Genomic DNA, 113020 nt, shown 5'->3' with positions numbered 1-113020 from the left:
GGCAAGCGCCGGGATGGCGCCGTCGCGGTAGCTGTCGACGGCAATCATCAGGGCGATCTTGCGCGGCTTCGGCGGGGCGGCCGGGTCGGGAGCGGCGGTGGCGCTGTCGATGGCGATGCGCTGCTCCGTCGTCTTGCCGGCCTCGTCGGTCATGGTCAGGGTGGCTTCCTTCGCCCCCGGCTCCACCGGGATGCTGGTGCGGAACTGGCCCTGCTCGTCGATGAAGACCCAGCGGCCGTTCACCCGCGCCTCCGCCAGATTGGCGCTGTCGGCGACGACGCCGCGCAGCGTCATGGTGCCGCCGCGGGTGCGGCCACCCTGCGCCTGCCGCAGGCTGGGCAGGGCCGAGGCGGCGGACGGGCGGCCGAGCATGTCCGCCGCCGCCGGGTTCGCCACCAGCTGGCGCAGCGCGCCGGAGAAGGCCTGGGTGCGCTGTTCGCGCTCGACCCGCTGCACCATGGCGAGGTAGGTGCGGGCGACCTGGGGCGGCAGGCTGGCCTGCGCCGCCGCGGCACGCACCTGGGCGTAGCCGCCGGGCTGGCCCGACGCGCTGTTCTGCAAAATGCCGCCGACGCGCGACGCCACCGGGTCGCTGCTGGCGGTCAGCCCGCCGATCAGGGTGGCCACCGGCACGCTGGCCAGCACCGCGCGCTGTTCGGCCAGCGACAGGCCGCCGCTCGCCAGCGCCGTCACCGCCTGGACCATGCCGCCGTTGCCGGCCGCCTGGATGAGGCTGCCGGCCGCCGCCTGCACCTGCGGGGAGGCCAGAAGCTGCGGCCCCGGCTGCGACAGGGTGGCGCCGGAGGAGTAGGCCGCCGTCGCGTCCGCCGTGAAGGAGACCGAGCGGCCGGAGGCGAGCACGACCGTCGCCGGGCCCGGCGGCGGCGGCGGCGAAGGCGGGGCGCCGTTGGACGGGGCGCTGTTGGAGGCGGAACTGCCGCCGGCCGACTGGGTGCCCTGCCCTGCTGTGGTCTGGGTGGCCGCGGTCTGGGTGGCCGTGCCTTGGTTGGCCGTGCCCTGCTCCAGCGTCGCCAGCAGGGTCTGCGGCGTGGTCGCGCCGGCCGTGGTTCCGGTGGCCGTGGTTCCGGCGGTCGCGCCGGTGCCGGTCGTGGCGGTGGTGGTGGTGGTCGTTGCCGGGGTCGTGGCGATCTGGGCCACCGTTTGCAGCGCCGCCTGCACGAAGCTGGAGGCGGACGCGGCGGACTGGCTGCCGCCCGTCGTGGTGGTCGTTCCGGTTTCCGGGGACGCGGTGTCCGTCGTTCCGGTGCCTGTCGTTCCCGTGCCCGTGGTTCCGGTCCCGGACGTGTCCGTCCCGGTCCCCGTCGACGGGGTGGTGGTGGTCGGCGTGCTGGTGGACGGCGTATCGGTTCCGCCACCGCTTCCGCTGTCGGTGCCCGGAGTGGTCGGCGTCGTCGGCGTCGGGTCCGTCACCGGCGGCGTTAACGGCGGGGGCGGCGGTGGGGGAGGTGGGGGAGGTGGCGGCGGAGGAGGAGGAGGAGGAGGAGGTGGGGGCGGCGGCGGCGGAGCCGGCGTGCTGCTGATCGTCACGGCGCCGTTTCTGTACAGGGCGGAGGCGGTCCCATGGGGGCCGGCGGTCCCGGCGGTGCCTTGCAGCGACACCTCTCCGGCGGCGGCCACGATCTGGATGTTGCCGTTGTTCTCGGCGTCCAGCCCGATGCCGGCGACCTCGAAATCGGCGGACGAGGCGCCGCCCTTTCCGGCGATGGAGACGCCGCCCGACGAAAGCAGCCCCACCCTGCCCTGGAGCATGACACCCCAGGACTCGATGGAGTCCGCTTCGCTGGCATCGCCGTCGATCAGGATGGCGTTGGCGGCGGTGGAACCGGCCGTGACGGTCGGCCCGCCCTGGTCGTTGCTTTCGATCAGCACCCCGGCGTTCCGGCTGTCGGACCGGGAGGTCGCCTTGCCGTGGATGGCGATCCGGCCGGTGGCGGCGCCGATGGTCGAACTGCCGTTGATCAGCACGCCGTGGGTGCCGCTGCTGTACCCCTCGCCCTCGCCGCGGATCGAGATGGAGCCGTGGCCGGTGTAGAGCGAGCTGTTGGCGATCGACACGCCGGCCCAGTCGCCATAATCGGCGCTGGCCGCCATGCTCGCCGGATCGCTGCCGCCGCCCAGGACGATGTCGCCGCCTGCGGTCGCGATGCTGCTGCTGCCCAGGCTGATGGCGCCGCCGTTGCCGCTGCGGTTGCTGTTCAGCGTGACCGGCCGGTCGGCGGCGACGATGTGGCTGTCCATCAGGGAGATGCCGGACGCCGCCCTGAGCGTCACGGCACCGTCGGAGGTCAGGCTGCTGTCGTCATCCAGGAACAGGCTGCCGCCCGACTCCAGCGTGATCGGGGCATTGCCGTTGCGGATGACGGCGCCGCTCAGCTGGATGTCGCGGCTGGAGTTGGCGCCCGCCCTGATGTCGATGGCCCCGTTGCCCTGCACGGTGATGGAGGAGTCGTCGGTGACGCGGATCGCATCGTTGCCTTGGGAACTCTCGCCATGCCCCTCGGTGCCGGTGATGGAAACGGCGCCGCCCCCGGTCTGGAGTGCCGAGGACGACAGCAGCACGCCGACATTGTCGCCGTAATAGATGCCGTTGCCGCCCTCCCCGTTCAGCGTGATCGAGCCGGTCCCGGTGGTCAGCTGGCTGTCGTACAGCACGATGCCGTGGTTGCCGCTGCCGTTGTTTTCGCCGCCGGCGCCGTTGATCAGGATGGAGCCGGCGCCGGTCGAGACGATGGTGTCGTGGAACTCCACGCCGGCCCGGTCGGAGCTGGGCGAATAGCCGCCGGATATGCCGGTGGCGGGCTTCATCGCCGGGTTGGAGCCGCCGCCGACGATGAAATTGCCGCCGTTGGTGGTGATGGCGATGGGCGACGTGCCGGAGGTGGCCGCCGTCCGCACGATGCCGTTGCCGGAGCCGGTCGCGGCGTTCAGGGTGAGGGTGAGGGCGCCGGCACTGGACACGATGCTCTGGTTGACGACGATGTTGCGGTGGGCCTTCAGCGTCAGCGACGCATCCCCGCCGGCCGACTTCGTGATCGCCTGATCGATGGTGATGTCGCCGGCATCGGTCCCCGTCGATTCGGTTTGCAGCGTGACGCTGGTGCCGCCGTTTAGCGCGGTCTGGATGGTGTCGGCGGTGATGGTGCCGCCGGTCGCCGCCACTGTGAGGTCGGTCGGGTCGAGCAGCCAGAAGCCGCCGACGCCTGTCCCCTGCCCTGTTCCGGACCCGGCATCGACGCTGCCGCGCACATGCAGCGACAGCTTGCCCGACGTCTCGACGAAGCCGCCGCTGCCGCCGGCCGCCCCGCCGCGGGCGGACACGGCGCCGTCGAAGCGGGTGCTGCCGTCGGCCCACACCACCACCTTGCCGCCCTTGCCGCTGTCGATGGCGTCGGCGGCGATGCTTGCCCCCTGCGCCACGACGGTCTCGGCGGAGGGCGGCACCGGCTTGCGCGCCGGGCGGATGGCGTAGCCGGCCAGCGTGGCGGCCGATGCCCTGCCGCCCTGCACGTCGCCGCCGATCAGCACCTCCCCGCCCCCGGCGGGACCGGAGGCGGTGATGCGGGCGGTGGCGGTCAGCGCCGTGCGGTTGCCCGACACGGTGACGGAGCCGCCCTTCTGACCGGCGCCGCTGCCGTTGGCGTCGATGCTGCCGGAGACCTCGACCTCGCCGCCGTCGCCGAGCAGGACGATGTCGCCGCCCTGCTGCTCCACCCGGCGGGCCTGGACGGTGCCCGACATGTTGACGACGCGGTCGACCAGCCCCTTGGCGGCGCTCGCCGTCATCTGCACCCGGCCGCCGTCGGCGAAGATTTTGCCGCTGTTGCTGACCAGTGCCTCGACCGGCTTGCCGTCGGCGCCGACGGGGCGGGCGTCGGTCTTCGTATCGGATTGGGCGTCCACCGCGATGTTGATCTTCTGGTCGCCGAAGAGGTCGACGACGAAGCGGCGGCCCGAGGCCAGCGTCACCTCGCCCATGCGCGCCTGGATGGTGCCGCGGTTGGCGACGCCGGGGGCGACCAGCGCCGCCAGCCCGGCCTGGGCCACCGTGATCGTGCCCTCGTTCTCCACCGTCGCGGTGGAGCCGGCGCGGCCTTCGAAATTGTAACGGCCGGCCATGAAGTCGGCGTTGCGGATGTCGTGTGTGGTGGCGACCAGCCCGCCGACATCGACCCGGGCGTTCGGACCGAACAGGATGCCGTTGGGGTTGACCAGCCAGACCTGCCCATTCGCGGTCAGCCGCCCCATGATCGCCGACGGGTCGGAGCCGGTGACGCGGTTCAGCGTGATGGCGGCGGCATCGGGCTGCTGGAAATTGGTGTGCTCGCCGTCGCGGATGCCGAAGCGCTGCCAGTCGATCACCGCCTTGGGCGTCGACTGGATGATGTCGAGCCGGCCGGGGGCGGTCGTGTGGATGGTGGCGGCGCCGTCGGTGACCACGCCGCCTTCGGGGTTGGCGAGTGCGGGGAGGGGCAGGGCGAGGAATGCGGTCAGGATCGCCAGGCGCGCCGCCCCGGCCAGCGCCGTACTGTGGCGCAAGGCAGCCCGGCGCCGCGTGCCGTCCCGTCGGAACGCCGTCTTGTCAACTGCCCGCTCGCCAACCGTCGTCCGCCCCGATCCCCGCATCACCGACCCAACCCCCATTGCCGCCGCCGACTCTTGCGGGAAGGCAATACGCTGTTCAAAACCCTGGAATGCGAAACATTTTAGCGACCGCGCGCCGGTACGGAAATCCCGAAAGTGGTGACAGATTGTTTCGTGGCGGCAACAGAGGCGGTCGGGCCGGGGCAGGAACAAGCGTTACCGGTAACGGAAATGGCGGCGAAGCGTTACCGGTAACGGCTTTGGCGGTACAGAAACCGCCTATTTCCATGGCGCAGGTGCCGCCTTTGCCCTTTCGGGGAGCGGGGCGATCCGCTAAGAAGAAGGCCATCAGACGACTGGCACGCGATGCAGGGGGAACAGATGGCCGATCCGACCGCCGTCGCCACAAGGAAATCCGCGGGCAAATCCACAGGTAAATCAACCGGCAGGCCGGCAGCCCAGGGCGCCGACGGCACGGTAAACAAGGCTGCGCCGCTGCCTGCGCGCTGGGTGGTGTATAGTGCGCCGAAGGGCGGGACCGGCAAGACCACCAGCTGCAAGAACACCGCCGTCGCCGCGGCCAAGGACGGCATGCGGGTGGCGACGCTGGATTTCGATCCGCAGCGCACGCTGGGCCAGTGGCACGAGCTGCGCCGTCCGCACGATGTGGCGTCCATCGACCATTACGAAGGAACGCTGGACGACATCGAGGCGGCGCTGGCCCAAATCGATCCCGGCCGCTACGACGTTGTCTTCGTCGACACGCCGCCGTCGGTGGAGCTGTATCCGGAGGCGACCAAGATCCTGCTGCGTCGCGCCGACCTTGTGCTGGTGCCGACCGGGGTCGGCCGCTTCGACAAGATGAGCGTCATCCCCTGGATGGAGTTCCTGCGCGACTATGGCCGCCCCGCCGCCTTCCTGCTGAACCGGGTCAAGCGCCGGTCGGTCAGCCTGCGCGAAGCGAAGCTGGAGCTGGGCCGGGTCGGCCGGCTGGTGCCGCACGAGGTGCCGGACATCGAGGACATGCACCGGGTCGACGATGTCGGCTGCTCCATCGTCGATGTGGGTGCTGTCAACGGCGCCGACGAATGCCTTGGCGCCTGGTACTTCATCCGGCACGAGCTGGGGATCTGAACCCGGGGGATCTGATTATGGCCAATGTGAAGTCCTTCATGAAGAAGGTGGCGGAGCAGGGCAAGGCCGCTCCCCCGCCGGATGCCAAGCCAGAGGTAGCGTCTACGCCTGTGCGGTCAGGGGCCGCCGTGGCGCCGTCGAAGGCGGACCGCCGGGCGTCGGATATCAGCGACGCCATCGTGCCCTGCCACACCCGGCAGGAATTCGCCCAGGAAATCCGCTATCACTGGAACCGCAGCCGCAAGGAGTTCCTGTCGATCGGCCGGTATCTGAACCGCGCCAAGGAAATCCTGCCGCATGGCGACTTCGAGGCGATGATCGAAAGCGACATGCCGTTCTCGGTCGAGACCGCCTTCCGCTTCCGCGCGGTGGCGGAGGCGGTGGACACCGGCCGGCTGTCGCTGGACGTGCTGCCGGGGGCGGAAAGCGTCGCCTACCAGATCGTCACCATGACGCCGGACGAGCTGGAGCGCGCTAAGGCGCAGGGGCTGATCCGTCCCGATGTGACCCGCCGCCAACTGATCGACTTCAAGCGCTCGCTGCGCCCGCCGAAGGACGTGACGCCGAACGACCGGCGCCGGCAGCTGCTGGCCGACTATGCCCGGCTGCGCGTCCGCATGGCGGAAATCCGCGACGAGCTGCGCCGCGATCATGGCATCGACCCGGAGCATGACGATCATGGCCGGTCGGGCCGCACCGGCGTCACCATCGATGTCGAGGCGGAGGATATCGGGGCAGACGCCGAGGACCAAGGGCGGTAAAGCTGGCTGTCCCGGCTTTACCGCCTGTCAGTGGTTGTGCGAGGTGTGGGAGGCGGGGCTGTCGTCGCCGCGGCGCGACGGCGGGCTGCCGCCACCCAGCAGGTTGGTCAGCGACCGGAAATCCCGCTGGAAACTGCTGAAGAAATCGGCGTCGCCGCCGCGCGACGTCCGGGCGCGTGAACTGGCCAGGCTGTGGCTTTCCGGGCCGCCGACGCTGCGGCCGCTGCTGCGGATGCGGCGCTCCGGCGCCTTCGGCTTGCGCGCGGGCGTGAGCAGCGGCGGGGGAGGGGCTTCCGGCAGCGCTGCGGTTTCGGGGGCGCGAGCGAAGGCGTCGCCGCACAGCCCGCGGTCGGACGCCTGTTCCAGGCGGCCCGGATCGAGCCGCCAGCAGTCGAAGGCGCCGGTCTGCGGCTTCGACGGTGCGGGGGCGGGCAGGGGAGCGGCGGACTGCTGGTATGCCTCCTGGGCCTCCGGTGCCGACAGCAGCGGTTCCGCCGTGGCCGGGCCTGCGGCAGGCATGACGAGCAGGGCCGCAAGTGCCGCCACCATCACCGATCCGCTGACCCCCGCCGTCCGGCCTTCGCCCGGCATTCCGTATCCTCTTGCTGGTCGCATCGCCGTCGCTCAACAGATAAACGCAATGGAGTGCCGATTCGTCCGCGCGAAATGGGGGCGCTGCCCCGGAAGATGCGGTACCCCTTCGGATCAGGCTCTTTCGGCCATCCACCAATGTTTGGGGGGAAGGGGAGTGCGGCCCGGCGGGTGATGGTGTCGCAGGGGCGGGTTGGCACTCTTGTCAGGCGGGCGGCTTGATGGGAGAGTCCGGCCCCTCATCCACCTTGCAAGAACGGACGGCGCGCCGGCGGACATGGCCGATTTCAACTGGAACGACCTGCGCTTTTTCCTGGCGGTGGCCCGGGCCGGCACGCTGACCACGGCGGCCCAGCGGCTGCGCGCCGACCACACCACGGTCAGCCGCCGCATCACCGCGCTGGAGGAGGCGCTGCGCGTCACCCTGTTCGAGCGCCGGCCCAGCGGCTTTACCCTGACGCCGCAGGGCGAGCGGCTGAAACAGACGGCGGAGGTGATGGAGAGTGCGGCCCTGCTGGCCCAGGGCATGGTGGCGGACGGCGATCTGGCTCTGGCCGGTGCGGTCAGGATCGGGGCGCCGGACGGCTTCGGCAGCTGTTTCCTGGCGCCGCGGATCGGCGCCTTGTGCGAACGCCATCCGGAGCTGGAGGTGCAGCTGGTCGCCATGCCGCGTGTCTTCAGCCTGTCGAAGCGCGAGGCCGACATCGCCATCAGCCTGTCGTGCCCGCAGGAAGGGCGGCTGTTCGCACGGAAGCTGACCGATTACCGGCTGGGGCTGTACGGCACCGCCGCCTATCTGGGGTCACGGCAGGAAATCCGCAGCCGCGGCGACCTGCGCGGCCATTCCTTCGTCGGCTATATCGACGACCTGATCTTCGCCCCGGAACTGGACTATGTCGAGACGATGGGGGAGGTGGCGCCGCGCATCAAGAGCAGCAGCCTCGTCGCCCAGCTGAAGGCGACGCTGGCCGGGGCCGGCCTGTGCATGCTGCCGGCCTTCATCGCCGCCGGCGAGCCGGATCTGGTGCCGGTGCTGCCGGAAGAGGTGACGATCACCCGGTCCTTCTGGCTGATCGTTCACGAGGATCTGCGCTCGCTGGCGCGGATTTCGATGACCGCCGACTACATCGCCGATCTGGTGCGGCGGGAGCAGGCGCTGTTCCTGCCCCCGCCGGCCACAGTCTGATTTACCGCAGCCTGATTTACCCCTCGCCGCGCAGCATGCGGATGATGCCGGAGAAGTCGGCGCCGCCTTCTCCTTGCGCGTTCATCAGCGCGTAGAGCTGCGCCGCCGCGGCCCCCAGCGGGGTGGGAGCACCGGCGCCCTGTGCCGCTTCCTGGGCCAGCTTCAGGTCCTTCAGCATCAGCGCCGCCGCGAAACCGGGCTGGTAGTCGCGGTTGGCCGGGCTGGCGGGGACCGGGCCGGGAACCGGGCAATAGCTGGTCAGCGACCAGCACTGGCCCGACGAGGTCGACGACACGTCGTACAGCGCCTGATGCGACAGGCCGAGCTTCTCCGCCAGCACGAAGGCCTCGCAGACGCCGATCATCGAGATGCCGAGGATCATGTTGTTGCAGATCTTCGCCGCCTGGCCGGCCCCGGCACCGCCGCAATGGACGATCTTCTTGCCCATGGCCTCCAGGATCGGGCGGGCGCGCTCGAAGGCGTCCGTCTCGCCGCCGGCCATGAAGGTCAGGGTGCCGGCGGCGGCACCGCCGACGCCGCCCGACACCGGCGCGTCGAGCGAGGCGGCGCCCGTGCCGGCGGCCAGCGCATGCGCCTTGCGGGCGGAGTCCACGTCGATGGTGGAGCAGTCGATCAGCAGCGTGCCCGGCCGGGCCACCGGGGCGATGTCGCCATAGACGCCCAGCACATGCTTGCCGCCCGGCAGCATGGTGATGACCACCTCGGCCGCCGCCGCGATGGCGGTGGGGGACTCGCCGATGGTGACGCCGGCCGCCTTGGCCGCCTCGATGGCCGCGGGCACGAGGTCGTAGCCCACCACCTGATGCCCCGCCTTCACGAGGTTCGCGGCCATCGGGCCGCCCATGTTGCCCAATCCGATGAAACCGATCACCGCCATCGTCGCGTCTCCCGTTGCTTTGGTTTTTTGGGTTTGGTTTTTGTGGTTCGCTTTTACGCCATCCGCCCGATCTCGCTGCGCGAGACGATCAGGCGCATGATCTCGTTGGTGCCTTCCAGGATCTGGTGGACCCGCAGGTCGCGCACGATCTTCTCCACGCCATAGTCCGCCAGATAGCCGTAGCCGCCGAACAGCTGGAGCGCGTTGTTCGCCACCTCGAAGCCGGTGTCGGTGGCGAAGCGCTTCGCCATCGCACACAGGCGTGTGGCGTCCTGGCTCTTCGCATCCAGCGCCGAGGCGGCGCGGTGGACGAAGGTGCGGGCGGCCTCAAGCTCCGTCGCCATGTCGGCGATGCGGAACTGGAGCGCCTGGAAGCGGTCGAGCGTCTGGCCGAAGGCCTTGCGCTCGCTCATGTAGGTCAGCGCCTTGTCCAGTGCCGCCTGCGCACCGCCGATGGAGCAGGCGGCGATGTTGATGCGGCCGCCGTCCAGCCCCTTCATGGCGAACTTGAAGCCCATCCCCTCCTGCCCCAGCAGGGCAGAGGCGGGGATGCGGGCGTCCTCCAGGATGACGGCACGGGTCGGCTGGGCGTTCCAGCCCATCTTGTGCTCGTTGGCGCCGAAGGAGAGGCCGGGGGTGTCCGCAGGCACCAGGAAGGCGCTGATGCCGCCGGGGCCGTCCTCGCCGGTGCGGGCCATGAGGAGGTAGAGTTCGGAGCTGCCGGCGCCGGAAATGAACTGCTTGGCGCCGTTGAGGACGTAACTGTCGCCGTCGCGCACGGCCTTCGTCCGCAGCGCCGCGGCGTCGGAGCCGGCATTGGCCTCGGTCAGGCAATAGCTGGCGAGCCAGTCCATGCGGGAGAGCTTCGGCAGCCAATGGGCCTTCTGCTCGTCGCTGCCGAAATTGTCCACCATCCCCGCCACCATGTTGTGGATGGAGATGTAGGAGGCGATGGTCGGGCAGCCCTGGCTCAGCGCCTCGAAGATCACCACGGCGTCGAAGCGGCTCAGCGCCGAGCCGCCATGCTCCTCCGACACATAGATGCCGCCCATGCCGAGTTCGCCGGCGGCGCGCAGGGTGTCGATGGGGAAATGCTTCTTCTGGTCCCACTCGACGGCATTGGGCGCCAGCTCGTCGCGGGCGAAGGACAACGCCATGTCGCGGATGGCGACCTGGTCTTCGGTCAGTTCAAAGGACATGCGTCACCTCGTGCAACCCCCCTCCCGCCAGAGGCGGGAGGGGGAATGTTACGCCCATCACTCCATGGTCGGGATGACGAAGCTGGCGCCTTCCTTGACGCCCGAGGGCCAGCGGGAGGTGACGGTCTTGGTCTTGGTGTAGAAGCGCACCGCGTCGGGGCCGTGCTGGTTCAGGTCGCCGAAGCCCGAGCGCTTCCAGCCGCCGAAGGTGTAGTAGGCGAGCGGAACCGGGATCGGAACGTTGATGCCGACCATGCCGACATCGACGCGGGATGCGAAGTCGCGGGCGGCGTCGCCGTCGCGGGTGAAGATCGCCACGCCGTTGCCGTACTCATGGTCGTTCGGCAGGGCCAGCGCTTCCTCGTAGGAGTCGGCGCGGACGACGGAGAGGACCGGGCCGAAGATCTCCTCCTTGTAGATGCGCATGTCCGGCTTCACCTCGTCGAACAGGCAGCCGCCCATGTAGAAGCCGTTCTCGTAGCCCTGCATCTTGAACTCGCGGCCATCGACCGCCAGCTTGGCGCCTTCCTTGACGCCGAGATCGACGTAGGACTTCACCCGCTCCAGATGCTCGGCCGTCACCAGCGGGCCGAAATCGGCGCTGCTGTCGGTCGACGGGCCGACCTTCAGGCCTTCCACCCGCGGGATCAGGCGGTCCATCAGGGCGTCGGCGGTCTTCTTACCGACCGGCACGACGACGGAGATCGCCATGCAGCGCTCGCCCGCCGCACCGAAGCCGGCGCCGATCAGCGCGTCGGTCGCCTGGTCGAGGTCGGCGTCCGGCATCACCAGCGCGTGGTTCTTGGCGCCGCCGAAGCACTGCACGCGCTTACCGGCCGCACAGCCGCGGTTGTAGATGTATTCGGCGATCGGGGTGGAGCCGACGAAGCCCACCGCCTTGATGTCACGGTCGTCGAGGATGGCGTCCACCGCCACCTTGTCGCCATGGACGACGTTGAGGATGCCCGCCGGCAGGCCGGCTTCCAGCATCAGCTCGGCCAGCTTGACCGGCACGCCCGGCGTGCGCTCCGACGGCTTCAGGATGAAGGCGTTGCCGCAGGCGATTGCCGGGGCGAACTTCCACATCGGGATCATGGCGGGGAAGTTGAACGGCGTGATGCCGGCGACGACGCCGAGCGGCTGGCGCATCGAATAGATGTCGATGCCGGGGCCGGCGCCGTCGGTGAACTCACCCTTCAGCAGATGCGGGATGCCGCAGGCGAACTCCACCACCTCAAGCCCGCGCTGGATGTCGCCCTTGGCGTCGACGATGGTCTTGCCATGCTCCAGCGACAGCAGCAGCGCCAGCTCGTCGTAATCGCGCTGGACGAGGTCGAGGAAGCGCATCAGCACGCGGGCGCGGCGCTGCGGGTTGGTGGCGGCCCAGCCGCGCTGCGCCTGCTTGGCGTTCTCGACCGCGGCGCGCATCTCCTCGACGCTCGCCAGCGGCACGCGGGCGCGCACCTCGCCGGTCATCGGGGAGTAGACGTCGGCGAACCGGCCGGACGTGCCGGAAACCAGCTTGCCGCCGATCAGGTGCTGAAGTTCGGTGGTCATCCTATTGTCCTCCCTCGGGATTGTTTGTCACCATGTGTACCCGGGCGGCCCTTTGGGGCGACCCGAAACTTTGCGCATCGGTTGTGCAGGAATGCAGCAAGGGGTGTGCAGGACGGCCGGGCGTGGCTGGTTCCGCGCTCGGCCACCCTGTCCCCAAAGGTGTGTGGAGAGTTGAAACCCCACCGCTTATAGTGCGCCCGCGCAGTCCGGACCGGAATTCGATCCGGGCCGTGCGGGGATTGCCGCAGAAACGGCGAAGCGGAATGGACATGACCAGCCACGAAGACGTCTTCGACACGCCGGAGACACGGCAGCCGACCATCCTGTCGGTCTACAACCAGAAGGGCGGCGTCGGCAAAACGACCACGTCGGTGAACCTCGCGCTCGCGCTGGCGGCGCTGGGCAAGAGCGTCGTGCTGATCGATTTCGACCCGCAGAGCAGCGCCACCAGCAACTTCCTGCTGCGCGACAAGGCCAAGGTCGGCATCAACGACCTGCTGCGCAAGGAAACCTTCGTCGAGGATGCCATCACCCCGACCGCCTTCGACGGGCTGTCGATGATCGTCGGCGCGCGCAAGCTGTACTCGCTGGAGCATGCGCTGGACAGCCGCGGCGGCTCGCAGCGGGGCTTGCGCAAGGCGCTGCATTTCTCGCGCAACCCGCCGGACTATGTCGTCATCGACTGCCCGCCGGCGCTGGGCCATCTGGCGGCCGGTGCCTTGGCGGCGTCGGACCGGCTGATCGTGCCGGTGTTTCCGGGGCGCTATGCGCTGGACGGGCTGCGCCGCACCTTGCAGGTGGTGGAGCATATCCAGAACGGGCTGAACCCCAGCCTGACGCTGGCCGGCATCCTGATGCTGTCGATCACCAACGACGAGGTCGGGCGCGAATCGCTGACGCAGCTGCGCAACGAGTTCCCCGACCAGATGTTCCGCACCGCCTTCCCCTATGACGTGGATGTGGTGAAGGCGACATACCGCCGTATGCCGGCGGCGATCTTCACGCCGGAAGGACGGACGACCAGCCGCTTCGCAGCCCTGGCCTGGGAGATCGTCCATGGCCGTGGCACCACGCCCGACGACGCCCAGCTGAAGCCGGCGCTGGAGCGCATCCGCGGGTGGCACGAGGCGACCGACACCTCCTACAGCGCGCGGCGCGCCTCCTCCATCGACGAGGGCGACGAGCCCGGCGGCAGTGCTGGCAACGGCGGGCGGCAGGCGGAGCGTGCGCAGTCCGCCGGCCGCGGCGGGATGGGGCTGGCGTTTGTGGGACTGGTGGTCGGGCTGGTGGCCGGCTTCGTGCTGGGGGCTGTCGCGGGCCAGCCGATCCTGGGCAGGCTGCTCGGGCTGGGGGGGTGAGCCGTTTCCTGTTCCGGGGCGGGCGGCTCCGGTCCGGTGGGCTGCTGCCTGCGCAAGGGTATCCGCAGCCATGCGGCAATCGTGGGGCGTTTGGCGGCGGGACGGCTTGGTTGAGGCTGGGGCTGACCTAAATCTCCCCGATCCGCGGCAGGGGTAGGCAAACACATTACCCCCTGCCGCCACCGACACGATCGAGACGGGAATTCCTAATGTCCGCTCTGTTCACGCCCTTCACGCTGAAGGACGTCACCCTGCGCAACCGCATCGCGGTTCCGCCGATGTGCCAGTACAGCGCCGTTGACGGCGTCGTCAACGACTGGCATCTCGCCCATTATCCCGGCCTTGCCCGTGGCGGCGCCGGTCTGGTGATCGTCGAGGCGACGGCGGTGTCGCCGGAGGGCCGCATCACGCCGGGCTGCACCGGGCTGTGGACTGACGCCCAGGCGGAGGGGATGGCGCGCATCGCCGCCTCCATCGCCGCCGCCGGTGCCGTTCCCGGCATCCAGATCGGCCATGCCGGCCGCAAGGCCAGCGCCAACCGCCCGTGGGAAGGCGACGACCACATCGCCGAGGGCGATCCGCGCGGCTGGGACACCCTCTCGCCGTCGGCGGTGCCCTTCGGCCATCATCTGCCGAAGGTGCCCAAGGCGATGACGCTGGACGACATCGCCCGCGTCCGCGCCGATTTCGTCGCCGCCGCCGTGCGCGCCCGCGATGCCGGCTTCAAGTGGCTGGAGCTGCATTTCGCCCACGGCTATCTCGGCCAGAGCTTCTTCTCGGTCCATGCCAACACGCGCACCGACCAGTATGGCGGCGACCTTGCCGGGCGCAGCCGCTTCCTGCTGGAGACGCTGGCGGCGGTTCGCGAGGTGTGGCCGGAAAACCTGCCGCTGACCGCCCGCTTCGGCGTGATCGAGTATGACGGGCGCGACGAGCAGACGCTGGCCGAATCGATCGAACTGGCCCGCAACTTCCGCGCCGGCGGGCTCGACCTGCTGAGCGTCAGCGTCGGCTTCTCCACCCCCGACGCCCATGTTCCGTGGGGGCCGGCCTTCCTGGCGCCGGTCGCCGAGCGGGTGCGGCGCGAGGCGGAGCTGCCGGTGGCGGCGGCCTGGGGCATCGATGCGCCGAAGATCGCCGACCGCACCGTCGCCGACGGGCAGCTCGATCTGGTGATGGTCGGCCGCGCCCATCTCGCCAACCCGCATTATCCCTACCGCGCCGCCAAGGAGCTGGGCGTCGAGCGCCCGTCCTGGGTGCTGCCGGCGCCCTACGCCCACTGGCTGGAGCGGTATCGGGCGACCGACACCGTCACGGCGGACTGACGCCAAGCGGCTCCGGGGGGGGCGGCTTCGGAGTGTGAACGCATAATCACCCTCTCCCGGGGCGGGAGAGGGTGATTATCGCCACCTGCGATGCTCGGTGAATGTTCGGTGAAGATTTGGTGACGGCGGCAACCGTCCCGTGTTCGGCGGGTTAAGCGATGGCCGTGCCGCGGACCGCATCCGGACGGTTCCGGCGCCGCGACCCGACCCTCTCGAACAGCGAGCACGACCATGTCGGACACCACACTGCCGTCTGGCGCTTCGCCGCCGGTTCGCGGTCCCAATCTCCACCAGAAGCCGCACTCCGCCCTGCCGGTGGCGTTCCTCGTCGTGCTGGCCGCCGGTCTCGGCTATGCGGTCCATGGCTTCGTCACCGACCTGCAACGGGTGGACCAGCCGCCGCTGGCGACGGGGGCCTTCCTGCTTCTCGGTCTGGCGCTGCTGATCGCGCTGGGCTTCGAGTTCGTCAACGGCTTCCACGACACCGCCAATGCGGTGGCGACCGTCATCTACACCCACAGCATGCCGCCGGTGCTGGCGGTGCTGTGGTCCGGCGCCTTCAACTTCCTGGGCGTGCTGCTGTCGTCGGGGGCGGTGGCCTACAGCGTCATCACCCTGCTGCCGGTGGAGCTGATCCTTCAGGTCGGCAGCAGCGCCGGCTATGCCATGATCTTCGCCCTGCTGATCGCCGCCATCATCTGGAACCTGGGAACCTGGGCGCTCGGGCTGCCCAACAGCTCGTCCCATGCCCTGATCGGCTCGGTCATCGGGGTCGGCCTCGCCAACCAGCTGATGGCGCCGGACGGGCAGGCGACCTCGGGCGTCGAATGGGGGCAGGCCTTCGGCGTTCTCCAGGCCCTGCTGTTCAGCCCGGTGATGGGCTTCGTGCTGGCCGCCATGCTGCTGCTGGTGCTGAAGCGCGCGGTGAGGAACCGGCGCCTGTTCGAGCCGGCCGACCCCAGCCGCCCGCCGCCGCTGTGGATCCGCGGGCTGCTGATCCTGACCTGCACCGCCGTGTCCTTCGCCCATGGCGGCAACGACGGCCAGAAGGGCATGGGGCTGATCATGCTGATCCTGATCGGCGCGGTGCCCACCGCCTATGCGCTGAACCGCACCATGCCCGACAGCACCACCCCAGCCTTCATCGAGACCACCCGCCGGGCCGAAGCGGTCCTGCGCTCGCATGCCGACGGGCGGCAGCCGGCGTCGGCGGAGGAGGCGAGGCGGATGGTCGGCGACGCGCTGCGGACCAAGGAGCTGAACCGGCCGGAGGTCTATGGCGCGCTGGCCGTGCTGTCCGCCGACATCGCCCAGGGCGTGCAGAGCTATGGCGCCATCAAGCATGTGCCGGCGGAAGCGACGTCGAACATGCGCAACGACATGTATCTGGCCGCCGATGCGGTCCGCCTGCTGCCGAAGGCCGGTGCCAGCCTGCCCGATGACGAGGCGAAGACGCTGAAATCCTATCAGGAGGCGCTGAACGCCGGCACCCGCTTCATTCCCGACTGGGTGAAGTTCTCGGTGGCGGTGGCGCTCGGGCTCGGCACCATGGTCGGCTGGCGCCGCATCGTCGTCACCGTCGGCGAGCGGATCGGCAAGCAGCATCTGGCCTATGCCCAGGGCGCCTCGGCGGAGATCGTCGCCGCCGGCACCATCGGGCTGGCGGAGATCTACGGCCTGCCGGTGTCGACCACCCACATCCTGTCGAGCGGCGTCGCCGGCACCATGGCGGCGAACGGGTCCGGCCTGCAATGGAGCACGGTGCGCAACATGGCGATGGCCTGGGTGCTGACCCTGCCGGCCGCCATCATGCTGGCCGGCCTGCTGTACTACCTGCTGCGCCACCTGTTCTGAGCCCTGGCCGGCGCGGGTCCCGCCGGCCTCCCCACCGGACTCAGGGCGCCGTGGGGCCGGCGGGGGCGGCGGGCTGAACAAGGCTGAGGCCCAACCGGCCGCGGGCGAAATTCAGGTAGCTGACGGCCTGCGCCTGATCGCCCCGGCTCCAATACCATTCGGCGGCGGACAGGGTGGTGCTGATGGTGCCGACCTCCGACGTCGAGGGAACCTTGCCCCGGGCCTCCTTGAGCAGCAGGGGAAAGCGTTGGGCGAGGTCGGTGGCAGCCGGCTGGGCCGCGGCGGCGGTGGACAGGACGATGCCGGCGGCGACCAGGGCCGGGAAGAGCGTGTTCATGGCGTGTCCTCGATCTTGAGCAACCTGTACCGCCGCTTCGCCGTCAACCGTCGGCCGGCGAAGAGGGGGCGGTCGGAAAAAGACTCTCAGATCTCTGTTACGCTTCGGCGAACCGACCACTGCTCCGGAAGGACTAAAAGGGGAGGCAAAAGGAGGGGCGGCCCCCAGGGTTTCCCCGCAGGCCGCTTTCTCCCGGCCGCTCCCCTCTGCGCTCAGCCGGCTTCGGCTGCGGAGGAGGCGCTCCACAGGTTGATGCCGGCGTCGGCGACGGCGTGGCTGTCGATCTCGGCCAGTTCCTCCGGGCTGAAGGACAGGCTGTTCAGCGCGTCGAGCGAGTTGTCGAGCTGCTCGACGTTCCGTGCGCCGATCAGGGCGGAGGTCACGCGCGGGTCGCGCAGGACCCAGGCGATGGCCATCTGCGCCAGCGTCTGGCCGCGCCGCTTGGCGATGGCATCGAGCGCGCGGATGCGCTCCAGATTCTCCGGCGACAGGAAGTTGGCGCGCAGGCTGCCGCCCTTGGCGGCGCGGGCATCGGCAGGCTGGCCACCGAGGTACTTGCTGGTCAGCATGCCCTGGGCCATCGGCGAGAAGGCGATGCAGCCCATGCCGAGATCCTCCAGCGTGTCGAGCAGGCCGCCTTCAACCCAGCGGTTCAGCATCGAGTAGGAGGGCTGGTGGATCAGGCAGGGGGTGCCCAGCTGCTTCAGGATGCCCGCCGCCCGCCGCGTCATCTCCGGCGAGTAGGAGGAGATGCCGACATAGAGCGCCTTGCCCTGGCGGACGATGTGGTCGAGCGCCCCCATCGTCTCCTCCAGCGGGGTGCGGGGATCGACGCGGTGCGAATAGAAGATGTCGACGTAATCCAGGCCCATCCGCGTCAGGCTCTGGTCCAGGCTGGAGACCAGATATTTGCGCGAACCCCAGTTGCCGTAGGGGCCGGGCCACATCTCGTAGCCGGCCTTGGTCGAGATCACCATCTCGTCGCGGTAGGGCCGGAAATCGGTGGCGAGGATGCGGCCGAAATTCTCCTCCGCCGAGCCCGGCGGCGGGCCGTAATTGTTGGCGAGGTCGAAATGGGTGACGCCGCGGTCGAAGGCCCGGCGCAGCACGGCGCGCCCGGTGGCGAACACGTCGGTGCCGCCGAAATTCTGCCAGAGCCCCAGCGAAATGGCCGGCAGGTCGAGCCCGCTGCGGCCGGTGCGGCGGTAGCTCATGCTCCCATAGCGCTGATCGGCGGCGAGGTAGGGCGGCTGCATGGCGAACTCCCGTTGTGATTCTTGGTGATATATCAGCATAGGGCGGCGGTGCGTCGGTGCGCAATGGCCCCGCCGGCCATATCACTCCCGGCGTTTGGCCCCGGGTGGCGAGGCGCAGACCTTGCGCACGCAGCCGCGCAGCCAGCGGTGGGCCGGGTCGGCGTCGAGGCGGGGGTGCCAGATCAGGGAGACGGTCACTTCCGGGGCGGGGAAGGGCAGGGCGAAGCCGTGGAGACCGGCGCGCAGCCCCTCGGTGTGCCGTTCGGGGACGCTGACGATCAGGTCGGTGCCGCGCACCAGCGCCAGCGCCGCGGCGAAGCCGCCGACCGTCGCGACCACGTCGCGCCGGAGTCCGAGCCGGTCCAGCGCCTCATCCACCAGCCCGCGGTCGTCGCCCCGCCGCGACACCAGCACATGGCGGCCGGCGGCGAAGCGCTCGGCGGTGATCCCGCCCGCGGCCAGCGGATGGCCGGGGCGGACGACGCCGATGAAGCGGTCGTGGAACAGGGCCTGGGTGCGCAGTTCCGGCCCGCTGCCGGCGGAAACCACGCCGGTCTCCAGATCGACCGAGCCGTCGCGGAGCGGGCCGCTGTCCTTGTCCGGCTTGGCCAGAAAGCGGATGCGGACGCCGGGCGCCTCGGCGGCGACCAGGGTGAGCAGGGCCGCGCCATAGCTTTCGACGAAACCGTCGCTGGTCCGCAGGGTGAAGGTGCGGGCCAGCCGGCCGACGTCGAGAGTTTCGGCCGGGCGCAGCGCCGCCTCCGCCTCCTGCACCAGCAGGCGCACGCGGTCGCGCAGGTCGAGCGCGCGGGGCGTGGGGACGAGGCCGCGCCCGGCCCGGACCAGCAGCGGGTCGCCGGTCGCCGCGCGCAGCCGCGCCAGCGCCCGGCTCATCGCCGACGGGCTGAGCCGAAGCCGGCGCGCCGCACCGGCGACGCTGCCCTCCGCCAGCAGGGCGTCCAGGGTGACGAGCATGTTGAGGTCGGGTGCGGTCATGCGCCGGAGCGTAGCACGGGCCGACCGCCGCCGCTGCCGGGACAGCAGCTGGAACATGGCGTCCGATGCACGAATACAGTGCGGATGCTGCGCGTTCCGCCATGCCACCCCGCGCCCTAGCCTGGATGCCTGTCATTCGGGAAGGAGAGGCGTCATGAGGGAAGCGGTTGCGGAGCAGGCCGCGGAGGCGGCGGGCGGACCGGCGCGAGGGCTGGTCGCGCAAGGGGGATTGGCGGGGCTGGCGCTGGCGATGCTGCTATCGTCGCTCGGCATCAGCATCGCCAATGTCGGGTTGCCGGCGCTGGCGCGGGCGTTCGACGTGCCGTTCCGCGAGGTCCAATGGGTGGTGCTGGCCTATCTGCTGGCGATCACCACGCTGATCGTCGGGGTCGGGCGGCTGGGCGACATCGTCGGGCGGCGGCGCCTGCTGCTGGCCGGGATCGCCCTGTTCACGGCGGGCTCCGCCGCCTCCGCCGCCGCGTCCGGCCTGTGGATGCTGGTCGCGGCCCGGGCGGTGCAGGGGCTGGGGGCCGCCGCGATGATGGCGCTCGCCACCGCCTTCGTCGGCGATGCGGTGCCGAAGGAGCGGATCGGCCGGGCGATGGGGCTGATGGGAACGACATCGGCGGTCGGCACCGCGCTCGGCCCGACGCTGGGCGGCCTGCTGATCGCGGCCTTCGGCTGGCCGGCGATCTTCCTGGTCACCGTGCCGCCGGGCGTCGCGGCCTTCCTGCTGGTGCGGCGCTGCCTGCCGGCCGACCGGAGGGAAATCCGGTTGGAGACCCGGTTGGAGACGGGGCGTGGAGCGGGGCGGGGGAGCTTCGATTTTCCTGGCACGCTGATCCTGGCCCTGACGCTGGGGACCTACGCGCTGGCGATGACCGGCGGGCGCGGCGGCTTCGGCTGGTCCGAGGTGACGCTTCTGCTGGCGGCGGTGGCCGGGTTCCGGCTGTTCCTGGCGGTGGAGGCGCGGACGGCGTCGCCGCTGCTGCGGCTGGAGATGCTGCGCGACCGGACGCTGTGTGGGCGCCTGGCGATGAGCCTGCTGGTGGCGACGGTGCTGATGGCGACGCTGGTGGTGGGGCCGTTCCACCTCGCCCATGCCCTGGGGCTGGAGACCGGCATGGTCGGACTTGCCATGTCGGCCGGTCCGCTGGTGGCGGCGCTGACCGGCGTGCCGGCCGGACGGGTCGTCGACCGCTTCGGCGCGGCGCGCATGACCATCCTGGGGCTGAGCGCCACGACGGGCGGCTGCGTGCTGCTGGTGCTGCTGCCGGCGACGTTGGGCGTGGCCGGCTATGTCGGGCCGCTGGTCGTCGTCACCGCCGGCTATGCGCTGTTCCAGACCGCCAACAACACGGCGGTGATGGCGGATGTGGAGAAGGACCGCCGCGGCGTGGTGTCGGGTGTGCTGAACCTGTCGCGCAATCTGGGGCTGGTCACCGGCGCCTCGGTGATGGGCATGGTGTTCACGCTGGGGGTGGGAATGGAGGTGGCCGTGGCGGCGCCGGACGCCGTCGCCGCGGGAACCCGGACGACCTTCGCCGTCGCGGCCGGGCTGATCGCCGTGGCGCTCCTCCTGGCGGTCCGGACGGCGGGGCGGCGGTGACGGCGGGGCCGAGCACACCGCGATTGCGCTCCGGCCATCGGGTGCCGGTCATCTGGTATCGGTCATGTGGCATCGGCCAGCCATGAAATCCACAAAGGCGCGGACGCGGGCGGGCAGCGGGCCTGGACCTCCGAGATAGACGGCGTGGATGTCCTCGCTGCCGCCGGGGTTCATGTGGTCCAGCACCGGCACAAGCGCACCGGCGGCGATGTCGGTCTCCACCTGGAAGCGGGCCAGACGCGCCAGCCCGACGCCGCCCAGCGCGAGCAGGCGCGCGGCGTCCCCGTCGCTCGCCCGTGCGGCGATGGGCGGCATATGCTCCCCGATCTCTTCGTCGCTTGCAGTCCTGAAAGGCCAGCCGCCGATGGCGCGCGGGAAGGTCCAGCCGATTCCCCTGTGGCGGGCAAGCTCGTCCGGGTGCCTCGGCGTCCCATGCCGCTCCAGATAGGCGGGGGAGGCGACCACGACCATGCGGGTGCTGCCCAGCTTGCGGATCATCAGGCTTGAATCGCGCAGCGGGCCGGTCCGGATCGCGACATCGGCCCGCTCCTCCATCAGGTCGACCACCGCGTCCGACAGCACAAGGTCGATGGTGACGCCGGGATGGGCGGCCAGGAATTCGGGCACCAGCGGGATCAGGTGGCGCATGCCGAAGGGGACATTGCTGTTGACGCGCAGATGTCCACGCGGCGCCGCACCGGCCGAGGCCTCCCGCTCGGCCTCCTCCATCTCTCCCAGGATCCGCACCGCGCGGGCGTGGAAGGCCTGGCCTTCCGGCGTCAGGCTGAGCCGTCGCGTCGACCGGTGGAGCAGCCGCGTGCCCAGCCGTGTCTCCAGCCGCGTGATCAGCTTGCTCACGCCCGATGGCGTGAGGCCGCAGGCACGGGCCGCCGCGGTGAACCCGCCGAGATCGACGACCCGCGCGAAGACCTCCATCTCGGCCGCCCGGTTGACATCCATCCGCGTCACGACGATGACCCCGCGTCACAAGTCCTGGGACTGGCGGCAGCCTAATTCACAGCTGCTCCGTCGGCTATATCGTTGGCAGGCGGCCGCTTCCATCGCCCACCATCATCGGCGCGACCGCGACAGTCTCGATCAGGGAAGGACAGGACATGGAGTACCGGACACTCGGTGCCTCGGGCCTCAAGGTGCCCGCGCTCAGCTTTGGGACCGGCACCTTCGGCGGCAAGGGACCGCTGTTCTCGGCCTGGGGGAACAGCGATGTTGGGGATGCCCGGCGGCTGATCGACATCTGCCTCGACGCCGGCGTCACGCTCTTCGACACCGCCGACGTCTATTCGGACGGCGGCTCGGAAGAGGTGCTCGGCGCCGCCATCCGCGGGCGGCGCGACAAGGCGCTGATCTCGACCAAGACCGGGTTGCCGATGGGCGACGGGCCGAACGATGCCGGTCTTTCCCGTCACCGGCTGATCGGCGCGGTGGAGGCGGCGCTCCGGCGGCTCGGGACGGATTACATCGACCTGCTCCAGCTGCACGCCTTCGATGCCTTCACGCCGGTGGAGGAGGTGCTGCACACGCTGGACACGCTCGTCCGCGCCGGGAAGGTGCGTTACATCGGCGCCTCGAACTTCGCGGGCTGGCAGCTGATGAAGTCGCTCGCCGTCGCCGACCGCCATGGCTGGCCGCGCCATGTCGTGCATCAGGTCTATTATTCGCTGACCGGGCGCGACTATGAATGGGAGCTGATGCCGCTCGGCCTCGACCAGAGGGTCGGCGCGCTGGTCTGGAGCCCGCTCGGCTGGGGCAGGCTGACCGGCAAGATCCGCCGTGGCCAGCCGATCCCGCAGGGCAGCCGCCTGCACGACACCGCCCAGTGGGGGCCGCCCGTCGACGAGGAGCGGCTTTACCGCATCGTCGATGCGCTCGACGCCGTGGCGGCCGAGACCGGGCGCAGCGTTCCCCAGGTCGCCATCGCCTGGCTGCTGGCACGGCCGACCGTCTCCTCGGTGATCGTCGGCGCACGCAACGAGGCGCAGCTGCGGGACAATCTGGGGGCCGTCGGCTGGACGCTCGAACCGGGGCAGATCGCCCGTCTCGACGCGGCCAGCGACGTGATGCCCGCCTACCCCTATTACCCGTACCGCACGCAGGAGGGCTTCGCCCGGCTCAATCCGATGCCCGTCTGAGGAGTGCCGGTCTGAGGAGTGCGGGTCTTGCCGCCCCGGCGCCATAAACCGAACGGCGCGGTCTTGTAGGGCCAGGACGACGGGCCCAGCTGTGAAGCGCCCGAACCCGCGATAAAAGGACCAAGGCCCTCGTCATGATCGATCCGGACCTGCTCCGCCCCGGCCGCCAACCCCCTTCGAGCTGCCAGACGACGCGGGCGCCGACATGACGGGGCTTCCGGATTTCGCGGCCCTGGATCTCACGGCCTATGGAACCGCGCTCGCGGGCTTCATCGAGACGCACGCGGACTGGGCGGAGATCATCATCTTCCTGATGGCCTTCGCGGAGGGGCTGACGCTCGTCGGGCTTCTTATCCCCGGCGTCGTCATGCTGACCGCGAGCGGCGCGCTTGTCGCCGCGGGCGTTCTCGATTTCTGGTCGGTCTATCTGGCGATCGCGGGCGGCGCCATCCTGGGGGACGCCACCTCCTACTGGCTGGGCCGGCACTATGGCGAGCGCATGTTCCGGCTCTGGCCGCTCAGCCGGCATCCCGAACTGCGCGGCCGTGGCGAAGCCTTCTTTCTCCGGCATGGCAGCAAGAGCGTCTTCCTGGCGCGCTTCATCGGCCCGCTGCGTGCGGTGGTGCCGACGACGGCCGGCATGATGGCGATGCCCCATCGGAAGTTCCAGGCGTTCAACGTCCTGTCGGCCGTGATCTGGGCGCCGCTGCTGATGTCGCCGGGCCATCTCGCCTGGACCGGTTACGACCGGAGCGGCGTGGGCGACCGCTCCGCACCGGCCGCCGACGGCGGCATGGCGCAAGGGGCGGCCAAATCCTGCGTGCCCGCTCCGCCCGTCGAGGGCGCGCCGGAAAGAACGGGCTGCTAGCTGCTTGGCAGGTGCTGACTGTTCGGAGTGACAACTCATTTCGGGGCGGCAGATTGTACCCCTTGTGCCGATGAACGCTCCGCCGCCCTGCCCAGCCGTCCGGCCCACGGCGGTGGAGGCGTTCAAAATTCAGGCGTTTCCTCTGTCCTGCCCCGTTGCCTGACGGTCTCCGTCCTTGTTCCATTGTCCCCGCGACGCGGGCCATGCCGGCCTGTGGCCGAAAAGATACATCCGACATCGGAAATGTAATGGTGACAATGTTCCGTTTGACCCCGCCGATTTCGTCTCCATAATCCTGATTGTCTCGATTGTTCGAGCGTTGTGCGCCAGATTATGGAGGATCCGATGCGCCACACCGATGTGACCCGCAGTTCCGGCCTTTACACGGCAGCCACGGGCGCCGTCCCGGCCGCCGACCGTGTCACCGTTGTTGCCCGTCGTCCTCTCTGGCGGTTGCTCGACCTGTTGTTTTCCGTGATGGAACGGCGCAAACAACGTCATGCACTCATGGGGCTCGACGACCATCTGCTGAAGGACATCGGCGTCAGCCGGTCCGAGGCGGAGCAGGAGGTGTCGAAGCCGTTCTGGCGGGGATGAGACGATGGCCGACCGATCCATTCAGGGACAATCCGTTCAAATCGACTATGCGGTCGAACCGGAGCTGAGCGCCGACGCGTTCATCGACGTTCTGGAACGCTCCGGGCTGGCGGAACGCCGGCCCGTGGGCGACCGTCCCCGGGTGGAGGCGATGCTGCGCAACGCCGGCCTGATCGTCACCGCGCGGGCGGATGGAAAGCTGGTCGGCGTCGCCCGCTCGATCACCGACTTCGTCTATTGCTGCTACCTGTCCGACCTCGCCGTCGACCGTGCCCTTCAGGGGCACGGCATCGGCAAGGAGCTGATGCGCCGCACCCGCGACGCGATGGGGCCGGGCACCATGTGCCTGCTGCTGTCCGCGCCCAAGGCCATCAGCTTCTACGAGCAGGCCGGGCTGAAGCGGCACGAGCAGGCCTTCCTGTTCACCGATCTGGAATAAGCCCCGGACCAAGACACCGGGGAGGGGGAGCACCGCCGCCATGCCCGACACGATCACCAGCACCGTGGCCGATACGACTGGCCTCGCCATCTCCTACGCCGACGTGGCGGGGGCGGCGGAGCGGATTGCCGGCGTCGCCCACCGCACGCCGGTGCTGACCAGCCGCACCGCCGACACGCTGACCGGCGGCGAACTGCTGTTCAAGTGCGAGAATTTCCAGCGCACCGGCGCCTTCAAGATCCGTGGCGCCTACAATGCGGTGTCGCGCTTCACCCCGGTGCAGCGCGCGCTGGGCGTCGTCGCCTATTCGTCGGGCAACCATGCCCAGGCGCTGGCGCTGGCGGCGTCGATGCTGAAGGTGAAGTCCACCATCGTCATGCCTGAGGACGCCCCGGCGGCCAAGCTGGCGGCGACGCGCGGCTATGGCGCCGACGTGGTGCTGTACGACCGCTATGCCGAGCCGCCGGACGCTGCCGTCGCCCGCGTGCTGGAGGAGCGGGGCGGCGTGCTGATCCCGCCCTTCGACCATCCGCATGTGATGGCCGGCCAGGGCACGGTCGCCAAGGAGCTGATCGAGGAGGCGGGGCAGACGGGCGGGCCGCTCGACCTGCTGGTGGTGCCGACCGGCGGCGGCGGGCTGCTGTCCGGCTGCGTCATCGCCGCCAAGACGCTGAACCCCGGCTGCCGCGTCGTCGGGGTCGAGCCGGAGGCCGGCAACGACGCGCAGCAGAGCCTGCGCAGCGGCGCCATCGTCCGCATCGACGCGCCCAAGACCATCGCCGACGGCGCCCAGAGCCGCGCGGTCGGCCAGCTGACCTTCCCGGTGATCCAGCGGCTGGTCGACGACATCGTGACCGTCACCGACGGCGAACTGGTCGAGTCCATGCGCTTCTTCGCCAGCCGGATGAAGATGATGGTCGAGCCGACCGGCTGCCTCGCCGCCGCCGCGGTGATGTCCGGCAAGTTCGACGTGCGCGGCAAGCGCGTCGGCATCGTCGTCACCGGCGGAAACGTCGACCTCGCTCGCTTCGCCTCGCTGGTTCAGGCGGGCTGACCGTCCTTTTTTGAGGTGCGATAAGCCCCTCTCCCCCGGGGAGAGGGGATCTGAATCCCCCAAGACGTAAGGGATACCCATCCATGACCGGGAAAGCCATGCGCCTGCCCATTTATCAGGTCGATGCCTTCACCGACCGCGTCTTCGCCGGCAACCCGGCGGCGGTCGTGCCGCTCGAGTTCCTGGCTGCCCGACGCGCAGCTCCAGGCCATCGCGGCAGAGAACAATCTGGCGGAGACCGCCTTCTTCATCCGCAGCGGCACAGAGTTCGAGCTGCGCTGGTTCACCCCGGCGGTGGAGGTCGAGCTGTGCGGCCATGCCACGCTGGCGACCGCCTTCGTCATCTCCACCATCCTGGAGCCGGGCCGCGCGCGCATGGACTTCGCCACCCGGCAGGCCGGCACGCTGACGGTCACCCGCGACGGCGACCGCTACACGCTGGACTTCCCCAACCGCCCGCCCCAGCCGGCGGAAACCCCCGACCCCAATCTGCTGGCGGCGCTGGGCGGACCGGCGCCGGCCGCGATCCTGAGCGGGCGCGACTATCTGGTGGTCTACGACTCGGCAGAGGCGGTGCGGGCGCTGGCGCCGGACATGGCGCTGCTGTCGACGCTGGACATCTGGGCGGTCTGCGTCACCGCCCCCGGCGATGAGGAGGTCGATTTCGTGTCGCGCCTGTTCGCCCCGGCCCAGGGCATTCCGGAGGATCCGGTCACCGGCTCCACCCACTGCATGCTGACCCCCTATTGGGCGGAGCGGCTGGGCAAGACCGTGCTGAAGGCCCGTCAGGTCTCGGCCCGCGGCGGCGAGCTGCTGTGCGAACTGGCCGGCGACCGGGTGAGGATCGGCGGGCAGGCGGTGCTGTATCTCGAAGGCTCGATCCTGGTGTGAGGTTGCGATGACTGTCCAGTTCAACCGTGTGGCCCCGATCCTGCCGGTGCGCGATGTGCGTGCCGCACTCGCCCATTATTGGAGTTCTCGGCTTCACGGTGACCGCCTATGACGAGGCCGCCGCGGATCCGGTCTATGGGTTCCTCGATTGGGGCGGGGTGGGGCTGCATCTGACCCGCGTTCCCGACCTCGATCCGGAACGCTCGGTCGTCGCCTGCTACCTCTATGTCAGCGACGCTGACGCCCTGCACGCGGCCTGGACGGCGGCGAAGGCGGCCGGCCGGCTGACGGCGGTGTCCGACACGCCCTATGGCCTGCGCGAGTTCGCCCACATCGATCCCGACGGCAACCTGCTGCGGGTCGGTTCGGAAGCGGGGAGGGGCGTCGATGGCTGACGATACGGTCCTGCTGTTCTCCTACGGCACCCTGCAACAGGAGAACGTGCAGCTGGCGTCCTTCGGCCGGCTGCTCACCGGCCGGGCGGACGCCATGCCGGGCTATCGCTGCGACATGCTGGAGATCACCGATCCCGAGGTGATCCGCACCAGCGGCAAGCGTTTCCATCCCGTGGTCAGCGAAAGCGGCGATCCGGCCGACGAGGTCGCCGGGACTCTGTTCGAGCTTACCCCGGAAGAGCTGGCCGCCGCCGATTCCTACGAGGTCGCGGATTACAGGCGGGTCATGGTCCGGCTGCGGTCGGGGGCCGATGCCTGGGTCTATGTGAAGGCGTGAGACGCCCCAGCGGGATTGGCCAGCGGGATTGGCCAGCGGGATTGGATTGAAGAAGAAACGATGATCGACGGAACGCAAGGGTACGGCGACAACGCGCCGGCACTGGCCGAACAGTATGAGAGCATCACCTTCGACGATGTCCACCACGGGGTGATGCATCTCTTTCCGTCCCCGCCCGCGCGGGTCCTCGATGTCGGGGCGGGGTCGGGTCGCGACGCCGCGGCGCTCGCCGCAATCGGCCACACGGTTGTCGCGGTGGAACCGACCGACGCGCTGAGACAGGAGGGAATGCGGCTTCATGGTGGAAAACCCATCGACTGGGTCGCCGACCATCTTCCCGATCTCTCGCAGCTTCATCGTCGGAAGGATCGCTTCGACCTGATTCTCCTGACGGCCGTGTGGATGCACCTGGACGGTCACGAGCGGCGGACGGCCATGAAATCCCTGGCCGGACTTCTCGGTGCGAAGGGCCGGATCAGCATGTCGCTGCGTCATGGCCCGGTTCCCCAAGGGCGCAGGATGTTCGACGTCTCGGCGGATGAAACGATTGAACTCGCAGGCCTGCACGGGCTGGCCGCGGTCCAGGTTGCAGAGCGGAACGATATGTTGGGGCGACCGGACGTCCGTTGGAGCTTTGTCGTGCTTGAGGCGCGGACGTGAGGCTGGCCTTGGCAAGCGCCGCCGCCGTCACATGATTTTCTCGAAGCGGAACATCTCGCCGCCGCCGGGCAGGCCGGACGGGCCCGGCCAATGCGGGTCGGGGTGGTGGGCGCCGAAGAACTCGACGATCCGGAAGCCGCACTTGTTCACATAGAAGTGGATGTTGCGCTTCTCGAAATAGGGCGTGTGGGTCTGCCAGACCTGCGTCCGGGGATAGCGCCGCTCGATTGCCGTCCAGGCCTTGAAGCCCACTCCCCGGCCATGCTGCGCCGGGGACAGGAAGAAGAGGTCCAGCGAGTTGTGCTGCGTCGCCTCGTCGATCACGACGACGGCGCCGCCGACCCGCTCCTCACCGCACAGGATATGCAGAAGCTCGGTGCCCGGCGCGCCCATCGACAAGTCGAGATCGCTGCCGCGTGGGATCGAATCGTCGGGAAGGCATCCGAACGCCTCGATGACGGCGACCGCGAAGGACGCCTCCATGTCGGCCTTGAAGGCCGGCAGATCGCGTGGTTCGACGACCGCGAGCGTGACCTGAATATCCTGCATGTCCGATCTCTCGAAGCGCCTGCGGTGCCGGCCCGCCTTACGCCTCGGTCTCCATCTTCTGCTCCACCGCGGCGGCCTTGATCGCCTTTTGCAGCTTCTCGAAGGCGCGGACCTCGATCTGGCGGACGCGCTCGCGGCTGATGCCGTATTTCTGCGACAGGTCCTCCAGCGTCGTCGGCGCCTCGCGCAGGCGGCGCTCGGTCAGGATGTCGCGTTCGCGGTCGTTCAGCGCGGTCATCGCATTCGCCAGCAGCTTGCGGCGCTTGCCCAGCTCCTCGCGGTCGGCGATGGTGATCTCCTGGCTGGCGCTCTCGTCCACCAGGAAATCCTGCCATTCGCCCTCGCTCTCCGCCCGCAGGGGCGCGTTCAGCGAATGGTCGGGGCTGGCCAGCCGCCGGTTCATGTTGACGACGTCCTGTTCCGGCACGTCCAGCTTGGTGGCGATGGCCTGGACCTGCTCGGGCGACAGGTCGCCCTCCTCGATGGCCTGCATCTGGCCCTTCAGCCGGCGCAGGTTGAAGAATAGCTTCTTCTGCGCGGCGGTGGTGCCCATCTTCACCAGCGACCAGCTGTGCAGGATGTATTCCTGGATCGCCGCGCGAATCCACCACATGGCGTAGGTCGCCAAGCGGAAGCCGCGGTCGGGATCGAAGCGCTTCACCGCCTGCATCATGCCGACATTGCCCTCGGAGATCAGCTCCGACAAAGGCAGGCCGTAGCCGCGGTAGCCCATGGCGATCTTGGCCACCAGCCGCAGGTGGCTGGTGACGAGCTGGTGGGCGGCGCCGGAATCCTCATGCTGCTGCCAGCTCTTGGCGAGCATGTATTCCCGCTCCGGCTCCAACATCGGGAACTTGCGGATCTCCTGGAGATAGCGGGACAGATTGCTCTCGGACCCGATCGCCGGAAGGGTGGATGCCGTCGCCATGGTAAAACCCCTCTCCTGACAGCCGGCGTTCCCATCCGAAGGATTTCAGGGGCCGCCGCCGTTCTTCAGCGCGGGTTCCATAGGCCCCTCGCAATGAGCGGGCGAAGGAACCTCGCCATTGACGCCGAGTCTAACCAAGAAAGATTTCCCGGTGTACCGTTTTAAGCCGACTCCAGGGTGACAATTAGTTCATGAATATCCGCCGGAATTGAGGAGCGGAATGCCACAATTTCGCCACTAACCGGATGACGGAAGGTCAGGGCCGCGGCGTGCAGCGCCTGACGCGGAAACCCAACAAGGCTGGACCGCACCGGTTCCGGCAGCAGCGAGGCGAATTTGCCGCCCGGCCGCCCCGACCGCCCGCGGCCATAGAGCGGATCGCCGACCAGCGGATGGCCGATGTGGGTCAGGTGGACGCGGATCTGGTGGGTGCGCCCGGTCTCCAGCACGCATTCGACCAGCGAGGCGGCCATGCCGAAGCTCTTGACCACCCGGTACTTGGTGCCGGCCGGCTTCCCGCCGCCGGTGACCACCGCCATCTTCTTGCGGTCGGCGCTGCTGCGGCCGATGTTGCCCTCGATCCGGCCGTGGGTCGGGTTGGGCACGCCCCAGACCAGCGCCAGATAGGTGCGGCTGAGCGTGCGGTCGGCGAACTGGTCCGACAGGCCATGGTGGGCGCGGTCGTTCTTGGCGACCACCATCAGGCCGCTGGTGTCCTTGTCCAGCCGGTGGACGATGCCGGGCCGCCGCACCCCGCCGATGCCGGACAGGCTGTCGCCGCAATGGGCCAGCAGGGCGTTGACCAGCGTGCCGTCGGGGTTGCCGGCGGCGGGATGGACCACGAGGCCGGCCGGCTTGTCGACCACCAGCACGTCGGCATCCTCATAGACCACGTCGAGCGGGATGTCCTGCGCCAGCGGTTCGGCCGCATGCGAGCCCGGAACCTGCACCTCGAAGGTCTGGCCGGGTTTGACCCTCAGGGACGCGTCCGTTATCGTCCGGCCGTCGCTGCGCACGCAGCCCTGTTCCAGCAGGGCCTGCACGCGCGACCGCGACAGGTCCGGCAGGCCCGCCGCCAATGCCTTGTCCAGCCGCTGGCCCGCCGCCTCGTCGGGGATGGTGTGGGCGAGCAGCTGGGGAGCGGCGTCGGCAGGGGAGCCGGCGTCGTCGTCCGCATCGAGGAAATCGTCGGGCAGATCGTCCGGCATCTGGTCGTCAGGCATATCGGCTGGCATCGGCTTCGCGTATCGCGTCCTGTTTCAATCGTCCGGGAGTGGACCCCAAACCGTGCAGATCCTCAAGGTACTCGTCGTCATCATGGGCGTTCTCATCCTCGCTGGCTTCACCTTTCTGGGGGTGGAGCTGTACAAGCGGATGTCGGATCCCACCCGCGCCTCCCTGACGGCCACCGCCCCGGCGCCGGTTCCGGCCGAACGCCCGGCCGAGGTGACGCTGGACGTTCCGGCCGGCGCCCGCATCGGCGAGATGCTGGTGGCCGGCAACCGCGTGCTGTTCAAGGTGACCCTGCCGCAGGGGCCGGACCGCCTGTATCTGATCGACCCGCGCAACGGCGCCGTCACCGCGACGGTGACCGCCGGCAAGTGACCGTTTCCCCCTATCCGGACACAGATGATGCATGATTTCCGCAGCGACAACGTCGCCGGTGCCGCCCCACAGGTGATGACGGCGCTGGCCGCCGCGTCCTCCGGCACCGCCTCGCCCTATGGCAACGATCCCTGGACCGCGCGGGTGACCGAGCGGCTGTGCGCGATCTTCGAGACCGAGGTCGCCGTCTTCCCGGTCGCCACCGGCACGGCCGCCAACTCGCTGGCGCTGTCGGCGCTGGTGCCGCCCTACGGCGCGGTGCTGTGCCATGACGAGGCGCACATCACCATCGACGAATGCGGCGCGCCGGAGTTCTTCACCGGCGGCGCCAAGCTGGTGCCGCTGGCCGGCGCGCATGGCAAGCTGACGCCGGACATCGTGTCTCGCCACATCGCCAAGGCCGGCGTCGGCGTCGTCCACCGCGTCCAGCCCGCCGCCCTCAGCCTGACCCAGGCGACCGAGGCCGGCACCGTCTATACCCCGGCGGAGGTCGAGGCGCTGGTCGAGGTCGCCCATGCCAACGGCATGGCCGTGCATATGGACGGCGCCCGCTTCGCCAACGCCATCGCCCGGCTCGGCTGCAAGCCGGCCGAGGTGACGTGGCGGGCCGGGGTCGACGTGCTGACGCTGGGCGGCACCAAGGGCGGCTGCCTCGCCGCCGAGGCGGTGGTGTTCTTCAACCCGGCGATGGCCGAGGATTTCGGCTTCGGCCGCAAGCGCGGCGGCCATCTGGTGTCGAAGATGCGCTTCCTGTCGGCGCAGCTCGACGCCTGGCTGGAGGACGGGCTGTGGCTGCGTCTGGCGGCGCATGCCAACGCCATGGCCGACCGTCTGGCCGAAGGGCTGACGGCGCTGCCCGGCGTCGAGCTGGCCCATCCGGTGGAGGCGAACGAGCTGTTCGTCCGCCTGCCGGCGGTTTATGCCGAGGCGCTGGAGGCGGCGGGCTATGGCTTCTACCGCTGGGACGACGGCACGGCGCGGTTCGTGACGGCCTTCGACACGCCGGCGGCTGTCGTGGACGGATTGCTGGGTATTTTGCGCAGCCTGTAAGAAAAGGCTTGATCGGTGGGCCGGGCTTCGTTAGAAACCCGCCCACGCCGATGACGTCCCCATCGTCTAGAGGCCTAGGACACCGCCCTCTCACGGCGGTAACAGGGGTTCGACTCCCCTTGGGGACGCCAACCTTCCAAGGTTGGATCGCGCGGCCGGTGGCAGCCTCCACCGCCGCGACAAGCATCGGGACCAGACGTCCCCATCGTCTAGAGGCCTAGGACACCGCCCTCTCACGGCGGTAACAGGGGTTCGACTCCCCTTGGGGACGCCATCCACGCGCTGGATGAGTTTTTGAGCGCGGGCTTGAAGGTACAACGTCCCCGTCGTCTAGAGGCCTAGGACACCGCCCTTTCACGGCGGCGACACGGGTTCGACTCCCGTCGGGGACGCCACTTTTCCTGCAGTTGCCGCTTTTGATGAATTTTTCTGATTGGCTCAGGCGCGTGTGATACACATGCCTGACACTTTGTGCTGCGCACTTGATTGCTTCGCTTGTAGGTTTGACGCTTTGATCAAACTGAAGTGAGAGGCCAATGCGGACCCTCTACATTGATCACAGTGTGGTCTCGCACGAATCTTTGTGGCAAGACATCCACGAATCGGTTTCCGCTGGAACAGTCCGGTTGGCTCTGTCGATGTGGAATCTTGTGGAAATTGGACGAGCGAATGATCATTCCCAGAGATTACGTAGATTAAAATTTTTGAATGAAAATAAGCCATTTTGGATTATAGAAAGAAGAGACATCCAAAAGCAGGAAGTTAAGCGGTTTATTTGGGAAAATTATTATAATATACAATCGTATGCCGTAATTTCAATTGTCCCATATCTATCTATGGCTGTGTCAATCGTTCCGGGGTGTCTGCCTCAAATTGGGTTAACGCCGGAAAAGTTTATAGAGAGTATAGATTTCGCTGATCTTAATCATTACAGGCATTTCTCTCCAGACGCATTGCGCACGATACAAAATTTTGATTTTTCTGCCATAAAAGCAAAAGAGAAAGAAGTTTTCAGGGTTTGGATTTCTCTGTCGCTACCAGATGTATCCCCTGAAAATCGTATCTTTACGAAGTTAGAAAAGGAAGATTTATTGGAATTCTGCGTAAGAAATAAAGATAAATTCTTCAATGAGTGCCCATCATTTTTGATTGAGCATAACCTAACCATTGCCAGAACAAAAAATAAGAAGAGAAATCCTCAAGCGTCAGATGGTGAGGATTTGCAACATGCTGTCGTGGCACTATCCTATTGCGATCTCTTTTACTCAATGGATGGCTTCCTTGTGCAGTGTGCGCAAGCTGCTGTTCAGAAGAGCAAGAGCCGTGCTCGAGTATGTGGAAGCCGAGAGGAATTCATCAAATACATCAAATATGATGCTATCATTTCAACACCCCCGTCTGATACAGCGTCACCCTGATCCCCCCGTTCGACACCGACACCCCGCCTTCCTGGAACGGCAGTTCCGTCGCCTTCGCCAGGGCGGCTTCGTTGGTGACGATGCCCACGCGCCAGCCGGCGAAGCGGGTTTTCAGCGTCTGGCCCATGGCGTGGTAGAGCGGGATCAGGGACTTGCCCTCGCCGATGCGGGCGCCGTAGGGCGGGTTGACGATGACGAGGCCGGGCGGACCCTCCGGCGGGGTCAGGTCGCTGATGGCGTGGTGGGCGAAGTCGGTCCAGGCGCCGACGCCGGCCCGCTCCGCATTGGCGCGGCTCATCGTGACGGCGCCGGCGTCGCGGTCGCTGCCGTAGAAGCGCACGGCCGGCGGCGTGACCGTGGCATTGCCGCGCAGGTCCTGCCAGCGGGCGGGGTCGAACGTGGCGAGCTGCTCGAAGGCGAAGGAGCGGGAGCGGCCGGGCTTCAGGCCGGCGGCGATCTCGGCCGCCTCGATGACGAAGGTGCCGGAGCCGCACATCGGATCCACCACAGGCATCGGCTCGCGCCCGTCATAGCCGCACTGGCGCAGGAACAGGGATGCCAGCGTCTCGCGCATCGGCGCCTTGTTGACCGCCTCCTTGTGGCCGCGCTTGTGCAGCGACTCGCCGGAGCTGTCGACGCTGATGGTGCAGAGGTCGTCGTCGATCCGTGCCTTGATCTGGACGGCTCGGGTGTCGTCTTCCGGAGCGTCCCCGGAGTTCTTTTCGGCGGACTTTCCGGTCTTCTTGGGCGCCGCCTTGACGATGGGGGCGCCGAGTTCCTCGGCGATGGCGCGCTCGATGCGCTGGGCGGCGGCGCCGGCATGGTAGATGCGCGACGCCTTGCAGGAGGCCTCGACCCGCACCGGCACGTCGGCGCGCAGGATCTCGGCCCAGGGAACGCGGCGGGCGCGCTTGTCCAACTGGGCCAGATGCAGGGCGCGGAAGCTGGCGATGCGCGCCAAAACGCGGGTGGCGCCGCGCAGCTCCAGATTGGCGCGCCAGACCTCCGGCCAGCCGCCGGTGACCGTCACCCCGCCCTTAACCATGGTGGGGTCGGTGAAGCCGCGGTCGCTGGCCTCCGCGCACAGCACGGGTTCCAGGCCGGGGGCGGCCACCAGGAAAATCTCGAAAGGCTGGGCGGGGCTGGTCGGGTCGGTGTTCATGCGCCTACATAGCCCGAAGGGCCGGCTTCCATCGACAGGATTCTCGCAAAACAGCCGGATGTCGCCGGCGCGAAGGCCCGGCTGTTGACGCCGGACTGCCGGCCCCTATGATCGGATTGGAACACGAACAATCAAGCCGGCTTGCGATTCCGAACATGGACCGGGCCGGGCAGCAGGGGAAGGACGCGCGTCATGACCGCCACTGAGATCGACACCTGGCCCGCCGACCTGCTGGCGCAGGAGTTCCGGGATAAGCGGGTCCTGGTCACCGGCAGCAGCCGCGGCATCGGTGCTGCGGTGGCGGCGGCCTTCGCCCAGCTCGGCGCCCGCGTCGCCATCCATGGCCGCGACCTTGCGGCGGTGGACGCGGTGGCGGCCGGGATGGGAGACGGCGTGATCGGGCTGGCCGGCGACTTCGCCGACAAGGGGCAGACCCGCGCGGTGGTGGAGCAGGCAATCGACCGGCTGGGCGGGCTGGACGTGCTGGTCAACAATGCCGGCACCATGCTGGGCCGGGTGGCGCTGGCCGACATCGACGACGGCTTCCTGCAGGAGCAGTTCGACCTGAACGCCGCCTCGGCGGTTGTCGCCAGCCGCAGCGCCCTGCCGGCGCTGATCGCGTCCAGGGGGGCCATCGTCAACACCGGCTCCATCTCCGGCCGCACCGGGGGCAGCGCCGGCTCGTCGCTCTACAGCGCCGCCAAGGCCTTCCAGGCCAGCCTCGCCCGCTCGCTGGCGACGGAACTGGCACCGCACGGCATCCGCGTCAACGCGGTGTCGCCCGGCACCATCGACACCGACTTCCACCAGCGCTACTCGACCGCCGACAAGCTGGCGCAGACCGCGGCGCGCATTCCGCTGAAACGGCTGGGGAGGGCGGAGGACTGCGTCGGCGCCTACCTGTTTCTCGCGTCGAACCGGCTGGCTGGATACATCACCGGCCAGACGATAGAGGTGAACGGCGGTCAGTATTATAACTAATGGGCGTATTTCCGCAATTGCGAAGGTCGAGCTTTGGCAAAATGCAAAGCAATCTCAATGATTTTGGCAAATTGCGAAGGATGAGACCGGCTTTCATTGGAGAAACGGCGATTTCGCAGGATAAAAAAACATCGCGGCGTTAAGGGAGCCTTGGCATTGTTCTTGTAGGGTACCTCGTCGACAACCGGCCGTCCGAAAGATCGGAGATCGCCCGTAGCCGGATCGGAAACAGCCGGATCAGAAGACGAGGGTCCCAGTGATGAACGCCGCCAGCCCCAACCAGATGACCGCAGCCCGGCCGACCAAGGCCGGTCCCTTCGCCAACCTGCGCACGGCGACCAAGATCTACACCGGCTTCGGCGTCACGCTGGCGCTTCTGGTCGGGCTGGGGGCGGTATCCTGGAGCGGCTTGCGGTCCAGCGACGATGCGCTCCGCCGCTATGCGGCGCAATCGCACGTCGCGATGGCGGTGGCCGAGGCCGACACCAACATCTCCGATGCGCTGGGGGCGGCGGAGGAGTTCGTCTCCAGCGGCTCCGGCGATGTGGCCAACCGTTTCCGCGGCGAAATGGACAAGTTCCGCCGGAAGCTGGAGGACGCCACGGCGCGGATGACCGATGCGGGCGACCGTCAGGCGGCGCAGGAGATCGCCGGCCTGCACCAGACGCTGACCGTCGGGTTCGACCGGCTGGTCGCCGCGAGGACCGAGCGCGACTCCATCGTCGCGTCGGTGGTGAACACGCTGGGCGCCGACATCCGCCGCACGCTGAGCGACACCGTCAAGGCGGAGAAGGACGGCGGCGACCTGGACCGCACGGTGCGGGCGGCTGACGTCAGCGAACAGTTCCTGCTGGTCCGCGTGCTGGTCGCCCGCTTCGTCGCGGAAACCAAGGCGGAGGATCTGGCCCGGATCCGCAAGGATCTGGGCGACCTGACGGCGAAGGCGAACGGCTTGCGCGACGGCATCGCCGACGGCCCGGTCAAGGCCAAGCTGTCGGACGCGGTGGCCAAGCTGCCGGCCTATGGCGCCGGCATCGACCGCATCGCCGTGCTGAGCGACCAGCTGAAGTCGCTGAACACTGAAACGTTGGGCAATGCCGGCAAGCAGATCAACGACAAGATCGGCCTGATCCGCGACCATTCCACCAGCTTCCTGTCGCAGCTGGAGGTCACCGCCGCCGCCGAGGTGTCGGCGGCGGAAGCGCGCGGCACCGCCGTGACGGTGGTCGCCGTCCTGCTCGGCCTGCTGCTGGCCTGGGCGATCTCGCGGGCGATCACCAGGCCGCTCGGCAACATCACGCGGGAAATGGGCCGGCTGGCCGAGGGCGACCTGACGGTGACCGTCAGCGACGACGACCGCCGCGACGAGATCGGTGCGCTGGCCCGCGCGCTCCAGATCTTCAGAGACGAACGCGCTGGAGATGGAGCGGATGCGCAGGGCGCAGGAGGAGAGCGAGCGGCAGGCCGCCGCCCAGCGCCGCCAGACGATGATGCAGATGGCCGACACCTTCGAGCGGACGGTGAAGGGCATCGTCGACACCGTCGCCAACGCCGCCACCGGCATGCGCGATGCCGCGACGGAGCTGACCGCCACCGCGCATGAGGCGAGCGAGCGGTCGCTGCTCGTCGCCTCGGCCTCCGAGCAGGCGTCCGCCAACGTCCAGACCGTCGCCACCGCGACGGAGGAACTGTCGGCCTCGATCTCCGAGATCGGCCAGCAGGTGGAGAACTCGACCCGCATCGCCACCCAGGCGGTGGCCGACGCCACCGGCGCCGACCGCACCATGCGCGATCTGGTCACCGCCGCCGAGCAGATCGGTGCCGTGGTCGAGCTGATCAGCGGCATCGCAGCGCAAACCAACCTGCTGGCGCTGAACGCCACCATCGAGGCGGCGCGGGCCGGCGAGGCCGGCAAGGGCTTCGCCGTGGTGGCGAGCGAGGTGAAGGCGCTGGCCAACCAGACCGCCAAGGCCACCGACGAGATCCAGGCCAAGGTGCAGGAAATCCAGCAGACCACCGGCGGCGCCCAGAGGGCCATCGGCAGCATCGGCAAGACCATCGGCCACATGAGCGAGATCACCACCGCCATCGCCGCCGCCATCGAGGAACAGGCCGCCGCCACTCGCGAGATCGCCTCCAGCGTCACCCAGGCCGCCCAGGGCACCGAGGAGGTGTCGAGCAACATCGCCGGCGTCAGCACGGCGGTGCACGAGACCGGCGACGCTGCCGGCCGCGTCCACGGCACCTCGCAGGAGCTGGCCGTCGAGGCCGAGCGCCTGCGCAAGGAGGTCGGCACCTTCATCGCGACGGTGCGGGCGGCGTAGGGCTACGGCCGATGCGGGCCGGGGCCGTGCTCCGCGGGGAGGAAGACCGGCACCACCGCTTCGACCCGCCCGGCGACCCGGGTGCGGTGGATGGGGATGCCGTAGAGCCGGGCGAGGTTGGCTTCGGTCATCACGGCGTCCGCCGGACCCTGGAGATGCTCCTCCACCCCCATCATCAGCAGCGCCTCGTCGGCGACGCACAGCGCATGCTGGGGCAGATGGGTGCTGAACAGGATGGCGTGGCGCCCGTCGCGGCGCAGCCGCTCGATGACCTTCAGCAGCAGAGCCTGGTTGGCGAGGTCGAGCGCCGAGGCCGGCTCGTCGAGGATCAGCAGGTCGGCCCCCGTCACCAGGGCGCGGGCCAGCATGACGATCTGCCGTTCGCCGCCCGACAGGCGGCTGAACGGACGCTCGGCGAAGCGCAGGCCGTCGACCTGGGCCAGCGCCTCCTCCGCCGCGCGGTAGTCGGCGCGGCCGGGCGCGCCGAACAGGCCGATGCGCCGCGCCCGCCCCATCACCACCACGTCGAGGCAGCGGTAGGGCACCGTGTCGCCGATCGACTGCGAGACGTAGCCGATGGCGGCCGGCGCCTGGCGGCGGCCCTCGGCCAGCGGCAGCAGCCCGGCGAGCGCGCGGATCAGCGTGGTCTTGCCGCGGCCGTTGGGGCCGAGCACGGCGAGGCAGCGGCCGGCCGACAGGGCGAGGCCGAGATGGCGGAAGATCCACCGCTCGCCGCGCCGCACCCCGGCATCCTCCAGTCGGATCTCCAGCCTGCTCATTCGCCCATCTCCTGCTTCTGCCGGCGCCGCAGCAGCAGCGCGAAGATCGGCGCGCCGACGATGGCGGTCAGCACGCCGAGCGGGATTTCCGCCGTGGTCGCGGTGCGGGCGATGGTGTCGATCAGCAGCAGATAGGCCGCGCCCATCAGCGCCGAGGCCGGGATCAGGATGCGGTGGTCGGACCCGACCAGCAGCCGGGCGAAATGCGGGACCACCAGCCCGACCCAGCCGATCACGCCGGAGAAGGCCACCACCGTCGCCTCGACCAGCGCCACCGCGGCGAAGATCAGCCAGCGGTCGCGCTCCACCCGCACGCCCAGCATGCGGGCGTCGTCCTCGCCCAGCGACAGCAGGTTGATGCGGAAGCGCATCGCCCAGATCGCCAGCAGCCCGGCCAGGATCACCGGCACCGCCAGCAGGGTCTGGCGCCAGCCCGACGCGGCGAAGCTGCCCATCAGCCAGAAGACGATGGCCGGCAGCGAGCTGTCGGGGTCGGCGACGAACTGCGCCATCGACACCAGCGCGCTGAACAGCGCCGAGACCACGACGCCGGTCAGCACGACGGTGACGACGCCGCTGCGCCCGTCGATGCGGGCGAGCAGCCCGACCAGCAGCAGGGCGGCACAGCCGGCGACGAAGGACAGCCCGACCAGCGCCGCCCCCGACAGGCCGAGCAGGATCGCCACCGCCCCGCCGAGCGAGGCGCCCGACGACACGCCGAGGATGTGCGGCGACACCAGCGGATTGCGGAAGACGCCCTGCAGGGCGGCGCCGCACAGCGCCAGCCCGGCGCCGCAGGCCGCCGCCATCAGCACGCGCGGCAGGCGGACGAGCAGCACGATGCGCTCCTGGAGCGAACTCCAGTCCGACTCCAATCCACCGGGCAGCAGTTGCGCCGCGACGATGCGCAGCGCGGTGACCGGCGGGATGGAGAGGCGGCCGGCGCACAGCGCCACCAGCATCATCGCCAGCAGCCCGACCGCCATCGCCGCCAGCAGCCAAGGGCGGCCGGGCAGGGAGGCGGCAGCGGTGCCGGAAACGGCATCAGGGGCCGACGATGCGGTCATAGTTCAGCGCCCCCCGGTTGACGTCGGCCAGCAGCAGCCGGTCGATCTCGGCGTCGGTCGGCTCAAGGCCATAGACCAGCCCGATGCCGCGCCGCACCTCGGCCCGCAGGTCGTAGCCGTTGGCGTCCGGGTGGAACAGCTTGGCCAGCCACAGCCAGAACAGCGGGTTCTCGGCGTTCGGCGGCTCCCAGCGGAAGGCGCCGACCGGCACCTTGTAGACCCGGCCCGCCTTCGCCGCGGCGGTGCCGGAGAGCAGCGGGTCGTTGCGGATGTCGGCCGGCTGCAAATCGCGGTCGGCGCTGTTCAGCAGGATCACCTCCGGGTCCCAGATCATGATCTGCTCGGCGGTGACGGTGATCGAGCCGCTGCGCTCGGCGGCGAGGTTGCGGCCGCCGGCCGCGGCGATGGCGAAATCGGTCGGCGTCCCCTTCCCGGTCACCACCAGATGGCCGGCGAGCCTGGAGAGGAAAAGCACCGTCGGTGTCTTGACGGCAGTCAGGGCCGTGGCCGTGGCCGGGGCGGGGCGGCGGATGCGCGCCAGCACCTCGTCCCGCCAGCCGATCAGGGCCCCGGCCCGTTCGGGATGCCCGGTGAGGTCTGCCATCAGCCGGATGTTGCGGCGGGTGGTCTCCTCATCGCCATAGACGACCAGCGCGGTCTTCAACCCGGCCTCGGCCAGCGGCGACACCACCTGCGCCCCCAGCTCGCCCCGTTGCAGGACGAGGTCGGGTTCCAGGGCGGCGATGGCCTCGACATTCGGCATGAAGGCCGACTTGCCGGCGCTGAGCAGCGAGGCGGGAAGCCGGTTCAGCCGCGGAAACAGCCGGCCGAGCAGGCCGCCCTTCGCCACCTCGCCCACCGTCTGGTGCATGCCGACCAGACGGTCGGCCGAACGGTCGGCGGCGATCACCGTCGGGGCGGAGGGGGCGGGAAGCGCCACGATCCGCTCCGCCGGCTTCGGCAGGACAATTTCGTTGCCGGCGAGATCGGTCGTGCGGATCTCCGCCGCCCCACTCTCCGCCGCTCTGGCCAGACCGGGCGACAGCACCAGCAATAAAACGGCGGTGGCCAGGGAGAATGGCGGGATGACGCGCATCAGAAGCTGACCCGGGTCTGGAACACCGCCTGCAACGGCTCGCCGATGGCGACGCCGAGATTGTTGACCGCCGAGGTGTAGTAGGTCTTGTCGAAGATGTTCTTGACGTTGACCTGGAAGCTGACCGGCGTGCCGTGGACGTCGGTGTCGTAGGCGGCGAAGGCGTCGGCGACGACGTAGGAGGGCAGGTAGAAGCTGTTGGCGGCATCGCCGGCGCGCTTGCCGGCATAGCGGGCGCCGCCGCCGACACGGAGCGCATTGCTGCCCAGCACCGGGCCGAGGTCGTGGGTGACGAAGAGCGAGGCGGTGCTGCGGGCGACGTTGGCCAGCCGGTTGCCCCGGTAGAGCGGATCCTTTGTCACCTGGGCGTCGAGCAGGCTGTAGCTGCCGATGACGCTCCAGCCCGGCGCCACCTCGCCGGCGACATCCAACTCGAAGCCGCGCGAGCGCACGGCACCGGCGGTGCGGTTGACGGTGAGGCCGTTGACCACCTCCGAATAGAGCACGTTGCGCTTGCGCAGGTCGAACAATGCTGCGGTGGCGGTCAGGCCGCGGGCGAGCTCGACCTTGGCGCCGACCTCGTAGGCATCGCCCTCCTCCGGCGGTAGGGCGCCGAGATAGCTGGAGATCGAGGAGTTCGGGCGGAAGCTCTGGCTCCAGCTGGCATAGACCGACGCATCGGGCGTCACCTTGTAGACGACGCCGGCCCGGGGCACGAGCTTGCCGTCCTGCACGTCGGTGTTGGCGCGGAAGGGCCGCCCGCGGCCGGCATACTGGTCGTAATACTGGTAGCGCAGGCCGCCCAGCACGATCCAGCGGTCGCCAAGCTCGATCGAATCCTGGGCATAGACCGAGGAGGTTTCCAGCCGTTCGGTTCTGGTCGCTGTCGGTCGCCACCACGTTGCGGCTGGTGGGCAAGCGGCCATAGACCGGCCGGTAGATGTTGAAGGCGGCGGAGGTCGGGCCGCGGATCAGGTCGGTGCGCAGCGTGTCGCTGTAATCGTAAGAGGCGCCGAACAGCAGCTGATGGCGCAGGCCGGCGAACGTCACCTTGCCGTTGAGGTCGGCGCGGACGGCATGGACGTCGACGTTGGAATCCTGCGTGGCGTCGGCGCGCCGGGTCAGCACCCCGGTGCGGGCGTTGTAGGCGGTGACGCGCGCCTGATCGTCCTTGTACCAGTTGTGGCTGTAGGCGTAGTTGGCGCTGACGGTCCAGTCGGAGTCGATCTTGTGGCTGATGCCGATGCGGGCGAGATGGGTGAAGCCGCTGGTGACGTTGTAGGGTTCGTCGAAGCGTTCCCGCTTCGACACCGGCACCGCCTTGCCGGTCGCGGTGTCGAAGATGGTGCCGCGGTCGAACGGCACCTGATAGCGGGTGTATTCGTAGCCGAGCGTGACCGTGGTGTCGTCGCCGTACCAGGCGAGCGACGGGGCGACGGTCTTCTGCCGGACGCGGCCGAAATTGCGCCAGTAGGCGGTGTCCTGGATGTCGCCGACGAAGCGGTAGGCGAGGTTGGAGCCGGCGGTCAGCGGCCCGGTGACGTCGAGCTGTCCGCCGCCGCCGCCGAAGCTGCTGCCCCAGGCCTGGGCCTCGCCGCGCCGGGTCAGTTCGGGGGCCTTGCTGACGACGTTCACCAGCCCGCCGGGGTCGAGGATGCCGTAGAGCATCGAGGCCGGCCCCTTCAGGACCTCGACGCGGTCGGCCCCGGCGGTGAAGCTGCGCGGCATCGCCGTCCGCAGGCCGTCGCGCATGGTCGAGCCGTCGCGGTTGTCGCCGAAGCCGCGCTTCATGAAGGCGTCCTGGGTGCCGCCCAGCGTGTTGCCCTGGGTGACGCCGCTGACGTTCGCCAGCGCCTCGTCCAGCGTGCGGGCGGCCTGGTCCTTGAGGACGGGGGCCGCCACCACGCTGACCGCCTGCGGCACGTCGAGCAGCGGCGTGTCGGTTCCGGTGGCGATCGACGTGCGCTTGGGCTGGTAGCCGTCGGTGGCGGCGCCCTTGCCGATCAAGGTGATCGGGGCGAGTTCCAGGACCGGTCCGGTCGTTCCGGGGGTGCTGTCTTCGGCCCGGGCCGTCGCGGCGCTCGTGGAGGCAATGGCTGCGCAAGCAATGCCTGCGATTAGTTTCAAGGACTCCACGCGACGACCTTCCCCGGCTTTGTCGATCCGACGGAAACCGGGGAACGCGGCCCGGCGGCTTGGCGGCGGGTGTGCTCCGGGATTTCCTTCGAATGCGAATAAACCAAATGGGTAGTCGATGCAAATAATTATCAATAGCGTTGTTTGGGCGCCCAGCGGAGTGTTGAGTGTTCGACAAGGGCTTGATTGCGCGGTCAGCCCAGCGTCTCGCGGACCCACGCCACCAGTGCCGGCAGCGGCATGGCGCCGGCGGTGCGGGCGATCTCGCGGCCGTGCCGGACCAGGATCAGGGACGGGATGCTGCGGATGGCGAAGCGGGCGGCGAGGTCCGGCGAGGCCTCGGTGTCGATCTTGGCGAGGCGGATTTGCGGTTCGAGCTGGGCCGCGGCCTGGGCGAAGGCAGGGGCCATCGCGCGGCAGGGGCCGCACCAGTCGGCCCAGAAATCGATCAGCAGGGGCAGATCGCCACGCTCGGCATGGGCGGCGAAGCGGCGGGCGTCGAGCGCCACCGGCTTGCCCTCGAACAGCGCCTTGCCGCAGCGGCCGCATTTGCCGCCGCCGAGCCGGGCGGGAGGCACGCGGTTCAGCGTGTCGCAGTGCGGGCAGGCGACGTGAAGGCTGTCGGCGCCGGATTGGGCGCCTGTGGAAGAACTGGCGGTGGGCGGCATGGCGGGGCTCCTTCCCCTGGCAGCGTGTCCACCGTCGATGTATGGGGGCGGGGCCGCCCGCTCAAGATCCCCTCCGGGCGCGCGCGCCTACTCCTGACGGCCCATCAGGCCTTCCAGCTTTGCGAAATCCACATATTGCGCCGGCCGGTCCTTCAACAGGTCCGGGGACGCCAGGGCATTCTCCCGCGCGCATTCGGCGACGTAGCGGGCCAAGAGGTCGCGCATGACCTCGGCCAAAGGCGTCTGCCGCTGGCGTGCGTAATTCTTGGCGACATCTTTGATTCTGCGGTCAACGCGCAAAGAGATCGTCGCCTTCTTTGGATGAAATGGATCTCCGATCATGACGATCCCCCATCGATCTTGCCAATCTACATGAATTGGCCTCGTCATTTGGATATGCCGGATCGGTGGTGGATACAAGGATCCATGGGAAGGCGGGCGATAAAACTTGGGGATGATAGAATGTGAATTTGTGTGGATAAAATTTCTGCCGGTTTTCTTCTCCACAGAATCTGTGGATAGATGTGTGCGCAAACTCCGAACAGAATCTTCCGCATCCTTCCGGCGGGCGCATCCGGCCTGTGGATGAGTGGGTTTGCCTATTTTTTGGGCGTGTCAGGGGCGCCAGCGGTTCCCCATCCTCCGACCATCCGCAGCCGTCCGGCAGGCGAGAGGTCGGGCAGCACGAGCAGCACGGTCTGCTCGGTCAATTCGCCGATCAGGCGGCGCTTGGCGCGGGCTGCGGCGATCGCGGCGTTCAGGGACTCGAAATCCACAGGCTCCGCCTGAAGCAGGGCGCGCACCCGTTGCCCCTCCTGGCGATAATCCTCGGTCAGCGTGTCATAGCGCGGGCGCAGCGGCTCGAAAATGGCGCGCAGGCGGGCGGCGTCGGCGTCGGACATGCCCGCAGCCACATGCTCGACGAAGCGGTCGGGCATCGGCCGGTAGGGCGGGGGCGCCGGCTTGCGGGTGGTGCCGACCAGCATGGCGGCCAGAAACAGGTTCAGCGCCAGCGACAGCAGCGCCAGCCGGCGCAGGCTCATCCCCTGCCGGAGGCGGGTCAGGAGGGAGGGCTGCGGGCGACCGGGGGCAACGAGGCCGTTCATCGGGACTCTCCGTCGAACAGGGTGACGACCTCGTCGTTCAGCAGGGCCAGCTCCTGGCTGCGCGGCGCTGACGGGAGCGGGCTGGCGAGATGGCCGGCGAACCAGCCCCCGGTCAGCCAGCCAAGCGCCAGCAGGGCGACGCAGAAGCCGGCCACCCTCCGCCGCGGCATCCGGCCGAGCAGCAGCATGACCACGCCCTCCTGCGGCACGGCCCGCGCCGCGGCGCCGACGGCGGACAGCAGGCGGGCGACGCGGGCGTCCTCTACCGGCGCTGCGGGGGCCGCCAGCAGCCGGTCGAAGGCGGCGGCGTCCTCCTGGGCGGCGCGCAGGGCGGGGGAGCGGGCCAGCGCCGCTTCGGCCTCCGCCCGCAACTCCGCCGGCCAGCGCTGCGGCGAGGCGCCGTAATCGTCGAGGTGGCGGAGGAAGTCTTCGTCGGTCATGGCATCCTCCTTCATGCTGGATCGTCGGGGCCGAGCGCCGTCTTCAGCGCGGCCCGGGCGCGGGCCAGCAGCGAGGCGAAGGCGCTTTCGCCCATGGTCAGGATCTCGGCGGCCTGACGCAGGCTGAGCCCCTCCTGGTGGAACAGCACGACGGCGGCGCGCTGGCGGTCGGGCAGGGCCGCCAGCGCCCGGTTGACCCGCTCGGCGGTCTGGCGCTCGGCGATGCGGGTCAGCGCGTCGGGGGTCTGGTCGGGCAGGTCGCCGGCATCCTCCAGCGGCGACCAGCCGGGACGGCGGCCGCGGTCGATGGCGAGGTTCATCACGATGCGGTAGAGCCAGGTGGTGAAGGCGGCGCGCGCCCCGTCCCAGCGCCCGGCATGCTGCCAGACCCGCAGGAAGGCCTCCTGCGCGATCTCGTCGGCGTCGGACGGGTTGCCGGTCATCCGCTGGGCCAGCGCCACCGCGCGGCGCATGTGGCGGGCGGCCAGACGGTCGAAGGCGGCGGCGTCGCCGCCGGCCACGCGGCCCATCAGTTCGTCGTCCGTGTCGCTCGCCTCGACCACCGGGGCTCCGCTCCTGCCGTGGGCGAGAACTATGCCCAAGAGGGTGGTGAGGCGCCAGGGGCGTGATCTCTCCCTCTCCCCCCCGGGGAGAGGGGCGGGGTGAGGGGGATGCACAGGGTGGATTTTCGGGTAAGGGCCGCCGCGCGACCCCCTCACCCTAACCCTCTCCCCGGGGGGAGAGGGGATCTTGCGGGTGCAATGAAGACGTTGATTGTCAAGAGCACCTCCATCCTCGCCCCCCTATTCCGCGGGGGCGGCGATGGCGTGGCGGCGGTTGCGCCGCAGGGCCAGCCGTTCCAGCGTCAGATAGACCACCGGCGTCGTGTAGAGCGTCAGCATCTGGCTGACCAGAAGCCCGCCGATGATGGCGATGCCGAGCGGGCGGCGGATCTCGCCGCCGGTCCCGAAGTCGAAGGCGAGCGGAACCGCACCCAGCAGTGCTGCCATCGTCGTCATCATGATCGGGCGGAAGCGGACCAGCCCAGCCTCGCGGATCGCCTCCAGCGGCGTAAGGCCGCGCTCGCGCTCCGCCTCCAGGGCGAAGTCGATCATCATGATGGCGTTCTTCTTGACGATGCCGATCAGCAGGATGATGCCGATCAGGGCCACGATCGACAGGTCGTAGCCGGTCAGGATCAGCGCGATCAGTGCCCCCAGACCGGCCGACGGCAGGGTCGACAGGATGGTCAGCGGGTGGATCAGGCTTTCGTAGAGGACGCCCAGCACGATGTAGATGGTGATCAGCGCCGCCAGGATCAGCAGCGGCTGGCTGGAGGAGGATTGCTGGAAGGCGCGCGCGTCGCCCTGGAAGCCGGCGCGGATGCTGGCCGGCATGCCGATGTCCTCCGCCGCCCGCTGGATCAGCTCGGTCGCCTGGGACAGCGAGACGCCGGGGGCGAGGTCGAAGGTCAGGTTGGCGACCGGGAAGCCGCTCTGGTGCTGGATGCTGGCGGCCTGGTTGCCGATGACGACGCGCGACACCGCCGACAGCGGAACCATGCCGCTGCGGCCGCTCACATAGATGCGCTTGAGGTCGTCGGGGCCGAGCGCTTCGGACGGCTCGACCTCCAGCACCACCTTGTGCTGGTTCTGCGCCAGATACATGGTCGAGACCTGCCGCTGGCCGAAGGCGTCGTAGAGCGTCGACTCCAAAGCGCTCAAGGACACGCCGAGCCGGGTGGCGGCGTCGCGGTCGACGATGACGTTGGCCTGGATGCCGCCGTTCTGGCGGTCGTTGGCGACGTCGACCAGCTCCGGCAGGGTGCGCATCTTGTCGACCAGCTTGGGCGCCCACTCGTTCAGCGCAGCGATGTCGGAATCCTGCAGGCTGTAGCGGTACTGGCTGCGGCCCTGGAAACCGCCGACGCGGATGTCCTGCACCGGCGTCAGGTAGAGCTGCACCCCCGGCACCCGGCCGGCGCGCTGGCGCAGCCGCTGGGTGACGGTGGCGAGGTCGTCGCGCTCCGCCTTCGGTTTCAGGGCGATGAAGATCTGGCCGGAATAGGTGCCGCCGGGACCGCCGCCGCCGACGGTGCCGCCGACGCTCTCCACCGCCGGGTCTCCGGCCACCGCGTCCTGCAAGGCCCGCTGGCGCGTCACCATGGCGCGGAAGGAGATGTCCGGCGGCGGGTCGCTGAAGCCGATCAGCAGGCCGGTGTCCTGCTGCGGCACGAAGCCCTTCGGCACCTGCCCGTAGAGCCAGACGCTGACGCCGATGATGGCGAAGGTCGCCGCCAGCATGGTGCGGCGGTGGGCCAGCACCCAGTCCAGCCCGCCGGCATAGAGACCGAACAGCCGGTCGCCGGCCCAGGAAAGCGCGCGGGCAAGGCGTCCGGGGGGGCCGCGCTCGGCCTCCGGCTGCAGCAGATGGGCGCACATCATCGGGGTCAGGGTCAGCGACACCACCGCCGAGACGGCGATGGCGACCGACAGCACCACGGCGAACTCGCGGAACAGCCGGCCCTGGATGCCGCCCATGAACAGGATGGGGATGAAGACGGCGATCAGCGACAGGCTGATCGACACCACGGTGAAGGCGACCTGCCGGGCGCCCTTCACCGCCGCCTCGAAGGGCTTGGTGCCCTTTTCGATGTGGCGGACGATGTTCTCGATGACGACGATGGCGTCGTCCACCACGAAGCCGACCGAGATGGTCAGCGCCATCAGTGAGAAATTGTCCAGGCTGTAGCCGACGATCCACATCACGCCGCAGGTGCCGGCCAGCGACAGCGGCACCGAGGCCGCCGGGATCACCGTCGCCCACAGTCGGCGCAGGAACAGCGCCATCACCATCACCACCAGCGCCACCGTGACCGCCAGCGTCTTCTGCACGTCGTCGATGGAGGCGCGGATGGTCGGCGTGCGGTCGGTGCGCACCGACAGGCTGACCCCCGGCGGCATCCAGCCGCGCAGGGTCGGCAGCTCCGCCCGGATGCGGTCGACCGTCTCGACCACGTTGGAGCCCGGCTGTTTCTGGATGTTGATCAGGATGGCGCGGTGGCCGTCCTGCCACGCCGCGGTGCGGCTGTTCTCCGGCGCCTCGATCACGTCGGCGAGGTCGCCGAGCCGGATGGTCGCGCCGTTCTTTTCGGTCACGATCAGCCGGCGGTAGGATTCTGCGCCGAACAGCTGGTCGCTGGCGCCGATGGACCAGGACTCGTGCGTGCCGTCGAAGCTGCCCTTGGCGCCGTTGGCATTCGCCTGGGAGATGACGGTGCGGATCGACTCCAGGCTGACGCCCATGTTGGCGGCGGCGGCGGCGTTGACCCGCACCCGCACCGCCGTCTTCTCCGCCCCGTTGATGGAGACCTGGGCCACCCCCTCGATCTGGCTCAGCCGCTGGCCGATGATGCTGTCGGCGAGGTTGTAGAGGTCCGCCGGGGCCAGCGTGGTCGAGGTCATGGCGAGCGTCATAACCGGCGCGTCGGCCGGGTTGATGCGCCGCATCTTGGGCGGGCTCGGCAGGTCGGCCGGCAGGTCGCCGCCGGCGGCGTTGATGGCGGCCTGCACGTCGCGCGACGCCGCCTCGACATTGCGGTTCAGGTCGAACTGCACGACGACGGTGGTGCTGCCGAGCTTGCTGTTGGAGGTCATCTCCGACACGCCGGCGATGCGGGAGAGCCGGCGTTCCAGCGGCGTGGCGACGGAGGCCGCCATCGTCTCCGGGCTGGCGCCGGGCAGCGACGCGGTGACGATGATGGTGGGGAATTCCACCTGCGGCAGCGGCGCCACCGGCAGGAAGCGGTAGGCCACCGCCCCCAGGATCATCAGCCCGACCATCAGCAGCGACGTGCCGACCGGCCGCCGGATGAACAGGGCGGAAAGCGAGGCGGCCGAAGCCAGGGGATTGAGGTTGAGGGAGGCCATGGCCGGCTACTCCGCCGCCGCCCGGCCGGCGGAGGCGTCGTTGCCCGGCTCGGCCGTTTCCTTCCGCCGCCAGGGCCGCAGCCAGCGGCCGAGCCGGCTGCCGAGACGGTCCATATAGAGATAGACCACCGGCGTGGTGTAGAGCGTCAGCACCTGGCTGAACAGCAGCCCGCCGACGATGGCGATGCCCATCGGCCGGCGCAGCTCCGAGCCGGTGCCGTTCTCCAGCGCCAGCGGCAGGGCGCCGAGCAGGGCCGCCATGGTGGTCATCATGATCGGGCGGAAGCGCAGGAGCGACGCCTCGTAGATCGAGCGTTCCGGCGCCATGCCCTGGTTGCGCTCCGCCTCCAGGGCGAAGTCGATCATCATGATGGCGTTCTTCTTGACGATGCCGATCAGCAGCACGATGCCGACCAGCGCGATCAGCGACAGGTCGTGGCCGGTCGCCATCAGCGCCAGAAGCGCGCCGATGCCGGCGGACGGCAGGGTCGACAGGATGGTGATCGGGTGGATCGTGCTCTCGTACAGCACGCCCAGCACGATATAGACCGCGACCACCGCCGCCAGGATCAGCCAGGGCTGGGTGTCGAGCGAGGCGCGGAATTCGGCCGCCGTGCCGGCGAAGCGGGCGGTGGCGGTGTCGGGCATGCCGATGCTGTCGCGCGCCTGCTGGATCGCCGCCACCGCCGCCCCCAGCGAGACGCCGTGCGCCACGTTGAAGGACAGGGTGACCGACGGGAACTGGCCCTGGTGGGTGATGACCAGGGGGGCGGTCTTGCGCTCCACCGACACGATGGCGTTCAGCGGCACGACGGTGCCGCCGCTGGCCTTCACATAGATCTTCGACAGCGACGACGGGTCCATCTGGAAGGACGGCTCGACCTCCAGGATCACGCGGTACTGGTTGGTCTGGGTGTAGATGGTCGAGACCTGACGCTGGCCGAAGGCGTCGTAGAGCGTGTCGTCGATGGCCTGGGGCAGGACGTGCAGGCGGCTGGCGGCGTCGCGGTCGATGGTGAGATAGACCTGCAGGCCGTCCGGCTGCTGGTCGGTCGCCACGTCGGTCAGTTCCGGACGGGCGCGCAGGGATTCCAGCAGGCGCGGGGTCCAGCTTTCCAGCTCGCGCGGGTCGGCGTCCTGCAACACGTACTGGTATTGCGTGCGGCTGACGCGGCTGTCGATCTGCACGTCCTGCACCGCCTGCATGAACAGCGAGACGCCCTTCAGGTCGCCGGTGGCGGCGCGCAGGCGGGCGATGATCTCCTCCGCCGAGGATCTTCGCTGGTCGCGCGGCTTCAGCGCGATGGTCAGGTTGCCGGTGTTGGTGGTGGCGTTCACCGTGCCGGTGCCGACGAAGCTCGCCACCCCCGCCACGTCGGGGTCGCGCCGCACGATGTCGGCGACCTCGCGCTGGCGCTCCGCCATCGCCTTGACCGAGATCGAGGGGGCGGCGTCGGTCACGCCGATGATGACGCCGGTGTCCTGCTGCGGCAGGAAGCCCTTGGGCACCACGTCGTAGAGATAGAGCGTGGCGGCCAGCGTGGCGATGGTGAAGACCAGGGTCGCCGGCTGGTGGCGCAGCACGAAGCGCAGCGAGGCGGCATAGCCGTTCAGCAGCGCGTCGAAGCCGCGTTCGGTCCAGCGGAACAGGCCGTTGGGCTTGGTCTCGGTCTCCGCTTTCAGCAGGCGGGCGCACATCATCGGCGTCAGCGTCAGCGAGATCACCGCCGACACCAGAACGGCGATGGACAGCGTGATGGCGAACTCGCGGAACAGCCGGCCGACCACGCCGCCCATGAACAGCAGCGGGATGAACACCGCGATCAGCGACAGGGTCAGCGACACGACGGTGAAGCCGATCTGGCGGGCGCCTTTGAGGGCGGCCGGCAACGGCTTCTCGCCCTTCTCGATGTAGCGGACGATGTTCTCGATCATCACGATGGCGTCGTCGACGACGAAGCCGGACGCGATGGTCAGCGCCATCAGCGACAGGTTGTCGAGGCTGAAGCCGCACAGCGCCATGATGCCGAAGGTGCCGATCAGCGACAGCGGCAGCGCCGCCGCCGGGATCACCGTCGCCCACGCCTTGCGCAGGAACAGGAAGATCACCAGCACCACCAGCCCGGCGGTCAGCACCAGCGTCTTCTGCACGTCCACCACCGAGGCGCGGATGGTCTCGGTCCGGTCGGTCAGCACCGCCATATGGATCTGCGGCGGCAGGCTGGCCTGGAGCGACGGCAGCAGCTTGTGGATGCGGTCCACCGTGTCGATGATGTTGGCGCCGGGCTGGCGCAGCACGTTCAGCAGCACCGCGGGCTTGCCGTCATGCCAAGCGGCCAGCCGGGTGTTCTCCACCGAATCGACCACGGTGCCGATGTCGGTCAGCCGCACCGGGCCGCCGTTCTTGTAGGCGACGATGATCGGGCGGTAGGCGGCGGCATTCTCGATCTGGTCGTTGACGCCGATGGACCAGGACTGGCGCGGGCCGTCGAAGCTGCCCTTCGGCGCGTTGACGTTGGCCTGGGTGATGGTGGTCCGCACATCCTCCAGGGTCAGGCCGAGACCGGCGACGGCGGCCGGGTTGACCTGCACGCGGACGGCGGGGCGCAGGCCCCCTTCGATCCCGACATAGCCGACGCCGTCGACCTGGGACAGCTTCTGCGCCAGCAGCGTGTCGGCGGCGTCGCTGACGGTTTCCAGCCGCAGGCTGTCCGAACTCAGCGCCAGCACCATCACCGGCGTGTCGGCCGGGTTGACCTTGTCGTAGACCGGCGGATTCGGCAGGCCCTTGGGCAGCGTGCCCGACGCGGCGCTGATCGCCGACTGCACATCCTGAGAGGCGGCGTCGATGTCGCGGGTCAGGTCGAATTGCAGGGTGATGACCGACAGCCCGAAGGAGCTGGTCGACACCATCGACGAGATGCCGGCGATCTGGCCGAGTTGGCGTTCCAGCGGGGCGGTGACCGAGGAGGCCATCACGTCGGGGGCGGCACCCGGCAGCTGGGTGGTGACGCGCACCGTCGGGAAATCGACCGTCGGCAGCGAGGAGATCGGCAGGGTGCTGTAGCCCAGCAGGCCCAGCAGCACCACCGCCAGCATCAGCAGGCCGGTGGCGACCGGCCGCAGGATGAAGGGGGCGGAGATGTTCATGAGGGCTGCCGTCCCTCACGCGGGGCGCCGGGGCCGGGGCCCGGAGTTGGAGCGCCGCCGTTGTTTTCGCGTTGCTGCTGCCGTTCGCGCCGCCGTTCCTCGCGTGCGGCAGGGTCCTGCTGCTGGTTGGGCGTCCTGCCGGCGGGAGCGGCTTCCGGTGCGGCAGCAGGAGCGGTGCCGGCAGGGGCCGCCCCAACCGGCGCAGCTGACGCGATGGGCTCGACGATGCGGATCTTGGAGCCGGGCTGCAGACGGTACTGGCCGTCCACCACCACCCGCTCGCCGGGGGTCAGCCCCTCGTCGATGATGGCCTTGGTCTCCTCCTGGCGGGCGACCTTGATCGGGCGCTGCTCCACCGTCAGGTCGTCCTTGATGACGTAGGCGTAGGTGCCCTGGGGGCCGCGCTGCACCACGGTCGAGGGCACGGTGGTGGCGCCGCGGCGGACGGTGGAGAGCAGGCGGACATTGACGAACTGGCCCGGCCACAGCTTCTGCGGGTCGTTGGGCATCTCGGCCTTCAGGCGGATGGTGCCGGTGCCGGTGTCGATCAGATTGTCCACCACCGACAGCTTGCCGGTGTCGAGCACGCGGCGGCCTTCGCGGTCCTGCGCCTCCACCTTGACCACGCCTTGCGCCTGGGCGGCGAGCACGGCCTGCAGCTGCTTTTCCGGCAGGGTGAAGAGGACGGCGATGGGCTGGATTTGCGTGATGGTGGCGATGCCGTTCTGGTCGCTGGCCCGCACCACATTGCCCTGGTCGACGTTGCGCAGGCCGATGCGGCCGCTGAGCGGGGCGGTGACGGTGGTGTAGTTCAGCTGGACCTGCACCGCATCGATGGCCGCCTCGTCGGCGCGGATCTGCGCCTCGTACTGGGCGACCAGCGCGCGCTGGGTGTCGACCGTCTGGCGCGAGGCGAATTCCTTCAGGCCCATGTTGCGTTCCAGGTCGCGCCGCGCGTTGGCGAGCTGCGCCTCGTCCTGCGCCTTCTTCGCCTGGGCCTGGGCCAACTGGGCCTGGAGCGGACGGGAATCGATGGTCGCCAGCAGGTCGCCGGCCTTGACCAGCTGCCCTTCCTGAAGCGAGACGCGCTGAAGCTCGCCATCGACGCGGGCGCGCACGGTGACGGTGTTGAAGGCCTGGACCGTGCCGATGCCGTCGAACCAGATCGGCACGTCCTCGCGCGCCACGGTGCCGGCCTGGACCGCCACCACGCTGTTGCGTGGGCCGCCTGGACCGCCGCCTGGACCGCCGCCGGGAGGACCGCCCGGCTGAGTGGCCGCCGGCGGGGACAGCTTCTGCTGAACCGCGTAGCCGACGCCGCCGACCAGTCCGGCAAGAACAACGCCGGTGACCACCGGCTTCCAACGAATCGTCATGACCTGTTCCGACGCTTGTCCCGACATCCGACCGGGGGGCGCTTGCCGCCGCTCCGGTCTTTCTGTCCATCCCTGATACGGGGCGGCGGGGCGGATTCGTCGGGGGGCGCCGAAGATTTTTTCGGGGGTCCTCGGCGCTCTCTCCAGGGCGGGGGAGGGGTTGAATGCGATTGTCGCGTCACATACGCGGATAGGTATTGAAGATAAGAATCATTTGCATTATGAGGGCCAATAACTGCGAATGATTCTTATTCGTGTCGGGGGCAATCATCGTGAAGAGACGAGTGGACGGCGGTCGGGTGTCGCGGGGGGCGGCGTTCGGCGCCATGGTGCTGGGCGGGCTGATGGTGCCGGCGGCCCAAGTGGCAATGACCCAGGTGGCGATGGCGCAAAGTGCCGGCGGGCAAGGGGCCGACGGTGCCGCGGTGCAGATGCCGGCGGTGACGGTGACCGGGCAGGGCGAAACGGCGCTGTCGCCGGTGACCGGCTATGTCGCCAACCAGCAGGCGACCGGCACCAAGACCGACACGCCGCTGATCGAGACGCCGCAATCGATCTCCGTCATTCCGGCCGACCAGATCCGCGACCAGAACGCGCAGACGCTGAACCAGATCGTGCGCTACACCTCCGGCGTGACGGCGGAGACCCGCGGCGCCGTGGCGACCCGCTACGACCAGCTGAAGATCCGCGGCTTCGACGCCGACACCTACCTGAACGGGCTGAAGCTCCAGTCGCTCTACTACGCTGCATCGCAGGTCGACCCCTATCTGCTGGAGCGGGCGGAGGTGCTGAAGGGCCCGACCTCCGTGCTGTACGGGCAGGCGCAGGCCGGCGGCCTGATCAATCAGGTTTCCAAGCGCCCGACCGCCACCGCGTTGAACGAGGTCGGGGTCGAATACGGCACCGACAACCATTGGCGCGGCACCGCCGACTTCTCCGGCCCCATCGACAAGGACGGCAAGTTCCTCTACCGGCTGACCGCCGTCGGCCTCAGCGAGGACGGCCAGATGCGGATGACGGAGAACGAGCGCATCGCCGTCGCCCCGTCCTTCACCTGGAAGCCGGACGCCGAGACCAGCCTGACCCTGCTGGGCTTCTACCAGCATGACCCGAAGGGCAATTCCTATGGCGGCATCCCGCCGCAGGGCACGGTGCTGGCGAACCCGCTGGGCAGGATCCCGGTCGATTTCTATGACGGCGACCCGAATTACGAGACGTTCGACCGCCGTCAGGTCTCGGTCGGCTATGCCTTCGACAAGAAGCTGGGCGACGCCTGGACCGTGCGGCTGAACGGGCGCTGGCTGAACGCCAAGGTCGCCTACGACAGCCTGTACGCCAACGGCCTCGACACCGACAACCGCAGCCTCTTCCGCGGCGTCGCCACCTCGCGGGAGGAGATGAACGCCTACGCCTTCGACAACCAGATCGAAGGGCGCTTCTCCACCGGCCCGGTCTCCCACACGCTGCTGGCCGGCGTCGACCACCAGCGGCTGGACGGCCATTACACCGCCGGCTTCGGGATGGCGCCGTCCATCGACGTGTTCAACCCGGTCTACGGCATCGCCGTCACCCCGCCGGCGGTCTATCGCACCGACATCGACGGGCGCCAGACCGGCGTCTATCTCCAGGACCAGATGAAGCTGGGCGGCTTCATCCTGACGGTCGCCGGCCGCCGCGACTGGTCGAAGACCACCTCGACCACCGCGTCGGGCAGCAGCACCCAGTCCGATCAGGCCTGGACCGGCCGCGCCGGCCTGACCTACGTCTTCGACAACGGCATCGCCCCCTATGTCAGCTATGCCGAATCCTTCACGCCCAGCAGCGGCGTCGCTTTTGGCGGCAAGCCCTTCAAGCCGGAGGAGGGGACCCAGTACGAGGTCGGCGTCAAGTACCAGCCGCCGGGCCTGAACAGCCTGTTCACCGTCTCGGCTTTCGACCTGACCCGCAGCAACCTGCTGACCAGCGACCCCGCCCATCCCGGCTTCTCCATCCAGAGCGGCGAGGCACGGTCGCGCGGCGTCGAGCTGGAGGCCAAGGTCGGCGTCACCAAGGAGCTGGAGCTGATCGGTGCCTACACCTACCTCGACACCAAATACACCAAGGACAATGACGGGCTGCAGGGCAAGCGCCTGGCCGCGGTGCCGCGCCATCAGGCCTCTGCCTGGGCGATGTACCACATGCCGGAGGGCACGCCGCTGACCGGCCTCGGCGTCGGCACCGGCCTGCGCTACACCGGCAGCACGGCCAACACGGCCAATACCTTCAAGGTGCCGTCCTTCACCCTGGTCGACGCCACGGTGTCCTACGACCTGGGCGCGCTGTCGTCCAAGCTCCAGGGGGCGGAGGTCACCGTCAACGGCAAGAACCTGTTCGACAAGGAGTATGTCGCCTCCTGCTATTACGGCGACTGGTGCGCCTACGGCTATCGGCGGACGGTGACCGCCGGCCTGCGCTATCGCTGGTAAATCCCGTGCCGTCCCTTCCCCATTGCCAAAGGAAGCCGTCATGACGCCTGCGAGCCTGCGGGGCTGGCGCCTCGTCCACCGCTGGACCAGCCTGATCTGTTCGGCCAACCTGCTGATCCTGTGCGTGACCGGGCTGATCCTGGTGTTCCACCACGAGATCCAGCATCTGATGGGGGAGGATCTCGACAGCAGCTACACCGAGGGGCAGGCCCGCCTGCCGCTCCAGTCGCTGGTCGACATCGCGCAGAAGGCCGACCCGGCCCTGGTGCCCAAGCTGCTGTCCTTCGATCCGGAAGACAAGGCGGTCAACTACATCTATCTGGGCAAGCCGGAGGAGCGCGGATTCGACCTGGGGCGCTGGGTGGTGCTGAACGGCTTCACCGGGGCCAACCAGATGCTGAAGCAGCCGGAGGAGACGCTGGTCGGCTTCCTCTTGAAGCTGCATGTCGACCTGTTCACCGGCTTCGCCGGCCAGATGTTCGTCGGGGTGATGGGGCTGCTGTTCGTGGTCAGCACGGTCAGCGGGCTGGTGGTCTACGGCCCGTTCATGAAGAAGCTGGCCTTCGGCATCCTGCGCTTCGGCCGGGGAACCCGCATCGGCAACATCGACCTGCACAACCTGTTCGGCGTGGCGACTCTGGTCTGGGCCTTCGTCGTCGGGCTGACCGGCGCCATCCTGTCCTTCTCGCCGCTGATCACCGGCTATTGGCAGAAGACCGAGCTGGCGGCGATGACCGCCCGCCATCCCGAGCCGATGACCGGGCCGGCAGTGCCCATCGACCAAGTGGCCGCGGCCGGGCTGGCCGCCTTCCCCGGCAAGGATCTGGCCTTCATCGCCTATCCCGGCAACGAATATGCCGGCAGCCGGCATTTCAGCGTGATCGTGCGCGGCCACACCGAACTGACGCAGCGGCTGCTCAGCGTAGCCCTGGTCGATGCCGAAACCGGCGTGGTCGCCGAGGCGGCCGGCACGCCCTGGTACATGACGGTGCTGATGCTGTCGGGGCCGTTCCATTTCGGCGATTACGGCGGGCTGCCGTTGCAGATCATCTGGGCGCTGTTCACCATCGTCACCGGCGTGGTGACGGTGACCGGCTTCGTCGTCTGGCTGAAACGGCCGCGGGCGCGGTCGACATCCGACAGGACTGCATCGGGCGCCAAGCTGGGGAGCAAGGCATGAGAGGGGGCATGAGCGGGGTTTGGCGCATCCCGGCCGCGCTGGCCGGGCTGTCCGTCGTCGGGCTGGCTGCCGCCATCCTGGGCGACGGCATCTGGGACTGGCTGTGCTGGGCGACCCTGTCGGTGCCGCTGGCCGTCTGCGCCGTCAAGCTGTGGCGGCAATGGCCGGGGCGGTCGGCAAGCCTCTGAAGCGAGCCGCAAGCCCGTCTCCCGTCACGATGGCTGGCGATCTGGTTCGGACACGCTCCTCATCATGTCGATGAAGCCCGACGGCGCGTCGTCGCCAAGGCAAAGCTCCAGCATCCGATTGGCGTCCACGGCTTCCAGGGCGGCGCGGGCGAACATCGGCTCCTCATAGGCGGCAAGCGCCGCTTCGACATCCCCGGGATGCCGAACCAGGGCGCCGGCCAGTTCGGCACCGTCCAGCATCGCCAGATTGGCGCCTTCGCCAGACGGCGGCATCAGGTGCGCGGCATCTCCCAGCAGCGTCACGCCGGGAACCCGCTGCCATCGGTGTCCGGTGGGAAGCGTGTGGACCATGCGGGGAACCGGCGGCGTGTCGCTCCCGGTGATGAGGGCGGTCAACTCCGGCGCCCAGCCGTCGAACTCCGCCACGACAAGACCCTTCGCCGCCGGATCGCCGAAGTCGATCCCGGCGAACCAGTCCGCCGGCCGCTTCAACTCGACATAGACATGCAGCACGTCTCCGGCCTCCCGATGGGCGAAGATGGCTCTGCCCGGCGCCAGGGCGAACATCGCTCCGGCGCCGACCGCCGCCGCGGATCGGGAATGCCGGCTGTCCACATCGTGCAGGTATGTCTCGATGAACGTCGCGCCGGCATAACGGGGCGTGGCATCGGACAGCAGGGGCCGCACCCGGGACCATGCGCCGTCCGCCCCGACGAGAAGACCGGCGGTGGCACGGCTTCCATCCGCGAACAGGACCTCGTGCCGCCCGTCGCCGAGGGGTGAGGCGCTGGCGAGTTTCCTGCCCCACCGCACCGTGCCCTCCGGCAGGGAGTCGAGGAGCAGCCTGCGCAGATCGCCGCGCAGGACTTCGGGACGCCGGTTCTGTCCGTCGTCGGGAAGGTCGAGGAGCACGCTGCCGGTGCGGTCCAGCACGCGCGTCGCCTCTGCGCCCTGGTGGATGATCGACCGGAACGCCTCGGTGAGGCCGGCGGCTGCGAGCGCAAGCTGGCCGTTGTGGTCGTGGATGTCGAGCTGGCCGCCCTGGGTCCGGCTGTCGGCGCCCGGCTCCGCCTCGTAGACGATTGAGGAGATGCCATGGACATGGAGGACGCGGGCCAGCGTCAGTCCACCCAATCCCGCACCGATGATGACGACAGCTTGCTCCACTGCGCTCTCTCCCTGCTCTGGAACGGCGTTCCATTACTATTCATTGGAACGTTGTTCCAGACATGTCAAGGTGAGACATGGATCCAAGACCCAAGACTCCCGAGCGGCGGGAGGATGCGCTTTCCAAGGAGCGGATCGTTGCGTCCGCCATCGAGCTTCTCGATGGGGAGGGGGAGCGCGCCCTGACCTTCCGCGCGCTGGCGAACCGGCTGTCGACCGGAAGCGGGGCGATCTACTGGCATATCCCGGACAAGGACGCACTGCTCTCTGCGGCAACCGAGGCTGTGCTGTCCCATGCGCTGGCCGGAATCGCGGGCGGATCCGATCCGGCGGACGCCCTGCGCGCCATCGCCTTGGGCGTCTTCGACGCCATCGAGGCGCATCCATGGGTGGGCACCCAGCTCGCCAGGGAACCGTGGCAGCCGGCCATGGTGGAGGTTTTCGAGCGCAGTGCCGCGCAGTTCGATCTGCTGGGCGTTCCGCGCGGGGCGCTTTTCCACTGCGTGTCGGCGTTCGTCCAGTATCTGCTGGGTACCGCTGCGCAGACCGCGGCCGCCGCGCGCCACAAGTTCCACGCGTCGGAGCGGCCGGCCGTCCTGGCTGCAATCGTCGAGCGCTGGACCCGGCGCGATCCCGCGGAATACCCGTTCGTTCACCTGCTGGCGGAGCAGGTGCGGACGCATGACGAGCGGGAGGCGTTCCTCGCGGGTCTCGACCTGATCCTGGCGGGGGCGAAACCCGCACGGTAGCGGCGTGAAGTCAAAACTGGAGCGGCGGCGAGGCGGTGTCTTGCCGTCCCCGCCGCCGCTCGATTTTACCGACGGATCTTTACTTCATCGACGGGAAGGCGAACTGGGCGCCTTCGCGGACGCCGCCGGTCGGCCAGCGCTGGGTCACGGTCTTGCGGCGGGTGTAGAAGCGCACGCCGTCCGGACCGTAGGCCGACAGGTCGCCGAACAGCGACCGCTTCCAGCCGCCAAAGCTGTGATAGGCGACCGGAACCGGCAGCGGCACGTTGATGCCGACCATGCCGACCTTGATCATGTCGCTGAAATAACGGGCGGCCTCGCCGTCGCGGGTGAACAGGCAGGTGCCGTTGCCGTATTCGTGGGCGTCGATCAGGTCCATGCCCTCCTGCATCGTCTTGACGCGGACGAGGCAGAGCACCGGGCCGAAGATCTCCTCCCGGTAGATGGTCATGTCCGGGGTGACGCGGTCGAACAGGCAGCCGCCCAGGAAATTGCCGTTCTCATGGCCGGGCACCACCAGCCCGCGGCCGTCCACCGCTAGCTCGGCCCCCTCGGCGACGCCCTGGTCGACGTAGGCCTTCACCTTCTCGTAATGGGCGCGGGTGACCAGCGGCCCCATCTCGCAGCCGGCGGACGTGCCGGCGCCGACCTTGAGGTCGCGCAGCGCCACCGACAGCTTGTCCTTGAGCCGGTCGGCCACCTCGTCGCCCACCGCCACCACGACGGAGATCGCCATGCAGCGCTCGCCGCAGGAGCCGTAGGCCGCCCCCATCAGCGCGCTGACCGCATTGTCGAGGTCGGCGTCCGGCATGACGATGGCGTGGTTCTTGGCGCCGCCCAGCGCCTGCACCCGCTTTCCATGGGCGGTGGCGGTCGCATAGACATATTCGGCGATGGGGGTGGATCCGACGAAGCTGACGCCCTGCACCCGCGGGTCGGTCAGCAGCGTGTCCACCGCCTCCTTGTCGCCGTTGACGACGTTCAGCACGCCCGGCGGCAGTCCGGCCTCTTCGGCCAGCTGGGCGACATAGAGGGCGGCACTCGGGTCGCGCTCCGACGGCTTGAGGATGAAGGTGTTCCCGCAGGCGATGGCGATCGGGTACATCCACAGCGGGACCATCGCCGGGAAGTTGAAGGGGGTGATGCCGGCGACGACGCCCAGCGGCTGGAATTCCGACCAGCTGTCGATGCTGGGGCCGACATTCTTGGAGAACTCGCCCTTCAGCAGCTCCGGCACGCCGCAGGCATATTCGACATTCTCGATGCCGCGGGTCAGCTCGCCGAAGGCGTCGTCCAGCACCTTGCCGTGCTCCGCCGTGATCAGGGCGCAGACGCGCTGCGCATTTTCCTCCAGCAGCTGCTTGAAGCGGAACATGACACGGGCGCGCTTGGCCGGCGGCGTGGCGCGCCAGCCCGGGAAGGCGGCCTCGGCGGCGGCTATCGCCTCCTCGACCGTCTTGCGGCTGGCGAGCGCCACCTGACCGGCGATCTCGCCGGTGGCGGGATTGACGATGTCGGCGGTGCGGCTGTCGGCCGGGGCGTCGGTCTTGCCGCCGATCAGGTGCGGAACGATGGGCATTGGGCTTTTCCCGGAATGTCGCGTGTGGAGGTTCTTACGCCGTGGCCCTTACGCGGTCGCCTGGATCGCGTCGGCGACGACGTTGAACAGGCGGTCGAGGTCCTCGCGCTCGCTGATGAAATGCGGGCCGAACTGGAGAGTGTCGCCGCCGTAGCGCACGTAGTAGCCGGCGTCCCAGCACTTCATGGCGATCTCGTAGGGCCGCCGCGCCGGCTCGCCCGGAAGCGCCGCGATGGTGACGGCGCCGGCAAGGCCGCAGTTGCGGATGTCGGCGACGTTCTTCAGCCCCTTCAGCCCGTGGATCAGATCCTCGAAATGCGGCATCAGCGCCGCCGCCTTGTCGGCCAGCTTCTCGCGCTCGAACAGGTCGAGGGCGGCGAGACCGGCGGCGCAGGCGACCGGGTGGGCGGAGTAGGTGTAGCCGTGCGGGAACTCCACCAGATACTCAGGCCCGCCATTGTCCATGAAGGTCTGGTAGATCTCGCGGCTGGCGACCACCGCACCCATCGGCACGGCACCGTTGGTCAGACCCTTGGCGACGTTCATGATGTCGGGGACCACGCCGAAATAATCGGCGCCGAAGGCGGTGCCCATGCGGCCGAAGCCGGTGATGACCTCGTCGAAGATCAGCAGGATGCCGTGCTTGGTGCAGATCTCGCGCAGGCGCTGGAGATAGCCCTTGGGCGGCGGCAGCACGCCGGCCGACCCGGCCATCGGCTCCACCACCACCGCGGCGATGTTGGAGGCGTCGTGCAGAGCCACCAGATCCTCCAGCGCGTCGGCCAGATGGGCGCCCTCGTCCGGCATGCCCTTGGTGAACAGGTTCTGCGGCAGCAGGGTGTGCGGCAAATGGTCGGCATCGACGCCGGTGCCGAACAGCTTGCGGTTGCCGACGATGCCGCCCAGGCTGGTGCCGCCGAAATTGACGCCGTGATAGCCCTTCACCCGGCCGATCAGCTTGGTCTTGGCCGGCTGGCCCTTCATCCGCCAATAGGCCCGCGCCATCTTCAGCGAGGTGTCGGCGGCCTCCGAGCCGGAATTGACGAAGAAGACATGGTCCAGCCCGGCCGGCGTCATCGAGGCCAGCTTGTGCGCCAGCTTGAAGGCGGCGGTGTGGCCGTGCTGGAAGGCCGGGCTGTAGTCGAGCGTGGCGATCTGCTGCGCCACCGCGTCGGCGATCTCGCGGCGGCAATGGCCGGCGCCGCTGCACCACAGGCCGGACAGGCTGTCATAGATCTTGCGGCCCTGCGCGTCCCAGTACCAGGCGCCCTCCGCCTTCGTCATGATGCGCGGGTTCTTCTTGAACTCGCGGTTGGCGGTGAAGGGCATCCAGTGCGCGTCAAGCTCCTCGCGCGTCAGTCCGGCAGCCGTGCCGAGGGCGTGGGCGTCGGCGTGGGCATGATCGTGGTCGAGGGGGGCCATCCGCTGTTCTCCCGGTTTGGTTTGGGGGGCGCATATGTCAGGGCTGCTGTCTGTGGTCAGTGTGAGCGGTTCCCGGTTGCCATCAAATCCAAAGTGGAAGAACTTCACGTAAGCATCCGCTTAACTTTCCCGCTCAACGATCCCAGGCGACAGCATGAGCAAGCCGGCCCGGTCGATGGCCCCGATCAGCGACGCCGACATCCGGCTGCTGCGCGTGTTCCGGACGGTGGTGGAGTGCGGCGGCTTCTCCGCCGCCGAGGTGGAGCTGAACATCAGCCGCGCCGCGATCAGCCAGCACATGGCCGATCTGGAGCGCAGGCTCGGCCTGACGCTGTGCTGGCGCGGGCGGGCGGGCTTCCGGCTGACGGAGGAGGGGCGGCTGGCCTATGAGGCGAGCTTGCGCCTTCTGGCCAGCACCGAGAGCTTCCGCAGCGAGATCAACACGGTCCATCGCCGGCTGCGTGGCGAATTGAACATCGGCATCACCGACAACCTCGTCACCATGCCGCAGATGCGGGTGACCCACGCGCTGCGCGGCCTGAAGCAGCTGGCGCCGGAGGTCCGCGTCAACATCCGCATGATCCCGCCCAACGAGATCGAGCGCGGCGTGCTGGACGGGCAGCTGCATGTCGGCGTCGTCCCGGTGCGGCGCGGATTGCCGGGGCTGGCCGGCCTGCCGCTCTATAGTGAGGAATCGCTGCTCTATTGCGGCGACGGCCATCCGCTGTTCGACAGACCCGATGGTGCAGTGACGCGGGAGGATGTCGAGGCGGCCGACGCGGTGGCGCCGACCCAGGCGCAGCTTCCGCACGAGCTGAACAACACCGCGACCGCCACCGACCGCGAGGGGGTGGCGTTCCTGATCCTGACCGGATGCTATGTCGGCTTCCTGCCCATCCATTACGCGCGGCAATGGGTCGAGCGCGGCATGATGCGGGCGCTGCTGCCCGGCACCTACCGCCATGCGCTGGAGTTCCAGATGGTGACCAAGAAGGGGGCCCAGCCCAATCTGGTGCTGGACCGCTTCCTGGAAGTCCTGCGCGGCAGCGGGAATGGAGGGGGCGTCTAGCTCTCCAGGCGCCGTCCGGCTGCGGGCTTGGCGTCCGGCATGTCCTCGCCCAGCGCGTGCAGGACGGCGCCGGCGGCCAGGGTGCGCTCCTCCTCGCCGATCTGCATCGTCACCGGGTCGCCGGTGGCGCTGGTAGCCGTCGCTTCGCCGGCGAAGCGGACCGTCACCTCGCGATTGGCGAAGCGGATGCCCTCGCGGCGGAACAGGGCGTTGAGTTCCTGATAGACCCGCTTGCGGATCTCCCACTGGTCGCCGGGCCGGGTCATGAACTTGACGCGGAGGATCATCGCGGAGTCCTCCATCTGGATGACGCCCTGCGATTTCAGCGGCTGGAGGAACTTCGGCCCCAGATCGGGATCGTCGAGCAGCATCTGGCCCAGCTGCTTGATGTGCTTGCGCACCTTCTCGACGTCGGTGTCGTAGGTGATGCGCAGCGGCAGCTTCATGATCACCCAGTCGCGCGAGTAGTTGGTCAGCTGGTGGATCTCGCCGAAGGGGACGGTGTGCAGCGGGCCGCGATGGTGGCGCAGCTGCATCGAGCGCACCGAGATCTTCTCCACCGTGCCGCGGATGGCGCCGATCTCGATGTATTCGCCCTTGCGGAAGGCGTCGTCGATCAGGAAGAAGGCGCCGGAGAAGATGTCGCGGATCAGCGTCTGCGCGCCGAAGCCGATGGCGATGCCGGCCACGCCCGCCCCGGCGAACAGCGGCGCGATGTTGACGCCGAGATCCATCAGGACGCTGAGCAGGATGGCGCCGACGATGGACAGCAGGATGAAGTTGCGCACCAGCGGCAGCAGCGTCGCCAGCCGGCTGGCCGAGCCGTGGCCGCTTCCCTCGTCGCCGGGAATGGCGCCGGGGGTCGGCCCCTCCTCGGCGATGCGGCGGTCGATCCAGATGCGGACGCCGTGATAGGCGACGTAGCCGATCAGGCAGACCGTCATGATGCTGATGAGCTTGTCCGCCGCATCGCCGTGCATGCGCGGGACGTTCCACACCGACAGGGTCACCGCCACCCCGGCGGCGGCGGCGAGGATGCCCGCCACCCGCCGGGCCAGCGCCTCGTAGCTGTCGATGGCCGCCGGCCGGGGAGTGTCGGGGAGCAGGCCGTCGCCGTCCGGCGCACTCTCCCGGCCTTCCTCCAGCGGCCGCCACAGGGTGCGGCGATGGTGGAACAGCCATTCGGTGGCATAGGTGACGGTGGCATAGACGGCGAGGATCGCCGCGGCGACGGCATAGGCGCCGAGCAGCAGCGGCAGCTCGGTCGGCCAGCCCAGGATCAGGCGGTTGACCAGCGTCGCCAGGGCATAGGCGAAATAGACCAGGACCGCCGGAAACCACAGGCGCAGGGTCAGCCGTTCCAGCGGCGCCACCGTCGCCGCCGGACGCCCGGCCAGGAAGGCGCGCTCGACCGTCTGGCGGTTGGCATAGAGTGCGCCGACCGTCGCCAGCACGGTGAGCAGCCCGAACAGCGCGACCAGCACCGCGTGCGGGTCGTAGGGCATGCCGAGCGCCTCCAGCCAGATGGTGCCGATCATCAGGGCGACGCCCACGGCACCGCTGGCGGTCAGGTCGCGCCGCAGCCGGCGCACCGCCGGGGCCACGCCGGCATCCGCAGACGCGCCGGGCGGCATCACCAGCCGCCAGAACAGGGCGATGGCCCAGACCAGCAGATAGCCGGCCCCGGCGAGGATGACCGTCTTCTCGGTCATCGGCGTCGGTTCCGGCACCAGTGCGGTGGCGAGCCCGAAGGCGATCAGCGTGGCGAAGAGCATGCCGACCAGCGTCAGCAGCGCATGCGCCACCAGACGGGGAAAGCGGGCGGCCAGGATGGAGCCGCCCGGTCTCGGTTCGGCCGGGGGCGGCAGCAGGCGGCGGGCGACCGGCCGCTGATAGACCAGATGCTGGACGCCATGGCCGGCCGCCATCAGGGCGAAGGTCAGGGCGATGACCTGCAGGAAATAGTCGAGCCTGCCGGTCGGGCTCTGGGTCTTCAGGGTGGCGACGATGGCCGACGGGATGGCGGGCGTGGCGCGCAGCCGCCGGGCGAGCTTGCCGCGGAACCCCGCCATGCGGTCGCGCCCTTCGCTGAGCATCAGCATCATCATGCCGTCAGCCGCGCTGGCGGCTGCGGAGGGCGGGGCGGGTGTGGCAGTGGCGGGAGCAGGTGGGGCGGGCGGAGGAGCGGTGGTTTGGGCGGGGGGCGGCGCTGCGGTCTGGGCCGACGCCTCGGCGAACGCCAGGCCCAGCGACAGCAGCCCCAGCAGCAAAATCAGCGTCGCCGCCCTGAGCCGGACCGGCCAGCGGAGACGCAAGGAAAAGGCACGGGCGAGGAGCGGAGGGGTCGGCATGGCCTTGCGTCGCGAAGCGTGGCGGTCGATCCGATGAGAGTAGCGTAGATCGCGCGGCCGGGAAGGGGTTCCTAAGGCTCCGCCGCAGCAATTGCGACGGGGCGGGGCGGACCTCAGCTGACCAGCCCGGCGGCCAGATTGACGCCCAGCGCCAGCACCGCGGTGTTGAACAGGAAGGACAGGGCACCGTGCATCAGCACCAGACGGCGCATGCCGGCGGCGCGGGTGGTCACGTCGGACACCTGTGCTGTCATGCCGACGGTGAAGCTGAAGTAAAGGAATTCCAGGTAATCCGGCGCGTCGTTGCCGGGAAAATCCAGGCTGCGCTCCTGGCCCGACTGCCCACCCAGCCAATAATCGTGGGCGTAATGCTGGGCGAAGAAGACATGCAGGAAGCCCCAGGACAGCAGGACCGTCACCCCCGACAGCACCGCCGCCATCCCCTCGTGCGGGGAGCCCTTGGCCGACACCAGCTCCGCCACGATGGCGACCAGCGCCGCGAGCGAGGCCAGCACCGCACCGGCCAGCACCCCCCATTTGCCGGGGTCGAGCAGCTTGGCCCGCCGGCGCATGGAAGCCACCGTGGCCCGGCTCATCAGGATGCCGGCGAGCAGGATGTAGGCGGCGACCCCGCAATCCCAGCCGGTCAGCACCGCGGTGGTGGGGCGCAGCCAGACGGCGGCGAGGCCCCCGGCCAGCAATGCTACGGCCAGCGCCCCGCTCAGCGACGGGCGGTTGCGCAGATGGGTCAGGCTGCCGCGCATCTCGTCTCCAACCGATTGGCGTGCGGCGATGCGCACGCCCGTTCAGTTGGAGGCGGGATAGAGCGGAAGCAAGGTCTGCTGGCGGCGCTGATAGCGTACCAATTCCAGCGCAGTCAGCGGCTGCGCCCCGGCCGCCCGGCAGGCGTCCGCCACCTCGAACATCAACGCCTGCTGGTGGAACAGGGTGGCATAGGCGTCGCCGAGTTTGAACTCCGGGTCCCACATGTGGATGGCCTCGGCCCCGGCGCCGTTCACCTCGATGATGCGGAAATCCTCGCCCACCGCCAGCCGCTCCACCGAGGCGAAGCGCACGTCGAAGCGGCCGAAATGGAAGCCCGGCATCTGGTCGGCGATCTCGTCGAAGCGCGCGGTCAGCGTCGCGGTGACATGGCCGCAGGCATCCTTGTAGAGGCCGCCGACCCGGCTGCTGCCGACCAGCGACAGCCGCACCGTGCGCCCGGCCTCCGGCACCTCGTCCAGCCGGTCGGCCAGCGCCTCGTGGTGCAGGTCGGCCTTCCAGGAGGCGCGCGGATCGGCGGCGATCAGCTTGCGCAGGGTGGAGCGGCCGTCGCCGACCACATGCGGGTAATAGCGGAAGGTCATGGAGAAGATGCGCCCGTGCCGCTCCCCCGGCTTGCGGACGTAGAAGATGCCGGCCTCGCCGGCGTAAGCCACATGCTCCTGCAGGATCAGCTTAACGTCGGCCGGGAAGCCGCGCAGATAGGTGCAGAGATCGGCGGCGTCGCGCACCAGCCGCACGCCGATGCCGCGCCAGCCGATGTCCGGCTTGGCGACCAGCGGGAAGGACAGGCCGGCACCGGACGCCAGCGACTCGAGCTGCGCCGGGGTCAGCGACGGGCGGTTGACCAGGGCGACGGATTTCGCCGCCCACCGGCGCGCCTCCGGCCCGATCAGGTCCATGCAGGCGATCTTCGACTCGCCGAGCAGCCCGCCCGCCTCGATCGACGGGTTGGCGGCGGTCGGCAGCGACAGGCTGCGGTAGCGGACGCCGAGCGCCAGCCACTGCGCCACCAGCGGGATGTAGAACAGCAGCGGCGGAATGCGCTCCGCCCAGCCGATGGTGGGGGCACCGGCCGGCACCACCGGCAGGCCGGGCAGGGCGATGGCGCGCGGGGTCGGGCTGCCGTGCAGCGCGTCGCGCAGGGCCTTGGGCAGCAGCGGCTCCAGCACCGCCCGGATGCGGGCGAACAGCGCGCGGACGACGGCCTGCGCCCGCTTGGTGCGCAGGACCATCAGCAGGGCGGCGCAGCCGATGCCGATCACCTGCACCTGGATCGCCGCCGCTTCGAGCGACGAGGTCATCAGGGTCAGCAGCAGCCCGACATGCACCCCGGCGGTCGCCAGCGTGATGGCGATGAAGCGCAGGAACGGCACCCGCATCACCCCGCAGGCGAAGTAGGTCGGGAACAAGACGCCGGGAACCAGCCGGCAAGTCACCAAGGTCGGCAACAGGTTCCGCTGCAAGGCTCCGCGGCAGCGTTCAAGCATAGGACCTTCGGTCCGCCGCCTAATCCAACTGATCCGCAGGGACAATAGTCCAAGGACATAAATGAACAAATCGCCGATAACAATCCCACACAGCAGGGTGATGGCGGTCACGCCGATGCTGACGGTGCCGACGCTGACGAGGCTCGCTCCAACCGCAATTGCAACGTCTTCGTGCAGAAGCGTAAGCAAAGCAAGGCCCAGCAACAGGGGAAAACCGGCGAAAGCGGTTATTGGTTGCAATGCAGCAAACACGTGCGGTCTGTCCGTTGGGTAGGGGGCGGTTACGGTGCCGTCGGCAAAATTGCATAGGAAATGGTAAGCTTCACGTTAAAACTTTTATGGAACCGTGCGGCATAGCGACTGTTTCTTTTGAGCCATATAGAAACGGTATGGCTATGATAGAAAATATGTGTTTGCAGCTATGGCGTCGGCGCGGCAGAGTGCGTTTCAATCGATGGCCGAACCGCCATGTGACATGACCAGGAGACGCACCGTGCAGAGCATCCAGTGGGACGACGCCTTCCTCCTTGAAGCCCAGCTGACCGAGGATGAGAAGCTGGTGCGCGACAGCGCCCGCGCCTACTGCCAGGACCGGTTGCAGCCCCGTGTCATCTCCGCCTTCCGCGAGGAGCGGTTCGACCGCGAGATCATGACCGAGATGGGCGAGCTGGGCCTGCTGGGGCCCACCATCCCGGAGGAGTATGGCGGGCCGGGCGTCAGCCATGTCGCCTACGGCCTGGTCGCCCGCGAGGTCGAGCGGGTGGACAGCGGCTACCGCTCCGCCATGTCGGTGCAGTCCTCGCTGGTCATGCACCCGATCTATTCCTACGGCAGTGAGGAGCAGAAGAAGAAGTGGCTGCCGCGTCTGGCCACCGGCGAGCTGATCGGCTGCTTCGGCCTGACCGAGCCGGATCACGGCTCCGATCCCGGCGGCATGAAGACCCGCGCCACCAAGGTCGACGGCGGCTATCTGCTGTCGGGCTCCAAGATGTGGATCACCAACTCCCCCATCGCCGACCTCGCCGTCGTCTGGGCGAAGTCGGACGCCCATGACAACAAGATCAAGGGCTTCGTGGTCGAGCGCGGGACCAAGGGCTTCTCCACCCCGAAGATCGAGGGCAAGCTGTCGCTGCGCTCGTCGGTCACCGGCGAGATCGTGCTGGACGAGGCCTTCGTCCCCGACGAGAACCTGCTGCCCAACGTGTCGGGCCTGGGCGGTCCGTTCGGCTGCCTGAACAAGGCGCGCTACGGCATTGCCTGGGGCGTGCTGGGGGCCGCCGAGTTCTGCTGGCACGCCGCCCGCCAATACACGCTGGACCGCAAGCAGTTCGGCCGTCCGCTGGCCCAGACCCAACTGGTCCAGAAGAAGCTGGCCGACATGATGACGGAGATCACGCTGGGCCTCCAGGCCTGCCTGCGCGTCGGCCGCATGATGGACGACGGCAGCTGGTCGCCGGAAGCGATCTCGCTGATCAAGCGCAACAACTGCGGCAAGGCGCTCGACATCGCCCGCGTCGCCCGCGACATGCATGGCGGCAACGGCATCTCCGAGGAATTCCAGGTCATCCGCCACATGGTGAACCTGGAGACGGTGAACACCTACGAAGGCACCCACGACGTCCATGCCCTGATCCTGGGCCGGGCGCAGACGGGCCTGCAGGCGTTCTTCTGAGCGGAAAGTCCATCCCCTTTCCCGCCTCTCGTGCCAACGCATGCGTTGCCGGCGGCATCGGGCGGATCGCAAGTCCGCCCGGTGCCGGGGAAGGGAGGGAAGCCACCGCGGTGCGGCAGATGTGCGGGGACGTTGCGGGAATCGGTGTGGTTGCGGATTCCTGGAGCAAACCCCTGTTCTCGGCCGATACCGGCTTCCTTCATCCCGAGGCGGGAATTTTTCCATTGTACGCCGGGGCTCCATGGGACTGAGCGGGGGGACTGGTCGGGGATCTGGGTAGGGCTTGGCTGCTCCGCTGTTAAAGCTACTTCGGAATTGGGAGGATTGTCTCCTCATTAGATAGACAATGATCCCCGTTTTCCTCCGCCGGTGCCTGTCGAGGCTGAGATATCCTTTCGAACTCGGCGCATGCCGGTTTGGGAGGAATTTCCATGGCGACCTGGACTCCTGATCCCAGTTTCTACCCCTCGCCACGCATGGCGATGCAGGCCGCTCCGGAACGGCTGGCCTATGTGGCGATGCTGAATGTCGAAGGGGGGCCGGATGCGCTGGGGGTGGTCGATGTCGATCCCTCCTCGGCCAGCTATGGCCGGCTCCTTCGGCGGGTCGACATGCCGAATGTCGGCGACGAGTTGCACCATTTCGGCTGGAACGCCTGCAGTTCCGCCCTGTGCCCCTACGCTCCGCATCCGCATGTAGAGCGGCGATACCTGATCGTGCCCGGGCTGCGGTCATCGCGCATCCACATCCTGGACACCAAGCCCGATCCCGCCGACCCCAAAATCGTCAAGATCATCGAGCCGGAGGAACTCGCGGCGCGCGCCAATTATTCCCGCCCGCACACGATGCATTGCGGACCGGAAGGCATCTATGTCAGCGCGCTCGGCAACGGAAAGGGCGACGGCGGCGGGCCGGGGGGCGTCTTCCTGATGGACCACGAAACCTTCGAGGTGCTCGGCCAGTGGGAGATCGACCGCGGTCCGCAGTTCCTGGCCTACGATGTCTGGTGGCATCTCGGCCAGGACACGCTGATCACCAGCGAATGGGGCACGCCCGACATGATCGAGGACGGGCTGAACCCCGAACTGCTGCTCGGCGCGAAATACGGCCATCAGGTCCATTTCTGGGATCTGCGCAAGCGCCGGCACCGGCAGACCATCGATCTGGGGCCGGAATACCAGCTGGCGCTGGAACTGCGGCCGGCCCACGACCCGACCAAGGCCCATGGGTTCATGAATGCCGTGGTCAACCTGTCGGACCTGTCCTCGTCGATCTGGCTGTGGCATCGCGAGGATGACGGCAGCAGGTCTGGCCGGTGGGCCATGCGGAAGGTGATCGACATCCCGGCCGAACCGGCCGACCCGGATCTGCTGCCGCCGCTGCTCAAGGGCTTCAAGGCGGTGCCGCCGCTCGTCACCGACATCGATCTCTCGCTGGACGACCGCTGGCTCTACGTGTCCTGCTGGGGCACGGGGGAAATGCGGCGGTACGACGTGTCAGATCCGTTCCAGCCCCGGCTGACCGGCTCGGTGCGGTTGGGCGGGATCGTCGGGCGCAGCCGCCATCCCGGCGGCGATGCCGATGGTGGCGCCCTCAACGGTGCCCTCGGCGGCGCCCTCAACGGCGGCCCGCAGATGGTCGAGGTCAGCCGCGACGGCAAGCGGGTCTACTTCACCAACTCGCTGTACCGGAGCTGGGACGACCAGTTCTACCCGGACGGCATCAAGAGCTGGATGGTCAAGCTCGATGCCGACCCGGATGGCGGCCTGACCATCGACGAGCGGTTCTTCCTGCGCTTCGACGACGAATTCCGCGGTCACCAGATCCGGCTGGAAGGCGGCGACGCCTCTTCGGATTCCTACTGCTACCCATGACCGCCATCCGGGGGGCACCTCTCCATGGATGACCCGTGGCAATGGCTGGCGCTGGCCGGGCTCGGCGCCTTCCATGGAGTGAACCCGGCGATGGGATGGCTCTTCGCCGTGGCTCTCGGCCTTCAGGAGGGGCGGCGGGGCGCCGTCATCAGGGCGCTGCCTCCCATCGCGCTCGGCCATGCCCTGTCGGTGCTGGTGGTGGTGGCGGGATTCGCCATCCTGCAGCTGGTCGTCACGACGGCCCCGCTGAGGCTGGTCACGCCCGCCCTCCTGATCGGTTTCGGCCTCTACCGGCTCGTGCGCGGATACCGTCACCGGCTGCGGGTCGGCATGCGCACCGGCTTTGCCGGGCTGACGCTCTGGTCCTTTCTGATGGCGTCCGCCCACGGGGCCGGGCTGATGATCCTGCCCCTGCTGCTGGGCATGCTGGCGCCGGCGCAGCTGATGGCGCTGTCCCTGTGCGGACCGGGGGCGGGGATGACCGGCCCGGTCGCCGCACTGGGATCGGCTGCGGCCGGGCTGGCGGTGGTTCTGGTGCATATGGCGGCGATGCTGGCGGTGATCGCCGTCATCGGGCTGGCGGTTTTCGAAACCGTCGGCCTCGGCATTCTGCGCCGCGGCTGGGTCAATTTCGACCTGCTGTGGGCGGGCGCCCTGATCGGCACCGGAGCGGGGTTCCTGCTGCTCGGGTGAGGTCCGCCGTCGGGGAACTTATGCCGCCCTAATCTCCCCGTTCGCCTGCTGGCGCACTTCGGTCAGGAAGCGCTCCACCTCGGCCGCCAGGGCGCGGGTCTGGCCGGACAGGCCGCGGGCGGCGTCCTGCACGCCGAGCGCGGTGCTGCCGGCGCTCTCCGCCGTCCGGGCCAGGGCTGCGATGGTGGCCGAGACGTCCTGGGTGCCGAGGGCTGCCATCTCCACCGCCCGCGCGATCTCCTGGGTGGCGGCGTTCTGTTCCTGCACCGACTGGGTGATGGTGCCGGAAATGCCGTCGATCTCGGTGATGGTCGAGCCGATGGCGCCGATGGCGTCGGCGGCCTCGCGGGTCACCGACTGCATGGCGTTGACCTGGGCGGCGATCTCGTCGGTGGCCTTGGCGGTCTGGTCGGCCAGCCCCTTCACCTCGGTCGCCACCACGGCGAAGCCCTTGCCGGCCTCGCCCGCCCGCGCCGCCTCGATGGTGGCGTTCAGCGCCAGCAGGTTGGTCTGCTTGGCGATGGCATGGATCAGCCCGACCACCTGGCCGATGCGCTCGGCGTTGGCGATCAGGCCCTGGACGGTGGCGTTGGTGCGGTCGGTGTGGGACACCGCCTCGCCGGCGATGCGGGCGGAATGGCCGACCTGATCGGAAATGCCGCCGATGGAGCTGGCGAGTTCGGTCGCCGCCGCCGCGGCGGAGCGGACGTTGGACTGGATGTCGTCGGATTCGCGGGCGACATTGCGGGTCTGGCTCGACGCCTCGCCCACCACCGTCGCCATGCGGTCGGCGCTGTCGGCCATGCCGGCGGCCGACTCGGCGATGCCCTCGACCAGCCGCTTCACCGTGCCCTGGAAGCGGTCGGCGAGGTCGAGCAAGGCGGCGCGCTTGGCCTGCTCGGCCTTGGCGTCGGCTTCGGCCTGGGCGGCGTGCATGCGTTCAATGGCGCGGGCGTTGTCGCGGAAGACGGTGACCGAGCCGGCCATGGCGCCGATCTCGTCGGAGCGGCCGTTGCCGGGCACCTCGACCGCGGTGTCGCCGTCGGCGAGCTTCGCCATCGCCGCCGACATCGCACGCAGCGGGCGGATGACGATGCGGCCGAGCAGGAGGTTCAGCAGGGCGATCTGCACCACCAGCGCGATCAGGCAGATGGCGATCTGGTTGCGCATCTGGGTGGCGATGGCGTCGATCTGCTGGTCCAGGCTCCAGGCGATCTGGAGGGCGCCGACCAGCCGGTTGCTCTTGCCGGTCACCACCGGCACCGTCACCACGATGTGGCCGTTGGCGGAGCGGGTCTGCGCCCCCTTGCCGGCCAGCACCGCCTCGACCAGGTCCTGGTCGGGCTTCAGCTCGTATTTTGCAAATCGCTCGTTGGAGAAGTCGGCGAGCGTGCCGGCGGATGTCACCGCCCGCAGCGAGGCGAGCTGCACCTCGTTGCTGCCGGCCAGCGGCATGAACTCCGTCTCGATGGAGGCGCCGTCGCCGGCGACGAAGCTGGTCTTGGTGGCGTTTGCCAGCATGTCCGTCTCTGACGCGGGCGTCGTGCGTGGCGAGCCGCACCGCGTCGTCATACTGCATCTTGGCCTGAAGCCCCATGATGACGATGAAGCCGCCGACGATGGCGGCGACGAAGGCCGCCGTCACCTTCCGCCCCACGCTCCAGAACCGTCGCGGCCGGGATGCGGCCGCCTTGTCCACTGCCATGCTCTTGCCCCTTCCCGTGCCGCCTCCGCTTCCTGCCCGGCCGCCAACCATGAGGATATGGCACAGGGCACGGCGAAGCACCGCCGGCAAGGCCGGCGTCCGCCACAGAAGCGTCAACGAATTGCAAAATTTAAATGATATTGTAACAGCACATCATGGTCTGCACCATGATCTTCCTCTCTGACTTTCGGAAGATTGCCAGTTGTCACAGCAATCCCAAAGTCTCGGTCCAGCTTGGACAAAGTGAAGGCGCCGCCGTCGCTTGGACAAAGCGGCGCCTTTTCGTGCCGGGAATTTCAAAAATCCGGCTTCAGTTCTTTTCAGATGTGTTTTTCCGGAACCGCTTCAGCCGCGGGCCGGGGTGCGCTCCCGCCAGCCGAAGGGACCGGCAGTCTCGTACAACCAAGGATACTGGTTGACCATGCGGCGCGCGATGGCGATGCGGTGTGCGGTGAGCGTGATCAGCCCGATCACTGCTGTGTGGACGATGAAGCCCCACAGCGACAAGAGCTGCTCGCCGAACAGGCCCCAGGCCAGGAAGCGGTCGCCCACCCCCAGCAGCAGCGAGTAGGCCAGCACGCTGGAGACCGGCTTCCACCCCTCTGCCAGCGTCTGCCCGGTCAGCACGCCGCAGCCGCCGAACACCAGCACCGTCAGGAACACGAAGACCGGAACGGAGGAGCCAAGGATCGTTTCCATCTCAGTGTCCCCCTTCCAGATAGGCCGCGCGAACCTCCGGGTCGGCCAGGAGCTGCGCCCCGGTCCCCGTCATCGTGATCTTCCCCGTCACCATCACATAGGCCCGGTGCGCCAGCTTCAGCGCGTGGAAGGCGTTCTGCTCGACCATGAACACCGTCATCTTCTGTTCCCGGTTGATCTCTTGGATCACCTGGAAAATCTGCTTCACGATCAGCGGCGCCAGCCCCAAGCTGGGCTCGTCCAGCAGCAGAAGCCGCGGCTGGCTCATCAGCGCCCGCCCGATCGCCAGCATCTGCTGCTCGCCGCCCGACATCGTCCCGGCGCGCTGGTTGATGCGCTCCTTCAGCCGCGGGAACAGCGTCAGCACCCGCTCAAGCTCGCGCTCGAAGCTGCCGGGCTGCGCCACGATGGAGCCCATCTGCAGGTTTTCCAGCACCGTCATCCGCGGGAAGATGCGCCGGCCTTCCGGGCTTTGCGCGATGCCGCGCCGCACGATCTCGTGGGTGGGCAGGTCGGTGATGTCCTCGCCCTCGAAGAACACCCGGCCCTGGCGCGCCCGCGGGCTGCCGCAGATCGTCATCAGCAGCGTCGACTTGCCGGCCCCGTTGGCGCCGATCAGCGAGACGATCTCGCCGGCGCCGATCTCGATGTCGATGCCCTTCAGCGCCTCGATGGCGCCGTAGAAGGTGTGGACGCCCGATACCTTCAGCATGGTTCAGGCTCCCTTCTGGCCGGCGGTGGGCGCGATGTGCAGGTCGGCGGCGACCTCCGGCGGCAGCGCCTCGTCCTCGTCCTCGCCCAGATAGGCGCGGATCACCGCCGGGTCGTTCTTCACATGCTCCGGAGTGCCGTCGGAAATCTTCCGGCCATAGTCCAGCACCACCACATGGTCGGAAATGCGCATCACCACGCTCATGTCATGCTCGATCAGCAGCACGCCCGTGCGGTGACCCTGCGGGGTCTGCACGTCGCGGATGAAGGTCAGGATCTCGGCCAGCTCCCCCGACTCGCGCGGGTTCAGGCCGGCCGCCGGCTCGTCCAGGCACAGCAGCACCGGCTCGGTGCACATGGCGCGCGCGATCTCCAGCCGGCGCTGGGCGCCGTAGGGCAAATTGCCGGCTTCCCAGTCGGCGAACTCGGTCAGCCGCACCCGGTCCAGCCAGTATTTCGCCAGCTCCACCGCCTCATGCTCGGCCTTGCGGAAGCCGGGCAGGCCCAACAGGCCGGCGATGGCGAAGCCGGACGCCCGCATCAGCTTGTTGTGCTGGGCGACGATCAGGTTCTCCAGAACGCTCATGCCGCTGAACAGCCGGATGTTCTGGAAGGTGCGCGCCACGCCCGCCAGCTGGGCGATGCGGTAGCCCGGCATCCGCTCCAGCAGGAACTCCTTGCCGGCGGGATGGCGCAGCGTCAGCCGCCCCACGGTCGGCGTGTAGAAGCCGGTGACGCAGTTGAACAGCGTCGTCTTGCCCGCACCATTGGGGCCGATCAGCGCGGTGATCTCGCCCGCCCGCGCCTCGAACGACACGTCGTTGTTCGCCACCAGACCGCCGAAGCGCATGGTCAGGTGTTCGACCGACAGAAGCGGCTTTTCAGTCATGACGGCGCTCATTTCGCGGCTCCCGCGGCGGGCTTTTTGCCGCCATGCAGGAGGATGGTCGGGTCACGATGGGCCAGCAGGCCGCGCGGACGCCACAGCATGATCACCACCATGCCGGCACCAAACGCCAGCATGCGGTAGTCGGCCAGCTCGCGGAACGCTTCCGGCAGGCCGATCACCAGCAGGGTGGCGACCACCACGCCGATCTGGCTGCCCATGCCGCCCAGCACCACGATGGCCAGGATGATCGCCGACTCGATGAAGGTGAAGCTCTCCGGGCTGATGAAGCCCTGGCGCGTGGCGAAGAAGGAGCCGGCGAAGCCGCCGAACATCGCCGCGATGGCGAAGGCCGCCAGCTTCATGTTGGTGCGGTTGATGCCCAAGGACGCACAGGCGATGTCGTCCTCGCGCAGCGCTTCCCAGGCCCGGCCCAGCGGCAGCTTGCGCACCCTGAGCGTGAACAGGTTCACCACCAGGGCCAAAGCCAGGATGAGGTAGTAGAGGAAGACGATGCGGTGGAGCGGCGAGAACTCCAGCCCGAACAGCTCGTGGAAGGCGGCCATGCCCTCGGCCGGGGTGCGGGAGAAGTCGGCGATGCCGAAGAAGCTCGGCCGCGGGATGCCGGAGATGCCGTTCGGGCCGCCGGTGAACTGGTACCAGTTGACCAGGATGATGCGGATGATCTCGCCGAAGCCCAAGGTCACGATGGCGAAATAGTCGCCGCGCAGCCGCAGGACGGGGAAGCCGAGCAGCACGCCGGAACAGGCGGCGAGCAGCCCCGCCAGCGGCAGGCAGAGCCAGAAGCTGAGTCCGAAATAATGGGCGAGCAGCGCGTAGCTGTAGGCGCCGACGGCGTAGAAGGCGACATAGCCGAGGTCGAGCAGGCCGGCCAGACCGACCACGATGTTCAGGCCCCAGCCCAGCATGATGTAGGTCAGCAGCAGGATGCCGATGTCCAGCAGCATGCGGTCGGCCAGCGGCGTCATCGGCAGGATGGCGGCGAAGACGACGGCGACCGGGCCGATGTATTTGCTGGCATGCTGCACCTTGGCGGCGAATTGATCCATGCGCTTGTCGCGGTCGGCTTGGCTGAGCTTGGAGCGGCCGGTGGCGACGGTCATGGCGGCGCGGATGGCGATGACGCCGCCGCCCAGCACCAGCACCAGGCGCAGCACCTGGGTCGGCATCGGCAGCACCAGCCCGATGCCGGCGCAGACCAGCGCCAGGATCAGCACCGGCAGCGCCATGCCCTGGCGGATCAGCCCGAGCCCGAGCCGGCCGAGGAAGACGAGGACCAGCGAGGCGATGACTTCTTCCGGCCGGGCTTCGATGCCGAGCCCGGTGGGGCGGTCGACGGTGCGCAAGCCCACCAGCGGCACGGTCAGCAGCAGGGCCACGAAGGCGGCGAGGCCGGCGTCCTTGACGGTGGCGGCCCAGTCGACGCCGCGCGCGGCGCCGCGTCCGGCGGAGAGGGTGTTGGAGTGCGTGGTCATGGCGCTTACACCTTCTCGATCTCGGGCCGGCCGAGCAGGCCGGTGGGCCGGAAGATCAGGACGAGGACGAGGATGGAGAAGGTTGCGACGTCCTTCCATTCGGAGCCGACATAGCCGGACCAGAAGGCTTCGATCAGGCCGATGACCACGCCGCCGAGCATGGCGCCGGGCAGCGAGCCGACCCCGCCGAGCACGGCGGCGGTGAAGCTTTTCACGCCGGCCAGGAAGCCGATGTAGAAGTCGATGACGCCATAGATCAGCAGCACCATCATGCCGGCGACGGCGGCGAGTGCGGCCCCCATGACGAAGGTCAGCGAGATGACGCGGTCGACGTTGACGCCGAGCAGCCCGGCCATCTTCTTGTCCTGCTCGCAGGCGCGCTGGGCACGGCCGAGCGAGGTGCGGTTGATCAGCATGGTGAAGCCGACCATGAGGACCAGCGTGATGATGATGGTGGCGAGCCGGACGTAGCTGACAGAGACGGCGCCGTCCATCAGGGTGAGGTTGCCGGGCAGGATGGGCTGCAGCGGCTTGGAGCGGGCGCCCTGGAGGATCTGGATGTAGTTCTGCAGGAAGATCGACATGCCGATGGCGGAGATCAGCGGCGCCAAGCGCGGCGAGGAGCGCAGCGGCCGGTAGGCGATGCGCTCGACCGTCCAGCCATAGACGCTGGTGAACAGCATGGAGGCGAGCAGCATGATCAGCAGCGCCAGCGGCACCCAGGTGATGCCGAGCGCGCCGATGGCCAGGAAGGTGATCAGCGCCACGAAGGAGCCGATCATGTAAATCTCGCCATGGGCGAAGTTGATCATGCCGATGATGCCGTACACCATCGTGTAACCGATTGCGATCAGGCCGTAGATCGCACCGAGCGACAAGCCGTTGATCAATTGCTGAAGAAAATATTCCATCAGGCAGGCTTCTCCCACTCTCCCAGATCAACGAATAGGCAGGCACGCGAAAAAGAGTGAGCCGTGTGCGGCAGCGGAGTTCCGATCCGGATGAACGGGGGAGAACATCCAGGACCGAGGCAGGGGACGCTTGGAACCCCGCCGCCGCACCCGGTTCTTGCCGAAGCCCCGCCGGATGCGGGATCCGGCGGGGCTTCGGGCGAATTCGTTACAGGGGACCGCTGCGGGCCGGCATGCGCGGAGCCGGGACAAGGCCGGCCTTCACCAGGACGGGCATCCAGGCGGGCATCTTCCGGATATGCGACGAGGTCGCGGGGGTGCGGTCATGCACCCGAGCGGCATTCCGTCGTTCGACCATGGTCAACAGCTCCCACTTGCGCGGCACGGGCTTGCAGCCGTGGCGTCCCCACCGGCATCGCTGCCGGACATCCTGCTTGTGAATCGCGGGCCAGTTCGGACGGAGTGACCGTCCGGACAGCACCAGTCGGCGAAAGGCGCCGCGCCTTACCCTGTTCAAAACTGTTCTTGGTCTTTGGCCCCGGCACTTAAGCGCCGGTTGCATATGTTACCCTTTTTCTTGTGACAGACAGGTAATGCAACTTGATCCGTAGGCGCAACACTCTCTTTCCAAGGGTTGAAAAAAACAACAATCGTTCCGACGCGTCGCGATTTTTCCGTTCAAAATTTCCAGTCCTACGGTTTCCGAGAAATATCGTTCAGTTTATTGTCAACAGCTGTTCACATCATCCGCCGACCGTTTCGCGCGGGTCGGTGAAGGGCTGTCCGAGCGCCTCCGCCACCGCCGGATAGGTCAGCCGGCCGCCCTGGACATTCAGCCCGGCCAGCAGGTGCGGATCCTCGGCCAGCGCCCGTTTCCAGCCCTTGCCGGCCAGCGCCTGGACGAAGGGCAGGGTGGCATGGTTCAGCGCCTCGGTGCTGGTGCGGGCGACGGCACCCGGCATGTTGGCGACGCAATAATGCACGACGCCGTCCACCACATAAGTCGGGTCGGAGTGGGTGGTGGCGTGGCTGGTCTCGAAACAGCCGCCCTGGTCGATGGCGACATCCACCAGGACCGACCCGCGGCGCATGCCGGCCAGCTGGTCGCGGCGCACCAGTTTCGGCGCCGCCGCCCCCGGCACCAGCACGGCGCCGACCACCAGATCGGCATCGGCGACCAGCCGGTCGAGGGTGTCGGCGGAGGCATAGACGGTCTTCAGCCGCGGCCCGAACAGATCGTCGAGCTGGGCCAGCCGCGGCATGGAGCGGTCGGCGATGGTCACGTCGGCGCCCAGCCCCATCGCCATGCGGGCGGCGTTGGCGCCGACCACGCCGCCACCGATGACCAGCACCTTGCCGGGCAGCACGCCGGGCACGCCGCCCAGCAGGATGCCGGAGCCGCCGTTGCTCTTCTGCAAGGCGACGGCGCCGACCTGGATCGCCATGCGGCCGGCGATCTCCGACATCGGCGCCAGCAGAGGCAGGCGGCCGGCGCGGTCGGTGACGGTTTCATAGGCGATGGCGGTGCAGCCGCTCTCCATCAGCAGCCGGGCCTGTTCGGGATCGGGGGCGAGGTGCAGGTAGGTGAAGAGCACCTGATCCGGGCGCAGCCTGCGACATTCCGCCGGCTGCGGCTCCTTGACCTTCACGATAAGCTCGGCCTTCGCAAAGACCTCCTCGGCGGTTTCGGCGATCTCGGCCCCCGCCGCGCGGTAGGCCTCGTCGGAAAAGCCGATCTCGGCGCCGGCGCCGCTCTGCACCAGCAGGGAATGGCCGTCCGCCGCCAGTTCGCGGATCGATGCCGGCGTCAGCCCGACGCGGTATTCGTGGTTCTTGATTTCCTTGGGAACGCCGATGCGCGTGACCATGCGAGATCTCCCCGATCCGAACGCCCGTTTCAATCAATCCGGCCGATCGAATCCGGCAGAACCATTGGTATCCCAGGAAACCATCGGTGGGGCAGATTGTCTCAGCGATGTCACTATACGGCCGGCGAAGCGGGTGAATCTCTGCAAAGCCTTGCATGAATCCCCCATAGTGTGGTGGAGCTTCCGCACGATCCGCCACGTCTTCGAATAAAGTTGCATGCACGCCCTGGACGCCCTGGACCACAAGATCCTGCGCCTTCTCCGCAAGGACGGCCGGATGAGCAACGCCAAGCTGGCGGCGGAGGTCGGGCTGTCTCCCTCGGCCTGCCTGCGCCGCCTGCACATGCTGGAGCATTCCGGCGTCATCCGCGGCTATACCGCCATCATCGAGACGGCGGACGAGGAGCGGTCGGTGACCGTCATCGTCCAGATCACGCTGGAACGGCAGACCGACGAGTATCTGCGCCGTTTCGACGCCGCCGTCCGCCGCTGTCCGGAGGTGCGGGAGTGCTATCTGCTGTCCGGCAGTTCCGATTACCTGCTGCGGGTGGTGGCGCAGAATCCCAGCGATTACGACCGCATCTATAAGGACTCGCTGTCGCGCCTCCCCGGCGTGGTGCGCATCCAGTCGAGCTTCGCCATCCGCAGCATCGTGCGCCCCGGCAACCTGCCGGCGCTGGAGGACCGGGCGGACTGACCGTCGAGGGAACGTCTCCCTGGGGGGTACGTTCGCCCAGGACCGGCCTGCCTCAGGGAGTGGGGGCCCATGCCACCGTCGTGATCGTGTAATCCTTGAATTCCGGCGCGAACCTGTCCAAGTTCGGGGAACCATGACACTGCCGCCCCGCCATATCCGTAACCTCCTGCGTGCAGGCCGCGTTCACGCAGGCTCGCCCGCCCCGGATCTGGTCGCCTGAGGCAAGGCTCCCGGACCGTCCGGGGCCAACATCGTCTCCGAATCCAAAAGAGCCGCTCGAACCGCATCCCTGCGGTCGCGGGTTTATCACATGCAACCGCTGCATGACCGATGAGGCGTCCACCGGGGGGCGTCGCCCGGCAGTCGGTTGAGCATGCCGAGAAAAGCGAAGGAAGACCTCGATGCGTCCCGCAGACCAGTTTCCGCCCATCGTGCTGACCGCCACCGACCATGACCGCCTCTCGGCTCTGGTGGAGGCCGTTTCCGAGAGGTTGCCCGATGTGTACGCGTACCTCACGGTCGAACTGGAGCGCGCTGCGGTGATCGATGCCGGCGAACTCGTGGCGACGGTGGTCACGATGGGCGCGCGCGTGGCGTTCCGGGACGAGGTAACCGGACAGGAGCGCACTGTCACCCTGGTCTATCCGGGTGACGCCGACCTCGCGGCCGGTCGGGTGTCGGTGCTGACCCCCATTGGCGCGGCCCTCATCGGCGTCGCGGAAGGACAGTCGATCACATGGTACACGCGTGAGGGCGAGGCGAAGACCCTTACCGTTTTGGCCGTCGAGCCTCCCGGTGCGGACGGAGGCGCCGTCGCCGCGTGATCCGCGGTCGGAAGAGCGACTGCACGCAAGACGCTTCACAACCGCTTCGTCGGCTGGGCGGCCATGGGTAATACAGCCCTGTGCCAAGGCCGCCGATCTTTCATGCTGCCTCTCACCCGAACAGGTCCAATTCCGGGTCGGAGCCGGTTACAGCGCCTGTTCGAGGATCGCCCGTTCCAGGATCGCCCTGGCCGGTGCGTATTTCTCGGCAACCATCCGCGGCCCGGCGGCGATGGCGGCGACGCGGGCGGGATCGCTGTTGTCCAGATTGTCGGCCAGCTTGACGCGGATCGCCGTGAGGTTGCCGCTCGCGGCGATCCGCCCGATCCAGTCGAGATAGCTTCCTTCGGGGTTCAGGTTCCGGCTGACCAGTTGGATGGCGGCGATGGCCTCCTCCTCGACGCCAGCCGCCCGGAGATCGTCGGCGGTGGCGCCGGCATCCTCGATGGCGTCATGGAGCAGGGCGGCCTGGAACTGGGCCTTGGTGGCGTCGGGGAACCGCTCCATCAGGCGGTGGGCGACCCGTTCCAGATGCCTCCAATAGGGGGCGCCGGCCTTGTCGACCTGACCCTTGTGGAGGGTCCTGGCGAATTCCAGCGTGTCCCGGAACCAAGCCTCATTCTGCACTGTGCTTTCTCCTTTCCACGTCTTTGCGCCGCGCTATCGACGTTCTGACCCCGCGGTTCACCCGAACAGGTCGAGTTCCGGGTCCGGCGCGGTTTCCGGGTGGGTCAGGTCGGTGCAGCCGATGCCGATCAGGCGGAAGGCGCGGCCGTCGACCTCGCGCTCCAGCAGGGCGAGGCCGGCCGCCAGGATCGCGTCCGCCGAGCGGGTCGGCTCGACCCGGCGGGACCGGGTCAACTGCTGGAAATCCTTGGTCTTCAGCTTCAGCACCACGCTGCGGCCGAGCAGCCCCTCGCGCTCCAGCCGGCGGGCGACCTTGTCGGCCAGCGGGCGCAGCTCCTGCGCCAGGGCGGGCAGGGTGGTGACGTCCCAGTCGAAGGTTTCCTCCGACGAGATGCTCTTGCTCGGCGACTTGGGGTGCACCCGGCGGGAATCCTCGCCGCGGGCGTAGCTGTAGAGCACCCGGCCCATGGCGCCGTAGCGCTTGACCAGCCAATGCTCATCCCTGTCCTGAAGATCGCCGACGCGGGTGATGCCGTCGGCGAACAGCTTGCGCTCCAAGGCCGGGCCGACGCCCCACAGGATGGTCACCCGCTTGGGCGCCAGGAAGGCCGCCGCCTCCGCCCGGCCGAGTGCGGAGAAGCCGCGCGGCTTGTCGAGATCCGAGGCGATCTTCGCCAGCAGCTTGTTGTAACTGAGGCCGATGGAGGCGGTGATGCGCAGTTCCCGCTCGAAGCGGCGGACGATCTCAACCAGCGCCTGGGCCGGGCTGATGCTGAGGCGGTCTTCCACGCCGGTCAGGTCGAGATAGGCCTCGTCGATGCTGATCGGCTCGACCAGCGGGGTGAAGGCCTCCATGATCTCGCGGGCCCGATGGCCGACTTCCTTATATTTGGCGATGTTGGGGCGGATGATGGTGGCGTCGGGGCAGCGGTCCAGCGCCTCGCGGATCGTCATGGCCGAGCGCACGCCCGATATCCGGGCGACATAGCAGCAGGCGGCGACCACCCCGCGATGGTCGTCGCCGCCGACGATCACCGGGCGGCTGGCCAGCTCCGGCCGGTCGCGCTTCTCCACCGTGGCATAGAAGCTGTCGCAGTCGATGTGGCCGATATGCAGGCTGTGCAGCTCGGCATGGCGGAACAGCCGCCGGCTGCCGCATTTCGGGCAGCGCGTCAAGTCACCCGATCCTGCGCCCGATCCTGCGCCGGGGAGGGCGGCGGCGCAGTCGCGGCAGACGCTGTGCAGGGCGGTGATCATGATGACGGCAGCTTAGCAAAGCGGCGGAGCAAGCGCCAGCTTATGCGTACAAAGGAAGAACGGAATGCGAGGTCAGCGCAACGGCGACTTCGCCCGGTCGGTGGCGGCGATGCGGGACGCGATGCCCTGCAAGCCACTCAGAAGCAGCTTCGCCATAGCCCAGTGATAGAGGGCCGATCCCACCAGGACCGTCAGCATGGCGCCCCACCCGCCGATCCAGCCGGCGAGCATGGCCGCGACGAGGGAGGCGGCGGCCGAGACGACCAATGCCACCAGAATCGTCAGGCCATTGGCTCCGTTGATCCGGCCGAGGATCGCGGCCCGCTCCATCGCCGCGGCGCCGAGCAGGACGACCAGCGACAGGGTCAGCGAAATGCTCAGCAGCAGAACCATGGAGGCACTCGGGAGTGTGGTCGTGGGAGAAGCGGGCGTTAGCGCAGCACGTCGCCGCCCACCGCCAGCCGGCCGGCAACGACGGCGGCCTGGGTGCGGCTGACCACGTTCAGCTTGCGCAGGATGCTGGAGACGTGGACCTTCACCGTCTGCTCCGACACGTTCAGTTCGCCGGCGATCTGCTTGTTCAGCTTGCCGTCGACGATCATCGTCAGGATGCGCAGCTGCTGCGGCGACAGCGAGGCGAAGCGGCGGGCGGAGTCTGCCTCGTCGGCTTCCGATGACACCGCCGACAGCGGCGGCGCCCAGGTCTCGCCGGACAGGATGGCGCGGATGGCGTCGGCCATCGCCGGCATCGACAGCGACTTCGGGATGTAGCCCGAGGCGCCATAGGCCAGCGCCCGGCGGATGGTGTCGGGATCCTGCAAGGCCGACAGGATGGCGACCGGCACGGTCGGGTGGTGGGCCAGCATCAGGAACAGGCCGGCGAAACCGTGGGTGCCGGGCATGTTCAGGTCGAGCAGGACGAGGTCGATCCCGTCCGGCTGCGCTCCCACCGCGGTCATCACCGAGTCGAGGTCCGGGCATTCGATCACCCGCACCTCCGGCATCGCCCGGCCCAGCGCGTCGCGCAGCGCCGCCTGCACCAGCGGATGGTCGTCGCCGATGACGATTGTCGTCTGTCCGGCTGTCGTTTGCGCGGCCGCCGTTTGTTCAGCCGCCGTTTGTCCAGCCGTTGCCGATGCGCCTGCTGCGCTGTCCTCGCCCATGGCTTCCGCACTCCCCCCATTTGCGGCCGCCCGGCTTTTGTCCGGTTCCAGCCTTAACGCTCGGCCACGGCCGCCGTCTGCAAGGCCGCCCCGTTCAGGAAGCGGCGCAGCGACGCCGGCTTCACCGGTTTGTAGAGCACCCCGCAGCCGCAACGCTCCGCTTCCGCCCGCACCGCTTCGGAGCGGTCGGCGGTCAGCAGCAGCCCCTTGACCGGGCGGTCCCACAATTCCCGCAACCGCTCCAGAACCGCAAGCCCCGTCTGCCCGTCGCCGACGTGATAATCGACACAGACCACATCGGGAAGCGCCCCGTCGAAGGGGGCGAGTGCCGCCAGGGCGCCTTCGACGTCCGATGCCGTCGCCACCCGGCAGCCCCATTGGCCGAGCAGCGCACGCAAGCCGGCCAGGATCGGCTCCTCATTGTCGATGCACAGGACCAGAAGCCCGGCCGACAGGGCGGCAGGCGTGGAGACCGGTCGGGTGACCGGGGTGGCGCGCGACTGCTCCATCGGCACCTCCACCGCGAAGCCGGTGCCGCGCCCGACGGTGGAGCGCAGGGTGACGGGATGGTCGAGCAGCCGGGCGATGCGGTCGACGATGGCGAGGCCGAGGCCCAATCCCTTATCGGCCGGATTGCCGCCGCCGTTTTCGCCTCCCAGCCGGCGGAACTCCTCGAACACCTCGTGGCGCTTGGCCTCGGGGATGCCGGGGCCGGTGTCCCAAACCTCGATGCGCAGGCGATCACCGTGAATGGGGTCGCGGCGGCGCCGGCAGCCGAGCAGGACGCGGCCCTTCGGCGTGTAGCGGATGGCGTTGGACAGGAAATTCTGCAACACCCGGCGCAGAAGCTGCGGGTCGGAGCGCACCACCGCACCGCAGCCCACCACCTTCAAGGTCAGGCCGCGTTCCTGCGCCAGGGCGGAGAATTCCACCCCCAGCCCGCCCAGCAGCTCGTCGATGGCGAAGCTGCGCATCTTCACCCGGACATTGCCGGCGTCGAGCGACGAGATGTCGAGCAGTCCGCCCAGCAGCATCTCGGTCGAGCGGAGCGAGGCGGCGGCGTTGTCGATCATGCCGCATTCCGACTCCCGCTGGCCGGGCGTCGGCAGCGGTCCCCGCATGCTCTCCTCCAGCGCCGAGACGAACAGGCGGGCGGCGTTCAGCGGTTGCAGCAGGTCGTGGCTGGCGGCGGCGAGGAAGCGGGTCTTGCTGGCGTTGGCCGCCTCGGCCTCCGCCTTCGCCTGTTGCAGCGCGTCGGTGCGCTCCTGCACGCGGTGCTCCAGGCTCTCGTTGGCCTCGCGCAGGGCCTCGGCGGCGCGGTAGCGCTCGGTCACGTCGGTGTAGGTCGAGACATAGCCGCCTTCCGGCAGCGGGTTGGCGACGATCTCCAGCACCGTGCCGTCGGGGCGGCGCCGCTCGTAGCGGTAGGGCCATTGCTGGTTGGCGGTGTCGCGGTTGGTCAGCAGCGCCGTCATGTCGCGGGCGCTGTATTCGCCGCGGCGCTCGTTGAAGCGGATCAGGTCGGCGAAGGGCACGCCAACCCGCACCATGTCGGCCGGCAGGTCGAGCAGTTCCAGATAGCGGTGGTTCCAGGCGGCGATGCGGTGGTCGGCATCGATCACGCAGATGCCCTGGCCGATGTTCTCCAGCGTCGCCTGGAGCAGCTTGCGGTTGAAGCGCAGCGCCTCCGACGCCTCGTCCAGCATCGCCATGGCGTCGCCGCGCGACAGCGAGCGGCCTTGCAGAGAGGCGGCCATCACCACCCGCGCCGACGCCGCCCCGATGGCGCCGGCGATCAGCGTCTCGGTGAAGCGGACGGCGTCGAGGTCGGCGGGGCCGGTCTCGCCCTTGCGTCCGGCGGCATAAGCATCGAAGGCGGCGTTGCCGCGCTCCGCCCCGACGAAACGGATGGCGAGCGCCCGCAGGTCGGCCAGCCTGGCCAGCGCCTGCGGCGTGTCGTCCTCGTCGCGGTCGGCGGTCGCGGTGGTGTAGAAGACGGCCTGGGTGCGCTCCACGGCACTGGGGCGGGCCAGCAGCGAGCCGGCGACGAAGGCGATCAGGTTGGCGAGCAGGCTCCACAGGCTGGCGTGCGAGATGGGGTCCAGCCCCTCGATCCCGAACAGGGCCTGCGGGCGCAGCCAGCCGATGCCCCAGGGGCCGTGATCGAGGAAGGCGTCCGGCACCGGCACGATGCGCGCCATCGACGGCACCAGCAGCGTGTAGACCCACAGCAGGAAGCCGGCACCGAGCCCGGCCAGAGCCCCCACCCGGTTGGCCCGCCGCCAGTACAGCCCGCCGAAGAAGGCCGGGCCGAACTGCGCCACCGCGACGAAGGACAGGAGGCCGATGACGGTCAGCGGGTAGTCGCGGTCGACCAGCCGGTGCATGACATAGGCCAGCAGCAGGATGCCCACCACCGACAGCCGCCGCACCAGCAGCAGCGTGCCGACCATGTCGCGCCGGCCGACGCGGGCGGCGAAGTGCTTGCGGCTGAGCAGCAGCGGCATCACCACGTCGTTGCACAGCATGGTGCTGAGCGACACCGCGGCGACGATGACCATGCCGGTCGCCGCCGACAGGCCGCCGATGAAGGACAGCAGGCTGAAGCCGCTGGCCCCCGCCGCGATGGGCAGGGTGATCATGAAGGTGTCGGGGTTGATGCCGTCGCTTCCGCTGTCGGGCCCGAAGGTGATGAGGCCGGCCACCGCGATGGGGATCATCAGGGCGCTCAGCGCCACCAGATAGGAGGGGTACATCCAGGCGGCGGCGCGCAGATGGCGGGGATTGTCGTTCTCCACCGTCATCACATGGTACATCTGCGGCAGGCAGAGGAAGGCGATGATCGAGATCGACGTGTTCGACCACCAGGTCGGGTCGGTGAAGTCGGGCGACAGCAGCGGCTCCGCCTGCGGCCGGGCGATCAGGTCGGTGTAGCCGTCGAACATCCCCCAGACGATGAAGGCGGCCACCGCCAGGAAGACGGTCAGCTTCACCAGGCTCTCAAACGCGATGGCCAGCATCAGGCCGCGGTGATGCTCGCTGGCGTTGATGTGGCGGACGCCGAACAGGATGGTGAAGACCGCCATCGACAGCGCCACCGCGAAGGCGGTGTCGCCCCAGACCGGCGGCGGCAGGGCGGCCGGGGCGGCCAGCGACGGGGCCGTCAGCACGTCGAAGCTGGCGGCAACCGCCTTCAGCTGCAAGGCGATGTAGGGCAGCACGCCGACCAGCGCCGTCAGCGTCACCAGCGCCGCCACCGCCTGGCTCTTGCCGTAGCGGGCGCCGATGAAGTCGGCGATGGAGGTGACGTTCTGCGCCTTGGTGATGGCGATGGTCTTGGTCAGCACCGGGCGGGCCGCCAGCAGCAGGATCATCGGCGCCAGATAGATCGGCAGGAAATCGAAGCCGCTGGCCGAGGCCCGGCCGACCGAGCCGTAGAAGCTCCAACTGGTGTTGTAGATGCACAGCGTCAGCGCGAAGAGGATGCCGGTCGCCCGCGGCGAGGCCGACAGCAGCGCGCCCCCGGCGGTGCGCCGGTCGCCCCACCAGGCGATGGCGAACAGAACCCCCAGATAGGCCGCCGAAACGGCCAGCACCAGCCAACTCTGCACGACCGACGGACCTCTTTGGGGTGGGAAGGGGAGCTGTGCGACGACCCTATCGCAATGCTGCCGCCGCCAACAACGGGCGGGCTCGGAATTGCTCAAGAACTGTGCAGGGCTGAACGAAGGTAGGGGCGCAAATGGTTTGCCGGTCGAACTATTCTGCACCTGCCGGACGCCGCCGTCCCGGTCGCCGCTGGTGTGACGGCCGGCGTTCCCGCCCCGGTCCCGGGCATCAGTCCAAGGGTCCGGGGACCGCCGAAGCGGCCGTTTCCGTCTCCTCCCTCGGACGGGGACGGCCGCTTCCGCGCCTGCCGTCCGGCCCCGCCGGCCGTGGGACAAACGGGGGTCCCTGTCGGTTTACTGCGTCGTCATCGCTGGGAAAGCGTCGCGAACGGCCCAATCTATGGCAAGATGGTCCATCGTAAGGGAGCCCGGCCGTCGGTGCCGGCCCCGGTGCGTGGCCTGAAACGGAAGACGGACGCCCAAGAGAATGCTGATCGACGCCTATTTGGGGTTCCGGGTCGGGGACGTGGTCCTGGACCGTGCGGAGCTTGCGGCCGGCACCGCCACCATCAAGGAAATCCACGTCGTTCCCTGTGACTGGGCGCATGGCCTGACCGGCATCGCCGTGATGGAGAACGGCGCCGAGCGTTTCATCGTCCAGCTGAAGAAGGTGCGCCCCACCGAGGAAGAGGTCGAGACCGAAAGCAACGTCCGGCCGCTGCGCCACCGCGCGCGCTGAACCCTGTTTCCAACACGGCAAGGCCCGCCGCCCCGGATCGGAGCGGCGGGCCTTTGCTTTTCCAGCGGGAGCGGTGCCCGCCGGGCCGTCAGTGACGGGGCTTCAGTGACGAAGCTGGACGCGCCCGCCGTTCCTGCGCGCGTCATCGACGCTGGCGATGGCGGGCAGGCCGCGCAGGAAGGCGGCGCCGGTGTCGGTCGCCTCGAACAGGACATGGCCCTGGCGGTCCTGGCCGCGGAAACGGGCCTCGGTCGCCATGCCGGCATTGCGGACGGCGGCCGACAGGTCGGACACGGCCTTCCAGATGCGGGCACGATGCTCGGCGGCGCTGGAGCAGCCGGTCGCATCCGCGACGGCCAGCGTTACGGTAAAGGAATGAAGCTCGATCGCCATGGTGGCACCACGGAACTTGGAGTGCGGGGTTCGGTAAACCCGGATCGTTCCGGCCATCGGCCGGATACGGCGCCGGCCCTTGGGATCGAGAAACTCAGTCGTAACGGGGAAGCTTCGACAGGACAATGTCGCTGATGAGGCCGCGGAGCTGGCTGACCGGGAGCTGTTCGACCGGAATGCTGACCGCGCGGGCGTAGGTCTCGCAGACGTGCCAGGCGTGGTCGGGTTCGACCAGGATGTGCCGGGCGAGATCGTGTTCGTCGGCGTTCGCCCGTCCGGGGAGCGCCTTTTCACAGGCCAGAGCGGTTTGCACCATATCGCTGGCCAGATTGTGCAGGTTCATGGATGGCACCTTCCCATGCTCGGGAAATCGTTGGGGGCACAAACAAACTAGACCTTCGTTCCGGATTCCACAATGGTGCCTATGACGTTCGGCTGTGACAATTCGACGATGGAGCCACAACCGGCGCCTGGGCGATGCCGCCGCGGACCGGCCGATACCGGGACCAACATAGGTTGCGGCGAATTATTCCGCCTGTGACCGTTTCGCGGGTCTGACGCGGCAAATTTCGGCCGGCTCCGCCGCCACTGCGCTCTTGCGTCGGACGGGCTTTTGCCTATCGGCGTTCCGGTCCACCGCCAATGGCATTGCGCATGCCAGCCGGCTGTGGATTGATGAGTGGGTCACTACCCATATTGGAGACAGCACCATGTCCGCCGACCTGTGGCTCGCCTTCGCAGCCGCCTCCGCCATCATGCTGATGATTCCGGGGCCGACGGTGCTGATCGTGGTGTCCTATGCCCTGGGCCATGGGCGGAAATCGGCCATGGCGACGGTGGCCGGGGTGGCGCTGGGCGACTTCACGGCGATGACCGCCTCCATGCTGGGGCTGGGGGTGCTGCTGTCGACCTCGGCGGCGCTGTTCACCCTGCTGAAATGGGCGGGTGCCGCCTATCTGCTCTATCTCGGCATCAAGCTGTGGCGGGCGCCGGTCGGCAACGCCGAGGCCGCGGCCGACGACCGGGATGTCCGGCCCTGGCGCATGATGCTGCACACCTATGCCGTCACCGCGCTGAACCCCAAGAGCATCGTCTTCTTCGTCGCCTTCCTGCCGCAGTTCCTCGACACCGGCAGCCCGCTGGCCGGGCAGATGGTGGTGATGGAGGCGACCTTCCTGGTGCTGGCGACGCTGAACGCCGCCGGCTATGCCCTGCTGGCCTCGGCGGCGCGGCGCGCGGTCAGGACGCCGTCGGTACAGCGGACGGTCAACCGGGTCGGCGGCTCGCTGCTGATGGGCGCCGGGCTGCTGACCGTGGCCTGGAAGCGCACGGCCTGAGCCGATTCATTGACAACTCATCATAACTTCACCGAAAATTGTCTGCGAATGAGGTGGTGCACGCGCCGGTAACTTTCTTGACGCTGGCGAAAGCGAATCGATCCGCGGGGGCGGTGATGGTCGACGGGGGCAAAGGGGCCGACAGGGCGGACATTCTCCGGCGGGACTCCGCCGCGGATGTCCTGGAATTCGCCGCCGAAGCGGAGGAATCCGCCGACGGCGGGCGGCGCAATCCGCCCTGGCTGATCCTGATCGTCGACGACGACCACGAGGTCCATGCCATCACCCGCGTCGTGCTGGGCGAGATGATGTTCGAGGAGCGGCCGGTCCGCTTCCTGTCCGCCTACACCGCAAGGCAGGCGCGGTCGCTGCTGGCGGAGCATCCGGGCATCGCCGCCATCCTGCTGGATGTGGTGATGGAGACCGACGATGCCGGGCTGAAGCTGGTCCGCCACATCCGCGAGGAGATGGGCAACCGGCAGATCCGCATCATCCTGCGCACCGGCCAGCCGGGGCAGGCGCCCGAACGGCAGGTGATCGCCGCCTACGACATCAACGACTACAAGGCGAAGAGCGAGCTGACGGCGCAGAAGCTCTACACCGCCGCGGTCGCGGCACTGCGCTCCTACCAGCACATCGCCACCATCGAGCATGGCCGCCAGGGGCTGGAGCGGGTGATGGAGGCGGCCGACCATCTGGCCGGGCTGCGCTCGCGCCCGCAATTCCTGGCCGGGCTGGTCGGGCGGGCGGCGGCGCTGGCGGGCGGCGCCCAGTCCGCCCTGCTGTGCGCCGCCGGGGAGGATGGGCGACCGTCCATCGTCGCGGAGGCCGGGCTGCCGGCAGACGACCTGCCGCCGGAGGCGGCCGCCACCGTGCTGGCGGCGCTGGCCGACGGGCAGACGCGCTGGAGCGCCTGCTGCGGAGTCGCCGTGCTGCGCGGCCGCGATGCGCCGCCGCTGGCGCTCTGCCTGCTGGGCGGTCCCTTCGCCGCGGGCGACCGGCCGCTGGTGGAGCTGCTCTGCACCAAGGCGGCGGTCGGGCTGGACAATCTGCGGCTTTACGAGCGGCTGAACCAGGCGCAGATCGCCACCGTCCATGCGCTGGGCAAGCTGGCCGAATACAAGGACGAGGTCACCGGCGACCATGTGAAGCGGCTGGGCCGCTGGGCCACCGCCATCGCCCGCGAACTCCACGCCCGCAATGTTTTCGCGCACGAGCTGGACGACTGGTTCTGCGACACCATCGGGCTGGCCAGCGTGCTGCACGATGTCGGCAAGGTCGGCATCCCCGACGCCATCCTGCGCAAGCCGGGCCGGCTGGACGAGGCGGAGATGGCGGTGATGCGCGAGCATGCCGCCATCGGCGGCAGCATCCTGCGCGATGCCTGCGGCGGCGACCGCCACGGCTACCTGTCGATGGGCGCGGAGATCGCCGAGAGCCATCACGAGAAGTTCGACGGCAGCGGCTATCCGAAGGGGCTGGCCGGCGACGCCATCCCGCTGGCCGGCCGCATCGTCGCCGTCGCCGACGTGTTCGACGCCCTGCTGCATCGCCGCCCCTACAAGAAGGCGTGGGACATCGGCGAGGTGCTGGACCTGCTGCGGGCGGAGGCCGGCAGCCATTTCGACCCGCGGGTGGTCGAGGCCTTCCTGGCGGTGCTGGAGCGCGACGGGGCGGGGGTGTAGGACCCGCCGCCCCACCTGCTTTTCAAGCCCCAGCTTTCAGGGGCCGGTTTTCAGACGCCCAGCACGTCGCGCATGCTGTAGAGGCCCGGCGTCTTGTCCTGCGCCCACAGGGCGGCGCGGACGGCGCCCTTGGCGTAGATGCCGCGGCCCGACGCCTTGTGGGTCAGCTCGACCCGCTCGCCCTCGCTGGCGAAGAACACGGTGTGGTCGCCGATCACGTCGCCGCCGCGCAGCGTGGCGAAGCCGATCTCGCCGCGTGGACGGGCGCCGGTGTGGCCGTCGCGCACCTTCTGCCAGACATCCTCCAGCGCCACCCCGCGCCCGGCCGCCGCGGCACGGCCGAGACCGAGCGCGGTGCCTGACGGCGCATCGACCTTGCGGCGGTGGTGCATCTCCAGGATGTCGATGTCGTAGTCGTCGTCCAGCGCGTGGGCGACCTGCTCCACCAGAGCCAGCAGCAGATTGACGCCCAGCGACATGTTGGGCGACTGGACGATGGCGGTGTGGGTGGCCGCGGCGGCGATGGCCGCCTGCTGCGACGGGTTGAGGCCGGTGGTGCCGACGACCAGCACGGTCTCCGACTGGGCGGCGAGTGCGGCGTGCCGTTCCGTCGAGTCCGGGCTGGTGAAGTCGATCACCGCGTCGGCCTCGGCGAAGAGGGCGACCGGGTCGTCGATGGCGGTCACGCCCAGCGGGTCGATCCCGGACAGGATGCCCAGATCCTTGCCCAGCGCCGGGCCGCCCAGCCGCTCGGTCCCGCCGGCCAGCGTGCAGCCCGCAGTCGCCGCGATCTCGCGCACCAGCATCTGGCCCATGCGCCCCGCGCACCCGACGACACCGATCTTCATGACGCCCATCCTCTGTTCGACTCTTCCGGCCGGAGTTTCCCGCCCTCCCAGCGGTTTAGCACAGGCCCGGCCGTGGCTTAAGCGCCAAGGCAGCCGCGCAGCGATGCGGCGAGGTTGCGCAGCAGGGTGGGGTAGAGCGCCTCGCCCTCCGGCAGGTCGGCGCCTTCGGGGTCGAGCACGCCGGTCTTCGCCTTGGTTCCCTCGACCACCGTGCGGACCAGCGTCGGCTCGAACTGCGGTTCGGCGAAGACGCAGGCGGCGTTCAGCCCGGCGATCTTGGCGCGGATCGCCGACAGCCGCTTGGCCGACGGGCGGCGGTCCGGGCTGACGGTGATGGAGCCGACCGCCGACAGGTCATAGCGCGCCTCGAAATACTGGTAGGCGTCGTGGAAGACGACGAAGGGCTTGTCCTTCAGCGGCGCCAGCGTGGCCTTCAGTTCCGCATCCAGCGCGTCGATGGCCTGGAGCGTGCGGTCGGCGTTGGTGCGGTAGGCCTCCGCATCGGCCGGATCCCTGGCGGCCAGCGCGTCCGCCGTCGCGGTGACGATGGCGCGGGCGTTGGCGGGATCGAGCCAGATGTGGCTGTTCAGCTCGTCATGGTCGTCGTCATGGTCGGCAGCGTGATCGTGGTCCTTGTGATCATGATCCTTATGGCCGTGCCCCTCATGGCCGCCCTCATGTCCATGGTCGTGCGCCTCCCAGGCACCGCCTTCGCGCGTCTGCAGCAGGGTCAGGCCCTTCTGCTCCATCAGGGTCAGTCTCGTCGCCTTCGGCGCGTTGGCCTTCAGCGGCTTTTCCAGGAACCCTTCCAGCTCGGGGCCGACCCAGACCACCAGATCGGCGGCCGACAGCGCCTTCGCGTCCGATGGCTTCATCGTGTAGCTGTGCGGCGAGGCGCCGCCGCGGACCAGCAGGACCGGCTCGCCCACCCCATGCATGACCGAGGCGACCAGGGAATGGATCGGCTTGATCGACACCACCACCTTCGGTGCCTCGGCCCGGGCCGGCAGGGCGCCAGTGGCGATGGCGGTGACGGCAAGAGCGCCCAGGGTGCCGGTCAGAAGGCTGGACAGGGCAAATCGACGCATGGGAGGGATCCTCTAGACTTGCTGGACAGGCTTCCGGTTTCAGCGCATAGGGAAACCGGCTTCACTTTGGTGTCACGTTATAACGTAACATGTCAACACCCCAACCAAACCGGGATGGCTCCGCCCTCTTCGCCGGCCCGCTCGCCTGGACCGAGGATTTGACCGTCCGTTTCGGCCGCCGCACCGTGCTGGACCGCGTCAACATCGCCGTCCAGCCGGGCGAAGTGGTGACGCTGATCGGCCCGAACGGTGCCGGCAAGACGACGCTGGTGCGCGCCGTGCTGGGGCTGACGGCGCCCGATGGCGGTCGGGTGCTGCGGCGGCCCAACCTGCGCATCGGCTACATGCCGCAACGGCTGTCGGTGGACCAGACGTTGCCGCTGACCGTGCGCCGGTTCCTGGCGCTGTGGCGGCCGGTGACCGCCGATCAGGTGGCGGCGGCGCTGGAGGAGGCCGGGGTGACGCGGCTCGCCGACTCGGCGGTGCAGACGATTTCCGGCGGCGAGATGCAGCGGGTGCTGCTGGCCCGCGCCCTGCTGGGCGAGCCGGACCTGCTGGTGCTCGACGAGCCCGACCAAGCGGTGGACGTGCATGGGCAGGCGGAGCTGTTCAACCGCATCGCCCAGGTGCGGCAGCGGCGCGGCTGCGGCGTGCTGCTGGTCAGCCACGACCTGCACACGGTGATGGCGCGCACCGACCGGGTGATCTGCCTGAACGCCCATGTCTGCTGTTCCGGCCGGCCGGAGGATGTCAGCCGGCACCCGGAATATCACGCCCTGTTCGGCGGCCATGCCCGCGACCTTGCCGTCTATGTCCACCACCACGACCATGCCCATGCCGAGGACGGCAAGGTCGTGCACGACCATGACGGGGACTGCTGCCATGGATGAGTTCGTGATCCGCGCCCTGCTGGCCGGCGGCGGCATCGCCCTGCTGGCCGGGCCGCTGGGCTCCTTCGTGGTGTGGCGGCGCATGGCCTATTTCGGCGACACGCTGTCACATTCCGCCCTGCTGGGTGTGACGCTGGGCTTCCTGCTCGGCGTCAACCCGATGATCGGCGTGATGGTGGTCTGCGTGTCGCTGGCGCTGGCGCTGGTGGCGTTGCAGCGGCGGCGCCATCTCGCCGCCGACACGCTGCTGGGCATCCTGTCGCATGGCTCGCTGTCGCTGGGGCTGGTGGCGCTGGCCTTCCTGGAGACCTTGCGCGTCGATCTGATGGCCTACCTGTTCGGCGACATCCTGTCGGTGACCGACGGCGACCTGATGGCGATCTATGGTGGCGGCGCGGTGGCGCTGACCGGTCTGGCGCTGCTGTGGCGCCGGCTGCTGGCGGTGACGGTGGACGAGGATCTGGCGCGGGTCGAGGGCATGCCGGTCGACGCCCTGCGGCTGGCCTTCATGCTGCTGATCGCGCTGGTGATCGCCATCGCCATGAAGATCGTCGGCATCCTGTTGATCACGTCGCTGCTGATCATCCCGGCGGCGGCGGCCCGCCGCTTCGCCCGCACGCCGGAAGGCATGGCAGCGCTGGCCTCCGTCCTGGGCATCCTGGCGGTGATCGCCGGGATCCTGGCCTCGCTGAACTGGGATCTGCCGGGGGGGCCGAGCGTGGTGGTGGCTGCCGCCGCGCTGTTCCTGTTGGGATCGCTGGTGCCGCTGCGGCGCTGATCGAAAGCACGGCGCGCGACAGCGCTGCCTGCAACCGGAAAAAGAACACGTTCGCGTGGGTTTCCCGTTTGCGGAAGTGACCGCCTGGGCCATAGTCCGCCGGCGGACGCGATGGCGGGAGGGCCGCCATCGCCGCCGTACCAACGGAGGGCTGGAGGATGGAGAAAATCCTCACTCTCCTGATCCTGGTGCTGGAGATCGTCAAGCGGCTGCTTGACCTTCTGACGCACTAAGATCGGGCGGGCGGGCCGGGGAATAGGAGTTCCCGGCCCACCTACCCCCGATATTGGTGCTGCACCCGCCCGCTGTCAACGGGGTGCCAGGAAACACTCATTCGTCGATGTTGCGGGCCAGGACTTCGCGCTTGCCGGAGTGGTTGGGCTTGCTGACCACCCCTTCGGTCTCCATCCGCTCGATCAGACGGGCGGCGGAGTTGTAGCCGATACGCAGCTGGCGCTGGATGAAGCTGGTCGAGGCCTTGCGCTCGCGGCAGACCACCGCCACCGCCTTGTCGTAGAGGTCGTCCCCCGATCCGCCGCCGGTGCCGGGCAGGGCATCGTCGTCGAAGGACTGCTCGCCCTCCTCGTCCTCCAGGATGGCGTCGACATAATTCGGCTCGCCCTGGGCCTTGAGGAACCTGACGATCTGTTCGACCTCGTGGTCGGAGACGAAGGGGCCGTGGACGCGGGTGATGCGGCCGCCGCCGGCCATGTAGAGCATGTCGCCTTGGCCCAGCAACTGCTCGGCCCCCTGTTCGCCGAGGATGGTGCGGCTGTCGATCTTGCTGGTGACCTGGAAGCTGATGCGGGTCGGGAAGTTGGCCTTGATGGTGCCGGTGATGACATCGACCGACGGGCGCTGCGTCGCCATGATCAGGTGGATGCCGGCGGCACGCGCCATCTGGGCCAGACGCTGGATCGCCGCCTCGATGTCCTTGCCGGCCACGAGCATCAGGTCGGCCATCTCGTCGACGATGACCACGATGTAGGGCAGCTCGGTCAGGTCGAGCGGCTGCTCCTCGAACAGCGGCTTGCCGGTGTCGGGGTCGAAGCCGGTCTGGATGCGGCGGGTCAGCGACTCGCCGCCCTCGCGCGCCTCGCGCAGGCGGGCGTTGTAGCCCTCGATGTTGCGCACGCCGAGCTTGGACATGTTGCGGTAGCGGTCCTCCATCTCCCGCACCGTCCATTTCAACGCGACCACCGCCTTCTTGGGATCGGTGACGACCGGCGTCAGCAGATGGGGGATGCCTTCATAGACCGACAGTTCCAGCATCTTGGGGTCGATCATGATGAAGCGGCAGCGCTCCGGCGGCAGCCGGTAGAGCAGCGACAGGATCATCGTGTTGATCGCCACCGATTTGCCCGAGCCGGTGGTGCCGGCGACCAGCAGATGGGGGAAGCGGGCGAGGTCGGCGACCACCGGCTGGCCGCCGATGTCCTTGCCGAGCGCCAGCGCCAGCTTGCCGCCATGCTTGTCGAAGCCTTCCGCCGCCATCAGTTCGCGCAGCAGAACGGTCTCCCGCTTGGCGTTGGGCAGCTCGACGCCGATGACGTTGCGGCCGGGGACCACGGCGACGCGGACCGACACGGCGCTCATCGAACGGGCGATGTCGTCGGCGAGGCCGATGACGCGGGAGGACTTGGTGCCGGGGGCCGGTTCCAGCTCGTACAGGGTGACGACCGGGCCGGGATGGACCTTCTGGATCTCGCCGCGCACGCCGAAATCGCCCAGCACGCCTTCCAACTGGCTGGCATTGCGCTGAAGCGCCGCCTCGTCCAACTGCTCGCCGCGGATGCCGGTGGGCGGCACCTGCAGCAGGTCGAGCGGCGGCAGCTCGTAGCCCGGAGGTCCCTCCTCCTCGCCCAGTGGCAGGCGGGGCTGGCGCGGGTCCGATTTGTCGCCTTTGGTCTCCGGTGCTGCGGATTTGGGCGGGGTGACGATGGGAACGCTGCGGGCCGGCTTGTCGGCTCCGCCCAGGGCGGTTGTGCCGGGGGCGGCAGCCGGGCCTGCCGCTGGTCCGGCCGTCAGCGTAACCCGGCTGGCATCGAGGCCGGCGGGGGGAGGCTGGGGCACCCGGACGGCTTCGTCGAAGCGCGGGATGTCGTGTTTGCCGCCGCGCAGCGAGGCGTCCACGGCGACCGAGGCCGCCTGCGCGGCATTGCGGCCGTGGCGGCGCAGGGAGTCCACGCCGTTGCGGGTGCCCTGGCGGATCAGGTGGACGCCGTTGACCATGCCACGGCCGAGCGCGCGGAAGCTGGCAATCCACTCGCCGATCGACAGGCCGGCCGCCAGGAACAGCACCAGCCCGCCGCCCACCGCGGCGGCCGTCGCCACCATCGGCTCGGGCCCGAACAGGTTGGCGACCCCGCGCAACAGCACCTGCCCGATGCTGCCGCCCGGAAGGGGGGCGAGCGGATCGGTGGAGGCGTCGGTCAGGCCGGCCAGCGCCATCGCCACCAGGAACACGCCCCACAGCGCCAGGACGGTGCGGAACAGCGGGTTGCCGAGCTTGCGCTGGGCGCCGAGCCGCCAGCCCCAGAACATCGGCACCAGCGCGATGACGAAGGCGGCCCAGCCCAGCGACTGGATCAGCAGGTCGGCGGCATAGGCGCCGGGGATGCCGAACAGGTTGTGGGCGCCACCCGCCGTGGCCGGGACCGAGTTCAGCGAGGCGTCATGCGGGTCGTAGCTGCCCAGCAGCACCATCAGCAGCAGGCCGAACAGGCCCAGCACGAAGCCCATCGCCTCGCGCGCACGGGCGACGACGAAGGCGCGCATGGCGGGCGAGAAGAAGGGCGGCTTTTCCTGCCGGCTGCGGCCGGAGCGGATGCGGTCCTTTCCCGGCTCCTTCGCGGCCTCGCGGGGCGCTCCCTTGCGCGGGCTGGGGGCGGGCCGTCCCAGGCTGGGCCGGGGGCGCGCGGAGGAGGGGCCGGCGGGTCGGGCCATGGGACGGAAACCTCGTGCTGTAGAAACCGAAAAAGGGGCTGGCCGGAACCGGGTGCCGGAACCGCTCAGCCGAGAATGCGGACGATGGAGGCGCAGGCCTGGGCGACGGTGTCGGTGTCCTGCACCAGGGCGACGCGGATGAAGGCCTCGCCGGGGTTCGGCTCGCCGGGATTGTTGCGAGACAGGTAGGCGCCGGGCAGGACGCGGACCGCACCCTCCGCCCACAGCCGCTTGGCGGCCTCCTCGCCGTTGCCGACCTCCAGCCAGAGGAAGAAGCCGCCGGCCGGACGGCTATAGCCGTAGCGGCCGCCCAGCTCCGCCTCCGCCGCCGCGAACTTGGCGCGGTAGGCGGCGCGGTTCTCCTCGACATGCGCCTCGTCGCGCCACAGCGCGGTGCTGGCGGCCAGGATCGGCAGCGGCATGCCGGCACAGCCGTAGCTGCGCAGGCGGGAGAAGCGGCCGATCAGCGCCGGGTCGCCGGCGACGAAGCCGGAGCGCAGGCCGGCAGCACTCGACCGCTTGGACAGGGAATGGAAGACCAGCAGGTTGGACCAGGGCTTGCCGTCCGCGTAGGGCAGGCCGGCCGCGACCTGGAGCGCGCCAGCCGGCGGGGCGTCCAGCCAGATCTCGGCATAGCATTCGTCGACCGCCAGCACGAAGCCGTACTGCCGCGCCAGCCCGATGGCCTTGGCGAGATAGGCCGGCGTCGCCGCCGCTCCCTGCGGGTTGGCGGGGGTGCAGAGGTAGAAGAGCGCCGTGCGCTCCAGCAGCTCCGGCGTCAGGGCGTCGAGGTCGGGCAGGAAGCCGGTCTCGCGCGTCGCCGACAGGAACACCGGCTCCGCCCCCGCCATCACGGCCGCCCCCTCATAGGGCGCGTAGAACGGGTTGGGCATCAGAACCGCCGGCTGGCGCCCGGCCTTCCGCGTCGGCACCGCCAGCAGGGCCAGCATGAACAGCGCCTCGCGCGTGCCGGACAGCGGCAGGATGGAGCTGTCGGCCTGCAGCAGCCCGGCCGGCAGGTCGTAGCGGCGGGTCAGCCAGTCGCCGGTCGCGGCGCGGAACTCCGGCGTGCCGCCGACCGGCGGATACTTGTTCCAGCCGGATGCGCTGGCGCGCAGCGTTTCCTCGATGATGGCGGGCGGGGTGTGCTGCGGCTCGCCCACCGTCAGCAGGACGGGAGCGACGTTGGCGCGCGGGGTGATCGGCGCCAGCAGATTGGCCAGACGGGTGAAGGGATAGTCGGTCAGCAGGTCGAGCCGGTCGTTGCCGATCGCCTCGGTGAAGACGGCACCGCTGTTGACGCTGAAATCCGCAGAAACCATGGCGACCGCAACCCTCTTCGCAACCCCGGATGCCGCACCCCGGCCCGGGGAGGCGGCCATGTCTTCGATTGAGGGACCGATCCTATCGGCGGGGCACGGGGGGCACAAGCGCCCAGAACCTTTGGCCGCGGCGGGTGGCCGAACGGTCACAGCGGACGGAAGACAGTGTCCTTACGGGTCGCTTCGCTATTTCATCCGGGCGATATTGACGGCCCTGTTTCATCCGGGTAAAATATGTCCCTCACCAACGGAGTTCCGACCATGTCCGTCACCGCCGAAACCCTCTGTACCGCCTTCCGGGGCGAGCGCCGCCTTGCCGCCGGGGATGCGCTGAGCGTCGCGCGGGCGGTGCGGACGACACTGGACGCGGAGCCGGATGGGCCGCCGGTGCTGGTGTTCGACGACGCCACCGGCAAGGTGGTCGACCTCGACCTGCGGGGAAGCGATGACGAGCTTGCGTGGCGTCTCTCGCCGCCGCCGTTACCGCGGGGGCCGGGACGGCCGAAGCTGGGGGTGGTCGCGCGGGAGGTGACGCTGCTGCCGCGCCATTGGGAATGGCTGAGCGCCCAGCCGGGCGGCGCATCGGTGGCGCTGCGCAAGCTGGTGGACGAGGCGCGCAAGGGCGGCGAGGCGAAGGACCGGGTGCGCCGGGCGCAGGAAAACGCCTACCGCGTCATGCTGGAGCTGGCCGGCGACCGGCCGGGTTATGAGGAGGCGGTGCGGGCGCTCTATGCCGCGGACCGCGCGCGGTTCGAGGCGCTGACGGCGGAGTGGCCGGCCGACGTGCGCGGTTACGCCGGTGCGATGGCGGCGGACGCCTTCGGCGAGTGAGGATGGCGACTGGGGATAAAGGACCGGCTGAGGATTGAGGTCAGGCGCGCGGGACGCGCGCCCGCCGGGTCCGTTCCCGCCGGAAGGAGCGGACCCCGAGGTTCGGCAGCCTTACAGCGCCTCGGCGTTGGTCTCGCCGGTGCGGATGCGCACAGCCTGGGCGATCTCCAGCACGAAGATCTTGCCGTCGCCGATGCGGCCGGTGTTGGCGGCCTTCTGGATCGCCTCGACAACCTGCTCGTACTGGTCGTCGGACACGGCGACCTCGACCTTCACCTTGGGCAGGAAGCTCACGGAATATTCGGCGCCGCGGTAGATTTCCGTCTGGCCCTTCTGGCGGCCGAAGCCCTTGACCTCGCTGACGGTCAGGCCCTGGATCCCGAGCGACGTCAGCGCCTCGCGCACTTCGTCGAGCTTGAACGGCTTGATGATGGCCATAACCAGTTTCATGTGGCTTCCCCTTAAAGCGTTGTTCCGGCCGCGTGCAAGGCTGTGGCAGCCCGGTTGCGGTTCCGGTCCGGCCCGACACCGTACCGTTCCCCCGCCGTTGGCCCAAGCCTGTTCGCGTCGACCGCAAAAATCAACGATTACAAGAATCGTGCCGGTTGAAATGCGCTGCAACGATGGGAATATGCCTGTTGATTGGGCGCCCAAAAAGGCGGCATCTGCCTAAAATCCATTCAGCGACAATCTGTCCGGCGATCTGGCCGGGCCGGCTGGGGACTGGACACTGGACAGGACGCCGCAGTGCGACAATTGTCTGGTCGCGGCGTTGCCGGCAAGGCTCAGGGGCAAGGCTCGGGCCCGGCCGGCGACCGGCACAGGCATTCTAAGGCGAGAAGGCAGCGAGCATCATGGCCGTACCGGGCACCGAATCGGGCAACGCGACCGTTCCCCCGCAGGGCGGAGACATCACCACGGAGGTCGTGGTGCTGGGCGGCGGCCTGGCCGGGCTGACCATGGCGGCGGCGCTGGCCAACGCCGGCGTGCCGGTGGTCTGCATCGACCAGGACAGCCCGGAGCGCATGGGCGAACGGGATTTCGACATCCGCACCACGGCGATCTCCTACGCCTCCAAGATGGTGCTGGATGCGGCGGGCGTGTGGCACCACATGGCCGACAAGGCCGGCCCGATGCTGGACATCCGCATCGCCGACCAGTTCTCGCCGCTGTTCATCCATTACGACCACACCGAGCTGGCGGTGGAGGGCAAGCACCAGCCCTTCGGCTGGATCCTGGACAACAAGGACATCCGCCGCGCCCTGTTCACCCGCGCCGACGAGCTGCCGGGGCTGGTCCATCTGGCGCCGGCCAAGGCGGTGACGGTGGAGCGGACGCGGTCGGGCGTCTCGGTCCGGCTTGCGGACGGGCGGACCGTGCGCGGCCGGCTGCTGGTCGGCGCCGACGGGCGGCGGTCGATGGCGCGCGACAGCGCCGGGATCAGGGTGCGGCGCTGGTCCTACGACCAGAGCGCCATCATCTGCACGATCCGCCACACCGAGCCGAACAAGGGCGTCGCGGTCGAGCATTTCCTGCCCAACGGCCCCTTCGCCGTCCTGCCGATGACGGACAACCGCTGTTCCATCGTGTGGAGCGAGAAGACCTCGCTGGTCGACACCTATCTGAAGCTGCCCGACGACCAGTTCGTCGACGAGCTGCAACGGCGCTCCGGCGGCTATCTCGGCGAGATCACGCTCTTGACCAAGCGCGAGGCCTGGCCGCTGTCGGTCCTGCTGGCCGACCGCTTCATCGCCGACCGGCTGGCCCTGGTGGGGGAGGCGGCGCATGCCATCCACCCCATCGCCGGCCAGGGGCTCAATCTCGGCATGCGCGACGTCGCGGCGCTGGCCGAGGTGGTGGTCGATGCCTATCGCCTGGGGCTGGATGTCGGCGGGCCGGAGGTGCTGGCGCGCTTCCAGCGCTGGCGCCGCTTCGACACCGTGCTGCTGGCGGCGGTGTGCGACGGGCTGGTCCATCTGTTCTCCAACAGCATCCCGCCGGTGAAGCTGGCGCGCGACCTGGGCATGGCGGTGATCAACCGGCTGCCGCCGGTCAAGCGCTTCTTCATGAAGCACGCCATGGGCGTGGTCGGCGACCTGCCGCGGATGATCAAGGGCCAGCCTCTTTAAGCAGCCATTAAGAGCCGGCACCGGTAATCCTTGGCAGCGGGGGGCGGACGCCTTATGTCCGCCATACCGGCCGGGTAAGGAGCCGGGCTCCGAACGACCGAGGATGAAGACCGTGCTTCGCCGCCTTTCCGCCGCCCTGCTGTCCGCCGCCCTCATTGCCCCGCTGCCGGCCGTCTTCGCCCCGCCCGCCGTCGCTGCGCCTGCCACGCCCGTCTCGCTGACGGCGCAGGACCAGGCGGTCGTCGCCAAGGTGGAGGAGTATCTGAACGGCATCACCACCCTGCAATCGAAGTTCCTGCAGGTGGCGCCGAACGGACGGCAGGCGACCGGTACCTTCTCCCTGTGGCGGCCCGGCAAGATGCGGCTGGAATATGACCGGCCGCTGAAGGACTTCATCGTCGCCGACGGCAGCTTCGTCTTCTATTGGGACGGCGAGATGCGCCAGCAGTCGAGCGCCCCCATCGGCTCGACGCTGGCCGACTTCATCCTGCGCAAGAACATCCGCCTGTCGGGCGACGTCACCGTCACCGACGTGTTCCAGGCCCCCGGCGTGATCGAGGTCAGCCTGCTGGAGACCAAGGACGCCGGCAAGGGCACCCTGACCCTGGTGTTCGAGGACCGGCCCTTCCAGCTGCGCAAGTGGCGGGTGCTGGACGCCCAGGGCCTGACCACCGAGGTGGCTCTGCTGAACCCGCGGACCGACGTCACCTTCGACCGCGAGATGTTCTATTTCAAGGAGCCGGCGCGCGGGTCGGACTTCGGCCGCAACAACTGAGCGGCCAAGGGCGGGCGGGCAACGAAACCCTTCGCCTCCTGTTGTCATTGCACGGGATGACAGCGGGAGGCTTTCCATGTCCCACGACCATGTGGACCGGCCCGGGCCCCATCCGCAGCCCGGACCGGCGGGCCGTCTGCGCAGAATGAACAGGGTGCTGGCGCGCAACTGGTGGGCGCTGGCCCTGCGCGGGGCGGCGGCGATCCTGCTGGGGGTGCTGGCCCTGCTGATGCCGGGGGTGACGGTGGCGACGCTGGCGCTGACCTTCTCGGCCTACCTGCTGCTCGACGGGGTCTTCGCCATCCTGGCCGGCCTGCGCGCCTCCCGCCACCATGAACGCTCGCTGCCCTTTATCCTGGAGGGGGCGGTCAGCCTGATCGCCGGCATCGTCGCCGCGCTGTGGCCGGCCGCCAGCCTGTTCGCGCTGGTGTTCCTGATCGCCGCCTGGTCGGTCGTCACCGGCCTTGCCGAGGTGATGGGCGCCTGGCGGATGGAGCGCACCCACGGCAAATGGGCCTGGGGCGTGGCCGGGGCGCTGTCGATCCTGTTCGGGCTCAGCATGTGGATCCTGCCGGCGCTGGGCCTGCTGGCGCTCGCCTGGGGTGTCGCGGCCTATCTGATCGCCTTCGGCATGCTGGCGCTGGTGACGGCCGTCCGGCTGCGGCACTGCCATCGCGGGAACGGCGCCCCGGGCAACGGGGGAATGACGGCGACGGTATGAGCCGTGCCATCGCGGATGGCTGCTGCTATGAAGCCGCTCCCCCAACAGATCAGTCGCGATCTGGCGCACCGAGTGGGAAATAGGACCGATAAGGGCGCCCCTCGTCGACGGCACGCGCGATGGACGGCCGCGCCAGCAGGCGTGAGCGATAGTCCCGCAGCCGGGGAAAGCCGGGGCCGATCCGGTGAACCCAATCGGCATAGAAAAGCGAGGGGGCCGCGGCGCAGTCGGCCATGGTGAAGCCGTCGCCTGCCGCCCAGCGTCTGCCCGACAGCCTTTCCTCCAGCCAGGCATAGGCCGTATCGAGGGCCTGGCGGGTTTTCTCCTTCACCTCGTCCAGCCGCGTCGCGTCCGGTCGTATCGACTCGAACACCGGCGCCTGCATGGGCGTCATGATGTAGTTGTCGAAGAACCGATCCATCAGCCGGACCTCCAAGGCGGCGTCACCGTCGTCGGGCAGCCACCGGATCGGTCCGGCATGATGGCGATCCAGATGCTCGATGATGATGCTGGATTCCACGACCGTGCGGCCGTCGTCCGCCAGCACCGGAAAGCGCCCGAGTGGCCAGAGCGCCGCACGCTCCGCCGCTGCGCCGGGTTCCTCCAAATTCCGGTAGGTGAAGGGAATGTCGTTCTCCCAGAGTGCGATCAGCACCTTTTGGGAATACGAGGAGAAGGGATGCGCGTAGAGCGTCAGCGACATCGGGGCACCTCCAACTGCTTGCGATATGCAAGCAGTTGAAAGCTACCGCGACCGATCCTAATTTGCAAGCGGAAGGAGACCGGTCTTGCAGGATGCACATCGGTCGGGATGCCCGATCAACCTGACGCTGGAGGTCCTGGGCGACCGCTGGAGCCTGATCGTCATCCGCGACATCATTTTCGGCGACCGGCGGCGGTATCGCGAACTCCTGACCCGCTCGGAGGAGGGCATCGCGTCCAATGTTCTGGCGGACCGGCTCAAGCGGCTTCTCGCCGCGGGCCTGCTGACCAAGGCCGATGACCCGCGTCACCGGCAAAGCGTGATCTACAGCCTGACCGAGCCGGCGATCCAACTCGTTCCGTTGCTGGCTCAAATGGGCGCATGGGGGCGGCGGCACGCGCCTGCGTCCAGAGAGCTGTCGATTCGTGCGCAGCTTCTCGAAGAGGGTGGTCCTCCCTTGTGGGAGGAGTTGATGGATGAACTGCGCGTGCGTCACCTGAATGCCGAGGCGTGCGGCCTGTCGGTCTCGGACTCCGTTCTGCAGAGACTGAACGCGGCCTACGAAGCAATCCGGCAAGCGCCGAACTGACGGGCTTATCGCCGAGGTCACGACGCCCTCTTCCAACCCGTTCCGCGCGGGATGGGGCGGCTTTTGCTTGGCACATTCCCGTCTTATCGTAAGCCTATCGTACAATTTCCTACACAAATAGTCTCTGGCAGCCTGAAATCCGGCACAATGTTTGCTGCGTTGCGGCAAAACGGCTGCGAGGGGCTGTGTCATGACGCCGCACCGACCGACTCTTGGGCAAACTGCCGGCCAGCCCGGCGGGAGCCGCACAGGAACTGTGCAACACAACATCCTGGCCGCTGCGGCCTGCGGGGTGTCGGACTTCATCGCCGCCCAGGGCGGCTGCCCCGATCAGGTGTTCCACCGGGCAGGCGTGGAGGAGCGCGCGCTCGGCCAGCCGACGCTGGCGCTCGACCTCCGCGCCTATGTGGCGATGATGGAGGTGGCGGCGGCGGAGACAGGCAACGACAATTTCGGCCTGATGTTCGGCCGCCAGTTCCAGCCGGAGATGCTGGGGCTGATCGGCTCCATCGCGCTGGCCGCCCCGACTCTGGGGGCCGCACTCGACCATCTGGCCCGGCTGTTCCCCTTCCACCAGCAGGCGACCGAGACGCGCTTCGTCCGCGAGGGCGAGCTGCTGCGGCTGGAATACCGCATCCTCGACGGCTGCATCGTCGAGCGGCGGCAGGATGCCGAGCTGACCATGGGCATGTTCGCCAATGTGGTGCGCGCCTGCCTTGGGCCTGACTGGATGCCGGAGGAGGTGCATTTCGAGCATCCCAAGCCGGAGGGCTGGCGCCAGCACGAGTCGCTGTTCGACGCGCCCGCCCATTTCGGCCAGCGCACCAACGCCATCCTGCTGCGCGACCGCCAGCTCGACCGCCGCATGCCCGGCGGCGACATGGCGCGGCTGACCGGGCTGTGCGGCACGCTGATCGACATCGCCCGCGGCACCGGTACGCCGCCGCTGCTCGACCGCGTGAAGGCGGAGGTGCGGGCGCGGCTGCCGGAAGGCCCGACCTACGTCGAGGACATCGCCGACCGGCTGGGCATCGCCCGCTGGACCCTGCAACGCCGGCTGGCCGACGAGGGGCTGAGCTTCTCCGATCTGGTCGAGGGGGTGCGGCGCGATCTGGCGGCGGTCTATATCCGCCAGCGCCATGTCCCGGTCGCCGACATCGGCGCGCTGCTGGGCTATTCGGAGGTCAGCGCCTTCAGCCGCGCCTTCCGCCGCTGGTTCGGCATGTCGCCGGCGAAGATGCGGGGTTAGCGACCCGCACATCCGAGGGTCCGTTGCCTGTTCCAAACAGCGGCATCGGTTCGGCGACAGCCACCGCCTGGTTGTGTTCACCGGACCGATGAATGCCGGGCGCGCAATAATTGCGTGTCTTCTATAATGTTATTACGCTATTTGGTATTACCGACAAGGGTGAGGGGGCTTCTGCCGCCAGCCACGGCGATTCGGCACCGATCATCCGGCAAAAAATGATGCTGGGGAAAAACAATGATATCGCAAAGACTTCGTGCGTCATTCCTGGCGTTAGGCACGCTGCTGTTGCTCAGCGCCTGCGCCAGCCCGCATATGCGGGATGCTTCGGAACCCGTCGCGGCCGTCAAACCCGCTGAAAATGCAGCAACGCTTGTCCTGATGCGCCCATCGATGTTCGGCGGCGCCATCCAGTCGTCGGTCTACGACATAACGTCGGGCAAGTCCGAATTCATCGGCATCGTGTCCGCTGGGAAGAAACTTGCCTATGGAACGCCCGCCGGCAAGCGTCGCCTGATGGTGGTCGGGGAGTCGGCCGATTTCATGGATGCGGATTTTGCGACGGATCAAATTTACTACGCCCGCATTGCTCCACGCTTCGGAATGTGGAAAGCGCGCTTTTCTCTGGAGCCGGTTCCCGCCTCCTCGGCTGACCTGGAGAGCGATTTGAAGACTTGCACCTGGGTGGAAAACACCCCCGCTTCGCATGATTGGGCGCGCACGAACATGCAAAGCGTGGAGATGAAGAAGGCAGAGTATTTGCCAGACTGGGAGAAGGGCTCGGACAAGCCCTTCATCGCCCAGGATACCGGCAGGAAGGCTCAGCCATAGCCGGAGGTCATCAAAACGGGCGTCGTCGCCGGTGACGGGTGTTCGCCCGCACTGTCGCGGATCGCGGGCGGCGCCCGGTATTGCAGGAAATCCCCCTCGGCCGGAACAGGCCGGGGCAGGGGACCCGGAAGGATCAGATGCCGACCTCGACCGCAGCGTTGACGACATAGATCTGCTCGTTGCGGTCGTTCTTGTCGGCCAGGAAGATGCCGCTCGGCGCCAGCATGCCGCCGCTGGTGACGTGGATGCTGACCACGCCATAGGGGAAGACGGCCTTCACCGCCTCATGGTCCAGCCGGTCGGCATCGGCCGGCACGGCGAGGTGGACGCGCACCTGCATTTTGCCGGTGTCGCCGTCCACCAAGGCCCGCATGCCCGGCATCGAGTTGCGCTCTATGGCGTTGCGCACGGCACGGACGGCGGCCTTGGTCACGTCCTGGCCGTGCAGATCCACCCCCATGCCGAGTTCCACGAACATCACCTGTTTCATCGCGCCCCTCTTCATCGCGTTGGGCCTTCCTGTCGGTTTCGGATGACGGGGATGATGGCGCGGACCCGCTGCGAGGGCCAGGGGGCGGCGGCGGATTTTCGGGGGGTGGAAGGCGCCGCTCACTCCATCGGCAGCCCGACGTAATTCTCCGCCAGCGCCGTCATGGCGGCGCGGGAATGGACGAGATAGTCCAGCTCGGCCAGATGCACCCGCTGCTCGAAGGGGGACTCCGTCTCGTTCCGGTGCAGCATGGTGGTCATGTACCAGGAGAAGCGCTCCGCCTTCCAGATGCGGCGCAGGCAGGTGGCGCTGTAGGCGTCCAGCGCCTCGGTGGTACCGGACTTGTAGTAGGCGGTCAGGGCGCGCGACAGCACCAGCACATCGGCGACGGCCAGGTTCAGTCCCTTGGCGCCGGTCGGCGGCACGATGTGGGCGGCATCGCCGGCGATGAACAGGCGGCCATGCTGCATCGGGTCGCAGACGAAGCTGCGCATGGCGATGATGCCCTTCTGGAAGATCGGCCCCTCGGTCAGGGTCCAGCCGTTGTCGTCCTCCAGCCGGCGGTGCAGTTCGGACCAGATGCGGTCGTCCGACCAGTTGGCGATGTCGTCCCTGGGATCGACCTGGATGTAGAGCCGCTGCACCTCCGGCGAGCGGGTGCTGAGCAGGGCGAAGCCGCGCTCGTGGTTGGCGTAGATCAGTTCGGGGTGCGACGGCGGGGCCTCGGTCAGGATGCCGAGCCAGCCGAAGGGATAGACCATCTGGTATTCGCTGCGGGTGGCGGCGGGGATCGCCTGCCGGCTCGGCCCGTGGAAACCGTCGCAGCCGGCGACGAAGTCGCAGCGCAGTTCCTCCACCGGCCCGTCCGGGCTGCGGCGGAAACGGACGCACGGCGCCTTGCTGTCCAGTTCGAGGAACTCCACGTCGGACACGCCAAACAGGATGGTGCCGCCATCCTCCAGCCGGGCGGAGACGAGGTCGCGGATCACCTCATGCTGGGCATAGACGGTGACGCGCTTGCCGCCGGTCAGCTCCGCCATGTCGATGTGGTGGCTTTGGCGGTCGAAGCGCAGCGTGATGCCGGAATGGAAATGGGCCTCCCGCATCATGCGCCCGCCCAAGCCCATGTCGTTCATCAGGTCGACCACCCACTGTTCCAGCACGCCGGCGCGGATGGTGCCCTCGATCTCCTCGCGGCTGCGGTGTTCGAGGATGATCGACTCGATGCCCTGGCGGTGGAGGAGGTGGGACAGGAACAGGCCGGCCGGGCCGGCGCCGATGATGGCGACCTGGGTTCGGGCGATTGGGGTTCGGGCGATTGGGGTTCGGGTCGATTTGGTGGGGTGCATGTCTCTCGCCCTCCTTGGGGACCAGGGGCAGGCGTGATTCTGCGAATTGTTTATCACGCCAATCATTGGTGTTCATGCTATTCCCGGGCAGGAGGGCCGGACATAGACGAACCGGCGAAAGGCTTGTACTTTTCAACGCCTGCCCGACGGAGCCCCGTGCGATGTCCGCCCATCTCGCTCCCAGCGCCGAACCCATTCCCCGCTATTGGCTGTATGGCGAACCGCCGGCTGTGCCGGAGCTGCGCTTCGTCCATATCGAGACGATTCCGGAGCGGATGCGCTTGTACAATTGGGAGGTCCGTCCGCATCGCCACGATGGGCTGAGCCATGCCCTGCTGGTCGGGGAGGGCGGCGGGCGGCTGACCGCGGACGGGGTGGAGGTGGCGTTCCGCGCCCCGGCGCTGATCGTCGTGCCGGCACAGGTGGTGCACGGTTTCCGCTTCGATCCCGGCACCGACGGGCATGTGCTGACCATGTCGGAGGGGTTCCTGGCCGGGGTGCTGGCGGCTGCACCGGAGGTGGAGCTGCGCGATGCCCCGGCCCTGCCGCAAGCCTGGAACCTCGAGGCCGGGTCGGATGGGGCGGCGGCGCTGGACCGCTGCTTCGCCGAGATCAGGCGGGAGTTCCGCGCCCACCATGTCGGCCGGGCCAGCGCCATCGCGGCGCAGGTGATGCTGCTGCTGGTCGCCGTAGCACGACTGGCGGCCGACCGGCGGCGGGACAGTGCCGACCGCGACGGGCAGGGGGTGTCGCCCGACCTCAGGCTGCTCGCCCGGCTGCGGCCGATGGTCGACGAGCGGTTCAGCCAGCATTGGCCGGTGGAGCGCTATGCCGCGGCGCTGGGCGTCACGCCGGGCCGGCTGAACGCCGCCTGCCGCCGGGTCACCGGCCTGTCCACCCTGCAGCTGGTGCATGCCCGGCTGATGCTGGAGGCGCGGCGCTCGCTGATCTACACCAGCCATGGCATGGCGGAGATCGGCTATGCCCTGGGGTTCGAGGATCCGGCCTATTTCTCCCGCTTCTTCACCAAGCGCGAGGGGCGGTCGCCGCAAGCCTTCCGCCGGGCGCATGGGGATGGCGGAACGGGAGGCAGCGTTGACGGGAACGGCCTTGACCGGACCGGGGGCGTCTCACCACAGTAACAGCCTTGCGTCCCATGGCGGGGATGCGGACCGATTCAATGCTTGGGCCCGGTTTGCGGGAAAGGGTGGTGGCGATGGACAGCCTGGACGTCACGATGCGCGAGCCGGCCGAAACGGTCGAACAGTCGCTGTGGCGCCGCCTGCGCGCCGACGCCGTCCGGGTGGCGGAGGAGGAGAGCGGGCTCGCCCCCTTCCTCTATGACGCGGTGCTGGCGCGCGACGGTTTCGGCCCGGCGCTGGCCGCCCTGCTGGTGCGCAAGCTGGCCGACCGCGCCATGCCGGAGGACCGGCTGGCCGCCGTGGTGCGCGACGCGATCGAGACCGACCCGGCCATCGTCGAGGCCGCCGCCGCCGACCTTGCCGCCATCCTGGCGCGCGACCCCGCCGCCGACGGCTGCCTGACGCCTTTCCTTTATTTCAAGGGCTACCATGCCCTGCAATGGCACCGCGTCGCCCACTGGCTGTGGCGGGGCGGCCGCCACGACCTTGCCCATTTCCTGCAAAGCCGGGTGTCGGAAGCCTTCGCCGTCGACATCCACCCGGCGGTGCCGGTCGGACGCGGCGTGTTCATCGACCATGGCACCGGCGTGGTGATCGGCGAGACGGCGGTGATCGGCAACGACGTGTCGATCCTGCAGAACGTCACGCTGGGCGGCACCGGCAAGGAGCATGGCGACCGCCACCCGAAGGTGCGCGACGGCGTGCTGCTGTCGGCCGGGGCCAAGGTGCTGGGCAACATCACCATCGGCGCCCATGCCAAGGTCGGCGCCGGCAGCGTCGTGCTGAAGGACGTTCCCGGCTGCGCCACCGTCGCCGGCGTGCCGGCCAAGGTGGTTGGCTGGTGCCGCGACGAGCCAGCGCCGGCGCTCACCATGGACCAGAGCCTGCAGCAGGGCGATTACAGCATCTGAGCAGCCGCGTCCGCGGCGCTGACCCTCCGCAATCACCGGAAATCCGCGGTCATTGTGCCCATATGGGCCGTGCCTATATGGAAAGCGGGCGGGAAGCCCGGAGCTGAGGGCAGGGCGCGAGGGCCGTGAGGGTGTTGCTGGCATTTCTGTTGACGCTGGTCCTGCTGCTGGCCGGGCCGGTGTTCCTGCTCGCCTCCGGCGCGGTGCCGACCGCCGTGGATTGGAGCCGCATCGACCGCAGCCCGGTCGGCCTCGCCCCCGATGCGGCGACGACGCCGGAGGCGGTGGTCCAGGTCTATGCCGCCCGCGTGCTGTCCTGGCGCGG

General features: G+C 68.8%; 100 protein-coding genes, 3 tRNA genes and 1 pseudogene (2 of these 104 running past the window's edge). 50 read left to right on the top strand and 54 right to left on the bottom strand.

The features are described from left to right. On the bottom strand, positions 1-4557 hold the 5' portion of the coding sequence (locus tag ACWPN3_RS07430) for a two-partner secretion domain-containing protein (RefSeq protein WP_492243799.1). Its footprint begins 651 nt before the window's first position; only the first 4557 of its 5208 coding nucleotides appear in the window; the start codon lies at positions 4555-4557; the stop codon falls past the left edge of the window. Between the two features lie 426 nt (positions 4558-4983). On the opposite strand from ACWPN3_RS07430, the gene ACWPN3_RS07425 reads away from it, so the two are divergent. Both ACWPN3_RS07425 and ACWPN3_RS07420 read left to right on the top strand, forming a co-directional pair. Continuing rightward, on the top strand, positions 4984-5736 hold the full coding sequence (locus tag ACWPN3_RS07425) for a ParA family protein (RefSeq protein ID WP_492261204.1): 753 nt from the start codon (positions 4984-4986) through the stop codon (positions 5734-5736). A gap of 17 nt (positions 5737-5753) precedes the next feature. Then, complete coding sequence (locus ACWPN3_RS07420) at positions 5754-6497, top strand: DUF3102 domain-containing protein (RefSeq protein WP_492243800.1); 744 nt, start codon at positions 5754-5756, stop codon at positions 6495-6497. Positions 6498-6524: 27 nt separating this feature from the next. Here ACWPN3_RS07420 and ACWPN3_RS07415 read toward each other — a convergent pair whose 3' ends face one another. Next, the gene (locus ACWPN3_RS07415) at positions 6525-7088 is read right to left on the bottom strand and encodes a hypothetical protein (RefSeq protein ID WP_492243801.1); all 564 of its coding nucleotides are present in this window, start codon (positions 7086-7088) and stop codon (positions 6525-6527) included. A gap of 277 nt (positions 7089-7365) precedes the next feature. Here ACWPN3_RS07415 and ACWPN3_RS07410 point away from each other — a divergent pair, with 277 nt between their 5' ends. Then, entirely contained in the window at positions 7366-8274 is a 909-nt protein-coding gene (locus tag ACWPN3_RS07410) for a LysR family transcriptional regulator (protein ID WP_109449348.1), read from the top strand. A 16-nt stretch (positions 8275-8290) separates the two neighbouring features. On the opposite strand, the gene mmsB is transcribed toward ACWPN3_RS07410, so the two are convergent. From mmsB to ACWPN3_RS07395, 3 genes are read right to left on the bottom strand one after another with little or no spacing between them, the layout of a single operon-like run. Beyond that, positions 8291-9172, bottom strand: coding sequence for a 3-hydroxyisobutyrate dehydrogenase (gene mmsB / locus ACWPN3_RS07405; protein ID WP_492243802.1), 882 nt, complete (start codon positions 9170-9172; stop codon positions 8291-8293). Between the two features lie 53 nt (positions 9173-9225). Continuing rightward, the gene (locus ACWPN3_RS07400; protein WP_492243803.1) at positions 9226-10371 is read right to left on the bottom strand and encodes an acyl-CoA dehydrogenase family protein; all 1146 of its coding nucleotides are present in this window, start codon (positions 10369-10371) and stop codon (positions 9226-9228) included. 57 nt (positions 10372-10428) lie between these two features. After that, positions 10429-11928, bottom strand: coding sequence for a CoA-acylating methylmalonate-semialdehyde dehydrogenase (locus tag ACWPN3_RS07395; protein ID WP_492243804.1), 1500 nt, complete (start codon positions 11926-11928; stop codon positions 10429-10431). A gap of 269 nt (positions 11929-12197) precedes the next feature. Here ACWPN3_RS07395 and ACWPN3_RS07390 point away from each other — a divergent pair, with 269 nt between their 5' ends. From ACWPN3_RS07390 to ACWPN3_RS07380, 3 genes are all read left to right on the top strand, one after another. Next, positions 12198-13286 carry a ParA family protein gene (locus ACWPN3_RS07390; protein WP_492243805.1) on the top strand — a complete coding sequence of 363 codons (1089 nt, stop codon included), beginning with the start codon at positions 12198-12200 and terminating at the stop codon, positions 13284-13286. A 209-nt stretch (positions 13287-13495) separates the two neighbouring features. Further along, entirely contained in the window at positions 13496-14611 is a 1116-nt protein-coding gene (locus tag ACWPN3_RS07385; RefSeq protein WP_492243806.1) for an NADH:flavin oxidoreductase/NADH oxidase, read from the top strand. A gap of 231 nt (positions 14612-14842) precedes the next feature. Beyond that, complete coding sequence (locus ACWPN3_RS07380) at positions 14843-16465, top strand: inorganic phosphate transporter (RefSeq protein ID WP_492243807.1); 1623 nt, start codon at positions 14843-14845, stop codon at positions 16463-16465. Positions 16466-16505: 40 nt separating this feature from the next. On the opposite strand, the gene ACWPN3_RS07375 is transcribed toward ACWPN3_RS07380, so the two are convergent. The 3 genes from ACWPN3_RS07375 to ACWPN3_RS07365 all read right to left on the bottom strand — a co-directional run bounded on the left by ACWPN3_RS07375 (position 16506) and on the right by ACWPN3_RS07365 (position 19054). After that, positions 16506-16802 carry a hypothetical protein gene (locus tag ACWPN3_RS07375; RefSeq protein WP_109449364.1) on the bottom strand — a complete coding sequence of 99 codons (297 nt, stop codon included), beginning with the start codon at positions 16800-16802 and terminating at the stop codon, positions 16506-16508. A 212-nt stretch (positions 16803-17014) separates the two neighbouring features. Continuing rightward, the gene (mgrA, locus tag ACWPN3_RS07370) at positions 17015-18058 is read right to left on the bottom strand and encodes an L-glyceraldehyde 3-phosphate reductase (protein WP_492243808.1); all 1044 of its coding nucleotides are present in this window, start codon (positions 18056-18058) and stop codon (positions 17015-17017) included. A gap of 81 nt (positions 18059-18139) precedes the next feature. Then, complete coding sequence (locus ACWPN3_RS07365) at positions 18140-19054, bottom strand: LysR family transcriptional regulator (protein ID WP_492243809.1); 915 nt, start codon at positions 19052-19054, stop codon at positions 18140-18142. Positions 19055-19208: 154 nt separating this feature from the next. On the opposite strand from ACWPN3_RS07365, the gene ACWPN3_RS07360 reads away from it, so the two are divergent. Next, entirely contained in the window at positions 19209-20663 is a 1455-nt protein-coding gene (locus ACWPN3_RS07360; RefSeq protein WP_492243810.1) for an MFS transporter, read from the top strand. A 48-nt stretch (positions 20664-20711) separates the two neighbouring features. Here ACWPN3_RS07360 and ACWPN3_RS07355 read toward each other — a convergent pair whose 3' ends face one another. After that, positions 20712-21623 carry a LysR family transcriptional regulator gene (locus tag ACWPN3_RS07355; RefSeq protein WP_492244004.1) on the bottom strand — a complete coding sequence of 304 codons (912 nt, stop codon included), beginning with the start codon at positions 21621-21623 and terminating at the stop codon, positions 20712-20714. Positions 21624-21778: 155 nt separating this feature from the next. On the opposite strand from ACWPN3_RS07355, the gene ACWPN3_RS07350 reads away from it, so the two are divergent. The 9 genes from ACWPN3_RS07350 to ACWPN3_RS07310 all read left to right on the top strand — a co-directional run bounded on the left by ACWPN3_RS07350 (position 21779) and on the right by ACWPN3_RS07310 (position 28054). Next, positions 21779-22813, top strand: a complete 1035-nt coding sequence (locus ACWPN3_RS07350) for an aldo/keto reductase (protein WP_492261203.1) — start codon at positions 21779-21781, stop codon at positions 22811-22813. Between the two features lie 205 nt (positions 22814-23018). Then, entirely contained in the window at positions 23019-23681 is a 663-nt protein-coding gene (locus tag ACWPN3_RS07345) for a DedA family protein (RefSeq protein ID WP_492243812.1), read from the top strand. Positions 23682-24026: 345 nt separating this feature from the next. Next, positions 24027-24278, top strand: coding sequence for a DUF1127 domain-containing protein (locus tag ACWPN3_RS07340; protein ID WP_492243813.1), 252 nt, complete (start codon positions 24027-24029; stop codon positions 24276-24278). A gap of 4 nt (positions 24279-24282) precedes the next feature. After that, entirely contained in the window at positions 24283-24717 is a 435-nt protein-coding gene (locus ACWPN3_RS07335; RefSeq protein ID WP_109446771.1) for a GNAT family N-acetyltransferase, read from the top strand. A gap of 40 nt (positions 24718-24757) precedes the next feature. Beyond that, positions 24758-25771 (top strand): threo-3-hydroxy-L-aspartate ammonia-lyase, encoded by a 1014-nt coding sequence (locus ACWPN3_RS07330; protein ID WP_109446769.1) that lies wholly within the window; start codon positions 24758-24760, stop codon positions 25769-25771. Between the two features lie 123 nt (positions 25772-25894). Then, positions 25895-26662, top strand: coding sequence for a PhzF family phenazine biosynthesis protein (locus tag ACWPN3_RS07325; protein WP_492261202.1), 768 nt, complete (start codon positions 25895-25897; stop codon positions 26660-26662). Between the two features lie 59 nt (positions 26663-26721). After that, on the top strand, positions 26722-27057 hold the full coding sequence (locus ACWPN3_RS07320; RefSeq protein ID WP_492261201.1) for a bleomycin resistance protein: 336 nt from the start codon (positions 26722-26724) through the stop codon (positions 27055-27057). Further along, positions 27050-27394, top strand: a complete 345-nt coding sequence (locus ACWPN3_RS07315; RefSeq protein WP_109446762.1) for a gamma-glutamylcyclotransferase family protein — start codon at positions 27050-27052, stop codon at positions 27392-27394. The genes ACWPN3_RS07320 and ACWPN3_RS07315 overlap by 8 nt, the downstream gene beginning before the upstream one ends. 60 nt (positions 27395-27454) lie before the next feature. After that, positions 27455-28054, top strand: a complete 600-nt coding sequence (locus ACWPN3_RS07310) for a class I SAM-dependent methyltransferase (RefSeq protein WP_492243817.1) — start codon at positions 27455-27457, stop codon at positions 28052-28054. Between the two features lie 27 nt (positions 28055-28081). Here ACWPN3_RS07310 and ACWPN3_RS07305 read toward each other — a convergent pair whose 3' ends face one another. The 3 genes from ACWPN3_RS07305 to ACWPN3_RS07295 form a co-directional block, all read right to left on the bottom strand. Then, positions 28082-28603 (bottom strand): GNAT family N-acetyltransferase, encoded by a 522-nt coding sequence (locus ACWPN3_RS07305; RefSeq protein ID WP_109446758.1) that lies wholly within the window; start codon positions 28601-28603, stop codon positions 28082-28084. A 37-nt stretch (positions 28604-28640) separates the two neighbouring features. Continuing rightward, complete coding sequence (gene rpoH, locus ACWPN3_RS07300; protein ID WP_109446756.1) at positions 28641-29531, bottom strand: RNA polymerase sigma factor RpoH; 891 nt, start codon at positions 29529-29531, stop codon at positions 28641-28643. Positions 29532-29692: 161 nt separating this feature from the next. Beyond that, positions 29693-30754, bottom strand: a complete 1062-nt coding sequence (locus tag ACWPN3_RS07295) for an RluA family pseudouridine synthase (protein WP_492243818.1) — start codon at positions 30752-30754, stop codon at positions 29693-29695. Between the two features lie 64 nt (positions 30755-30818). On the opposite strand from ACWPN3_RS07295, the gene ACWPN3_RS07290 reads away from it, so the two are divergent. The 6 genes from ACWPN3_RS07290 (at position 30819) to ACWPN3_RS07265 (ending at position 33604) form a co-directional block, all read left to right on the top strand. Next, a complete protein-coding gene (locus ACWPN3_RS07290) occupies positions 30819-31136 on the top strand; it encodes a hypothetical protein (protein ID WP_109446752.1) in 318 nt (105 codons plus the stop codon). Between the two features lie 27 nt (positions 31137-31163). Beyond that, positions 31164-32186, top strand: a complete 1023-nt coding sequence (locus ACWPN3_RS07285) for a threonine aldolase family protein (RefSeq protein WP_492244005.1) — start codon at positions 31164-31166, stop codon at positions 32184-32186. Positions 32187-32241: 55 nt separating this feature from the next. Further along, a tRNA-Glu gene (locus tag ACWPN3_RS07280) sits at positions 32242-32317 on the top strand. Between the two features lie 67 nt (positions 32318-32384). Continuing rightward, a tRNA-Glu gene (locus ACWPN3_RS07275) sits at positions 32385-32460 on the top strand. A 45-nt stretch (positions 32461-32505) separates the two neighbouring features. Beyond that, positions 32506-32581: transfer RNA gene (locus tag ACWPN3_RS07270), tRNA-Glu, on the top strand. 231 nt (positions 32582-32812) lie between these two features. Beyond that, positions 32813-33604 (top strand): hypothetical protein, encoded by a 792-nt coding sequence (locus ACWPN3_RS07265; protein ID WP_492243819.1) that lies wholly within the window; start codon positions 32813-32815, stop codon positions 33602-33604. Here the strand turns inward: ACWPN3_RS07265 and ACWPN3_RS07260 are convergent. Continuing rightward, the gene (locus ACWPN3_RS07260; RefSeq protein WP_492243820.1) at positions 33567-34766 is read right to left on the bottom strand and encodes a THUMP domain-containing class I SAM-dependent RNA methyltransferase; all 1200 of its coding nucleotides are present in this window, start codon (positions 34764-34766) and stop codon (positions 33567-33569) included. The genes ACWPN3_RS07265 and ACWPN3_RS07260 overlap by 38 nt on opposite strands. A gap of 192 nt (positions 34767-34958) precedes the next feature. Here ACWPN3_RS07260 and ACWPN3_RS07255 point away from each other — a divergent pair, with 192 nt between their 5' ends. The 3 genes from ACWPN3_RS07255 (at position 34959) to ACWPN3_RS07245 (ending at position 38071) form a co-directional block, all read left to right on the top strand. Further along, positions 34959-35747, top strand: coding sequence for an SDR family NAD(P)-dependent oxidoreductase (locus ACWPN3_RS07255; protein WP_109446744.1), 789 nt, complete (start codon positions 34959-34961; stop codon positions 35745-35747). A gap of 259 nt (positions 35748-36006) precedes the next feature. Further along, positions 36007-37350 (top strand): HAMP domain-containing protein, encoded by a 1344-nt coding sequence (locus ACWPN3_RS07250; RefSeq protein ID WP_492261200.1) that lies wholly within the window; start codon positions 36007-36009, stop codon positions 37348-37350. Continuing rightward, a complete protein-coding gene (locus ACWPN3_RS07245; RefSeq protein ID WP_492261199.1) occupies positions 37244-38071 on the top strand; it encodes a methyl-accepting chemotaxis protein in 828 nt (275 codons plus the stop codon). Before ACWPN3_RS07250 ends, ACWPN3_RS07245 begins: the two co-directional genes overlap by 107 nt. A gap of 2 nt (positions 38072-38073) precedes the next feature. Here the strand turns inward: ACWPN3_RS07245 and ACWPN3_RS07240 are convergent, their stop codons facing one another. From ACWPN3_RS07240 to ACWPN3_RS07180, 13 genes and pseudogenes are all read right to left on the bottom strand, one after another. Continuing rightward, positions 38074-38850: an ABC transporter ATP-binding protein gene (locus tag ACWPN3_RS07240; protein WP_109451348.1), complete on the bottom strand. Its 777-nt coding sequence runs from the start codon at positions 38848-38850 to the stop codon at positions 38074-38076. Then, complete coding sequence (locus ACWPN3_RS07235) at positions 38847-39917, bottom strand: FecCD family ABC transporter permease (RefSeq protein ID WP_492243822.1); 1071 nt, start codon at positions 39915-39917, stop codon at positions 38847-38849. The genes ACWPN3_RS07240 and ACWPN3_RS07235 overlap by 4 nt, the downstream gene beginning before the upstream one ends. Then, positions 39895-41013: an ABC transporter substrate-binding protein gene (locus ACWPN3_RS07230; protein WP_492244006.1), complete on the bottom strand. Its 1119-nt coding sequence runs from the start codon at positions 41011-41013 to the stop codon at positions 39895-39897. Before ACWPN3_RS07230 ends, ACWPN3_RS07235 begins: the two co-directional genes overlap by 23 nt. After that, positions 41013-41939: a TonB-dependent siderophore receptor gene (locus tag ACWPN3_RS07225; protein WP_492244007.1), complete on the bottom strand. Its 927-nt coding sequence runs from the start codon at positions 41937-41939 to the stop codon at positions 41013-41015. Before ACWPN3_RS07225 ends, ACWPN3_RS07230 begins: the two co-directional genes overlap by 1 nt. A 772-nt stretch (positions 41940-42711) precedes the next feature. Beyond that, a pseudogene (locus ACWPN3_RS07220) lies at positions 42712-42915 on the bottom strand (TonB-dependent receptor plug domain-containing protein); the annotation flags it as partial. A 428-nt stretch (positions 42916-43343) separates the two neighbouring features. After that, positions 43344-43817 carry a thioredoxin TrxC gene (trxC, locus tag ACWPN3_RS07215; protein ID WP_492243823.1) on the bottom strand — a complete coding sequence of 158 codons (474 nt, stop codon included), beginning with the start codon at positions 43815-43817 and terminating at the stop codon, positions 43344-43346. Between the two features lie 87 nt (positions 43818-43904). Next, entirely contained in the window at positions 43905-44159 is a 255-nt protein-coding gene (locus tag ACWPN3_RS07210) for a hypothetical protein (protein WP_146208092.1), read from the bottom strand. Between the two features lie 257 nt (positions 44160-44416). Continuing rightward, positions 44417-44923 (bottom strand): periplasmic heavy metal sensor, encoded by a 507-nt coding sequence (locus ACWPN3_RS07205; RefSeq protein WP_492243824.1) that lies wholly within the window; start codon positions 44921-44923, stop codon positions 44417-44419. Then, a complete protein-coding gene (locus ACWPN3_RS07200) occupies positions 44920-45363 on the bottom strand; it encodes a hypothetical protein (RefSeq protein ID WP_492243825.1) in 444 nt (147 codons plus the stop codon). The genes ACWPN3_RS07205 and ACWPN3_RS07200 overlap by 4 nt, the downstream gene beginning before the upstream one ends. 11 nt (positions 45364-45374) lie before the next feature. Then, positions 45375-45926 (bottom strand): RNA polymerase sigma factor, encoded by a 552-nt coding sequence (locus ACWPN3_RS07195; RefSeq protein ID WP_109451360.1) that lies wholly within the window; start codon positions 45924-45926, stop codon positions 45375-45377. Positions 45927-46166: 240 nt separating this feature from the next. Continuing rightward, positions 46167-49292, bottom strand: coding sequence for an efflux RND transporter permease subunit (locus tag ACWPN3_RS07190; protein ID WP_492261198.1), 3126 nt, complete (start codon positions 49290-49292; stop codon positions 46167-46169). 6 nt (positions 49293-49298) lie between these two features. Then, complete coding sequence (locus ACWPN3_RS07185) at positions 49299-52442, bottom strand: multidrug efflux RND transporter permease subunit (RefSeq protein WP_492243827.1); 3144 nt, start codon at positions 52440-52442, stop codon at positions 49299-49301. Then, a complete protein-coding gene (locus tag ACWPN3_RS07180; protein ID WP_492243828.1) occupies positions 52439-53818 on the bottom strand; it encodes an efflux RND transporter periplasmic adaptor subunit in 1380 nt (459 codons plus the stop codon). The genes ACWPN3_RS07185 and ACWPN3_RS07180 overlap by 4 nt, the downstream gene beginning before the upstream one ends. Before the next feature lie 272 nt (positions 53819-54090). On the opposite strand from ACWPN3_RS07180, the gene ACWPN3_RS07175 reads away from it, so the two are divergent. From ACWPN3_RS07175 to ACWPN3_RS07165, 3 genes are read left to right on the top strand one after another with little or no spacing between them, the layout of a single operon-like run. Continuing rightward, entirely contained in the window at positions 54091-56283 is a 2193-nt protein-coding gene (locus tag ACWPN3_RS07175; protein WP_492243829.1) for a TonB-dependent siderophore receptor, read from the top strand. A 40-nt stretch (positions 56284-56323) separates the two neighbouring features. Next, complete coding sequence (locus ACWPN3_RS07170) at positions 56324-57463, top strand: PepSY-associated TM helix domain-containing protein (RefSeq protein WP_109451368.1); 1140 nt, start codon at positions 56324-56326, stop codon at positions 57461-57463. A gap of 8 nt (positions 57464-57471) precedes the next feature. Beyond that, entirely contained in the window at positions 57472-57651 is a 180-nt protein-coding gene (locus ACWPN3_RS07165; protein WP_492243830.1) for a hypothetical protein, read from the top strand. A 24-nt stretch (positions 57652-57675) separates the two neighbouring features. Here ACWPN3_RS07165 and ACWPN3_RS07160 read toward each other — a convergent pair whose 3' ends face one another. Further along, positions 57676-58818: an FAD-dependent oxidoreductase gene (locus tag ACWPN3_RS07160; protein ID WP_492243831.1), complete on the bottom strand. Its 1143-nt coding sequence runs from the start codon at positions 58816-58818 to the stop codon at positions 57676-57678. A gap of 77 nt (positions 58819-58895) precedes the next feature. Between ACWPN3_RS07160 and ACWPN3_RS07155 the strand changes: the two genes are divergently transcribed. Further along, on the top strand, positions 58896-59567 hold the full coding sequence (locus ACWPN3_RS07155) for a TetR/AcrR family transcriptional regulator (RefSeq protein ID WP_109451374.1): 672 nt from the start codon (positions 58896-58898) through the stop codon (positions 59565-59567). Between the two features lie 79 nt (positions 59568-59646). Here ACWPN3_RS07155 and ACWPN3_RS07150 read toward each other — a convergent pair whose 3' ends face one another. Next, positions 59647-61146, bottom strand: coding sequence for a CoA-acylating methylmalonate-semialdehyde dehydrogenase (locus ACWPN3_RS07150; RefSeq protein WP_492243832.1), 1500 nt, complete (start codon positions 61144-61146; stop codon positions 59647-59649). Between the two features lie 48 nt (positions 61147-61194). Next, positions 61195-62568: an omega-aminotransferase AptA gene (gene aptA, locus ACWPN3_RS07145; RefSeq protein WP_492243833.1), complete on the bottom strand. Its 1374-nt coding sequence runs from the start codon at positions 62566-62568 to the stop codon at positions 61195-61197. Between the two features lie 154 nt (positions 62569-62722). Here aptA and ACWPN3_RS07140 point away from each other — a divergent pair, with 154 nt between their 5' ends. Further along, positions 62723-63637 (top strand): LysR family transcriptional regulator, encoded by a 915-nt coding sequence (locus ACWPN3_RS07140; RefSeq protein ID WP_492243834.1) that lies wholly within the window; start codon positions 62723-62725, stop codon positions 63635-63637. On the opposite strand, the gene ACWPN3_RS07135 is transcribed toward ACWPN3_RS07140, so the two are convergent. The 3 genes from ACWPN3_RS07135 to ACWPN3_RS07125 all read right to left on the bottom strand — a co-directional run bounded on the left by ACWPN3_RS07135 (position 63634) and on the right by ACWPN3_RS07125 (position 68513). After that, entirely contained in the window at positions 63634-65988 is a 2355-nt protein-coding gene (locus ACWPN3_RS07135; RefSeq protein ID WP_492243835.1) for a mechanosensitive ion channel family protein, read from the bottom strand. The two genes, ACWPN3_RS07140 and ACWPN3_RS07135, sit on opposite strands and share 4 nt — an antisense overlap. 113 nt (positions 65989-66101) lie before the next feature. Further along, positions 66102-66752, bottom strand: a complete 651-nt coding sequence (locus ACWPN3_RS07130) for a DUF1345 domain-containing protein (protein WP_492243836.1) — start codon at positions 66750-66752, stop codon at positions 66102-66104. 42 nt (positions 66753-66794) lie between these two features. Beyond that, a complete protein-coding gene (locus ACWPN3_RS07125; RefSeq protein ID WP_492243837.1) occupies positions 66795-68513 on the bottom strand; it encodes a DedA family protein in 1719 nt (572 codons plus the stop codon). 241 nt (positions 68514-68754) lie between these two features. On the opposite strand from ACWPN3_RS07125, the gene ACWPN3_RS07120 reads away from it, so the two are divergent. The 3 genes from ACWPN3_RS07120 to ACWPN3_RS07110 all read left to right on the top strand — a co-directional run bounded on the left by ACWPN3_RS07120 (position 68755) and on the right by ACWPN3_RS07110 (position 72500). Beyond that, positions 68755-69933: an acyl-CoA dehydrogenase gene (locus ACWPN3_RS07120; protein ID WP_376966550.1), complete on the top strand. Its 1179-nt coding sequence runs from the start codon at positions 68755-68757 to the stop codon at positions 69931-69933. Between the two features lie 431 nt (positions 69934-70364). After that, positions 70365-71807, top strand: a complete 1443-nt coding sequence (locus ACWPN3_RS07115; protein ID WP_492243838.1) for a selenium-binding protein SBP56-related protein — start codon at positions 70365-70367, stop codon at positions 71805-71807. A 24-nt stretch (positions 71808-71831) separates the two neighbouring features. Next, positions 71832-72500: a hypothetical protein gene (locus tag ACWPN3_RS07110; protein WP_492243839.1), complete on the top strand. Its 669-nt coding sequence runs from the start codon at positions 71832-71834 to the stop codon at positions 72498-72500. Positions 72501-72518: 18 nt separating this feature from the next. Here the strand turns inward: ACWPN3_RS07110 and ACWPN3_RS07105 are convergent, their stop codons facing one another. The 7 genes from ACWPN3_RS07105 to ald form a co-directional block, all read right to left on the bottom strand. Beyond that, positions 72519-74021 carry a methyl-accepting chemotaxis protein gene (locus ACWPN3_RS07105; protein WP_492261197.1) on the bottom strand — a complete coding sequence of 501 codons (1503 nt, stop codon included), beginning with the start codon at positions 74019-74021 and terminating at the stop codon, positions 72519-72521. Positions 74022-74550: 529 nt separating this feature from the next. Continuing rightward, positions 74551-74904: a DUF6867 family protein gene (locus tag ACWPN3_RS07100; RefSeq protein ID WP_492243841.1), complete on the bottom strand. Its 354-nt coding sequence runs from the start codon at positions 74902-74904 to the stop codon at positions 74551-74553. 1 nt (position 74905) lies between these two features. Beyond that, entirely contained in the window at positions 74906-75616 is a 711-nt protein-coding gene (locus ACWPN3_RS07095) for an ABC transporter ATP-binding protein (RefSeq protein WP_014189439.1), read from the bottom strand. Positions 75617-75619: 3 nt separating this feature from the next. Continuing rightward, positions 75620-76516 carry an ABC transporter ATP-binding protein gene (locus ACWPN3_RS07090; RefSeq protein WP_492239656.1) on the bottom strand — a complete coding sequence of 299 codons (897 nt, stop codon included), beginning with the start codon at positions 76514-76516 and terminating at the stop codon, positions 75620-75622. Then, a complete protein-coding gene (gene livM, locus ACWPN3_RS07085) occupies positions 76513-77997 on the bottom strand; it encodes a high-affinity branched-chain amino acid ABC transporter permease LivM (protein ID WP_492261196.1) in 1485 nt (494 codons plus the stop codon). Before livM ends, ACWPN3_RS07090 begins: the two co-directional genes overlap by 4 nt. A 5-nt stretch (positions 77998-78002) precedes the next feature. Beyond that, positions 78003-78908 (bottom strand): ABC transporter permease subunit, encoded by a 906-nt coding sequence (locus ACWPN3_RS07080; protein WP_109491242.1) that lies wholly within the window; start codon positions 78906-78908, stop codon positions 78003-78005. A gap of 743 nt (positions 78909-79651) precedes the next feature. Next, a complete protein-coding gene (gene ald, locus ACWPN3_RS07075; RefSeq protein ID WP_109451286.1) occupies positions 79652-80776 on the bottom strand; it encodes an alanine dehydrogenase in 1125 nt (374 codons plus the stop codon). Positions 80777-80993: 217 nt separating this feature from the next. Between ald and ACWPN3_RS07070 the strand changes: the two genes are divergently transcribed. Together ACWPN3_RS07070 and rnk are read left to right on the top strand one after the other, a co-directional pair. Next, complete coding sequence (locus tag ACWPN3_RS07070) at positions 80994-81473, top strand: Lrp/AsnC family transcriptional regulator (RefSeq protein WP_109451282.1); 480 nt, start codon at positions 80994-80996, stop codon at positions 81471-81473. Between the two features lie 401 nt (positions 81474-81874). Continuing rightward, on the top strand, positions 81875-82297 hold the full coding sequence (gene rnk, locus ACWPN3_RS07065; protein WP_109451280.1) for a nucleoside diphosphate kinase regulator: 423 nt from the start codon (positions 81875-81877) through the stop codon (positions 82295-82297). Between the two features lie 147 nt (positions 82298-82444). Here rnk and ACWPN3_RS07060 read toward each other — a convergent pair whose 3' ends face one another. The 5 genes from ACWPN3_RS07060 to ACWPN3_RS07040 form a co-directional block, all read right to left on the bottom strand. Then, positions 82445-82924: an HD domain-containing protein gene (locus tag ACWPN3_RS07060; RefSeq protein WP_492243843.1), complete on the bottom strand. Its 480-nt coding sequence runs from the start codon at positions 82922-82924 to the stop codon at positions 82445-82447. A 57-nt stretch (positions 82925-82981) separates the two neighbouring features. After that, the gene (locus ACWPN3_RS07055) at positions 82982-84181 is read right to left on the bottom strand and encodes a DNA polymerase IV (RefSeq protein WP_492261195.1); all 1200 of its coding nucleotides are present in this window, start codon (positions 84179-84181) and stop codon (positions 82982-82984) included. A 72-nt stretch (positions 84182-84253) separates the two neighbouring features. Further along, positions 84254-84574: a hypothetical protein gene (locus tag ACWPN3_RS07050; protein WP_492243845.1), complete on the bottom strand. Its 321-nt coding sequence runs from the start codon at positions 84572-84574 to the stop codon at positions 84254-84256. 38 nt (positions 84575-84612) lie between these two features. After that, positions 84613-85344 (bottom strand): LuxR C-terminal-related transcriptional regulator, encoded by a 732-nt coding sequence (locus tag ACWPN3_RS07045; protein WP_492261194.1) that lies wholly within the window; start codon positions 85342-85344, stop codon positions 84613-84615. Between the two features lie 53 nt (positions 85345-85397). Next, positions 85398-88955 (bottom strand): hybrid sensor histidine kinase/response regulator, encoded by a 3558-nt coding sequence (locus tag ACWPN3_RS07040; protein ID WP_492243847.1) that lies wholly within the window; start codon positions 88953-88955, stop codon positions 85398-85400. 484 nt (positions 88956-89439) lie between these two features. Here ACWPN3_RS07040 and ACWPN3_RS07035 point away from each other — a divergent pair, with 484 nt between their 5' ends. Next, the gene (locus ACWPN3_RS07035; RefSeq protein ID WP_109048879.1) at positions 89440-89691 is read left to right on the top strand and encodes a hypothetical protein; all 252 of its coding nucleotides are present in this window, start codon (positions 89440-89442) and stop codon (positions 89689-89691) included. Positions 89692-89793: 102 nt separating this feature from the next. On the opposite strand, the gene ACWPN3_RS07030 is transcribed toward ACWPN3_RS07035, so the two are convergent. Together ACWPN3_RS07030 and ACWPN3_RS07025 are read right to left on the bottom strand one after the other, a co-directional pair. Continuing rightward, positions 89794-90084: a hypothetical protein gene (locus ACWPN3_RS07030; RefSeq protein ID WP_098736280.1), complete on the bottom strand. Its 291-nt coding sequence runs from the start codon at positions 90082-90084 to the stop codon at positions 89794-89796. A 94-nt stretch (positions 90085-90178) separates the two neighbouring features. Next, positions 90179-90427: a hypothetical protein gene (locus ACWPN3_RS07025; protein WP_098736097.1), complete on the bottom strand. Its 249-nt coding sequence runs from the start codon at positions 90425-90427 to the stop codon at positions 90179-90181. A gap of 367 nt (positions 90428-90794) precedes the next feature. Here ACWPN3_RS07025 and ACWPN3_RS07020 point away from each other — a divergent pair, with 367 nt between their 5' ends. Beyond that, complete coding sequence (locus ACWPN3_RS07020; RefSeq protein ID WP_492243848.1) at positions 90795-91421, top strand: LysE family translocator; 627 nt, start codon at positions 90795-90797, stop codon at positions 91419-91421. A gap of 116 nt (positions 91422-91537) precedes the next feature. Continuing rightward, positions 91538-93106 carry an HD domain-containing phosphohydrolase gene (locus ACWPN3_RS07015; protein ID WP_492243849.1) on the top strand — a complete coding sequence of 523 codons (1569 nt, stop codon included), beginning with the start codon at positions 91538-91540 and terminating at the stop codon, positions 93104-93106. 50 nt (positions 93107-93156) lie between these two features. Here the strand turns inward: ACWPN3_RS07015 and dapB are convergent, their stop codons facing one another. Further along, entirely contained in the window at positions 93157-93954 is a 798-nt protein-coding gene (gene dapB / locus ACWPN3_RS07010) for a 4-hydroxy-tetrahydrodipicolinate reductase (protein ID WP_492261193.1), read from the bottom strand. 77 nt (positions 93955-94031) lie between these two features. Continuing rightward, positions 94032-95042, bottom strand: a complete 1011-nt coding sequence (znuA, locus tag ACWPN3_RS07005; protein WP_109451265.1) for a zinc ABC transporter substrate-binding protein ZnuA — start codon at positions 95040-95042, stop codon at positions 94032-94034. Between the two features lie 158 nt (positions 95043-95200). Here znuA and znuC point away from each other — a divergent pair, with 158 nt between their 5' ends. Together znuC and znuB are read left to right on the top strand one after the other, a co-directional pair. Further along, a complete protein-coding gene (gene znuC / locus ACWPN3_RS07000; RefSeq protein ID WP_109453239.1) occupies positions 95201-95932 on the top strand; it encodes a zinc ABC transporter ATP-binding protein ZnuC in 732 nt (243 codons plus the stop codon). After that, entirely contained in the window at positions 95925-96710 is a 786-nt protein-coding gene (gene znuB / locus ACWPN3_RS06995) for a zinc ABC transporter permease subunit ZnuB (RefSeq protein WP_098736094.1), read from the top strand. The genes znuC and znuB overlap by 8 nt, the downstream gene beginning before the upstream one ends. Before the next feature lie 330 nt (positions 96711-97040). Here the strand turns inward: znuB and ACWPN3_RS06990 are convergent, their stop codons facing one another. Both ACWPN3_RS06990 and ACWPN3_RS06985 read right to left on the bottom strand, forming a co-directional pair. After that, positions 97041-99656 carry a DNA translocase FtsK gene (locus ACWPN3_RS06990; RefSeq protein WP_492243850.1) on the bottom strand — a complete coding sequence of 872 codons (2616 nt, stop codon included), beginning with the start codon at positions 99654-99656 and terminating at the stop codon, positions 97041-97043. 65 nt (positions 99657-99721) lie between these two features. Beyond that, positions 99722-100978 (bottom strand): aminotransferase class I/II-fold pyridoxal phosphate-dependent enzyme, encoded by a 1257-nt coding sequence (locus ACWPN3_RS06985; RefSeq protein WP_109451420.1) that lies wholly within the window; start codon positions 100976-100978, stop codon positions 99722-99724. A gap of 261 nt (positions 100979-101239) precedes the next feature. Between ACWPN3_RS06985 and ACWPN3_RS06980 the strand changes: the two genes are divergently transcribed. Next, positions 101240-101809 carry a DUF2239 family protein gene (locus ACWPN3_RS06980; RefSeq protein ID WP_492243851.1) on the top strand — a complete coding sequence of 190 codons (570 nt, stop codon included), beginning with the start codon at positions 101240-101242 and terminating at the stop codon, positions 101807-101809. A gap of 111 nt (positions 101810-101920) precedes the next feature. On the opposite strand, the gene glnK is transcribed toward ACWPN3_RS06980, so the two are convergent. After that, complete coding sequence (glnK, locus tag ACWPN3_RS06975; protein WP_012977707.1) at positions 101921-102259, bottom strand: P-II family nitrogen regulator; 339 nt, start codon at positions 102257-102259, stop codon at positions 101921-101923. A gap of 404 nt (positions 102260-102663) precedes the next feature. Here glnK and ACWPN3_RS06970 point away from each other — a divergent pair, with 404 nt between their 5' ends. The 3 genes from ACWPN3_RS06970 to ACWPN3_RS06960 all read left to right on the top strand — a co-directional run bounded on the left by ACWPN3_RS06970 (position 102664) and on the right by ACWPN3_RS06960 (position 105434). Further along, on the top strand, positions 102664-103938 hold the full coding sequence (locus ACWPN3_RS06970; protein WP_492243852.1) for a UbiH/UbiF/VisC/COQ6 family ubiquinone biosynthesis hydroxylase: 1275 nt from the start codon (positions 102664-102666) through the stop codon (positions 103936-103938). A 103-nt stretch (positions 103939-104041) separates the two neighbouring features. Then, positions 104042-104713 carry a LolA family protein gene (locus ACWPN3_RS06965; protein ID WP_109451416.1) on the top strand — a complete coding sequence of 224 codons (672 nt, stop codon included), beginning with the start codon at positions 104042-104044 and terminating at the stop codon, positions 104711-104713. 145 nt (positions 104714-104858) lie between these two features. After that, on the top strand, positions 104859-105434 hold the full coding sequence (locus tag ACWPN3_RS06960; RefSeq protein WP_492243853.1) for an HdeD family acid-resistance protein: 576 nt from the start codon (positions 104859-104861) through the stop codon (positions 105432-105434). 49 nt (positions 105435-105483) lie between these two features. Here the strand turns inward: ACWPN3_RS06960 and ACWPN3_RS06955 are convergent, their stop codons facing one another. After that, the gene (locus ACWPN3_RS06955; protein ID WP_109451411.1) at positions 105484-106137 is read right to left on the bottom strand and encodes a glutathione S-transferase family protein; all 654 of its coding nucleotides are present in this window, start codon (positions 106135-106137) and stop codon (positions 105484-105486) included. A gap of 85 nt (positions 106138-106222) precedes the next feature. On the opposite strand from ACWPN3_RS06955, the gene ACWPN3_RS06950 reads away from it, so the two are divergent. The 3 genes from ACWPN3_RS06950 to ACWPN3_RS06940 all read left to right on the top strand — a co-directional run bounded on the left by ACWPN3_RS06950 (position 106223) and on the right by ACWPN3_RS06940 (position 108803). Then, positions 106223-106726, top strand: coding sequence for a winged helix-turn-helix transcriptional regulator (locus ACWPN3_RS06950; protein WP_109451409.1), 504 nt, complete (start codon positions 106223-106225; stop codon positions 106724-106726). A 256-nt stretch (positions 106727-106982) separates the two neighbouring features. After that, a complete protein-coding gene (gene qhpR / locus ACWPN3_RS06945) occupies positions 106983-107975 on the top strand; it encodes an AraC-like transcriptional regulator QhpR (protein WP_109451407.1) in 993 nt (330 codons plus the stop codon). Between the two features lie 234 nt (positions 107976-108209). Beyond that, the gene (locus ACWPN3_RS06940; RefSeq protein WP_492243854.1) at positions 108210-108803 is read left to right on the top strand and encodes a hypothetical protein; all 594 of its coding nucleotides are present in this window, start codon (positions 108210-108212) and stop codon (positions 108801-108803) included. Positions 108804-108936: 133 nt separating this feature from the next. On the opposite strand, the gene ACWPN3_RS06935 is transcribed toward ACWPN3_RS06940, so the two are convergent. Both ACWPN3_RS06935 and pobA read right to left on the bottom strand, forming a co-directional pair. Further along, a complete protein-coding gene (locus tag ACWPN3_RS06935) occupies positions 108937-109293 on the bottom strand; it encodes a Lin0512 family protein (RefSeq protein WP_492243855.1) in 357 nt (118 codons plus the stop codon). A gap of 119 nt (positions 109294-109412) precedes the next feature. Further along, on the bottom strand, positions 109413-110642 hold the full coding sequence (gene pobA, locus ACWPN3_RS06930) for a 4-hydroxybenzoate 3-monooxygenase (protein ID WP_492243856.1): 1230 nt from the start codon (positions 110640-110642) through the stop codon (positions 109413-109415). A 161-nt stretch (positions 110643-110803) separates the two neighbouring features. Between pobA and ACWPN3_RS06925 the strand changes: the two genes are divergently transcribed. The 3 genes from ACWPN3_RS06925 to ACWPN3_RS06915 form a co-directional block, all read left to right on the top strand. After that, positions 110804-111784: a helix-turn-helix domain-containing protein gene (locus ACWPN3_RS06925; protein ID WP_492243857.1), complete on the top strand. Its 981-nt coding sequence runs from the start codon at positions 110804-110806 to the stop codon at positions 111782-111784. Positions 111785-111858: 74 nt separating this feature from the next. Then, on the top strand, positions 111859-112695 hold the full coding sequence (cysE, locus tag ACWPN3_RS06920) for a serine O-acetyltransferase (RefSeq protein WP_247873392.1): 837 nt from the start codon (positions 111859-111861) through the stop codon (positions 112693-112695). 134 nt (positions 112696-112829) lie between these two features. Further along, on the top strand, positions 112830-113020 hold the beginning of the coding sequence (locus ACWPN3_RS06915) for a DUF3750 domain-containing protein (protein WP_492243858.1). Its footprint extends 577 nt past the window's final position; the window shows 191 of its 768 coding nt (coding positions 1-191); it begins with the start codon at positions 112830-112832; its stop codon lies off the right edge, out of view.

The sequence above is a fragment of the Azospirillum sp. UENF 111221 genome, from assembly GCF_058780625.1.
This window is presented reverse-complemented; position numbering and strand designations above follow the sequence as displayed.

Bases quoted from the DNA above. Each gene is read 5' to 3' on its own strand.
- ACWPN3_RS07425 (WP_492261204.1), top strand. From the start codon at position 4,984: ATGGCCGATCCGACCGCCGTCGCCACAAGGAAATCCGCGGGCAAATCC.
- ACWPN3_RS07420 (WP_492243800.1), top strand. From the start codon at position 5,754: ATGGCCAATGTGAAGTCCTTCATGAAGAAGGTGGCGGAGCAGGGCAAG.
- ACWPN3_RS07415 (WP_492243801.1), bottom strand. From the start codon at position 7,088: ATGCCGGGCGAAGGCCGGACGGCGGGGGTCAGCGGATCGGTGATGGTG.
- ACWPN3_RS07410 (WP_109449348.1), top strand. From the start codon at position 7,366: ATGGCCGATTTCAACTGGAACGACCTGCGCTTTTTCCTGGCGGTGGCC.
- mmsB (WP_492243802.1), bottom strand. From the start codon at position 9,172: ATGGCGGTGATCGGTTTCATCGGATTGGGCAACATGGGCGGCCCGATG.
- ACWPN3_RS07400 (WP_492243803.1), bottom strand. From the start codon at position 10,371: ATGTCCTTTGAACTGACCGAAGACCAGGTCGCCATCCGCGACATGGCG.
- ACWPN3_RS07395 (WP_492243804.1), bottom strand. From the start codon at position 11,928: ATGACCACCGAACTTCAGCACCTGATCGGCGGCAAGCTGGTTTCCGGC.
- ACWPN3_RS07390 (WP_492243805.1), top strand. From the start codon at position 12,198: ATGACCAGCCACGAAGACGTCTTCGACACGCCGGAGACACGGCAGCCG.
- ACWPN3_RS07385 (WP_492243806.1), top strand. From the start codon at position 13,496: ATGTCCGCTCTGTTCACGCCCTTCACGCTGAAGGACGTCACCCTGCGC.
- ACWPN3_RS07380 (WP_492243807.1), top strand. From the start codon at position 14,843: ATGTCGGACACCACACTGCCGTCTGGCGCTTCGCCGCCGGTTCGCGGT.
- ACWPN3_RS07375 (WP_109449364.1), bottom strand. From the start codon at position 16,802: ATGAACACGCTCTTCCCGGCCCTGGTCGCCGCCGGCATCGTCCTGTCC.
- mgrA (WP_492243808.1), bottom strand. From the start codon at position 18,058: ATGCAGCCGCCCTACCTCGCCGCCGATCAGCGCTATGGGAGCATGAGC.
- ACWPN3_RS07365 (WP_492243809.1), bottom strand. From the start codon at position 19,054: ATGACCGCACCCGACCTCAACATGCTCGTCACCCTGGACGCCCTGCTG.
- ACWPN3_RS07360 (WP_492243810.1), top strand. From the start codon at position 19,209: ATGAGGGAAGCGGTTGCGGAGCAGGCCGCGGAGGCGGCGGGCGGACCG.
- ACWPN3_RS07355 (WP_492244004.1), bottom strand. From the start codon at position 21,623: ATGGATGTCAACCGGGCGGCCGAGATGGAGGTCTTCGCGCGGGTCGTC.
- ACWPN3_RS07350 (WP_492261203.1), top strand. From the start codon at position 21,779: ATGGAGTACCGGACACTCGGTGCCTCGGGCCTCAAGGTGCCCGCGCTC.
- ACWPN3_RS07345 (WP_492243812.1), top strand. From the start codon at position 23,019: ATGACGGGGCTTCCGGATTTCGCGGCCCTGGATCTCACGGCCTATGGA.
- ACWPN3_RS07340 (WP_492243813.1), top strand. From the start codon at position 24,027: ATGCGCCACACCGATGTGACCCGCAGTTCCGGCCTTTACACGGCAGCC.
- ACWPN3_RS07335 (WP_109446771.1), top strand. From the start codon at position 24,283: ATGGCCGACCGATCCATTCAGGGACAATCCGTTCAAATCGACTATGCG.
- ACWPN3_RS07330 (WP_109446769.1), top strand. From the start codon at position 24,758: ATGCCCGACACGATCACCAGCACCGTGGCCGATACGACTGGCCTCGCC.
- ACWPN3_RS07325 (WP_492261202.1), top strand. From the start codon at position 25,895: ATGCCTTCACCGACCGCGTCTTCGCCGGCAACCCGGCGGCGGTCGTGC.
- ACWPN3_RS07315 (WP_109446762.1), top strand. From the start codon at position 27,050: ATGGCTGACGATACGGTCCTGCTGTTCTCCTACGGCACCCTGCAACAG.
- ACWPN3_RS07310 (WP_492243817.1), top strand. From the start codon at position 27,455: ATGATCGACGGAACGCAAGGGTACGGCGACAACGCGCCGGCACTGGCC.
- ACWPN3_RS07305 (WP_109446758.1), bottom strand. From the start codon at position 28,603: ATGCAGGATATTCAGGTCACGCTCGCGGTCGTCGAACCACGCGATCTG.
- rpoH (WP_109446756.1), bottom strand. From the start codon at position 29,531: ATGGCGACGGCATCCACCCTTCCGGCGATCGGGTCCGAGAGCAATCTG.
- ACWPN3_RS07295 (WP_492243818.1), bottom strand. From the start codon at position 30,754: ATGCCTGACGACCAGATGCCGGACGATCTGCCCGACGATTTCCTCGAT.
- ACWPN3_RS07285 (WP_492244005.1), top strand. From the start codon at position 31,164: ATGCATGATTTCCGCAGCGACAACGTCGCCGGTGCCGCCCCACAGGTG.
- ACWPN3_RS07260 (WP_492243820.1), bottom strand. From the start codon at position 34,766: ATGAACACCGACCCGACCAGCCCCGCCCAGCCTTTCGAGATTTTCCTG.
- ACWPN3_RS07255 (WP_109446744.1), top strand. From the start codon at position 34,959: ATGACCGCCACTGAGATCGACACCTGGCCCGCCGACCTGCTGGCGCAG.
- ACWPN3_RS07250 (WP_492261200.1), top strand. From the start codon at position 36,007: ATGAACGCCGCCAGCCCCAACCAGATGACCGCAGCCCGGCCGACCAAG.
- ACWPN3_RS07245 (WP_492261199.1), top strand. From the start codon at position 37,244: ATGGCCGACACCTTCGAGCGGACGGTGAAGGGCATCGTCGACACCGTC.
- ACWPN3_RS07240 (WP_109451348.1), bottom strand. From the start codon at position 38,850: ATGAGCAGGCTGGAGATCCGACTGGAGGATGCCGGGGTGCGGCGCGGC.
- ACWPN3_RS07235 (WP_492243822.1), bottom strand. From the start codon at position 39,917: ATGACCGCATCGTCGGCCCCTGATGCCGTTTCCGGCACCGCTGCCGCC.
- ACWPN3_RS07230 (WP_492244006.1), bottom strand. From the start codon at position 41,013: ATGCGCGTCATCCCGCCATTCTCCCTGGCCACCGCCGTTTTATTGCTG.
- ACWPN3_RS07225 (WP_492244007.1), bottom strand. From the start codon at position 41,939: ATGGCCGCTTGCCCACCAGCCGCAACGTGGTGGCGACCGACAGCGACC.
- trxC (WP_492243823.1), bottom strand. From the start codon at position 43,817: ATGCCGCCCACCGCCAGTTCTTCCACAGGCGCCCAATCCGGCGCCGAC.
- ACWPN3_RS07210 (WP_146208092.1), bottom strand. From the start codon at position 44,159: ATGATCGGAGATCCATTTCATCCAAAGAAGGCGACGATCTCTTTGCGC.
- ACWPN3_RS07205 (WP_492243824.1), bottom strand. From the start codon at position 44,923: ATGAACGGCCTCGTTGCCCCCGGTCGCCCGCAGCCCTCCCTCCTGACC.
- ACWPN3_RS07200 (WP_492243825.1), bottom strand. From the start codon at position 45,363: ATGACCGACGAAGACTTCCTCCGCCACCTCGACGATTACGGCGCCTCG.
- ACWPN3_RS07190 (WP_492261198.1), bottom strand. From the start codon at position 49,292: ATGGCCTCCCTCAACCTCAATCCCCTGGCTTCGGCCGCCTCGCTTTCC.
- ACWPN3_RS07185 (WP_492243827.1), bottom strand. From the start codon at position 52,442: ATGAACATCTCCGCCCCCTTCATCCTGCGGCCGGTCGCCACCGGCCTG.
- ACWPN3_RS07180 (WP_492243828.1), bottom strand. From the start codon at position 53,818: ATGACGATTCGTTGGAAGCCGGTGGTCACCGGCGTTGTTCTTGCCGGA.
- ACWPN3_RS07170 (WP_109451368.1), top strand. From the start codon at position 56,324: ATGACGCCTGCGAGCCTGCGGGGCTGGCGCCTCGTCCACCGCTGGACC.
- ACWPN3_RS07165 (WP_492243830.1), top strand. From the start codon at position 57,472: ATGAGCGGGGTTTGGCGCATCCCGGCCGCGCTGGCCGGGCTGTCCGTC.
- ACWPN3_RS07155 (WP_109451374.1), top strand. From the start codon at position 58,896: ATGGATCCAAGACCCAAGACTCCCGAGCGGCGGGAGGATGCGCTTTCC.
- ACWPN3_RS07150 (WP_492243832.1), bottom strand. From the start codon at position 61,146: ATGCCCATCGTTCCGCACCTGATCGGCGGCAAGACCGACGCCCCGGCC.
- aptA (WP_492243833.1), bottom strand. From the start codon at position 62,568: ATGGCCCCCCTCGACCACGATCATGCCCACGCCGACGCCCACGCCCTC.
- ACWPN3_RS07140 (WP_492243834.1), top strand. From the start codon at position 62,723: ATGAGCAAGCCGGCCCGGTCGATGGCCCCGATCAGCGACGCCGACATC.
- ACWPN3_RS07135 (WP_492243835.1), bottom strand. From the start codon at position 65,988: ATGCCGACCCCTCCGCTCCTCGCCCGTGCCTTTTCCTTGCGTCTCCGC.
- ACWPN3_RS07130 (WP_492243836.1), bottom strand. From the start codon at position 66,752: ATGCGCGGCAGCCTGACCCATCTGCGCAACCGCCCGTCGCTGAGCGGG.
- ACWPN3_RS07115 (WP_492243838.1), top strand. From the start codon at position 70,365: ATGGCGACCTGGACTCCTGATCCCAGTTTCTACCCCTCGCCACGCATG.
- ACWPN3_RS07110 (WP_492243839.1), top strand. From the start codon at position 71,832: ATGGATGACCCGTGGCAATGGCTGGCGCTGGCCGGGCTCGGCGCCTTC.
- ACWPN3_RS07105 (WP_492261197.1), bottom strand. From the start codon at position 74,021: ATGCTGGCAAACGCCACCAAGACCAGCTTCGTCGCCGGCGACGGCGCC.
- ACWPN3_RS07100 (WP_492243841.1), bottom strand. From the start codon at position 74,904: ATGGAAACGATCCTTGGCTCCTCCGTTCCGGTCTTCGTGTTCCTGACG.
- ACWPN3_RS07095 (WP_014189439.1), bottom strand. From the start codon at position 75,616: ATGCTGAAGGTATCGGGCGTCCACACCTTCTACGGCGCCATCGAGGCG.
- ACWPN3_RS07090 (WP_492239656.1), bottom strand. From the start codon at position 76,516: ATGAGCGCCGTCATGACTGAAAAGCCGCTTCTGTCGGTCGAACACCTG.
- livM (WP_492261196.1), bottom strand. From the start codon at position 77,997: ATGACCACGCACTCCAACACCCTCTCCGCCGGACGCGGCGCCGCGCGC.
- ACWPN3_RS07080 (WP_109491242.1), bottom strand. From the start codon at position 78,908: ATGGAATATTTTCTTCAGCAATTGATCAACGGCTTGTCGCTCGGTGCG.
- ald (WP_109451286.1), bottom strand. From the start codon at position 80,776: ATGGTCACGCGCATCGGCGTTCCCAAGGAAATCAAGAACCACGAATAC.
- ACWPN3_RS07070 (WP_109451282.1), top strand. From the start codon at position 80,994: ATGCACGCCCTGGACGCCCTGGACCACAAGATCCTGCGCCTTCTCCGC.
- rnk (WP_109451280.1), top strand. From the start codon at position 81,875: ATGCGTCCCGCAGACCAGTTTCCGCCCATCGTGCTGACCGCCACCGAC.
- ACWPN3_RS07055 (WP_492261195.1), bottom strand. From the start codon at position 84,181: ATGATCACCGCCCTGCACAGCGTCTGCCGCGACTGCGCCGCCGCCCTC.
- ACWPN3_RS07050 (WP_492243845.1), bottom strand. From the start codon at position 84,574: ATGGTTCTGCTGCTGAGCATTTCGCTGACCCTGTCGCTGGTCGTCCTG.
- ACWPN3_RS07045 (WP_492261194.1), bottom strand. From the start codon at position 85,344: ATGGGCGAGGACAGCGCAGCAGGCGCATCGGCAACGGCTGGACAAACG.
- ACWPN3_RS07035 (WP_109048879.1), top strand. From the start codon at position 89,440: ATGCTGATCGACGCCTATTTGGGGTTCCGGGTCGGGGACGTGGTCCTG.
- ACWPN3_RS07030 (WP_098736280.1), bottom strand. From the start codon at position 90,084: ATGGCGATCGAGCTTCATTCCTTTACCGTAACGCTGGCCGTCGCGGAT.
- ACWPN3_RS07025 (WP_098736097.1), bottom strand. From the start codon at position 90,427: ATGAACCTGCACAATCTGGCCAGCGATATGGTGCAAACCGCTCTGGCC.
- ACWPN3_RS07020 (WP_492243848.1), top strand. From the start codon at position 90,795: ATGTCCGCCGACCTGTGGCTCGCCTTCGCAGCCGCCTCCGCCATCATG.
- ACWPN3_RS07015 (WP_492243849.1), top strand. From the start codon at position 91,538: ATGGTCGACGGGGGCAAAGGGGCCGACAGGGCGGACATTCTCCGGCGG.
- dapB (WP_492261193.1), bottom strand. From the start codon at position 93,954: ATGAAGATCGGTGTCGTCGGGTGCGCGGGGCGCATGGGCCAGATGCTG.
- znuA (WP_109451265.1), bottom strand. From the start codon at position 95,042: ATGCGTCGATTTGCCCTGTCCAGCCTTCTGACCGGCACCCTGGGCGCT.
- znuB (WP_098736094.1), top strand. From the start codon at position 95,925: ATGGATGAGTTCGTGATCCGCGCCCTGCTGGCCGGCGGCGGCATCGCC.
- ACWPN3_RS06990 (WP_492243850.1), bottom strand. From the start codon at position 99,656: ATGGCCCGACCCGCCGGCCCCTCCTCCGCGCGCCCCCGGCCCAGCCTG.
- ACWPN3_RS06985 (WP_109451420.1), bottom strand. From the start codon at position 100,978: ATGGTTTCTGCGGATTTCAGCGTCAACAGCGGTGCCGTCTTCACCGAG.
- ACWPN3_RS06980 (WP_492243851.1), top strand. From the start codon at position 101,240: ATGTCCGTCACCGCCGAAACCCTCTGTACCGCCTTCCGGGGCGAGCGC.
- glnK (WP_012977707.1), bottom strand. From the start codon at position 102,259: ATGAAACTGGTTATGGCCATCATCAAGCCGTTCAAGCTCGACGAAGTG.
- ACWPN3_RS06970 (WP_492243852.1), top strand. From the start codon at position 102,664: ATGGCCGTACCGGGCACCGAATCGGGCAACGCGACCGTTCCCCCGCAG.
- ACWPN3_RS06965 (WP_109451416.1), top strand. From the start codon at position 104,042: ATGAAGACCGTGCTTCGCCGCCTTTCCGCCGCCCTGCTGTCCGCCGCC.
- ACWPN3_RS06960 (WP_492243853.1), top strand. From the start codon at position 104,859: ATGAACAGGGTGCTGGCGCGCAACTGGTGGGCGCTGGCCCTGCGCGGG.
- ACWPN3_RS06955 (WP_109451411.1), bottom strand. From the start codon at position 106,137: ATGTCGCTGACGCTCTACGCGCATCCCTTCTCCTCGTATTCCCAAAAG.
- ACWPN3_RS06940 (WP_492243854.1), top strand. From the start codon at position 108,210: ATGATATCGCAAAGACTTCGTGCGTCATTCCTGGCGTTAGGCACGCTG.
- ACWPN3_RS06935 (WP_492243855.1), bottom strand. From the start codon at position 109,293: ATGAAACAGGTGATGTTCGTGGAACTCGGCATGGGGGTGGATCTGCAC.
- pobA (WP_492243856.1), bottom strand. From the start codon at position 110,642: ATGCACCCCACCAAATCGACCCGAACCCCAATCGCCCGAACCCCAATC.
- ACWPN3_RS06925 (WP_492243857.1), top strand. From the start codon at position 110,804: ATGTCCGCCCATCTCGCTCCCAGCGCCGAACCCATTCCCCGCTATTGG.
- cysE (WP_247873392.1), top strand. From the start codon at position 111,859: ATGGACAGCCTGGACGTCACGATGCGCGAGCCGGCCGAAACGGTCGAA.